The 113,250-nt window shown below is 69.3% G+C and carries 107 protein-coding genes and 2 tRNA genes (2 of these 109 only partly in view); 48 read left to right on the plus strand and 61 right to left on the minus strand.

All coding sequences use genetic code 11. The features are described from left to right. Positions 1-1,025, minus strand: partial view of an MmgE/PrpD family protein gene (locus tag IU450_RS09410; RefSeq protein WP_195149329.1) — the 5' portion only. Its footprint begins 499 nt before the window's first position; only the first 1,025 of its 1,524 coding nucleotides appear in the window; it begins with the start codon at positions 1,023-1,025; its stop codon lies beyond the left edge, outside the window. 146 nt (positions 1,026-1,171) lie between these two features. Here IU450_RS09410 and IU450_RS09415 point away from each other — a divergent pair, with 146 nt between their 5' ends. Then, positions 1,172-2,593: a short-chain fatty acyl-CoA regulator family protein gene (locus IU450_RS09415; RefSeq protein ID WP_195149330.1), complete on the plus strand. Its 1,422-nt coding sequence runs from the start codon at positions 1,172-1,174 to the stop codon at positions 2,591-2,593. A 7-nt stretch (positions 2,594-2,600) separates the two neighbouring features. Here IU450_RS09415 and recG read toward each other — a convergent pair whose 3' ends face one another. Together recG and IU450_RS09425 are read right to left on the minus strand one after the other, a co-directional pair. After that, positions 2,601-4,880 carry an ATP-dependent DNA helicase RecG gene (recG, locus tag IU450_RS09420; RefSeq protein WP_195149331.1) on the minus strand — a complete coding sequence of 760 codons (2,280 nt, stop codon included), beginning with the start codon at positions 4,878-4,880 and terminating at the stop codon, positions 2,601-2,603. A 3-nt stretch (positions 4,881-4,883) separates the two neighbouring features. Further along, the gene (locus IU450_RS09425) at positions 4,884-6,692 is read right to left on the minus strand and encodes a DAK2 domain-containing protein (protein ID WP_324197600.1); all 1,809 of its coding nucleotides are present in this window, start codon (positions 6,690-6,692) and stop codon (positions 4,884-4,886) included. 298 nt (positions 6,693-6,990) lie between these two features. Between IU450_RS09425 and rpmB the strand changes: the two genes are divergently transcribed. The 3 genes from rpmB to IU450_RS09440 all read left to right on the plus strand — a co-directional run bounded on the left by rpmB (position 6,991) and on the right by IU450_RS09440 (position 9,074). After that, positions 6,991-7,182 (plus strand): 50S ribosomal protein L28, encoded by a 192-nt coding sequence (gene rpmB, locus IU450_RS09430; RefSeq protein ID WP_011210730.1) that lies wholly within the window; start codon positions 6,991-6,993, stop codon positions 7,180-7,182. 90 nt (positions 7,183-7,272) lie between these two features. Then, positions 7,273-7,803: a GNAT family N-acetyltransferase gene (locus IU450_RS09435; RefSeq protein ID WP_195149332.1), complete on the plus strand. Its 531-nt coding sequence runs from the start codon at positions 7,273-7,275 to the stop codon at positions 7,801-7,803. A 482-nt stretch (positions 7,804-8,285) separates the two neighbouring features. Further along, entirely contained in the window at positions 8,286-9,074 is a 789-nt protein-coding gene (locus IU450_RS09440; protein WP_195149333.1) for an enoyl-CoA hydratase/isomerase family protein, read from the plus strand. A gap of 7 nt (positions 9,075-9,081) precedes the next feature. Here the strand turns inward: IU450_RS09440 and IU450_RS09445 are convergent, their stop codons facing one another. Genes IU450_RS09445 through IU450_RS09460 form a run of 4 tightly spaced genes read right to left on the minus strand, consistent with a single transcriptional unit; the run spans position 9,082 to position 12,167 of the window. After that, entirely contained in the window at positions 9,082-9,945 is an 864-nt protein-coding gene (locus IU450_RS09445; RefSeq protein WP_195149334.1) for an alpha/beta fold hydrolase, read from the minus strand. 58 nt (positions 9,946-10,003) lie between these two features. Continuing rightward, positions 10,004-10,231 carry a hypothetical protein gene (locus IU450_RS09450; RefSeq protein ID WP_043695495.1) on the minus strand — a complete coding sequence of 76 codons (228 nt, stop codon included), beginning with the start codon at positions 10,229-10,231 and terminating at the stop codon, positions 10,004-10,006. Positions 10,232-10,284: 53 nt separating this feature from the next. Next, complete coding sequence (locus tag IU450_RS09455; RefSeq protein ID WP_195149335.1) at positions 10,285-10,968, minus strand: uracil-DNA glycosylase; 684 nt, start codon at positions 10,966-10,968, stop codon at positions 10,285-10,287. A gap of 11 nt (positions 10,969-10,979) precedes the next feature. Then, the gene (locus tag IU450_RS09460; protein ID WP_195149336.1) at positions 10,980-12,167 is read right to left on the minus strand and encodes a thiamine-monophosphate kinase; all 1,188 of its coding nucleotides are present in this window, start codon (positions 12,165-12,167) and stop codon (positions 10,980-10,982) included. Between the two features lie 177 nt (positions 12,168-12,344). Between IU450_RS09460 and IU450_RS09465 the strand changes: the two genes are divergently transcribed. Next, the gene (locus IU450_RS09465) at positions 12,345-13,181 is read left to right on the plus strand and encodes a DUF3515 domain-containing protein (protein WP_195149337.1); all 837 of its coding nucleotides are present in this window, start codon (positions 12,345-12,347) and stop codon (positions 13,179-13,181) included. 177 nt (positions 13,182-13,358) lie between these two features. On the opposite strand, the gene IU450_RS09470 is transcribed toward IU450_RS09465, so the two are convergent. Further along, entirely contained in the window at positions 13,359-14,462 is a 1,104-nt protein-coding gene (locus tag IU450_RS09470) for a D-alanine--D-alanine ligase family protein (protein ID WP_195149338.1), read from the minus strand. 88 nt (positions 14,463-14,550) lie between these two features. Then, positions 14,551-15,546: an NAD(P)H-dependent glycerol-3-phosphate dehydrogenase gene (locus IU450_RS09475; RefSeq protein ID WP_195149339.1), complete on the minus strand. Its 996-nt coding sequence runs from the start codon at positions 15,544-15,546 to the stop codon at positions 14,551-14,553. Positions 15,547-15,577: 31 nt separating this feature from the next. Between IU450_RS09475 and cofC the strand changes: the two genes are divergently transcribed. The 3 genes from cofC to IU450_RS09490 all read left to right on the plus strand — a co-directional run bounded on the left by cofC (position 15,578) and on the right by IU450_RS09490 (position 19,463). Next, on the plus strand, positions 15,578-16,261 hold the full coding sequence (cofC, locus tag IU450_RS09480) for a 2-phospho-L-lactate guanylyltransferase (protein ID WP_195149340.1): 684 nt from the start codon (positions 15,578-15,580) through the stop codon (positions 16,259-16,261). A gap of 71 nt (positions 16,262-16,332) precedes the next feature. Continuing rightward, positions 16,333-18,504, plus strand: coding sequence for an RNA degradosome polyphosphate kinase (locus IU450_RS09485; RefSeq protein ID WP_195149341.1), 2,172 nt, complete (start codon positions 16,333-16,335; stop codon positions 18,502-18,504). After that, positions 18,501-19,463 carry an NUDIX hydrolase gene (locus tag IU450_RS09490; protein ID WP_195149342.1) on the plus strand — a complete coding sequence of 321 codons (963 nt, stop codon included), beginning with the start codon at positions 18,501-18,503 and terminating at the stop codon, positions 19,461-19,463. The genes IU450_RS09485 and IU450_RS09490 overlap by 4 nt, the downstream gene beginning before the upstream one ends. Positions 19,464-19,665: 202 nt before the next feature. Here IU450_RS09490 and IU450_RS09495 read toward each other — a convergent pair whose 3' ends face one another. The 3 genes from IU450_RS09495 to leuC all read right to left on the minus strand — a co-directional run bounded on the left by IU450_RS09495 (position 19,666) and on the right by leuC (position 22,551). Continuing rightward, on the minus strand, positions 19,666-20,325 hold the full coding sequence (locus IU450_RS09495; RefSeq protein ID WP_043695518.1) for an HU family DNA-binding protein: 660 nt from the start codon (positions 20,323-20,325) through the stop codon (positions 19,666-19,668). A 156-nt stretch (positions 20,326-20,481) separates the two neighbouring features. Then, a complete protein-coding gene (leuD, locus tag IU450_RS09500; RefSeq protein ID WP_195149343.1) occupies positions 20,482-21,090 on the minus strand; it encodes a 3-isopropylmalate dehydratase small subunit in 609 nt (202 codons plus the stop codon). A gap of 39 nt (positions 21,091-21,129) precedes the next feature. Next, the gene (leuC, locus tag IU450_RS09505) at positions 21,130-22,551 is read right to left on the minus strand and encodes a 3-isopropylmalate dehydratase large subunit (RefSeq protein ID WP_195149344.1); all 1,422 of its coding nucleotides are present in this window, start codon (positions 22,549-22,551) and stop codon (positions 21,130-21,132) included. Positions 22,552-22,706: 155 nt separating this feature from the next. Here leuC and IU450_RS09510 point away from each other — a divergent pair, with 155 nt between their 5' ends. From IU450_RS09510 to IU450_RS09520, 3 genes are all read left to right on the plus strand, one after another. Continuing rightward, complete coding sequence (locus IU450_RS09510; RefSeq protein WP_039799600.1) at positions 22,707-23,408, plus strand: IclR family transcriptional regulator; 702 nt, start codon at positions 22,707-22,709, stop codon at positions 23,406-23,408. 33 nt (positions 23,409-23,441) lie between these two features. Then, positions 23,442-23,942 (plus strand): PPOX class F420-dependent oxidoreductase, encoded by a 501-nt coding sequence (locus IU450_RS09515; protein WP_195149345.1) that lies wholly within the window; start codon positions 23,442-23,444, stop codon positions 23,940-23,942. Between the two features lie 149 nt (positions 23,943-24,091). Next, on the plus strand, positions 24,092-24,271 hold the full coding sequence (locus IU450_RS09520; RefSeq protein ID WP_043695533.1) for a DUF5302 domain-containing protein: 180 nt from the start codon (positions 24,092-24,094) through the stop codon (positions 24,269-24,271). Positions 24,272-25,171: 900 nt separating this feature from the next. Here the strand turns inward: IU450_RS09520 and IU450_RS09525 are convergent. From IU450_RS09525 to IU450_RS09540, 4 genes are all read right to left on the minus strand, one after another. After that, a tRNA-Glu gene (locus IU450_RS09525) sits at positions 25,172-25,244 on the minus strand. A 146-nt stretch (positions 25,245-25,390) separates the two neighbouring features. Continuing rightward, positions 25,391-25,462, minus strand: a tRNA-Gln gene (locus tag IU450_RS09530). Positions 25,463-25,577: 115 nt separating this feature from the next. After that, positions 25,578-27,068: a glutamate--tRNA ligase gene (gene gltX, locus IU450_RS09535; protein WP_195149346.1), complete on the minus strand. Its 1,491-nt coding sequence runs from the start codon at positions 27,066-27,068 to the stop codon at positions 25,578-25,580. A gap of 13 nt (positions 27,069-27,081) precedes the next feature. Then, entirely contained in the window at positions 27,082-27,855 is a 774-nt protein-coding gene (locus IU450_RS09540; protein ID WP_195149347.1) for a fumarylacetoacetate hydrolase family protein, read from the minus strand. Positions 27,856-28,077: 222 nt separating this feature from the next. Here IU450_RS09540 and IU450_RS09545 point away from each other — a divergent pair, with 222 nt between their 5' ends. After that, complete coding sequence (locus IU450_RS09545) at positions 28,078-29,259, plus strand: MFS transporter (protein ID WP_195149348.1); 1,182 nt, start codon at positions 28,078-28,080, stop codon at positions 29,257-29,259. 99 nt (positions 29,260-29,358) lie between these two features. On the opposite strand, the gene IU450_RS09550 is transcribed toward IU450_RS09545, so the two are convergent. Further along, positions 29,359-30,366, minus strand: a complete 1,008-nt coding sequence (locus IU450_RS09550) for a 3-isopropylmalate dehydrogenase (RefSeq protein ID WP_195149349.1) — start codon at positions 30,364-30,366, stop codon at positions 29,359-29,361. 254 nt (positions 30,367-30,620) lie between these two features. Next, entirely contained in the window at positions 30,621-32,219 is a 1,599-nt protein-coding gene (gene serA, locus IU450_RS09555; RefSeq protein ID WP_195149350.1) for a phosphoglycerate dehydrogenase, read from the minus strand. Positions 32,220-32,362: 143 nt separating this feature from the next. Here serA and IU450_RS09560 point away from each other — a divergent pair, with 143 nt between their 5' ends. Next, complete coding sequence (locus IU450_RS09560; protein WP_195149351.1) at positions 32,363-32,917, plus strand: TetR/AcrR family transcriptional regulator; 555 nt, start codon at positions 32,363-32,365, stop codon at positions 32,915-32,917. A gap of 73 nt (positions 32,918-32,990) precedes the next feature. Beyond that, positions 32,991-34,700, plus strand: a complete 1,710-nt coding sequence (locus IU450_RS09565) for an alpha/beta fold hydrolase (protein WP_195149352.1) — start codon at positions 32,991-32,993, stop codon at positions 34,698-34,700. A gap of 129 nt (positions 34,701-34,829) precedes the next feature. On the opposite strand, the gene IU450_RS09570 is transcribed toward IU450_RS09565, so the two are convergent. After that, positions 34,830-35,015, minus strand: a complete 186-nt coding sequence (locus IU450_RS09570; protein ID WP_157229770.1) for a hypothetical protein — start codon at positions 35,013-35,015, stop codon at positions 34,830-34,832. Between the two features lie 368 nt (positions 35,016-35,383). Continuing rightward, positions 35,384-36,325 (minus strand): LysR family transcriptional regulator, encoded by a 942-nt coding sequence (locus IU450_RS09575; protein WP_324197601.1) that lies wholly within the window; start codon positions 36,323-36,325, stop codon positions 35,384-35,386. Positions 36,326-36,402: 77 nt separating this feature from the next. Between IU450_RS09575 and IU450_RS09580 the strand changes: the two genes are divergently transcribed. Both IU450_RS09580 and IU450_RS09585 read left to right on the plus strand, forming a co-directional pair. After that, entirely contained in the window at positions 36,403-37,593 is a 1,191-nt protein-coding gene (locus IU450_RS09580) for an MFS transporter (protein ID WP_195149353.1), read from the plus strand. Positions 37,594-37,646: 53 nt separating this feature from the next. Further along, positions 37,647-38,453, plus strand: coding sequence for a DNA polymerase beta superfamily protein (locus IU450_RS09585; protein ID WP_195149354.1), 807 nt, complete (start codon positions 37,647-37,649; stop codon positions 38,451-38,453). Positions 38,454-38,456: 3 nt separating this feature from the next. On the opposite strand, the gene IU450_RS09590 is transcribed toward IU450_RS09585, so the two are convergent. From IU450_RS09590 to IU450_RS09635, 10 genes are all read right to left on the minus strand, one after another. After that, a complete protein-coding gene (locus tag IU450_RS09590; RefSeq protein ID WP_195149355.1) occupies positions 38,457-38,993 on the minus strand; it encodes a winged helix-turn-helix transcriptional regulator in 537 nt (178 codons plus the stop codon). 186 nt (positions 38,994-39,179) lie between these two features. Further along, positions 39,180-39,383, minus strand: a complete 204-nt coding sequence (locus tag IU450_RS09595) for a cold-shock protein (protein WP_014987157.1) — start codon at positions 39,381-39,383, stop codon at positions 39,180-39,182. 489 nt (positions 39,384-39,872) lie between these two features. After that, positions 39,873-41,714, minus strand: a complete 1,842-nt coding sequence (gene iolD / locus IU450_RS09600; protein WP_195149356.1) for a 3D-(3,5/4)-trihydroxycyclohexane-1,2-dione acylhydrolase (decyclizing) — start codon at positions 41,712-41,714, stop codon at positions 39,873-39,875. Then, complete coding sequence (iolB, locus tag IU450_RS09605) at positions 41,711-42,601, minus strand: 5-deoxy-glucuronate isomerase (RefSeq protein WP_195149619.1); 891 nt, start codon at positions 42,599-42,601, stop codon at positions 41,711-41,713. Before iolB ends, iolD begins: the two co-directional genes overlap by 4 nt. A 2-nt stretch (positions 42,602-42,603) precedes the next feature. Beyond that, entirely contained in the window at positions 42,604-43,545 is a 942-nt protein-coding gene (locus IU450_RS09610) for an aldolase (RefSeq protein ID WP_195149357.1), read from the minus strand. A 28-nt stretch (positions 43,546-43,573) separates the two neighbouring features. Continuing rightward, positions 43,574-44,524, minus strand: a complete 951-nt coding sequence (gene iolC, locus IU450_RS09615; RefSeq protein ID WP_324197602.1) for a 5-dehydro-2-deoxygluconokinase — start codon at positions 44,522-44,524, stop codon at positions 43,574-43,576. Continuing rightward, positions 44,521-45,303 carry an ATP-binding cassette domain-containing protein gene (locus IU450_RS09620; protein ID WP_195149358.1) on the minus strand — a complete coding sequence of 261 codons (783 nt, stop codon included), beginning with the start codon at positions 45,301-45,303 and terminating at the stop codon, positions 44,521-44,523. The genes iolC and IU450_RS09620 overlap by 4 nt, the downstream gene beginning before the upstream one ends. After that, positions 45,300-46,355 (minus strand): ABC transporter permease, encoded by a 1,056-nt coding sequence (locus tag IU450_RS09625; RefSeq protein WP_416382851.1) that lies wholly within the window; start codon positions 46,353-46,355, stop codon positions 45,300-45,302. The genes IU450_RS09620 and IU450_RS09625 overlap by 4 nt, the downstream gene beginning before the upstream one ends. An 8-nt stretch (positions 46,356-46,363) precedes the next feature. Next, on the minus strand, positions 46,364-47,374 hold the full coding sequence (locus tag IU450_RS09630; RefSeq protein ID WP_228834198.1) for a sugar ABC transporter substrate-binding protein: 1,011 nt from the start codon (positions 47,372-47,374) through the stop codon (positions 46,364-46,366). Continuing rightward, a complete protein-coding gene (locus tag IU450_RS09635) occupies positions 47,371-48,279 on the minus strand; it encodes a TIM barrel protein (RefSeq protein WP_195149360.1) in 909 nt (302 codons plus the stop codon). The genes IU450_RS09630 and IU450_RS09635 overlap by 4 nt, the downstream gene beginning before the upstream one ends. 258 nt (positions 48,280-48,537) lie before the next feature. On the opposite strand from IU450_RS09635, the gene IU450_RS09640 reads away from it, so the two are divergent. Together IU450_RS09640 and IU450_RS09645 are read left to right on the plus strand one after the other, a co-directional pair. Next, on the plus strand, positions 48,538-49,542 hold the full coding sequence (locus IU450_RS09640; protein ID WP_195096043.1) for a LacI family DNA-binding transcriptional regulator: 1,005 nt from the start codon (positions 48,538-48,540) through the stop codon (positions 49,540-49,542). Between the two features lie 32 nt (positions 49,543-49,574). Next, the gene (locus tag IU450_RS09645; RefSeq protein WP_195149361.1) at positions 49,575-50,594 is read left to right on the plus strand and encodes a Gfo/Idh/MocA family oxidoreductase; all 1,020 of its coding nucleotides are present in this window, start codon (positions 49,575-49,577) and stop codon (positions 50,592-50,594) included. 39 nt (positions 50,595-50,633) lie between these two features. Here the strand turns inward: IU450_RS09645 and IU450_RS09650 are convergent, their stop codons facing one another. Next, complete coding sequence (locus IU450_RS09650; RefSeq protein ID WP_228834199.1) at positions 50,634-51,089, minus strand: NUDIX hydrolase; 456 nt, start codon at positions 51,087-51,089, stop codon at positions 50,634-50,636. A 123-nt stretch (positions 51,090-51,212) separates the two neighbouring features. Between IU450_RS09650 and IU450_RS09655 the strand changes: the two genes are divergently transcribed. Then, positions 51,213-52,577, plus strand: a complete 1,365-nt coding sequence (locus tag IU450_RS09655; RefSeq protein ID WP_195149362.1) for a cytochrome P450 — start codon at positions 51,213-51,215, stop codon at positions 52,575-52,577. Between the two features lie 41 nt (positions 52,578-52,618). On the opposite strand, the gene IU450_RS09660 is transcribed toward IU450_RS09655, so the two are convergent. Continuing rightward, entirely contained in the window at positions 52,619-53,164 is a 546-nt protein-coding gene (locus tag IU450_RS09660) for a GNAT family N-acetyltransferase (RefSeq protein ID WP_195149363.1), read from the minus strand. Continuing rightward, positions 53,161-54,546, minus strand: a complete 1,386-nt coding sequence (locus tag IU450_RS09665) for a hypothetical protein (RefSeq protein WP_195149364.1) — start codon at positions 54,544-54,546, stop codon at positions 53,161-53,163. Before IU450_RS09665 ends, IU450_RS09660 begins: the two co-directional genes overlap by 4 nt. Before the next feature lie 774 nt (positions 54,547-55,320). On the opposite strand from IU450_RS09665, the gene IU450_RS09670 reads away from it, so the two are divergent. From IU450_RS09670 to IU450_RS09680, 3 genes are all read left to right on the plus strand, one after another. Further along, positions 55,321-55,653 carry a hypothetical protein gene (locus IU450_RS09670; RefSeq protein ID WP_195149365.1) on the plus strand — a complete coding sequence of 111 codons (333 nt, stop codon included), beginning with the start codon at positions 55,321-55,323 and terminating at the stop codon, positions 55,651-55,653. Further along, positions 55,653-55,865, plus strand: a complete 213-nt coding sequence (locus IU450_RS09675; RefSeq protein WP_195149366.1) for a hypothetical protein — start codon at positions 55,653-55,655, stop codon at positions 55,863-55,865. Before IU450_RS09670 ends, IU450_RS09675 begins: the two co-directional genes overlap by 1 nt. Positions 55,866-56,106: 241 nt before the next feature. Continuing rightward, entirely contained in the window at positions 56,107-57,003 is an 897-nt protein-coding gene (locus IU450_RS09680) for an HNH endonuclease (RefSeq protein ID WP_195149367.1), read from the plus strand. Between the two features lie 298 nt (positions 57,004-57,301). On the opposite strand, the gene IU450_RS09685 is transcribed toward IU450_RS09680, so the two are convergent. The 3 genes from IU450_RS09685 to IU450_RS09695 all read right to left on the minus strand — a co-directional run bounded on the left by IU450_RS09685 (position 57,302) and on the right by IU450_RS09695 (position 60,750). Next, the gene (locus tag IU450_RS09685; RefSeq protein ID WP_228834200.1) at positions 57,302-58,723 is read right to left on the minus strand and encodes a vWA domain-containing protein; all 1,422 of its coding nucleotides are present in this window, start codon (positions 58,721-58,723) and stop codon (positions 57,302-57,304) included. 127 nt (positions 58,724-58,850) lie between these two features. Then, complete coding sequence (locus tag IU450_RS09690) at positions 58,851-59,744, minus strand: AAA family ATPase (protein ID WP_195149368.1); 894 nt, start codon at positions 59,742-59,744, stop codon at positions 58,851-58,853. A 31-nt stretch (positions 59,745-59,775) separates the two neighbouring features. Further along, positions 59,776-60,750, minus strand: coding sequence for an acyl-CoA thioesterase (locus tag IU450_RS09695; RefSeq protein ID WP_416382857.1), 975 nt, complete (start codon positions 60,748-60,750; stop codon positions 59,776-59,778). A 450-nt stretch (positions 60,751-61,200) separates the two neighbouring features. Here IU450_RS09695 and IU450_RS09700 point away from each other — a divergent pair, with 450 nt between their 5' ends. Next, on the plus strand, positions 61,201-61,491 hold the full coding sequence (locus IU450_RS09700) for a hypothetical protein (RefSeq protein WP_195149369.1): 291 nt from the start codon (positions 61,201-61,203) through the stop codon (positions 61,489-61,491). Positions 61,492-61,566: 75 nt separating this feature from the next. Here IU450_RS09700 and ilvC read toward each other — a convergent pair whose 3' ends face one another. The 3 genes from ilvC to IU450_RS09715 all read right to left on the minus strand — a co-directional run bounded on the left by ilvC (position 61,567) and on the right by IU450_RS09715 (position 65,229). After that, entirely contained in the window at positions 61,567-62,568 is a 1,002-nt protein-coding gene (gene ilvC / locus IU450_RS09705) for a ketol-acid reductoisomerase (RefSeq protein WP_174377715.1), read from the minus strand. 226 nt (positions 62,569-62,794) lie between these two features. Then, positions 62,795-63,298 carry an acetolactate synthase small subunit gene (ilvN, locus tag IU450_RS09710; RefSeq protein WP_039799659.1) on the minus strand — a complete coding sequence of 168 codons (504 nt, stop codon included), beginning with the start codon at positions 63,296-63,298 and terminating at the stop codon, positions 62,795-62,797. After that, complete coding sequence (locus tag IU450_RS09715; protein ID WP_195149370.1) at positions 63,295-65,229, minus strand: acetolactate synthase large subunit; 1,935 nt, start codon at positions 65,227-65,229, stop codon at positions 63,295-63,297. Before IU450_RS09715 ends, ilvN begins: the two co-directional genes overlap by 4 nt. Before the next feature lie 426 nt (positions 65,230-65,655). Here IU450_RS09715 and IU450_RS09720 point away from each other — a divergent pair, with 426 nt between their 5' ends. Together IU450_RS09720 and ilvD are read left to right on the plus strand one after the other, a co-directional pair. Further along, entirely contained in the window at positions 65,656-66,159 is a 504-nt protein-coding gene (locus tag IU450_RS09720) for a PH domain-containing protein (protein WP_324197603.1), read from the plus strand. Positions 66,160-66,578: 419 nt separating this feature from the next. Beyond that, the gene (gene ilvD / locus IU450_RS09725) at positions 66,579-68,420 is read left to right on the plus strand and encodes a dihydroxy-acid dehydratase (protein WP_195032547.1); all 1,842 of its coding nucleotides are present in this window, start codon (positions 66,579-66,581) and stop codon (positions 68,418-68,420) included. 202 nt (positions 68,421-68,622) lie between these two features. Here the strand turns inward: ilvD and IU450_RS09730 are convergent, their stop codons facing one another. Then, positions 68,623-69,495 carry a DoxX family protein gene (locus IU450_RS09730; RefSeq protein ID WP_324197604.1) on the minus strand — a complete coding sequence of 291 codons (873 nt, stop codon included), beginning with the start codon at positions 69,493-69,495 and terminating at the stop codon, positions 68,623-68,625. 118 nt (positions 69,496-69,613) lie between these two features. On the opposite strand from IU450_RS09730, the gene IU450_RS09735 reads away from it, so the two are divergent. Beyond that, entirely contained in the window at positions 69,614-70,720 is a 1,107-nt protein-coding gene (locus tag IU450_RS09735; protein ID WP_195149372.1) for a PQQ-dependent sugar dehydrogenase, read from the plus strand. Positions 70,721-71,101: 381 nt separating this feature from the next. Here the strand turns inward: IU450_RS09735 and IU450_RS09740 are convergent, their stop codons facing one another. Further along, positions 71,102-71,989, minus strand: coding sequence for a LysR family transcriptional regulator (locus IU450_RS09740; RefSeq protein WP_195149373.1), 888 nt, complete (start codon positions 71,987-71,989; stop codon positions 71,102-71,104). Between the two features lie 79 nt (positions 71,990-72,068). On the opposite strand from IU450_RS09740, the gene IU450_RS09745 reads away from it, so the two are divergent. From IU450_RS09745 to IU450_RS09755, 3 genes are all read left to right on the plus strand, one after another. Then, on the plus strand, positions 72,069-73,019 hold the full coding sequence (locus IU450_RS09745) for an EamA family transporter (RefSeq protein ID WP_195149374.1): 951 nt from the start codon (positions 72,069-72,071) through the stop codon (positions 73,017-73,019). Beyond that, positions 73,016-73,648 (plus strand): NAD(P)-dependent oxidoreductase, encoded by a 633-nt coding sequence (locus IU450_RS09750; RefSeq protein WP_195149375.1) that lies wholly within the window; start codon positions 73,016-73,018, stop codon positions 73,646-73,648. The genes IU450_RS09745 and IU450_RS09750 overlap by 4 nt, the downstream gene beginning before the upstream one ends. Positions 73,649-73,744: 96 nt before the next feature. Beyond that, positions 73,745-74,686: an SMP-30/gluconolactonase/LRE family protein gene (locus tag IU450_RS09755; RefSeq protein ID WP_195149376.1), complete on the plus strand. Its 942-nt coding sequence runs from the start codon at positions 73,745-73,747 to the stop codon at positions 74,684-74,686. Positions 74,687-74,700: 14 nt separating this feature from the next. Here IU450_RS09755 and gatB read toward each other — a convergent pair whose 3' ends face one another. From gatB to IU450_RS09780, 5 genes are all read right to left on the minus strand, one after another. Beyond that, complete coding sequence (gene gatB / locus IU450_RS09760) at positions 74,701-76,206, minus strand: Asp-tRNA(Asn)/Glu-tRNA(Gln) amidotransferase subunit GatB (protein ID WP_195149377.1); 1,506 nt, start codon at positions 76,204-76,206, stop codon at positions 74,701-74,703. A 64-nt stretch (positions 76,207-76,270) separates the two neighbouring features. Beyond that, entirely contained in the window at positions 76,271-77,644 is a 1,374-nt protein-coding gene (locus IU450_RS09765) for an alpha/beta hydrolase family protein (protein ID WP_195149378.1), read from the minus strand. A 36-nt stretch (positions 77,645-77,680) separates the two neighbouring features. Next, on the minus strand, positions 77,681-78,124 hold the full coding sequence (locus IU450_RS09770) for a hypothetical protein (RefSeq protein ID WP_195149379.1): 444 nt from the start codon (positions 78,122-78,124) through the stop codon (positions 77,681-77,683). 74 nt (positions 78,125-78,198) lie between these two features. Next, a complete protein-coding gene (locus IU450_RS09775) occupies positions 78,199-79,233 on the minus strand; it encodes an ATP-dependent 6-phosphofructokinase (RefSeq protein ID WP_195149380.1) in 1,035 nt (344 codons plus the stop codon). A gap of 81 nt (positions 79,234-79,314) precedes the next feature. Further along, the gene (locus tag IU450_RS09780) at positions 79,315-80,205 is read right to left on the minus strand and encodes a serine hydrolase (protein WP_195149381.1); all 891 of its coding nucleotides are present in this window, start codon (positions 80,203-80,205) and stop codon (positions 79,315-79,317) included. Positions 80,206-80,371: 166 nt separating this feature from the next. Here IU450_RS09780 and IU450_RS09785 point away from each other — a divergent pair, with 166 nt between their 5' ends. From IU450_RS09785 to IU450_RS09820, 8 genes are all read left to right on the plus strand, one after another. Next, complete coding sequence (locus IU450_RS09785; RefSeq protein ID WP_195149382.1) at positions 80,372-80,527, plus strand: hypothetical protein; 156 nt, start codon at positions 80,372-80,374, stop codon at positions 80,525-80,527. A 587-nt stretch (positions 80,528-81,114) separates the two neighbouring features. Continuing rightward, positions 81,115-82,245: a Gfo/Idh/MocA family protein gene (locus tag IU450_RS09790; RefSeq protein ID WP_195149383.1), complete on the plus strand. Its 1,131-nt coding sequence runs from the start codon at positions 81,115-81,117 to the stop codon at positions 82,243-82,245. 167 nt (positions 82,246-82,412) lie between these two features. Next, complete coding sequence (locus IU450_RS09795) at positions 82,413-83,000, plus strand: TetR/AcrR family transcriptional regulator (RefSeq protein ID WP_195149625.1); 588 nt, start codon at positions 82,413-82,415, stop codon at positions 82,998-83,000. Between the two features lie 70 nt (positions 83,001-83,070). Then, positions 83,071-83,394 (plus strand): ArsR/SmtB family transcription factor, encoded by a 324-nt coding sequence (locus IU450_RS09800; RefSeq protein WP_195149384.1) that lies wholly within the window; start codon positions 83,071-83,073, stop codon positions 83,392-83,394. Further along, positions 83,391-84,350 (plus strand): SRPBCC family protein, encoded by a 960-nt coding sequence (locus IU450_RS09805; RefSeq protein ID WP_195149385.1) that lies wholly within the window; start codon positions 83,391-83,393, stop codon positions 84,348-84,350. Before IU450_RS09800 ends, IU450_RS09805 begins: the two co-directional genes overlap by 4 nt. Positions 84,351-84,708: 358 nt before the next feature. Next, positions 84,709-85,974 (plus strand): cytochrome P450, encoded by a 1,266-nt coding sequence (locus IU450_RS09810; RefSeq protein WP_195149386.1) that lies wholly within the window; start codon positions 84,709-84,711, stop codon positions 85,972-85,974. Between the two features lie 116 nt (positions 85,975-86,090). Beyond that, the gene (locus IU450_RS39575; RefSeq protein WP_195149387.1) at positions 86,091-86,639 is read left to right on the plus strand and encodes a cysteine dioxygenase; all 549 of its coding nucleotides are present in this window, start codon (positions 86,091-86,093) and stop codon (positions 86,637-86,639) included. Continuing rightward, positions 86,636-87,034 (plus strand): rhodanese-like domain-containing protein, encoded by a 399-nt coding sequence (locus IU450_RS09820; protein WP_195149388.1) that lies wholly within the window; start codon positions 86,636-86,638, stop codon positions 87,032-87,034. Before IU450_RS39575 ends, IU450_RS09820 begins: the two co-directional genes overlap by 4 nt. A 55-nt stretch (positions 87,035-87,089) precedes the next feature. On the opposite strand, the gene IU450_RS41290 is transcribed toward IU450_RS09820, so the two are convergent. The 3 genes from IU450_RS41290 to IU450_RS09835 all read right to left on the minus strand — a co-directional run bounded on the left by IU450_RS41290 (position 87,090) and on the right by IU450_RS09835 (position 91,443). Then, positions 87,090-89,216 (minus strand): serine/threonine-protein kinase, encoded by a 2,127-nt coding sequence (locus tag IU450_RS41290; RefSeq protein WP_195149389.1) that lies wholly within the window; start codon positions 89,214-89,216, stop codon positions 87,090-87,092. A gap of 63 nt (positions 89,217-89,279) precedes the next feature. After that, on the minus strand, positions 89,280-89,933 hold the full coding sequence (locus tag IU450_RS09830; protein ID WP_195149626.1) for a response regulator: 654 nt from the start codon (positions 89,931-89,933) through the stop codon (positions 89,280-89,282). 196 nt (positions 89,934-90,129) lie between these two features. Next, a complete protein-coding gene (locus IU450_RS09835; protein ID WP_228834202.1) occupies positions 90,130-91,443 on the minus strand; it encodes a sensor histidine kinase in 1,314 nt (437 codons plus the stop codon). A gap of 158 nt (positions 91,444-91,601) precedes the next feature. Here IU450_RS09835 and IU450_RS09840 point away from each other — a divergent pair, with 158 nt between their 5' ends. Genes IU450_RS09840 through IU450_RS09850 form a run of 3 tightly spaced genes read left to right on the plus strand, consistent with a single transcriptional unit; the run spans position 91,602 to position 95,213 of the window. Next, complete coding sequence (locus IU450_RS09840) at positions 91,602-91,910, plus strand: hypothetical protein (protein WP_181718770.1); 309 nt, start codon at positions 91,602-91,604, stop codon at positions 91,908-91,910. A 53-nt stretch (positions 91,911-91,963) separates the two neighbouring features. After that, positions 91,964-92,671: an ABC transporter ATP-binding protein gene (locus IU450_RS09845; protein ID WP_195149390.1), complete on the plus strand. Its 708-nt coding sequence runs from the start codon at positions 91,964-91,966 to the stop codon at positions 92,669-92,671. 49 nt (positions 92,672-92,720) lie between these two features. Further along, positions 92,721-95,213 (plus strand): FtsX-like permease family protein, encoded by a 2,493-nt coding sequence (locus tag IU450_RS09850; RefSeq protein ID WP_195149391.1) that lies wholly within the window; start codon positions 92,721-92,723, stop codon positions 95,211-95,213. Between the two features lie 10 nt (positions 95,214-95,223). On the opposite strand, the gene IU450_RS09855 is transcribed toward IU450_RS09850, so the two are convergent. Next, a complete protein-coding gene (locus tag IU450_RS09855; RefSeq protein ID WP_324197605.1) occupies positions 95,224-97,026 on the minus strand; it encodes a protein kinase domain-containing protein in 1,803 nt (600 codons plus the stop codon). A 260-nt stretch (positions 97,027-97,286) separates the two neighbouring features. On the opposite strand from IU450_RS09855, the gene IU450_RS09860 reads away from it, so the two are divergent. Next, positions 97,287-98,189, plus strand: a complete 903-nt coding sequence (locus IU450_RS09860) for a hypothetical protein (RefSeq protein ID WP_324197606.1) — start codon at positions 97,287-97,289, stop codon at positions 98,187-98,189. A gap of 6 nt (positions 98,190-98,195) precedes the next feature. Here IU450_RS09860 and IU450_RS09865 read toward each other — a convergent pair whose 3' ends face one another. Both IU450_RS09865 and IU450_RS09870 read right to left on the minus strand, forming a co-directional pair. Continuing rightward, positions 98,196-98,858, minus strand: coding sequence for a response regulator (locus IU450_RS09865; protein ID WP_043695664.1), 663 nt, complete (start codon positions 98,856-98,858; stop codon positions 98,196-98,198). A gap of 347 nt (positions 98,859-99,205) precedes the next feature. After that, the gene (locus IU450_RS09870; protein WP_195149393.1) at positions 99,206-100,429 is read right to left on the minus strand and encodes a sensor histidine kinase; all 1,224 of its coding nucleotides are present in this window, start codon (positions 100,427-100,429) and stop codon (positions 99,206-99,208) included. Between the two features lie 167 nt (positions 100,430-100,596). Here IU450_RS09870 and IU450_RS09875 point away from each other — a divergent pair, with 167 nt between their 5' ends. Genes IU450_RS09875 through IU450_RS09885 form a run of 3 tightly spaced genes read left to right on the plus strand, consistent with a single transcriptional unit; the run spans position 100,597 to position 103,281 of the window. Then, complete coding sequence (locus IU450_RS09875; RefSeq protein ID WP_195149394.1) at positions 100,597-101,391, plus strand: hypothetical protein; 795 nt, start codon at positions 100,597-100,599, stop codon at positions 101,389-101,391. Continuing rightward, positions 101,388-102,779 (plus strand): alpha/beta-hydrolase family protein, encoded by a 1,392-nt coding sequence (locus IU450_RS09880; RefSeq protein ID WP_195149395.1) that lies wholly within the window; start codon positions 101,388-101,390, stop codon positions 102,777-102,779. Before IU450_RS09875 ends, IU450_RS09880 begins: the two co-directional genes overlap by 4 nt. Positions 102,780-102,834: 55 nt before the next feature. Beyond that, positions 102,835-103,281 (plus strand): SRPBCC domain-containing protein, encoded by a 447-nt coding sequence (locus IU450_RS09885; RefSeq protein WP_195149396.1) that lies wholly within the window; start codon positions 102,835-102,837, stop codon positions 103,279-103,281. A 58-nt stretch (positions 103,282-103,339) separates the two neighbouring features. On the opposite strand, the gene IU450_RS09890 is transcribed toward IU450_RS09885, so the two are convergent. Beyond that, entirely contained in the window at positions 103,340-103,927 is a 588-nt protein-coding gene (locus IU450_RS09890) for a TetR/AcrR family transcriptional regulator (RefSeq protein ID WP_195149397.1), read from the minus strand. A 108-nt stretch (positions 103,928-104,035) separates the two neighbouring features. On the opposite strand from IU450_RS09890, the gene IU450_RS09895 reads away from it, so the two are divergent. Then, positions 104,036-104,968, plus strand: a complete 933-nt coding sequence (locus IU450_RS09895) for an SDR family NAD(P)-dependent oxidoreductase (protein ID WP_195149398.1) — start codon at positions 104,036-104,038, stop codon at positions 104,966-104,968. A 64-nt stretch (positions 104,969-105,032) separates the two neighbouring features. Here IU450_RS09895 and gatA read toward each other — a convergent pair whose 3' ends face one another. Both gatA and gatC read right to left on the minus strand, forming a co-directional pair. Next, complete coding sequence (gene gatA / locus IU450_RS09900; RefSeq protein ID WP_195149399.1) at positions 105,033-106,505, minus strand: Asp-tRNA(Asn)/Glu-tRNA(Gln) amidotransferase subunit GatA; 1,473 nt, start codon at positions 106,503-106,505, stop codon at positions 105,033-105,035. After that, complete coding sequence (gatC, locus tag IU450_RS09905; protein ID WP_195149629.1) at positions 106,502-106,801, minus strand: Asp-tRNA(Asn)/Glu-tRNA(Gln) amidotransferase subunit GatC; 300 nt, start codon at positions 106,799-106,801, stop codon at positions 106,502-106,504. Before gatC ends, gatA begins: the two co-directional genes overlap by 4 nt. Before the next feature lie 315 nt (positions 106,802-107,116). On the opposite strand from gatC, the gene IU450_RS09910 reads away from it, so the two are divergent. Next, entirely contained in the window at positions 107,117-107,767 is a 651-nt protein-coding gene (locus tag IU450_RS09910; RefSeq protein WP_043729290.1) for an amino acid-binding protein, read from the plus strand. Between the two features lie 190 nt (positions 107,768-107,957). Here the strand turns inward: IU450_RS09910 and IU450_RS09915 are convergent, their stop codons facing one another. The 3 genes from IU450_RS09915 to IU450_RS09925 form a co-directional block, all read right to left on the minus strand. Next, a complete protein-coding gene (locus IU450_RS09915) occupies positions 107,958-108,482 on the minus strand; it encodes a GNAT family N-acetyltransferase (protein WP_416382852.1) in 525 nt (174 codons plus the stop codon). Positions 108,483-108,739: 257 nt separating this feature from the next. After that, positions 108,740-109,063, minus strand: a complete 324-nt coding sequence (locus IU450_RS09920; protein ID WP_195149400.1) for a hypothetical protein — start codon at positions 109,061-109,063, stop codon at positions 108,740-108,742. Between the two features lie 21 nt (positions 109,064-109,084). Then, positions 109,085-110,329 carry an AAA family ATPase gene (locus IU450_RS09925; protein WP_195149401.1) on the minus strand — a complete coding sequence of 415 codons (1,245 nt, stop codon included), beginning with the start codon at positions 110,327-110,329 and terminating at the stop codon, positions 109,085-109,087. A 45-nt stretch (positions 110,330-110,374) separates the two neighbouring features. Here IU450_RS09925 and IU450_RS09930 point away from each other — a divergent pair, with 45 nt between their 5' ends. Continuing rightward, a complete protein-coding gene (locus IU450_RS09930) occupies positions 110,375-110,527 on the plus strand; it encodes a hypothetical protein (protein WP_195149402.1) in 153 nt (50 codons plus the stop codon). Between the two features lie 100 nt (positions 110,528-110,627). Then, positions 110,628-110,963, plus strand: a complete 336-nt coding sequence (locus IU450_RS09935; RefSeq protein WP_195149403.1) for a hypothetical protein — start codon at positions 110,628-110,630, stop codon at positions 110,961-110,963. Here IU450_RS09935 and IU450_RS09940 read toward each other — a convergent pair. The 3 genes from IU450_RS09940 to ligA form a co-directional block, all read right to left on the minus strand. Beyond that, a complete protein-coding gene (locus IU450_RS09940) occupies positions 110,950-111,999 on the minus strand; it encodes an S-adenosylmethionine:tRNA ribosyltransferase-isomerase (RefSeq protein WP_195149404.1) in 1,050 nt (349 codons plus the stop codon). The genes IU450_RS09935 and IU450_RS09940 overlap by 14 nt on opposite strands. Next, positions 111,996-112,691 carry an SDR family NAD(P)-dependent oxidoreductase gene (locus IU450_RS09945; RefSeq protein ID WP_195149405.1) on the minus strand — a complete coding sequence of 232 codons (696 nt, stop codon included), beginning with the start codon at positions 112,689-112,691 and terminating at the stop codon, positions 111,996-111,998. Before IU450_RS09945 ends, IU450_RS09940 begins: the two co-directional genes overlap by 4 nt. A gap of 68 nt (positions 112,692-112,759) precedes the next feature. Continuing rightward, positions 112,760-113,250: the 3' portion of an NAD-dependent DNA ligase LigA gene (gene ligA / locus IU450_RS09950; RefSeq protein ID WP_195149406.1), read on the minus strand. The gene runs 1,624 nt beyond the window's last position; only the last 491 of its 2,115 coding nucleotides appear in the window; the start codon falls outside the window, past its right edge — the gene reads right to left on this strand; its stop codon occupies positions 112,760-112,762.

Raw genomic sequence — 113,250 nt, forward strand, 5'->3', positions numbered from 1 at the left:
AATTTCTGCGGGTCGCCGGAGCCGGTGCCGATCACCACATGCGTGTGGTGGCTGGTGTGCAGCACGATCGAGGCGATCTGAGCCGTATCGCCGATCCGCGCCCGCATCCGGCGCGCGAGATCGATCGGCGCCTGACTCTGGTATTCGGCCGAGTGCTCCTTGGTGTAGCTGTCCAGGATGGCGCGCTTGGCCTCGCCGGGGCCCGGCAGCGGCACGCGATATTCGGCCTCCGGTCCGCCGAGTAACCGGGCGATCACCCCATCGGCGCCCTCCCAGATCGGCGCGGGCGCACCCTCGCCGCGCAGTGCGCGATCCACTGCCTCGACCGCCATCTTGCCCGCGAAGGCGGGTGCGTAAGCCTTCCAGCTGGAGATCTCGCCTTTGCGGGACTGTCGCGTCGCCGTGGTGGTGTGCAGCGCCTGGCCGAGCGCCTGGTAGATCGTCTCGGTGTCGAGCCCGAGCAACGTGCCGATTCCCGCCGCGACGGAGGGGCCGAGGTGGGCGACGTGATCGATCTTGTGCTCGTGCAGGCAGATCCCGCGCGCCAGGTCGATCTGGATCTCGTAGCCGGTGGCCAGCCCGCGGATCAGCTCAGCGCCGCTGCGACCGAGATGCTGGGCGACCGCGAGGATCGGCGGGATGTTGTCACCCGGATGCGAGTACTCCGCGGCGAGGAACGTGTCATGGAAGTCCAGTTCCCGCACCGCGACCCCATTGGCCCAAGCGGCCCACTCGGGCGAAACCCGCTGCCCGACCGGCAGGCCGAAGACCGTGGCCCCGCGCCGGTCTGTGCGCGGCCGGTAGGGCTGCGCGGTGGCCTGGGCGCGCGCGGCGGCCACGGGGCGGCGCGTCAGCGAAGCGGCGGCTACCGCGGCGTTGTCGATGATCCGATTGACGATCATCGCGGCGACTTCGGCGGTGACTTCGACCTGGTCGGCGGCCACTTCGGCGATCTTGGTGGCGAGGTGATCCGAGCGCGGGAACTCCTCGGCGGCGGAACGGGCTCGTACGATGTGTGTCTTCATGCATCCTCCACGACGCGGCGACGAATCTCTCTTCGCACGCTACGCAGATCGGTCAAGACACTTAATACCTCGCAAAAGCATATTTTCGTGGGTAAGAACGCGTGTTTTTGCGATGATTGCGAATAAGCGCAGCTACCATCGTGCACGTGCGCAAGATGTATGCGGGCGCCCGGCTTCGGCGATTGCGCGAAGAGCGGAGGATGACTCAGGCGGCTCTGGCGAAATCGCTGGATCTGTCGCCGAGCTATCTCAACCAGCTCGAGCGCGACCAACGCCCCCTCACCATTCCCGTACTGCTGAAACTGAATTCCACCTTCGACCTCGACGTCCAGTTCTTCGCCGCCGACTCGGACGCGCGCCTGGTGTCCGACCTGCACGAAGTGCTGGTGGACGCCGCGGGCGGGCACACCGCGCCGCTGACCGAAGTCGAGGAGCTGGCGACCCGTCAGCCGGAGGTCGCCAGGATCGTCGTCGCGATGCACCGCCGACTACGCGCCGCCACCGATCAGCTCGACCTGCTCTCCGCGCGGGTCTCCGCGCCCGCGGGCGCGCCCGGGGTGCCGATGCCCTACGAGGACGTGCGCGACTTCTTCTACGACCACCACAATCACATTCCGCAGCTGGACATCGCCGCCGAGCAACTGTTCGAGAACTCCGGGCTCAGCATCGGCTCGCTCGATCGCCAGCTCGCGCGGATCGCCGAGGAACGCGCGGGCGTGACCGTGCTGGTGCGCGGCGACGGCGCCGACCCCACGGTCCCCAAACGGCACTACGACCCGGAGACACGCACGCTCACCCTCGCTCGTCGGCTGCGGCCCGGCCAGCGCGCCTTCCAGATCGCCACTACGCTCGGCTTCCTGCTGTACAGGGAGGAGCTGGACGGCGTCCTGGCCGAAACCCCGTCGCTCAGCGGCGAATCCCGCACGCTCGCGCGGATCGGGCTGGCCAACTACTTCGCAGGCGCGCTGGTGCTGCCGTACGGGCGATTCCTGCGCTCGGCCGAGGAACTGCGTTACGACATCGACCTGCTCGCCCTGCGTTTCGAGGTCGGCTTCGAAACCATCTGCCATCGGCTCAGCACCTTGCAGCGGCAAGGACAGCGCGGCGTCCCGTTCTTCTTCGTGCGCACCGATCGCGCGGGCAACATCTCCAAACGTCAGTCCGCCACCGCGTTCCATTTCTCCCGGGTCGGCGGCAGTTGCCCGCTGTGGGTAGTGCACGAAGCCTTCGCACATCCCGGCCGCATACTCACCCAGATCGCCGAGATGCCCGACGGCCGCCGCTATCTATGGGTGGCCCGCACCGCGGCGATCGCACCGCACGGGTTCGGCACCGCGGCGAAGAACTTCGCGATCGGTCTCGGCTGCGACATCGAATACGCCGACCGCCTGGTGTATTCGGCCGGGTTGCAGCTGGACGACCCGGCCACCGCGGTCCCCATCGGCGCGGGCTGCAAGGTGTGCGAGCGTCCGGCATGCCCACAGCGCGCCTTCCCGCACATCGGCAGTCCGCTGGCCGTCACCGAATACACCAGCACCGACCTGCCCTACCCACGGCTCGGGCGCTGACCAGGCCTCAAGACTTGGCCAGATACTCCAGCCGCTCGGAGTCCACCGCCGCGTGCATCATCCCGGCCAGACCGGGATGCTTGCGCAATCCGGGATCGGACTCCACCACGCTCCTGGCGAAATCCTGGGCGGCGGTGATGACCTCGAGGTCGTCCAGCAGCGACAGCAGGCGCAGCGAGCGGGCTGTGCCGGACTGGGCGGCACCGAGCACGTCGCCCTCGCGGCGGGTGCGCAGGTCGAGCACCGCGAGTTCGAAGCCGTCGGTGGTGGCCGCGACCGCGTCCAGCCGCGCCATGGCCGACCCGCCCGGCGCGGCGTCGGTGACCAGCAGGCACAGTCCGGGGTGCTTTCCCCGGCCGATCCGGCCGCGCAGCTGGTGCAGCTGGCTGACGCCGAACCGGTCCGCGTCGACGATCACCATCACCGTCGCGTTGGGCACGTCCACGCCGACCTCGACCACCGTGGTGCACACCAGCACGTCCACCGATCCGTCGTTGAACGCCCGCATCACCTGGTCTTTTTCATCGGCGGGCAGTCTGCCGTGCAGTAGGCCGACCCGCACGCCCGACAGCGGCCCGCCGCGCAGCATCTCGAACACGTCCAGCACGGCCTGGGTGGTGGGGCCGTCCTTCTCGCCGTCACCGGATTTCGAGCGCCCGTTGCGGGACTTGCCCGTCGCCTCCTCGTCGTCGCCGATGCGTGAACACACCACGTACGCCTGGCGTCCGGCGGCGACCTCCTCCACGATCCGCTCCCAGGCGCGATCCACCCAGTTCGGATGCTGCCTGCGCGGCACCACCTTGGAGACGATCGGCGAGCGGCCTCTCGGCAGTTCGGTCAGCGTGGAGGTCTCCAGGTCGCCGAGCGTGGTCATGGCGATGGTGCGCGGGATCGGCGTCGCGGTCATCACCAGCAGATGCGGGCTGGCGCCCGCTTTCGCTTTGGCGCGCAACGCGTCCCGCTGCTCGACGCCGAAGCGATGCTGTTCGTCGACCACCACCATGCCGAGGTCGAAGAACTCGACGTTGTCCTGGATCAGCGCGTGTGTGCCGATCACGATGCCCGCCTCGCCGGTCACCGCCTCCAGCAGCGCGGCCTTCTTCGCCGCCGCCGACATCGAGCCGGTCACCAGCGCCACGCGGGTGGCGTTGTCGGCCGCGCCCAGCTCGCCCGCGGCGCCCAGCTCGCCGAGCATGCCGCGCAGCGACCGATAGTGCTGCGCGGCCAGCACCTCCGTCGGGGCGAGCAGCGCGCACTGCAGGCCCGCGTCGACCACTTGCAGCATGGCGTGCAGGGCGACGATCGTCTTGCCCGAACCCACCTCACCTTGCAGCAACCGATGCATCGGCTGCTCGCGAGCCAGGTCGGCGGAGATCTCGGCGACGACCTGCTGCTGCCCCGCGGTGAGGTCGAAGGGCAGGCGCTGGTCGAACGCGGCGGCGATGCCATCGGTGCGTGGCACGCAGGCGCGTGCGCGGCGACCGGACACCTCGTGCCTGCGCTCGGCCAGCACCAGTTGCAAGGCCAGCGCCTCGTCGAAACGCAGCCGGTCTCTGGCCTGATCGATATCGGACTTGTGCTCGGGCAGATGGATCGAGCGCAGCGCGTCGGACAGGTTCGGCAGCGCCCGTTCGGCGCGCACGTCCTCCGGCAGCGGATCCTCGAGCGGGTCGAGCTGGTCGAGAACCTGACGCACGCACGCGAGCACGTCCCAGCTCTGCACCTTGGCGGTCGCCGGGTAGACCGGGATGAACTCGCGTTCCATGAACGAGGTGTCCACTCCCCCGGCGCCTTTGGCGCTCTGCGCGAGGCCGCGCAGGTCTCCGCCGCCGCGCACCTTCGTCAACGCGCCGACCGAGTCGTCGTCCTCGGTCTCCGGCAGGATCAGGTAACCGGGGTGGCTGAGGTTCCATTGGCCGGGGCGCCAGTAGTTCACCGTGCCCGACATCATCGCGCGCAGCCCTTCGCGCACGACGTATTTCACCTTGTCGCCGTTGAAGAAGGTGACGTCGACGCCGCGCCCGGAGCCGGTGTCGAGCACCACCTTCAGCAGCGACCCGCGGCGGTTGCGCATCGGCCGCAGGTCGGCCTTGGTGATCCGTCCGATGACCGTGATGTGCGAACCGTCCTCGGGCGCCTCCTCGGTGAGGGGCTGCCCCTGCGTGGCGTAGCGCAGCGGGTAGTGCCGCAGCAGGTCCTCGACGGTGTGCATGTCGAACGCGTCCGCCAGCGAGGCCGCCGCCTTCGCCCCGAGAATGTGGTCGAGCCGATCACTCAGTGTCGCCATGCCCTACTCCACTCCGATCTGCACCGAATCGCCGTGCTGCCCACCGGAATACACGATCACCTCGACACCGGGGAAGTGCTGCGCGATATGGGCGGCGAGTTCGTCGCCGAGACCCTCCGGCGCGGCCGCTCCCATCATCAGGGTGACCAGCTCGCCGCCGAAGGCGAGCAGCCGGTCCAACAGCGTCCGGCCTGCCGTCCGCACGTCGGGCTCGATCACGACGACGTCGTGGCCGGCCAGCCCGAGCCCGTCGCCCGGTTCGCAGGTGCCGACCATGGTGAGCGCGCGCTCGGTCGCCGCGCGCAGCGAACCCCAGCGCGTCGTGGCGGCTGCCTCCGACATGGCGAAAGCGTCGTCGACCGCGATCCGTCCGCGGTCGTGCACGGCCAGCGCCGCCAGGCCCTGCACCATCGACGCGCTCGGCAGCAGCAGCACGTCGCGGTGGGCGTCGCGCGCCGCGACGCCGACGGCGACCAGTTCGTGCGCGGGCAGCGCGCCGTTGGGCAGTACCAGCACTTCGCGGTTCGGCATCCGCCGGATCGCGGCCAGCAGCGTCGTCGCGGTGACCGGCTCGTCGCCCGCCAGCACCACGGCGCCCGCGTCCTCGAACAGCGACGCCGCGCCCGTGCCTGCGACCACAGCCAAGATGCCGCGGTCGGCCGGAACGCCGGGGGGCTTCGCCGCGACCGAGCCGAGCGCCCCGGCCACCACCTGGGTCGAATCTGCGGCCGGGGCGGATTTCGTGGTGTCTTCGATTCGGGCGGGCCAGGTCCGCACGCCGGAGGCACGGTCGTCGGGTTTCGGCTCATTTCCGGTGCCCGCGACATCGGCGCGGTTTCCGGACACGGACCGTACGCCTCGGTGCGACCCGAAGGTGACGTTCTCGACACGGATTCGGCTGAGCGTGCCCGCGGCGATGCCCGCCTCCACGGCCGCACCCGCGTTGGCACAGTGCACATGCGCCGACCAGGACCCGCCGCCGTCACCGACGACCACCACGGAGTCACCGAGTTCACCTAGACGGGTCCGCAGCGCGGCCACTCTCGCCTCGTCGGAGTCGGCCAGCAGGTACATCACCTCGTACTGCGGGTCGGCGTCGCCGCCGGACGCGGATCGCGCCGCCGCGGTCGGCCGGGGGTACTCCGGCCGCACGGGCGCTTCGCCCCTGGTCATCGTGACCAAACTGTCCAGCAGCACCACCAGCCCGCGAGCTCCCGCGTCGACGACACCGGCCTCACGCAGCACCCCCAATTGAAAGGGAGTGTCGCCGAGCGCCTTGGCCGCACCGTCGGCCGCCGCGAGCGCCACCTCGGCCAGGGTCTGATCCGGGCACCCCGCGGCCGCCGCGGCGGCGCAGTCCAGCACGGTGAGGATGGTCCCTTCGATCGGCACGCTCAGCGCTTCGCGCACCAGCTCGGAGGCCCTGGTCAGCGCCACGCGCAAGCTGTCCGCCGTGAACGGACCCCCGTCCACCGCCTCCGCGACGCCCCGCAGCACCTGGGACAGGATGATGCCGGAGTTGCCGCGGGCGCCGACCGTCGCGCCGTGCGCCATCGCGACCGCGACAGCATGCGCCGCGCTCCCGTCCCCGCTCACCTCGGTGTTCGCCCGCGACGCCGCGGCCGCTTCCGCCGCCTCGACCGCGGCCCGCATGGTGGCCAGCAGATTGGTGCCGGTGTCGGCGTCCGGGACGGGAAAGACATTGAGCGCGTTGATCTCCTCGCGCCGGTGTTCCAGGCCGGCGAGACAGGTGCGGCCCCAGCACAGCAATGCCGTGCCGTCCAGCACATCTCGCGCTCCGGACACCGTCACCGCACTCCCTTCCGCCTCCGCACCACACCGCCCGCCAGGTTAGCTGGCGGTGCCGACAGGCAACCGGCAAGACCGCGCCATTAAACTGGAGGTGCCCAGCTACCGCTCCGGCACTCGTCCGCGGGGACCGGTTTGGTGGATCGGTACCGGCACAGCTACCCTTGCAGGGTTGCCTCGCGCGGCCGTCGCCGGTCTGCGCTGGTCGGCTCCCCAGCCGACAGGGCACACACTCGACATTGCACGAGGACGCGCTCGCGAAAGCGGCGGTCCCACCATTGACATGAAGGAGTTCGCGACTATGGCTGCCGTCTGCGACGTCTGCGCCAAGGGCCCCGGCTTCGGGAAGTCGGTCTCGCACTCGCACCGGCGCACCAACCGTCGTTGGAACCCGAACATCCAGACCGTTCGCGCGCAGGTCGCGCCGGGCAACACCCGCCGCATGAACGTGTGCACCTCCTGCCTGAAGGCGGGCAAGGTCGTCCGCGGCTGATCCGCCCCCGACCGACCGAACGCCCCGGCACCCACCTCGGGTGGTCCGGGGCGTCGTCATGACTGCGGGCGCTCGACGCGCGTTCCCGCTGTGAGAGAGCGTCCCTGGCGGGTCCAGCCGCTGGCCGCCGAGTACACCTACGGCCTCGCCGAATGCCACATCTCCTGCTGGCGCGAGGCGTACCGGGGGCTGGTGCCCGACCACGTGCTCGACGCGTTCGACATCGAGCGGCGAGCCGAGCTGTGGGAACGCGATCGGGTGCGCTACCCGGGCCGCACCCACGTCGCGATCATCGAGGACATCGTGATCGGATTCTCCAGCGCGGGCCCGCCCGACGACGCGGACGCGGTGACCCCGCTGGAACTGCACGCCCTCTACGTGCGCTCCCGCTGGCACGGCAGTGGCGTAGCCGACGACTTGATCCGCGCCGCACTCGACCCTGCCGCTCCGTGCTCCCTGTGGGTATTCGAGCGGAATGCGCGCGCCCAGGCGTTCTACCGGAAGCACGGCTTCGTGCTCGACGGCACCAGCAAACTCGAATCGTTCACCGCCGCGGTGGAGGTGCGCATGGTGCGCACGCCGACGATGCACGCGGACTTCACGCTGGGTGACGCCCCTTAGGCGTACCTCCGCCTTCGCTCCGGCCATGCGCAGCTACCTCCAGCTACCGCTCCGGCCATCCGCAGCTACCTCCAGCTACCGCTCCGGCCATCCGCAGCTACCTCCAGCTACCGCTCCGGCCATCCGCAGCTACCTCCGCCTCCGCTCCGGCCATCCGCAACTGCCCCCGCCATCGCTCCGGCCATGGCGACTGCCGCCACCTTCTTTCCGGCCATACGCAGCAGCTGCCTCCGCCTTCACTCCGCCCATGCGCAGCTGCCTCCACCTATCGCCCCGGCCATGCGCGACTGCCCCCACCTATCCGCTCCGGCCATGCGCGGCTACCGCCCGCCTCCGCTCCGGCCATGCGCAGCCACCGCCCGCCTCCGCTCCGGCCATGCGCAGCCACCGCCCGCCTCCGCTCCGGCCATGCGCAGCCACCGCCCGCCTCCGCTCCGGCCGCTGACGGACTGCGTCCGACTGCGCCCGTTAAGGTGCAGATCATGACCTCCACCGAGCAAGCCGGGTATGTGACGACTGTCGACGGCGTCCTCCAGATCACCATCGCCACGTCCGCCAACGGCACGTCCATGGACTTCGCGGGCATCAACGCGGGCACCGCCGCGCTGCGGTCACTCGGCTCCGACGTCGGCGCGGTGCTGCTGCGGGGCACCGGCGCGAACTTCTGCGCCGGCGGTGACGTGCGCGGCTTCGCCGCGGCGCAGGACCGCTCCGCGCACATTCACGGTCTGGCCACCGACCTGCACGAGTTCGTCCGCGCGTTGGACGCTGTGGCGGTCCCGGTGGTGGCCGCGGTCCAGGGTTGGGCGGCGGGGGCCGGCATGAGCCTGGTCTGCCTGGCCGATATCGCCCTCGGCGGAGCGGGCACCAAGCTGCGCCCGGCCTATCCCGGCATCGGCCTGAGCCCGGATGGCGGCATGTCCTGGACGCTGCCGCGCATCGTCGGGCGGTCGCGGGCCCGCGAAATTCTGCTCACCGACGCCGTCCTGAACGCCGACGAGGCGGTGCGGTTGGGCGTGCTGAGCAGGTTGGTCCCCGACGACGAGATCGTCGAGGAGGCCCAGCGGCTCGCCCGTGCCCTCGCCGCCGGACCGCGTTCCACCCATGCGAGCATCAAGTCACTGCTGCGGCAGTCGGATACCGCGCTGCTGAGCGATCAGCTCGACAGTGAACGCGACGGAATCGCCGCGGCCGCGAGCTCTGCCGCAGGCCGCGAGGGGGTGGACGCGTTCGTCGCGAAGCGCAAACCCGACTACGCCGAGCTCGCCTGACCGGGCGTCACTCCCTGGTCGAGAGCACGAATTTGGCCACCGCGTCGGTGAACGAATCGTTGTCGTCACCGGCGGCGGTGTGCGCGGCGCCGCCGATCTCCACCAGCTGGGCGTGCGGCACCAGCCGCTGAAACGCCTCGGCGCCCTCGGCGCTCACCACGTCCGAGCGCATGCCGCGCACCAGCAGCACCGGGATGCGCAGCGCCCGCGCCGCGTCCTCCATCGGCTCGATCATCGCCGACGGGTCCTCCACCCGGTCGCTCAGCATGTCCGGATCCCAGTGCCAGTACCAGCGACCGTCACGCTCGCGCAGGTTGCGCAGCAGGCCGCCGGTGTTCTTCGGCCTCGGGCGGTGCGGCAGATACTCGGCGACCGCGTCGGCCGCCTGCTCGAGGGTGTCGAAGCCATCGCGATGCTTGCCGAGGAAGTCGATCACCCGGGCGACACCTTCCGGCTCCGGCCGGGTCACGATGTCGACGAGCACAAGAGCGCTGATCGTCGCCCCGCCGGGACGCGCCGTGGCGAGCAGTCCGGTGATCCCGCCCATGCTGGCCCCGACGACCACCGCGGGCGCGCCCAGTTGTTCCAGCACCAGCAGGAGGTCATCGACCATGGTCTCGCGCCGGTAGTCGCGATCCGGCGCCCAGGCACTGTCGCCGTGGCCGCGGGCGTCGACGGTGACCACCCGCATTCCCGACGCGCCGAGCCGCGCGCCGGTCTGCTTCCACGAGTGCCGGGTCTGCCCGCCACCGTGCAGGAAGACGACGAGCGGGCCGTCGACCGGACCGAACTGATCGGCGGCCAGCTCGATTCCACCCGAACCGCGCAGCCGGAGCCGGGACGGTTCGAGAAGATTGTTCGCATTACTCACGATCTGTAGGATCGCACAACGCCGGTCCGCGGCGGCGTGAACCCGTCGAATCGAGGACTCAGCAGCCGAGATTACCCACGAAGAACAGGCACGCGATCTTCGCGTTCACCGACGCGGAGATGGTGGAGGAGCCGCTGGAGGTGTATTCCTCGGCGACCGGAGCCGTCGTGGTCTCCGTGGCGGGCTCCAGCCGCAGGGGGGCCGCACCGGCGACGGCGGCGCCGCTGGTGAGCGCGGCGCAGAAAGCCAGGGTCGCGGTAGCGCCGCGGAGGGTGGTGTTGTGCATGGAAGAGCTCCTCACTCGTTTTCTCTCGGGTCGATCACACACAGACGCCCGACTCAGGGCAGGCGCCAGTCAACCGGTTCGGCCCCCAGTTCGTCGAGTAGTTCGTTCACTCGCGAGAAGGGGCGGGAACCGAAGAACCCACGCGACGCCGACAGCGGCGACGGATGCGCGGACTCGATGTAAGGGATCTCGGATTCGGCCAGCAGCGGCTCGAGCGTCGCGGCGTCCTTGCCCCACAGGATCGCCACCAACGGCTCGTCCCTGCCGACCAAGGCGCGAATCGCCTGATCGGTGACCGCCTCCCAGCCCTTGCCGCGGTGCGAGGCCGGCTTGCCCGGCGACACGGTGAGCACTCGGTTCAGCATGAGCACACCTTGGTCCGACCACGGGCTCAGATCGCCGCAGGACGGCGTGGGGTGACCGAGATCTTTGCTGTATTCGGCGAAGATGTTGGCCAGGCTGCGCGGGATCGGCGAAACGTCCGGCGCCACGGAGAAACTCAGACCCATCGGGTGGCCGGGCGTCGGGTAGGGATCCTGGCCGACGACGAGCACACGCACCGCGTCGAACGGGCGCTGAAAGGCGCGCAGGACGTTATCGCCGGACGGTAGGTAGCCACGGCCCGCGGCGTTCTCGGCACGAAGGAATTCGCCCATGGCGGAAATCCGATCCGCCACCGGCTCGAGTGCCTTCGCCCATCCCGGATCCATGATTTCCGACAGTGGTTTCGCGCCCATGACCGCACAACTTAGCGTGGCTCGCCGTCAACTGACGAGTCCGCCCCGGTGAACGATTCCCAGCCGCCGTCGCCGGTCTGTGCCACGCCGTCGACCGTGAGCCCGCGACCGGCCACAACCCGTCCGATCGCGACCCATCCAGGGGGAAGCGGGTGGCCCGGCGCCCATGTGCCCGCGAAGGCATGGTCCTCGCCGCCGGTCAGGATCCATTGCACCGCATCGGCATCCAGCCGGGCGGCGATTCGTTCCAGCGCCGGGTCGCGCAGCGCGGCCGAGTCCAGATCGATGCCGACGCCCGACGCCGCCGCGATGTGCCCCAGGTCCGCGAGCAAGCCGTCGGACACGTCGGTCAGCGCGCGTAGCCCGAGCGCGCCGGTGACGGCAGCCGATGCCGCGCTTTCGGAAGCCGTGTGCGGTTCGATATCGCCGCCCACCGGCTCAGCCGAGAACTCTCCGCCCGCCCTACCAGGCGGCGGCACTCCGGAGTCGAGCGAGGCAGTCGCCGGACGCCCGGCGGCGCTGGGTGCGGCATCGGATCGCGCTGAAATCCGCTGAGCAGCCGCGGGATCCGAGCCTTCGCTCGCCCCGTGGCGCAGCGCGTCCAGGACCATCGCGTACGGCGGCTGCGGAACGCGATGCGCGGCGAGCGCTTCCGCGACCTCCGGGCCGGTCACCCCGGCGGTGAAGGCGTCCAAACCGGCGGCCGACCAGCCGAGGCGTCCCGCCACCGCGACGACGTCGCCCGCGCGCGCACCGGATCTGGTGATCGGCGCGCCGCACGGATCGCCGAACGCGGTGACGGAGATGACCAGTTCGCGACTGCGCACCAGGTCACCCCCCGCGATGGACGCGCCTGCCCTGGCGGCCTCGGCCCACATACCGTCCGCGAGTCCGTCGATCACCTCCAGCAGAGTGTCGGCCGGGCAGCCGAGGGCGACGACGAAGGCGGTCGGCGTCGCACCCATGGCGACCACGTCGGCGGCGTTCTGCGCGATCGCCTTGCGGCCGACATCCTCGGGGCTGGACCAGTCCAGGCGGAAGTGCCGATCCTGCACGAGCATGTCGGTGGTCACCACGAACCGGCCGTCCGGCGCCGCGACCAGCGCCGCGTCGTCGCCGGGACCGAGCAGCACGCCAGGCGCCTGCACCCGGCCCGCGTTGATGCGGTCGATCAACGCGAACTCCCCTAGTTCACGCACTGTCCTCGGACCGCTACTGGCGCTGATGACCGATCCTTTCCGGCGCGCTGCTTGCTGGAATGCGCCCGACGGTACCCTTTCGGAGGCACTCGAGTATTACCGGGCCGGTCCACCGTTGCCGCCGCTGCGCGGCCCCGGTCGGGGCACCGACGCGCGAACGAGAAAGGATCGGTGAGCATGGCGGCGGATTCGCCGGACCGCGAATCGGCGGAGCACCGGGACGAACAACCGGAAGCCACGGCCGAATCCCGGAAGTCCGGGAGCACGGACCATCCGGCGGGTAGCGCCGACACGAGTTCCTCCGACGCCGCTTCGTCCGACACTGATCCCTCCGACACCGCGGAACCGGGCAGCGACTCCGAGGCCCCGGCCGACGCCGCCAACGACAGCGACTCCGACGTCCCCGCCGACGCCGCCGACCACACCGACTCCGACGTCCCGGCCGACGAGCCGGACAACCCGCTCGCGTCGGCCCCTGCACATCAGTACTCGCCCGCGATCATCGCGACCGCCGTGGCGCTTCCGGTCGTTCTCGTCGTCGCGGTGCTCGTTGCCGCCGTGCTCGCGCGCCGCGCACCCGTCGAACGTGAACCGCTGGTGCTCGGTCCGGTTCCCGCCCCGGCGGCCGACGGCCCGGCCTGCGCCGCCCTGCTGCCCGCACTGCCCGCGGACCTGGGTGAGTTCACCAAATCGACGCTGGTCGAGCCCGCTCCGCCCGCCACCCGCGCGTGGCAGCGCGCCGAAGGTGGCGACGCGATCGTCCTGCGCTGCGGGTTGGATCGCCCATTGGAGTTCAACCGCGCATCACCGTTGCAGCTCGTGAACGGCGTGCAGTGGTTCGAGGTCCGCGACCAGGCCGCCGAGGTGAGCACCTGGTTCGTGGTCGACCGGGCAACCTATGTGGCCCTCACCGTCCCCGACGGCTCGGGTCCCACGCCGCTGCAAGAAGTCTCCGACACCATCACCACCCACCTCCCGGCCCAGCCGATCGACCCGGGACCGCTGCCCAACTGACGCGGAGGGCGTGGGGTGATCCCCGCGAAGAAGTCAGGGGGCAACCCGTACTGGCCGACCGCGGGGCGCTTGCCGAAATCGAGCCGGGCCCGGTGCCCGAAGTCCGGGACCGATCCACCGACCCGTGGCCGAACTAGGTCACCGACCTGGTGTTCACGCAACTGCGACCGGGCGGCGTCAACGCAGGCCGGTGCCGCGGGCGAGCGCGGTTTCGATCAGGGTGGAGACCAGCGCGGCGTAATCGACGCCGGTGGCCTCCCACATGCGCGGGTACATGGAGATCGCCGTGAAGCCAGGCATGGTGTTGATCTCGTTGATCACCGGTCCCTGCTCGGTGACGAAGAAATCGACCCGGGCCAGGCCCTGGCAGTCGAGAGCTGCGAAGGCGCGCACCGCCAGTTCCCGGATCCGGTCGGAGACCTCGTCGTCCAGCTTCGCGGGGACGTCGAATTCACAGACGTCGTCGAGGTATTTGGTATCGAAGTCGTAGAACTCGGGGCTCGCTGCGGTGGTGCCGGTCTCCGGCATCCGGATCTCCGCCACCACGCTCGCCTCGACCCGGCCGTCCGGGAATTCCAGCACCCCGCACTCCACTTCGCGTCCGACGATGCCCGCTTCCACGATCACCTTCGGGTCGTGCGCGCGCGCCGCCGCGATGGCGGCATCCAGCTCGTTCCAGTCGGTCACTCTGGTGATGCCGATCGACGATCCGCCACGGGCCGGCTTGACGAACACCGGCAGCCCCAGGCGCACCCGATCCGCCTCGGCGACCGTGTCGGTGCCGGGGCGCAGCACCACCTGCGTGCCGATCGGCAGCCCTTCCGCCGCGAGCAGCTTCTTGGTGAATTCCTTGTCCATGCCCGCCGCGCTGGCCAGCACCCCGGGCCCGACATAGGGGATACCGGCGAGTTCCAGCATCCCCTGCAGCGTGCCGTCCTCACCGAACGGTCCGTGCAGGATCGGGAACACCACGTCCACCGAGCCGAGAGCGGCGCTCGGATCGTCGAGGGCGATCAAGGCCCCCGAGCGGCTCGGGTCCGCGGTCAGGGTGAGCGCCGTGCCGGTGGCATCCACCGACGGCAGGGCTCGATCGTGGATACCGAGCGCCGCCACGTCCGAACCGCCCAGCACCCAGCTGCCCTCCGCGGTGATGCCGATCGGCACCACCTCGTACTTCTCCCGATCCAGGTGGCGCAGCACGCTGCCGGCCGATACGCAGGACACGGCGTGCTCGTTGCTGCGCCCGCCGAACACCACAGCCACCCTGATCCGGTTCGTCATGCTCCGAACCGTACCCGTTTCGGTCCGCACTCCCACGGCTGACCGTCTCGGACACCGTGGCCCACGCACGCGTCGGGCCGGAGCCGGATCACTCGGGCTTCATCCGCCGCCCGAGCAGGTTGCCGACGGCTTCGCGCACGGAGAGCCCTTCGTGGCAGACCTGGTGCACCGAGGTCGTCAACGGCATCTCGACGCCGTGCCGCTCGGCCAGCGCACGCACCGATGTGCAGGACTTCACACCCTCGGCCACCTGGCCATGAGTGGCCGACTGGGCGGCTTCCATGGACCCGCCCGCGCCGAGCACATGCCCGAAGGACCGGTTGCGCGACAGCGGAGAGGTGCAGGTGGCGACCAGGTCTCCGACTCCGGCCAGACCGGCGAGCGTCACCGGCTCCGCGCCGAGGGCCACCCCGAGCCGGATGATCTCGGCAAGTCCACGGGTGATCAGGCTGGCGATCGAGTTGTCGCCCAAACCCATTCCCGACGCGATGCCGCAGGCGAGCGCGATGACGTTTTTGCACGCGCCGCCGATCTCGCAACCGACCACATCGGTGTTGGTGTAGGGCCGGAAGTATCCGGTCGCGCTGGCGTGCTGCACCGCGACCGCGCGGGTGCCGTCCGAGCAGGCGATCACGGTGGCGGCGGGCTGGCCCACCGCGATCTCGCGCGCCAGGTTCGGCCCGGACAGCACCGCGATCCGGCCCTCGTCGGCCCCCGTGACCTCTCCGATCACCTGACTCATCCGCAGCAGCGTGCCGGTCTCGATCCCTTTGGCCAGGCTCAGCAGCGTGGCGTCGGCCGGGATCAATCCCTTCCACTCCGCGAGATTCACGCGCAGGGATTGCGACGGCACCGCCAGCACCACGATGTCGGCTCGTTCGAGCGCTACCGCGGGGTCATGGGTCGCCGCGATCGGCGGCAGCGGAATATCCGACAGGTAATCGGGATTGCGATGTTCGGAGGCCAGCGTCGCGGCGACCTCCGGCCGACGAGCCCAGATCGTGACCTCGGTTCCCGCGTCCGCCAACACCTTCGCGAACGCGGTGCCCCACGATCCTGCGCCCAGCACTGCCGCCCTCGTCATCAGCCCAATATGCCATGGAAGGATTGCTCGCATGCGCCCGCACGCCGTGCATGCCGTGATCGCGGTCAAGAGCCTCGATCGGGCCAAGAGCCGACTGGCCGACCGGCTGCGCCCGGAGCACCGGGCCCGGCTGGTGCTGGCCATGCTCGCCGACACCGTGAGCGCCACGGCGGCGGTCGGCGAGGTCGTCTCGGTCACCGTGGTCACGCCCGACCCCGCGGTCGCGGGCCTGGCCCGCACGCTGGGCGCGGACGTCCATCCGGAACCGCGCCTGCCGCGGGCCGACGGGCTCAACGCCGCCCTGGCCACCACCGCCGACGCGTTGCGCGGTGCGCACGGGCCGATCGATCTGCTCGCTCTCCAAGCCGATCTGCCCGCGCTGCGGCCGGAAGAATTGTCGGACATGCTCGCCGCCGCTCCGCGCGGACTGCGTTCGATCGTGGTCGACCACGAGGGCAGCGGCACCGCCGCGCTCGTGGTCCGCGACCCGGTCGCCGCGCTCGACCCTCGCTTCGGCCCCGGGTCGGCGCGCAGCCACATCGATGCGGGCGCGGTCGATCTCTCCGGAGACTGGCCCGGGCTGCGTCTGGACGTCGACACCGCCGACGACCTGGACCGCGCGGTGGCGCTGGGAGCCGGAAACGCGACCCGTGCTGTCCTGCACGACATCGGCTGGCCGGGTGGTGTTCACGAACCCGTTCCACACGTGTGCTAGCCGGTCGCCATGGTGGAGTGAGACACACATCAATCCCGATCGCAGGATGCACACCGGGTGTCCGGTAAGGGATGATCGTTGGCGTGAGCGATACGGAAACCGTCAAGCAGCAGCCGTTGCTTCCCACGCCACCCCCGGCGGCGACACCCTTGTCCGCCGACCCGTCGGCGCCACGGTTGCCACGCGATCGCTACCTCAATCGTGAACTGAGCTGGCTCGACTTCAACGCCCGCGTGCTGGCCCTCGCCGAGGACGCGTCGCTTCCGTTGCTGGAGCGTGCGAAGTTCCTGGCGATCTTCGCGTCGAATCTCGACGAGTTCTACATGGTGCGGGTGGCGGGACTGAAACGCCGCGCCGAGACCGGCCTGCTGGTGCGTTCGGCCGACGGCCGCTCACCCGGCGAGCAGTTGGAACTGATCGCCGCGCGCACGCAGGAGATCGCGGTGCGGCATGCCCGCGTCTTCCTCGACAGCGTGCTGCCCGCCCTGACCGCCGAGGGCATCGCGATCATCGACTGGAGCGACCTGGACGAGGACGAACGCCGCCGTCTGTCCGGCCATTTCCAGGATCAGGTGTTCCCGGTGCTCACCCCGCTCGCGGTGGACCCGGCCCACCCCTTCCCCTACATCAGCGGGCTGAGTCTCAACCTCGCGGTGACGGTGAAGGACTCCTCCACCGGCGGCGAGCACTTCGCCCGCGTCAAGGTGCCCGACAATGTCGACCGGTTCGTCCGCGTGCGCCGCACCGACTCCGGTTCCCCCATCGCCGCCTTCCTTCCGATGGAAGCGCTGATCGCCGCCCATCTGGATCTGCTGTTCCCCGGCATGGACGTGGTGGAGCAACACTCCTTCCGGATCACCCGCAACGCGGACTTCGAGGTCGACGAGGATCGCGACGAGGATCTGCTGCAGGCGCTGGAACGCGAACTGGCCCGGCGCCGGTTCGGTTCGCCGGTGCGACTAGAGGTGTCCGACGACATGACCGAGCACATGCTCGATCTGCTCCTGCGGGAACTGGACGTCGACCCCGGCGACGTGATCCAGGTGCCCGGCCTGCTCGACCTGTCCTGCCTCTGGCAGGTGTACGGCGTGGACCGGCCGAATCTGAAGGACACCCCGTACGTTCCCGCGACACCGCCCGCGTTCGGCGAGCGGGAGACCCCGCGCAACGTCTTCGCCGCGCTGCGCGAGGGCGACGTGCTCGTGCACCACCCGTACGACTCGTTCTCCACCAGCGTGCAGCGGTTCATCGAACAGGCCGCCGCCGACCCGCAGGTGCTCGCCATCAAGCAGACGCTCTACCGCACCTCCGGCGACTCCCCGATCGTCAACGCGCTCATCGACGCCGCCGAGGCCGGCAAGCAGGTGGTCGCCCTGGTCGAGATCAAGGCGCGCTTCGACGAGCAGGCCAACATCAAATGGGCTCGCGCGCTGGAGCAGGCCGGCGTGCACGTCGTCTACGGCCTCATCGGCCTGAAGACCCACTGCAAGACCTGCCTGGTGGTGCGCCGCGAGGGCGCGACCATCCGCCGCTACTGCCACATCGGGACCGGCAACTACAACCCGAAGACCGCGCGCCTCTACGAGGACGTCGGATTGCTCACCGCCGCACCGGAAATCGGCGCCGACCTGACCGACCTGTTCAATTCGCTCACCGGTTACTCGCGGAAAGAGAATTACCGCAACCTGCTCGTCGCCCCGCACGGAGTGCGTTCCGGCATCATCGAGCGCATCCAGCGCGAGACCGAGCTGGCGGCCGAGGGGAAGGACGCCCGAATCCGGCTGAAGGCCAACGCGATCGTCGACGAGGAGATCATCGACGCGCTGTACCGGGCCTCGCAGGCGGGCGTGCCGGTGCAGATCGTGGTGCGCGGCATCTGCGGGCTGCGCCCCGGTGTGCCGGGCATGAGCGAGAACATCGAGGTCCGCTCCATCCTCGGCCGGTTCCTCGAGCACTCCCGCGTCCTGCACTTCCAGGCGCAGGACCAGTACTGGATCGGCAGCGCCGACATGATGCACCGCAACCTGGATCGCCGGGTGGAGGTGATGGCGCAGGTGAAGGATCCGCGGTTGACCGAGCAACTCGGCGGGGTGTTCGAGTCGGCGCTGTCGCCGACCACGCGCTGCTGGGTTCTGCACCCCGACGGCACCTGGCGGGCAGCGCCGGGTGCGTCCGGTGACGGGGACAAGATCAGAGACCACCAGGAGCATTTGATGCGGCTGCGGAGGCCCGAGCAGCAGTGAACGCCAGCACGGGGTTCGAACAGGAGGGGGGCCCGTTCTGGGATCCCCGCATCACCGCCAATATCCACGCCGCAGGGGCGGTGCTCTGGCGCACCACGGCGGGGGACGCGATCGAGATCGCGATCGTCCACCGGCCCAAGTACGAGGACTGGTCACTGCCGAAGGGCAAGCTCGACCCGGGTGAGACGCCGATACTCGCCGCGGTCCGCGAAGTCCGTGAGGAGACCGGTCTGGAGTCCAAGCTCGGCCGCTACCTCGGCCACGTAACCTACCCGATTCCGGGCCATCGCAAGCTGAAGCGGGTCGACTACTGGGCCGCCGAACTGGTGGGCGGGGAGTTCACCGCCAACTCCGAGGTCGACGTGCTCAGTTGGCATCCCCTCGACCGGGTGATGGACCAGCTGTCGTATCCGATGGATCGTCAGGTGGTGCGCGCCTTCACCCGGCTGCCCGCGCGCACCGAGACTCTCCTGCTCGTGCGGCACGGCAAAGCCGGCCGCAGGGACCGCTACCACGGTCCCGACGAACTGCGTCCGCTCGACCGCGAGGGCGAGGGTCAGGCGCGGGCGCTGGTGCCGAATCTGTTGGCGTTCGGCGCATCCGAGGTCTACTCGGCGGATCCGCTGCGCTGCGTGCAAACGGTGGCGCCGCTGGCCGAGAAGCTCGGTGTCGAAATCGTCACGGACCCTTTGTTTTCCGAATCCGGGTACGCCGAAAGGCCCGACGAGGCCGGGGAACGTCTTCGAGCCCTGGTGTCGGACAGTGCCGTTCGCGTCGTCTGCAGTCAGGGCAAGGTGATCCCGGATCTGCTGAGTGGGCTGGCCGAACGCGACGGCATCGCGCTGCCATCGGCGCGCAATCGCAAGGGCAGTGTGTGGGTGCTGTCGTTCGCCGGCCCGCGCTTGGTGGCCGCCGACCATCTGGATCGATCGCTGTCAGCCTACGTCGTGCCGTCCTGATACGCAGGCAGCCGGGCCGTCACCCCGCGCGTCGGCGGGCGGCCGCACGCGCCGATCGGCCACGGCGAGCGCGGCCATGCGGTCACGTTGGGAGGGCAGGCGAAAACGGCCCCGGGTGTCTCCCGGGGCCGTCTCGACGTTGAGGCGAATGGGCCCAGTCGTGGGGCCGCGCATTCGGCGCCGATCCGGCGGTGGCTCGAGATCAGCGGGCTCGGCGAGCCGGGGCCTTCTTGGCCGCGGTCTTCTTCGCAGGTGCCTTCTTGGCGGCGGTCTTCTTGGCGGCGGTGGACTTGGCCGCCGTGGCCTTGGTGGCCGTCTTCTTGGCCGGAGCCTTCTTCGCGACCGCGGTCTTCTTCGCGGGCGCCTTCTTCGCAGCGGTCTTGGTGGCGGTCGTCTTGCGAGCGGTGGTCTTCGCCGGGGCCTTGGCGGCGGCCTTACGGGCCGTGCTCTTGGCGGGCGCTTTGGTCGGCGTCGACTTCTTGGCGGCGGTCTTCTTCGCCGCCGTCTTCTTTGCCGCCGCCTTCTTCGCGGCCACCGGCGCATTCACCCCGCGCTTGACCGCGGGCCCGGTCGCGGCCAGTTTCTGCTTACCCGCGATCACCGCCTTGAACTGAGCGCCGGGGCGGAACGCGGGCACCGAAGTGGGCTTGACCTTCACGGTTTCGCCGGTACGCGGGTTCCGTGCGACGCGAGCCGCCCGCTTACGCTGTTCGAACACACCGAATCCGGTGATTGTGACGCTCTGACCCTTGTGCACCGCGCGCACGATGGTGTCGACCACATGCTCGACTGCCGCGGTGGCCGTGCGCCTGTCCGTACCCAACTTTTCGGTCAGAACGTCGATCAGTTCCGCCTTGTTCATTGAATCCTCCGCAGACTAATGGCCCGTCGTCGGACCGACTAGGTACCACGGTAAACCCACTTTGGGCAAGAGTCTATGTGCCACGCCAAAATTCATGTGGTTTAGCACACGTCCAGCTACCGCCACTACTGTCGCTCAGCTAACCGCCAAGGGTGATTACGTCTGCGAAATATGTGCTGGAAGGGTGGTGGGTTTCCATGTTGGCCTTGCCTTTTCGAACCGGGAGATCGCGTCCTCCCGGCGGAGAGTCAGCCCGATGTCATCCAATCCCTCCAGCAGACGCCACCTGGTGTAGTCATCAATATCGAACGGCAACACGACGGTTCCGGCCGTCACTGTGCGCGCCTCGAGATCCACAACCAATTCCAAGCCGGGCTGTTCCTCGAGCAACTTCCAGAGCATTTCGACATCGTTCTGTGACATCTGAGCGGCCAGCAGACCGCCCTTGCCCGCATTGCCGCGGAAGATGTCGGCGAACCGGGATGAGATGACCACCCGAAAGCCGTAGTCCGACAGCGCCCAAACAGCGTGCTCACGGGAGGATCCGGTACCGAAATCCGGACCTGCCACCAGCACACTACCGCTGTTGTAAGGCGCAACGTTGAGAATGAAGTCGGGATCGGCCCGCCATGCGGCGAACAACCCGTCCTCGAATCCGGTCCGGGTCACCCGCTTGAGGTAGACCGCCGGGATGATCTGATCGGTATCGACATTGGAGCGGCGCAGCGGCACCCCGATGCCCTTGTGCACGGTGAAGGCTTCCATTACGAATCTCCTGGGTTTGATTGCGGGAATCGGGAGCCGTCAGGCCAGATCCGCAGGCGAGGACAGTGTTCCGCGGACCGCCGTCGCGGCCGCTACGAGGGGAGAAACCAGGTGCGTACGGCCGCCTTTGCCCTGCCTGCCCTCGAAGTTGCGGTTCGAGGTGGACGCGCAACGCTGGCCGGGCTCGAGCTGGTCCGGATTCATTCCCAGGCACATTGAGCAGCCCGCCTGCCGCCATTCGGCGCCCGCCGCGGTGAAAATCTCGCCCAGTCCTTCTTTTTCCGCCTGTGCGCGAACCCGCATCGACCCCGGTACAACCAACATTCGCACGCCGTCGGCGACATGACGTCCCTTCAAAATCCCGGCCACCGCACGCAAATCCTCAATGCGTCCGTTGGTGCACGAACCGACGAATACGGTGTCGATCGGTACTTCCCGAAGTGGAGTACCCGGCTCCAAGTCCATGTAACGCAGAGCTTTCTCCGCGGACTCCCTGGCCACCTCGTCGGCGATGGCGGCCGGGTCGGGGACGGCCTCGCCCAGCGGCGCGCCCTGGCCGGGGTTGGTGCCCCAGGTGACGAACGGGGTGAGCGCGGCGGCGTCGATGTGGACCTCGGCGTCGAAAACGGCGCCCTCGTCGGTCTTCAGCGCCTCCCAGGCGGCCACCGCCGCGTCCCAGTCGGCTCCCTGGGGGGCGTGCGGCCGTCCTTTGAGGAATTCATAGGTCGTTTCGTCCGGCGCGATCATGCCCGCCCGAGCGCCCGCCTCGATGGACATGTTGCAGATCGTCATTCGGGCCTCCATCGACATGGCTCGAATGGCCTCGCCCCGGTACTCCAGGACGTAGCCCTGGCCGCCGCCGGTGCCGATCTTCGCGATGACCGCCAGGATCAGGTCCTTGCTCGTCACGCCCGCGGACATGACGCCGTCCACGGTGATCGCCATCGTCTTGAACGGGCGCAACGAGAGCGTCTGGGTGGCAAGCACATGTTCGACCTCGGAGGTGCCGATGCCCATCGCCAGCGCGCCGAACGCGCCGTGCGTCGAAGTGTGGCTGTCGCCGCACACCACGGTCATTCCGGGCTGGGTCAGGCCCAGCTGCGGCCCGACCACGTGCACGATGCCCTGATCCAGGTCGCCCATCGGGTGCAGCCGCACACCGAATTCCGCGCAGTTGCGCCGCAGCGTCTCCACCTGGGTGCGCGAAACCGGGTCGGCGATCGGCTTGTCGATGTCGATCGTCGGAACATTGTGGTCCTCGGTCGCGATCGTGAGATCCGGCCTGCGCACCGGCCTGCCCGCCGCACGCAGCCCGTCGAATGCCTGCGGACTGGTCACCTCGTGGACCAGATGCAGGTCGATATAGATGAGGTCCGGTTCGCGCGAGGCTCCCTCACCCTCCCCGCGAGCGACGACATGCTGGTCCCATACCTTCTCGGCCAGCGTGCGCGGTTCGGCCATTGTCGATCACCTTTCGGACGAAGCAGCCGTTCCGCGATCTGGACTCCGACGCGGCGACGGTTGCACAGGTTGTGATAGCTGCGCCTGGTCGGAACGCTGACAGCGAGAATCCGCGACGGTGGATTTCTCAACATCCGAGACGCTAGTATCGTTCTATGAGACAGCATAGCGGCATCGGCGTTCTCGACAAAGCAGTGGCGGTCCTGTACGCCGTAGCCGAGCATCCCTCGGGTCTCAACGAGCTGTGCGCGCGCACCGGCCTGCCCCGCGCCACCGCGCACCGCCTCGCCGTCGGCTTGGAAGTGCATCGCCTGCTCGCTCGCGACAGCAACGGCACGTGGCGGCCCGGCCCGGCCCTGGCCGAACTCGCGACCAGCGCCAATGACCCGCTGCTGGAGGCGGCGTCGGCCATTCTCCCCCGGCTGCGCGAGATCACCGGCGAAAGCGTGCAGCTCTACTGCCGCGACGGCAACGCCCGCGTCTGCGTCGCGGCCCTGGAACCCCCCGTCGGACTGCGCGACACCGTACCGATCGGGGCGCGACTGCCGCTCACCGCGGGCTCGGCGGCCAAAGTGCTGCTGGCGTGGGCCGACCCGGAACTGCAGCGCACCATCCTGGCCGACGCGGTGTTCGGCGAGCGCGCGCTGGCCGAGGTGCGCAAGCGCGGGTGGGCGCAGAGCGCGGCCGAGCGCGCGGCCGGCGTGGCCAGCGTTTCCGCGCCGGTGCGCGACGCGGGGGGCACCGTGGTCGCGGCCGTCTCGGTGTCCGGGCCGATCGATCGGATGGGCCGCAGGCCGGGCGCTCGCTGGGCGGCGGATCTGGTCGCGGCGGCCGAGGCACTGCACAAGCGCCTGTAACGCGTTGCAGTCCGAACTCTCTAGAGTTGGCCCATGGGAGTGAAACAACGGGCACAGATCGTGATGTCCGACACCGAGATCACCGAGTTCTTGCAGCGCAGCCGGATCGCGACGCTGGCGACGCTCGGCCCGAAGGGCACGCCGCACCTGACCGCGATGTGGTACGCCCTCATCGACGGCGAGATCTGGTTCGAGACCAAGGCCAAATCGCAGAAGGCGGTGAATCTGCGCCGTGATCCCCGTGTCACCTGCATGATCGAGGCGGGCCAGACCTACGACCAGCTCAGGGGCGTGTCCATCGAGGGCCGCGCCGAGATCGTCGAGGACGCCGAGAAACTTTTCGCCGTCGGGGTGAGCGTGTGGGAACGCTACAACGGCCCATACAGCGAGGAGATACGGCCGATGGTGGAAGCCATGCTGCACAAACGGGTCGCCGTGCGCGTCGTGCCCGAGCGCACGCGCAGTTGGGACCACCGCAAACTCGGCCTGCCCGCCATGCCGCTCGCGGGCAGCACCGCGCAGGCGCTGGACTGACCCCGAGCGGGATTCGGGCCGCGCGACGCGCCGAAATCGAACTGACACAACCGCCTCGCACGGACTAGCGTCGGGGTGTTCGACAGCAACCGGCCGGGCACCGGCGCCCGCGAGGACGCGCTGCGCGGCCGCGACGACGAGGAGCAGCGATGGCGGATTCGGGTAAGTCCAACGGCGCCGACGAGGTGAAGCGCAAGTTCCGGGAAGCACTGGAGCGCAAGAACCAGCAGAACGCCCGCGCGGCCGATCACCTCGACGGACGGTCGAAAGCGTCCGCGGCGCACTCCGCCGTTGGCCACAAGCGGGAATTCCGGCGCAAGAGCGGCTAGTCCGCGCAGATCGCCAAGGCCCTCCGGCAAGATCGCTGGAGGGCCTTTCTTTTGCGCCCGGACCAGGCGAGATGCGCAGTCCACCCGAGCCGCTCGGCAGGGTGATCCCGCCAGGGCGCGCTTCACGGGTGTCCTCTGGCGTCCTATCGCCGCCCTGGGCCGAGCCGGCTCTCGTCGGCGGGCAGAAAGGTTCGATCGGTCGCCGCGGCGCCCGGATCGGGCGGTCGAGCACATCGCGTGAGGTGCCACATGCCGTGCCGAGTTCTCCGGCAGTCCGGCGCGGTCGGAAGTAGACGAGTCTCGCGGTCTCGTCGGGTGGTCACCAAGCCACGAACCGGATCAGCTGCCCGCGCCGTGCAGACGCGGCCGCGCGACGGGTTCTCGGCGACGTGGCGCGCGACAGGCGGCCGTGTATCGGCCCGCCGGATCGTGCCGTGGAGCCGCGGCCCCGAAACGCGTGCGACGGGACGGTCGGCCCATGGCCTGGACACGCTGATGCGCCGTTGTGAATTCATCCAGACATCACGCCGGAGCCACCGATCCGCACCACGCGGACTCGAGATGTCCGATCCACCCCTTGGGAATCCTTCGCTGCCGCCACGCTGTAGCCGCCGAGCCGGACCATGACCTTCGTCACTGGGACCAGCCGTGATCCCACCGACGGCGGCCCCTCGACGCCTGCCGGTTTCCGCAAGCTCGAGTAGATCAGCAGCTTCGCCAGACCCTCACCGGCCGGGACAAGACCGTCCGCAACGCCGACACCGCACCGCCCCTGTCAGGAGGGCCAACCCCTCGCCCGGGTGTCGAGAGCGAAGCCTCCGGGCGGGGCGTGGGGTGCGCCCTAGAACATGACGAAACGAGAAAGGCCCATGCTCGATGAGCATGGGCCTTTCTCTCGTGTAGCCCCGACGGGATTCGAACCCGCGCTACCGCCTTGAGAGGGCGGCGTCCTAGGCCGCTAGACGACGGGGCCAGGACTGCTTCTCGCTGTCGCGAGGAGCGCCTTGGTTGATCTTTCGATCAGGAGGCTCGGCTAGCTTAACCGGCCGAGGCCCGGCGACCAAATCGCCAGGTGCTGATTGATTTCGGCCGCGAACCGAAGTCGTCCAACACTCTCCGCTGGGGTACCAGGACTCGAACCTAGAATGGCTGAACCAGAATCAGCTGTGTTGCCAATTACACCATACCCCAATGACCAGGTCGTTCATCTGCAAGTCTGGGTGACTCGAGACCGTGTTCCGGGCCGAGAAGAAGAGTACCAAACGGCTACGGGTTAACTACAAATCGCCTGGTCAAAGCCATATTTTTACGGTTGGGACGCCGGTTGCCCCGCCCCTTGCCAGGTCCCGGCCGAGCGCAGCCGGTCCAGGGTGACGCCCCGGCCGAGCAGTTCCAGCGATTCGTACAGCGGCGGGCTGATATGCGACCCGGTGACCGCGACCCGCACCGGCGCGAAGGCTTTGCGCGGTTTGAGCCCGAGATCATCGATCAGCGCCTTTTTCAGCGCCGCTTCGATCGCCTCGGTGGTCCACTCGGTCAGCGGCTCCAAGGCGGCAATAGCCGACTGCAATACCTCGGTCGCGTCGGGACCGAGATTCTTCGCCCCCGCCGCGGGGTCGATCGCGAACTCCTCCGCGGGCGCGAACAAGAAACGCAACAGGTCCCAAGCGTCGGACATCACGACAATCCTGGTCTGCACGAGTTCCGCCGCCGCGGCGAACACCTTCTCATCGATTTCCGCGCCGATACGGTTGTGCTCGGTGAGATACTCCCGCAGCCGGTGGGCGAAATCACCCGGCGCCAGCAATCGGATGTGCTCGGCGTTGAGCGCGTCCGCCTTCTTCTGGTCGAAACGGGCCGGATTCGAATTTACTTTCGAAATGTCGAAGGCCTCGACCATCTCCGCCATGGAGAACACGTCGCGGTCCTCGGACAGGCCCCAACCGAGTAGCGCGAGATAATTCAGCAAACCTTCGGGGATGAATCCGCGGTCGCGGTGGGCGAACAGATTGGACTCGGGGTCACGCTTGGACAACTTCTTGTTGCCCTGGCCCATGACGAACGGCAGGTGACCGAACTCCGGAGTGAAATCGGTGACCCCGATCCTGCGCAGCGCGGCGTACAGCGCCAGCTGCCGGGGGGTCGAGGAGAGCAGGTCCTCGCCGCGCAGCACGTGGGTGATCCGCATCAGTGCGTCATCGACCGGGTTGACCAGCGTATACAGCGGCTCTCCGGTACCGCGGGTGAGCGCGAAGTCCGGGACGCTGCCCGCCTTGAAGGTGGTCTCACCGCGCACCAGATCGGTCCAGGACAGGTCCTCGTCCGGCATCCGCAGCCGGACAACGGCCAGGCGGCCCTCGGCCCGGTATGCCTCGATCCGCTCGGGCGTCAGGTCGCGATCGTAGTTGTCGTAACCGAGCTTCGGATCGCGTCCCGCGGCGCGATGGCGAGCCTCGACTTCCTCCGGTGTGGAGAACGATTCATACGCCTCACCGGCCTCCAGCAAACGCCGAACCACGTCCAAGTGCAGATCTTTTCGCAGCGACTGGCGATATGGCTCATAGGGCCCGCCGACCTCCGGCCCTTCGTCCCAGGTGAGGCCGAGCCAGCGCAGCGCGTCGATAATCGCGCGGTAGGACTCCTCGGAATCGCGTGCGGCATCGGTGTCTTCGATACGAAAGACGAATGCGCCGCCGTGATGGCGAGCATAGGCCCAGTTGAACAGCGCCGTCCGGATCAGGCCCACGTGTGGCGTTCCGGTCGGTGACGGGCAGAATCGGACCCGTACTTCAGTCATGGCTCTCTTTCGATCAGCGTTTGGCGGCAACGGGATTGGTGAGGGTGCCGATGCCCTCGACGGTCACCGACACCTGCTGCCCCTCGCGCACCGGGCCGACGCCCTCGGGGGTGCCGGTGAGGATGACGTCACCGGGCAGCAGCGTCATCACGGTGGTGACCCACTCGATGAGCTTCGGAATGTCGTGCAGCAGAAGCGAAGTGCGGCTACGCTGCCGCACCTCGCCGTCGAGTTCGGTGACGATCTCCAGATCCGAAGGGTCCAAGGAGGTCTCGATCCACGGACCGAGCGGGCAGAACGTGTCGTAGCCCTTGCCCCTGGTCCACTGGCCGTCGTGGCGCTGCTGGTCGCGGGCGGTCACGTCGTTGGCGGCGGTGTAGCCGAGCACCACGTCCAGCGCGCGGGCGGCGGGCACGTCCTTGCAGGGACGGCCGATGACGACGGCCAGCTCCCCTTCGTAATCGACCTGAGACGAACTGGGCGGCAGGATGATCGGGGCGTTCGGCCCCACGATCGCGGTGTTCGGCTTGAGGAAGATCACCGGGTCTTCCGGAGCCGGTCCGCCCATCTCGGCGGCATGGGCGGCGTAGTTCTTGCCGATGCAGACCACCTTGCTGGCCAGGATCGGCGCGAGCAACCGGACGTCGGCCAGCGGCCAGCTCCGCCCGGTGAACGTCGGTGTGCCGAACGGGTGTTCCGCGATCTCCTTGGCCACACTGTCGCTTCCGTCGCCTTCGATGCTGACGAAGGCGACCCCATCGGGACTGGCAACTCGACCTAGACGCATGCCCCGGAGTCTATCGACCCGTCGCCACCTGCCCGAACGCGCCCGACCGGGTGGTACGGAATCCGCGCGAATCCAGCGGCGGCGCGTGCTGTGAGCAGTCCGACAGCCACGGCCGTCGAGCCGAACCGCCGTTCCGGTGTACCGTGAGCAACGAAGTTCACAAAGTGGGAATTGTATCCCAAATATTGAGATATCAAATATTGAGATACCGAGGTGAAGCCGATGGCGACCGTCACGCAGATCGACGAGGCGCGGCGCTGGTCCATGCTCGGCCTCGGCGTCTTCGCCCAGGCCTCCAGCGCGGTCTTCATCCACGGCGTCCCGTTCCTGCTGCCCGCGCTGACCGACCGCGGTATGCCGCTCGCCACCGCGGGCCTGCTGGTCGCCATGCCCACCGTCGGCCTGGTGTGCACCCTGATCGCGTGGGGCTACCTGGTCGACCGGATCGGCGAGCGCAAGGTACTGGTCGGCGGCCCCCTGCTGATGCTGGCGGCCGGATGCGCCGCGGCGGCCACGACCGACGACCTGGCGTTGGGCGCGCTGCTGTTCCTCGGCGGCGTCGGGGCGGCGAGCACCAACGGCGCCAGCGGCCGGGTCATCGTCGGCTGGTTCCCTCCGCACCGGCGCGGGTTGGCGATGGGCATCCGGCAGACCGCCCAGCCGCTGGGAGTGGGCGTCGCCGCGTTGGCGATTCCGGCCGTCGCCTCCACCTACGGCGTGCCCGCGGCGGTTCTCGTTCCCGCGCTCATGGCGGGCGTGGCGGCCGTGGGCTGTCTGGCCGGCATCGTCGACCCGCCGCGCCCGCCGGCCTCCGCCGCCGATCCGTCGTTGCGCGCCAATCCTTATCGCGACGACGCCACGCTGTGGCGCATCCATCTGGTCTCGGTGCTGCTCGTCGTCCCGCAGGGCACCGTGTGGACGTTCGCGCTGCTGTGGCTGCACCGCGACATCGGCTGGTCGCTGACCGCCGCGGGGGCGCTGGTGACCGTCACCCAGATCCTCGGCGCACTGGGCCGCATCGGCGCGGGCGCCTGGTCGGATCGCGCGGGCAGCCGGATGGGCCCGCTGCGGACGGTCGCGATCGCCGCCGTGCTCTCGATGGCCGCGCTGGCGCTGGCCGCGTGGACGCACTGGTGGTGGGCCGCCATCCCGCTGCTGATCGCCGCGTCGGTGATCACCGTCTCCGACAATGGATTGGCCTTCACCGCGGTCGCCGAGATCGCGGGCCCCTACTGGAGCGGCCGGGGGCTGGGCATCCAGAACACCGGGCAGAATCTGGCCATGGCCGCCGTCCCGCCGGTGTTCGGCGCCCTGATCACCGCGAGCGGCTTTCCCGCCGCCTTCCTGCTGGCCGCGGCCACCGCCGTAGCGGCCGTCCCCTTGGTCCCCCGCGACCCCGGCTGAGAGAGGACGTGGGCGAGCGCGGAGTGGTCGAGGACCTTTCGTGGGGATGCGCGAAGGTCCCGTTGCCCAGGTGGGAACGGGACCTTCGGGGGGCGAGGATCAGAGGGTGGCGGCGATCCGGTCGCCGATCTCCACGGTCGACGCGGCGCCCGAGCGGGACTCGAGGTCCTTCGCGACGGCCGACTCGATGCGCGTGGCCGCCTCGGTGTCGCCGAGGTGGTTGAGCAGGAGGGAGACCGAGAGGATCGCCGCGGTTGGGTCGGCCTTGGACTGACCGGCGATGTCGGGGGCGCTGCCGTGCACCGGCTCGAACATGCTGGGGTTCGTCCCGGAGGCGTCGATGTTGCCGCTGGCGGCCAGCCCGATGCCGCCGCTCACGGCGGCGGCGAGATCGGTGATGATGTCGCCGAAGAGGTTGTCGGTGACGATCACGTCGAACCGGCCCGGATCGTTGACCATGTGGATGGTCGCGGCATCGATGTGCTGGTAAGCCGTGGTGACCTCGGGGAACTCGGCCGCGACCTCGTCCACGGTGCGCTGCCAGAGCGAGCCGGCGAAGGTGAGCACGTTGTTCTTGTGCACCAGCGTCAGGTGCTTGCGCCGTGCCTGCGCCTTGGCGAAGGCGTAGCGCACGACGCGCTCGATGCCGAAGCGGGTGTTGGTGCTGACCTCGGTGGCCACCTCGTGCGGGGTGTCGACGCGAATCGCGCCGCCGGTGCCGGTGTACGGGCCCTCGGTGCCCTCGCGCACCACGACGAAGTCGATGTCGGGATTGCCCGCCAGCGGGCTGGTCACGCCGGGGAACAGCTTGGACGGCCGCAGGTTCACGTGGTGGTCCAGCGCGAACCGGGTGCGCAGCAACAGACCGCGTTCGAGCACGCCGCTGGGCACCGACGGGTCGCCGATCGCGCCGAGCAGGATCGCGTCGTGCTGCTTCAGCTCGGGCAGCACCGAATCCGGCAGGATCTCGCCGGTCGCGTGGTAGCGGCGCGCACCGAGGTCGTACTCGGTCTTCTCGACACCGGGCACGACCACGTCGAGCACCTTGAGCGCCTCGGCGATGACCTCGGGCCCGATCCCGTCGCCCGGGATGACAGCAAGCTTCATGACAAATGCTCCGTTCGATGTTGCCGGTAACGGCCGACACGACGTGCGGCCCGGAGATGACCGCCGGGGCGCGCACGACAGTCCGGCCGGGGTGACCGCAGCATCGTCACGGTACTCGGCGCGGCCGGATCGCCGAGCACCGGGCGCGATGACGCGGCGGGTCCGCGCGCCGGGAGAGTGACCGGCGCCGCGCACGAGTGCTTCGTGCGCGGCGCCGATTCCGCGTGTGCCGGGGCGCTGCGGCCCCGATCAGGTCAGGTCAGGTCGACCTGGACGACCTTGGCGGCGCCGACCGACTCGGCGATCGCGTCCTGCACGTCGACGGGCACCTCGCGGGCCACGCGCAGCACCACGGTGGCGCCTTCCTTGTCGACGTCCTGGGTCAGCTGCGCGGCCAGGATGTCGACCTCGGCCTCGCCGAGCTTGGTGCCGATCTTGCCCAGCGCGCCCGGCCGGTCCTCGTAGTTCAGGATGGCCAGGTTGAGGCCCTCGGCGCGCATGTCGTAGTTGCGGCCGTTGATGTTGACGATCTTCTCCACCAGCTGCGGTTCGGTCAGCGTGCCCGCGACGTTCAGGGTGCTGCCGTCGCCGAACACAGCGCGCAGGTCGACGAGGCTGCGGTGGCTCGGGCTCTCCGACACTGTGGTGACCTCGGCGGTGATGCCGCGATCCTTGGCCAGCGCGGGCGCGTTGACGAAGGTGACCTGGTCCTCGACCAGCGCGGAGAAGATGCCGCGCAGCGCGGACAGCTCCAGCACCCCGACCTCCTGCGCGGCCAGCTCGCCGCGCACCTGGACCTCGACGCTGACCGGCAGCTCGTTGGACAGCGCGCCGAGCAGCGCGCCCTGCTTGCGGACGATGTCCAGCCAGGGGGCGACTTCTTCGCCGACCGTGCCGCCGGTGACGTTCACCGCGCCGGGCACGAACTCACCGGCCAGGGCCAGCAGTACCGACTTCGCGACGTCGGTGCCCGCGCGATCCTGCGCCTCGGAGGTGGAGGCGCCCAGGTGCGGGGTCACCACGACCTGCGGCAGGTCGAACAGCGGGCTGTCGGTGCACGGCTCGGTCTCGAACACGTCCAGACCGGCGGCGCGCACGTGGCCGGACTTGATCGCCTCGGCCAGGGCGGACTCGTCGACCAGACCGCCGCGGGCGGCGTTGACGATGATCACGCCCGGCTTGGTCTTGGCGATGGCCTCCTTGCCGATCAGGCCCTTGGTCTCCGGGGTCTTCGGGAGGTGGATCGAGATCAGGTCGGCGCGCTCGAGCAGCTCGTCGAGGGTGAGCAGCTCGATGCCCAGCTGCGCGGCGCGGGCGGGCGACACGTAGGGGTCGTAGGCGACGATCTTGGTCTCGAAGGCGGCCAGGCGCGCGGCGAACAGCTGGCCGATGCGGCCGAGGCCGACGACGCCGACGGTCTTGCCGAAGATCTCCACGCCGTTGAACTTGCTGCGCTGCCAGGTGTGCTCACGCAGGGTGGCGTCCGCGGCGGGAACCTGACGGGCGGCCGACAGCAGCAGGGTGACCGCGTGCTCGGCGGCGGTGTGGATGTTCGAGGTGGGCGCGTTCACGACCATGACGCCGCGCTCGGTGGCGGCGGGCACGTCGACGTTGTCCAGGCCGACACCCGCGCGGGCGACGATCTTGAGGTTCTTCCCGGCTTCCAGGACCTCGGCGTCGACCGTGGTCGCCGACCGCACCAGCAGCGCGTCGGCCTCGGGCACCGCGGCCAGCAGCGCCGGGCGGTCGGGTCCGTCGACCCACCGGACCTCGACACCGTCACCGAGCGCGTCGACGGTCGACTGGGCGAGCTTGTCGGCGATCAGAACTACAGGACGGCCTGCTTGGCTCACGTGGAGTACTCCTGGGGAATGGGGTCGGCAATTACCGCCGACCAGCTTAGTGCGCGCGATTTCCGCCTCGGCTACCACCTGGTAGGCGGGCGTCCTCAGTCTTTCCGGTGGAAAGAATATGAAGACCGGTCTACAGTCAGGGCATGGGCGTCAAAGGCACCGAGACTCGCGGCAAACTCGTCGAGGCGGCGCGCACACTGGTGGAGCGGCACGGTTACTACGGCGCCGGGCTCAATCAGATCCTGGCGGCCAGCGGCGCGCCACGCGGTTCGCTGTACTTCCACTTCCCCGGCGGCAAGGACGAATTGGTCGCGGCGGCGATCGCCCAGGCGAGCAAGGAGATCGCGGCGCTGATCGACACGATCGAACCCGGCGACGCCGCCGCGGCCGCGAGCAGGCTGCTGCGCATGTTCGGTGATCGGCTGGAAGCGTCCGGGTGGCAACAGGGTTGCCCGGTCGCCACCGTGGCCTTAGACGTGGCGGCGGCGAACGACGCGGTCCAAGCCGAGTGCGCCGCCGCCTACGCCGCCTGGCAACAGGCGCTGCGGCTGCGATTGCGGGCCGATGGCCGCGAGAACGCCGACGACCTGGCCGCCGCGGTGCTCGCCATGGTCGAGGGGGCGCTGCTACTGGCGCGTGCGCAACGCAGTCGCGAACCTTTGGAACGCGTCGAACGCACTCTACTCGCCCTGCTCTGAGTCGAGAGTCCGTCAACCCGCTTCCTTTTTCATAGCCTCAAAATATGTAGACCGGTCTAGTAAGGAGAATGTCATGTCCGACAGCATCGTGTTCGGAGCCGCTGGATTCCTCGGCCGCGCCGCGGTCGCCCGGCTGCTCGAGCAGGGGCGTTCCGTCACCGCCGCCTTGCGTGCGGGCAGCGAGGAGCGGCTCACCAGTTGGCTGCGCAGACGCGGCGTCGACTCGGGCGCGCTGGAAATCGTCGCGTGCGACGTCACCGCCGAGGACCTGGGTCTGCCCGCCGGGTTCGACCCGTCCGGCATCCGCGACGTGTACAACTGCGCGGCCCGCTTCGCCTTCGGACTCGCGCCCGAGGACGCGTACGCGGTCAACGTCACCGGCGCGCTGCACGTACTGGAGTGGGCCGCCGCCCTGCCCGGCCTGCGACGCCTCGTCCACATCACGGGATATCGGATCACCGTCGAGCAATCCGAGGAACAGCATTGGGAGAAGGGCGCTTACGGTGCATCCAAGTTCGAGTCGGATCCGCTGCTGCGGCGGCGAGCCGCCGAGCTGGGCGTCGCGCTGACCATCGCGAACCCGAGCAGTGTGATCGGCCCCGGTCAATACGTCGGGCTCGCCGGTGTGGTCGAGCAACTGTGGAACGGAAGACTCCCGGTCACCCCCGGCGGGGCGGATACGTTCGTGCCGATCGTCGATCTGGACTACTTCACCGACTTCTTGATCAGTCTCCCCACCCTGCCGGATACCGCGGGCCGGTCCTACACGGTTCTCGACGATCGAACTCCGGTGCTGCCGACGCTGATCCGGCTGCTGGCCGGGCACATGGGGGTCCGCGCGCCGCGGTTCTCGATTCCGGTCGGTGTCATCGAGAAACTTCCGCGCGCGTTGACCGGCGCCGATCCAGAGTCGCTGAGCTTCATCGCCGACGACCGCTACGACACCTCGGCGGCACAGGACGTGGCCCGCCGCGCCGGACTCACCATGCCTTCGACCGAGGCCACCCTGCTGACCTGGGCCGACCATCTCGTGGCCAGCCGGTTCGGCGCGGTGGCCGACGATCCAACCGCCGGATTCGCCGATGGCGTCTGGGTGAGCGGCGAACGGCAACGCCCCGCCTACGTTCTCGTGCACGGGCTTCCGCTCGACGGTGAATCGTGGCACGCGGTACGCGCGGAGTTGGACGAGCCGAGCCTGGTCGTCGACCTGCCCGGCCTCGGGCGCTCGGCGCCCGGCGATCCCGATGCGGCGCTCCCAAGGCTGCTCGCCTCCGTCCACACCCGCCCCGTGCTGGTCGGTCACTCACTCGGCTGCGGTCCGGTGCTGCGGTACGCGGCGGAGCATCCCGAGCGGATCTCCGGCGTGCTACTGGTGGCGCCCGCGTTCTTGCAGCCGCGGTCCGGCTTGCTGCTGCGCTCACCGTTGGCGGCGGCGGCGATGCGCCGGATGTCGTCGACCGCCTTGGCGAAACAGCTCGGCGTACCCGACAGCGCCGCGATCGCGAGCGCCGCGGCGAACCTGCGCAGGCCGGGCGTCGCCGCCCGCACCGTCGCCGCGCTGCGCCGCGCGAGCGCTCCCGCTCGGCGTGCGGAGTTGCGCGCACTGCTCGAACGGATCGAGGTGCCGGTGCGGATCATCACCGGTTCCGGTGATCCACTCACCGTCAGGACAGCTCGGGACGCGATTTCGATCGAGGGCACCGGCCATTACCCGCAGTTGACCCACCCCGCCCGGGTCGCGGCGGAACTCGCCCGGATCCCTGCCGTCGGGGCGCTCGGCTGATCCCGCCGCCGCTCCCGTGACAACGGCCTCGCACAGCGGCGGGCCCCCACACCTTCTCGGTGCGGGGGCCCGCTCGGTCACGCCCTCGGTCGGCGCGGGACCCGGTCGATCTGCTCGACCGTACGTCGGTCAGCGGCCGCCGAAGGAACCCGTCCACAAGGTGTCGACCAGGCCGTGCAGAGCGGCGCCGAGCGTATTGAAAAGACCGTTCAGGGCAGCGCTACCGGTGTCGATGATAACGGGGATCATGGAAATACCTCTTCCTCGAAACATAATCCAGTCGAACTGGCTGACACGAGGCACATCGGCGGCCACGGGGTGGCAGTTACGGAATTCGACAATATGGAGATGCAGGCCACATTAGCACATCATTGTGGCGCACGACACCTCCGATCCCATGCTTGAGCTGCGAATCTAGTCAAACGTCCAGGTCAGAGCGCCCACAGTGCTGCACCAATTTCTCAAGCCAACGAGCACAGCGAGACGACTCGAAAGAAAGTCGCCGAGAGGTCACATCCCCAGGAAATAGGGGCTTCCGAGCGACGCTGCCGAAAAACTCGCCCTAATTTGAACAATAGAGCATATGAATAACTCTTGATTACCCGCCCGGCGGCCCATGGAGAATTGTGACGCCCGGTCGACACCGATGTTCGGCGACCGAAGCGGCCGAGGGCAGCGGGTGCTCAGGATGCCTCGGTGGTGACCAACCGCACATCCCCGGCCTCCTTCGTGACGGCCACCGCGCGGGCGAACGCGCGTACCCGCGGAGTCTCGCGGTAGCGGTGCCACACCAGCCCGAGCCGGGACTCGGCGATCCCGGTCACCGGTACGAAGACCACCGGCCGCCTGCGGTGTGATTCCGCGGTCGGATGGCACAGCAGCATCGCGCCGCGGCCGGCTGCCACCGCGGCGAGGCCCTCCTCCAGCGTGCCGACCTCAGGGCCGGGGCGCACCCTGCGGCCCTCCGGCGTCACGTCCAGCGCCTGCGCCCTGCGCCAGTACTCCGGCGCCGGAGCGCGCACGCCGACCAGCGTGACCTCCGCGAGTTCCTCCACCGACAGCGCGGCACGTCCCGCGAGCGGGTGGGTGCTGGCCACCGCGAGCGTCTGGGGCTGCCCCTCGAACACCGATCCGAGCACCAGATCACGCTCGCCCATCGGCAGCAGCACGACCGCGGCGTCGACCTCGGCGCGCCGTAGCGCACCGAACGGATCGGCCAAGGGGATCTCGACCAGCTCGGCCGAGCAGTCCGGATGACGCCGCTGAAACAGCTCGACGGCGGCCATCAGGTGATCGTTGCCCGCGCCCTGGAAACCGATGCGCAAGATCCCGTCCACACCTCGGGCGGCGGCGCGGGCATCGTCGACCGTCGCGCGCAACGCGGCATAGGCGGGGCGCAGTTCGGCGAGGAAATCCGTACCGAGCGGAGTCAACCGGACGGTACGGCTGGTGCGTTCCACGAGCCGGCCGCCAATGCGCCGCTCCAGCGCGCGCAATAGCTGGCTCACCCTGCTCTGCGACACGTACAGCCGCTCGCCGGCCCGCCCGAAGTGCAGTTCCTCGGCGAGCGCGAGAAACGCCTCCAGCTCACGGATCTCCACCCCGCCCATCAGGCTCCCTTCCACGGTCGATGAGTCCAGCTCATAGAACTATGAGAGCTTCGCCGTTGTTTCCCCCTGCCACGAGCCGTTGGCTGGAGGACATGACACAGGTTCAGGAACTCGTTGCGCCGCCGCCGGTTTCGGCGATTCGCGGCCGGCTCGGCGTCGCCGCCGTGACCGCGGGCACGTTCACGGTGGTCACCTCCGAGATGCTGCCGGTCGGCCTGCTCACTCCGATCGGCTCGGCGCTGCGGGTGAGCGAAGGCAGCGTCGGTCTCGCGTTGACGGTGACGGGCCTGGTGGCCGCGGTGTCGGCGCCCGTGCTCACCGCGGCGCTGGGCCGGATCGAGCGCAGGGTGGTGCTCTGCGGATTGATGGCGGTGCTCGCACTGGGCAACCTCGGCACCGCATGGGCGCCCACCTTCGGGGTGCTGATGGGGGCGCGGGTGCTGGTCGGCGTGGGCATGGGCGGTGTGTGGGCGCTCGCCGCGAGCCTGGCGGCGCGGCTGGTGCCCGCACGGTCGGTGACCGCCGCGACGTCGCTGGTCTTCGCCGGCGTCGCGGTCGCCTCGGTGCTCGGCATCCCCGCGGGAACCGTACTGGGCGCGCTCGCCGGGTGGCGGATCGTGTTCGCCGCCGCCGCGGGGCTCGCGCTGCTGGTCCTCACGGCGATGGCGGCCGCGCTGCCGCGCCTGCCCGCGACGGAGGCCGCGGCGCTGGGCGGCGTGCTGCGGCTGACGCGGCAGCCGGGCTTGCGCGTCGCCCTGCTCGTGGTCGCGTTCCTGGTCACCGGCCACTTCGCCGCCTACACCTACGTGCGGCCGGTGCTCGAGGAGGTGACCGGCGTCGGCGCGGGGACGATCGGCACCCTGCTGCTGGTGTACGGGATCGCCGGTGTCGCGGGCAATTTCGGCGCGGGCGCGGCAGCGGCACGGACACCGCGCAAGACCCTGATCGCGATCGGCTCGATCCTCGCCGCCGCCGCGATCGTCTTGCCCGTGCTCGGCGCCGCGCTGCCGCAGGCCATCGTGCTGATGGTCGTGTGGGGCCTGTCCTACGGCGGCGTCTCGGTGAGCACGCAGAACTGGGTCTTCGCCGCGTCACCCGGAGCGAAGGAAGGCGCGTCCGCCCTGTTCGCCGGGGTTTTCAATGCCGCCATCGCACTCGGGTCGCTGACCGGCGGGCTGGCCGCGGACAGGGTGGGCCTCGCCGCCGCCCTGTGGCTCGGCGGCGCGCTGGCTGTCGTCGCCGTGGTCGTTGCCGCGTTCGGAACAGTCGGCCATCGTCGGTGAGCGGCGGCGAAAAGCGTTCGCGGCGACCCTTTTCGGCACCTACCATCGCGTTCATGTCTCTGCGCGCGATACCGGCTTCGATGGACCCGGCGGTGGTCGGGTCGATCGATCGTGAGCTGGATCGGGTCGAGCGGGAGCACCGGGTGTCGATCCGGCTCGCGATCGAAAGCGGCAGCCGTGCTTGGGGGTTCCCGTCTCCCGATTCGGACTACGACTGCCGGTTCGTGTACGTCGCGGCGCTGGAGACCTACCTGTCCCCGTGGCGCACCCGGGACGTGGTGGAGACGCCGCTCGCGGGCTTGCTCGACGTGAACGGCTGGGATCTGGCCAAGGCGCTGCGGCTGCTGGTGCAGGGCAACGCCGTGCTCATCGAATGGCTGATGTCGCCGATCGTCTACCGCGGCGACCCGGCATTCCGGGACCGGCTGCGCACGGTGGCCGACGAGGTCGCCGACCGCGACAAGGTCGCTCGGCACTATCTGCACCTGGGCGCCAAGCAGTGGGGCTTGTTCGAGCGCAGCGGGTCGCTGAAGAAGGTGTTCTACGCGTTGCGTCCGGCGATGGCGCTGCGGTGGCTGCGCGAGCATCCCGCGGCGGCGGTGGCGCCGATGCATCTGCCGACGCTGCTTCGGCAGTGCGAGCTGCCCGACGGGTTGCCGGACGCGGTGCGCGAGCTGACCGACCTGAAGTCACGGACCCGCGAGATGGGCAGCGGGTCGGTGCCCGCGCCGATCACCACGTTCATCACCGCCGAATTCGCCTGCGCCGCCGAGTCGTTCCGGAAGTCCGGCCCCCGCGATCTCACGCGTGCCCGTGCGATCACCGCGGAGTTCTTCCGCTCCGAGGCGCTGGCGGGCTGACCCCTACGACCCGGGAACCGCCGCGGCCGTTCGCTCGTCCGCATCATCGGACTCGGCGACCGCGTCGGCGTAGGCCTGGGCGAGCTGTTGGGTGGCGGACGGGCGGTCCGGGTTCGGGCGCGGGATGCCGAGGTGGCTCTCGCGTAGTTCGTCCATGAACTCCGCCCACAGTCGCGGACCGCCCGCCTCGAGCAATTCGGCCCGCACCCGCAGACGCTTGGTGGTCGGGCGGTGCCGCAGACCCCACGCCCCGAGCTGCGCCATGACCGGCACCAATTGGATCGCGGATTCGGTGAGCCGGTATTCCGCCTTCTGTCCGGGTCTGGTGTCCTCCCGGCTGAGCAGCCCCGCCGCCACCAGGCGCTTGAGCCGATCGGACAGGATGTTGGAGGCGATGCCCTCCTCGGAGCCGGCCAGCAGCTCGCGGAAGTGGCGCCGGTCGCCGAACATCACGTCGCGCAGCACGAGCAGCGTCCACCGATCGCCGATCACCTCGATCGTCGCGTTGATCGGGCACCCGGAACGTCCGTCCTCGCGCATCCGGCACTCCTGTCCCGTCGACATGTACTGCTTGCAATATACAACCAGACGCTTATGCGACGCCTCGGCCGCGCACTCCCCCACACTGGTCCAGGTGACCTCACCCGCTCCGCCCCGTGAATGTCCCGAACAGGCGAAAGGCCCCGCACCATCCCGGTGCGGGGCCTTTCGGAAGCTAAGTCGCGATCAGAGAACGCGGACGTCCTGGGCCTGCGGACCCTTTTGTCCCTGGCCGATCTCGAACTCCACGCGCTGCCCCTCATCGAGGGACCGGAAACCCGAGCCGCTCACAGCCGAGTAATGCACGAAGACGTCGGGCCCCCCGCCGTCCTGTGCGATAAAGCCGAAGCCCTTCTCGCTGTTGAACCACTTCACAATGCCTTGAGCCATTTCATACTTTCTGTAGACGAGCCAGGTAGGTGTTATGAGATGCCCTGGTCTCGTAGATCAACGATGCCATGATCCGACGAATTCCTCACGTTCCGCACCACCAACTGTGAGCTAACGCTCACGACGAGGCTCGGCTCCGTCGTGCGCGAGTGCACGCTCGGTTCACTCGCGACGCTCGCTCAGGGCGGGCTGGGTCTGTCACCTCCCACAATCGGTACGGTCCCGATCCGTGCGACGTCGGGGCCCATCGGGCGGATACCCGCACGCCGCCCGAGATAACACCCGCCGCCCACCCCTGATGAGCACGCTGCACTCGCAGGGGCCACCGCGCCCGGCATCATGGACTCCTTCTTCGACGCGGCTCGACAGCGATACTTATTCGCTACCAGTTTCCTTGTGCCCCAACTGGTTTCAGTGTACCGCACGCAGACTCCGACACTTCAGCCTACGTCCGGGGGGCCGCCGCGCGCACCGTTCGTTAAGTTCTGTTCACGGGCGTAGATAGCGCACCTGACGCGGTTTCGTCTCGTCGTAGGCGGCGCGGCCCGCCAGATACTCCGGCACACCGACCTCCCACCACGCGCCCGCCTCCGTCCACGCCGCGGGCTGCGTCCGCACGACCAGCACGGCCGGGCGGCGCTCGGCCTTCGCGGCCGCTCGCGCCCGCGCGTAGGCGTCCCGAAACGCCTCCAGGTCGGAGGCCGTGAACACCGCACATCCCAAGGCGGCGGCGTGGGCGGCGAAATCGACCCGGGGTGGATGTTCGTGCCCGGTACGGCAATCGGCGTAGAAGTTGTTGAACGGCTCGCCGCCTTGCCCCTCCTGCAGCCGGGCGATCACGGCGTAGCCGTCGTTGTCGCAGACCACCGCGACGAAGGGATGCCCGGCGAACGCCGCCGAGAACAATTCCGAGTTCAGCATCAGATACGAGCCGTCCCCGAGCAGTGTGGTCACCACACCATCCGCGTGCGCCATGGCCGCACCCCACGCGCCCGCGAGCTCGTAGCCCATGCAGGAGAAGCCGTATTCCACGTCCATGGTCGGTGTGCCGCCGGTCGCCCGCCAGCCGCCGACGAGTTCCCCGGGCAGGCCGCCGGAAGCCGTCATCACATAGTCGCTCGGCCCGCTCAGGTCGTTCACCGCGCCGACCACTTGGGCATAGCTCGGCGTGCCCGGGGTCGGTGCGCGCAGCTCGTCGATGTGCGCGTCCCAGGTGCTGCGCAGTACGGCTGCTCGCGCCGTCCACTCCGAGTCGACGCGCCACTGCCCCAGCTGCCCGGCAAGCTCACCCACGGCGGCGTCGGCGTCGCCGACCACCGCGAGGGCGCCGTGCTTGACGGCGTCGAACCGGGCCACGTTGATCGTGACCAGCCGAACGCCCGGCGCGAAGACCGTCCAGGACGCGGTGGTGAAGTCCTGCAACCGGGTTCCGACCGCCAGGACGAGATCGGCTTCGGCCGCCATCGCGTTCGCCGACGCCGAGCCGGTGATGCCCAGCGGTCCCGCGTACAGCGGATGGTCGTGCGGCACGAGGGTGCGGCCCGCAGTGGTCTCCACGACCGGAAGGTCGTACCGCTCGGCGAATTCCAGCACGGTGCGCCCCGCTCCCGAATAGCGGACGCCGCCGCCGAGGATCAGCAGTGGGCGTCGCGCGCCGCGCAGTGCGGCGACGGCTTCGGCGAGCGTCCGCTGGTCGGGGCGCGGCCGCGGAAGACGGTGCACCACCGGCCGGAAAAGCGCGTCGGGGAAGTCGTAGCTCTCGGCCTGGACATCCTGCGGGAGCGCAAGGACGACCGGACCGGCATCGGCCGGATCCGTGAGCACCCCGACCGCCTGAGGCAGGGTGGCGATCAGCTGTTCCGGGCGGGTGACGCGGTCGAAATACCGGCTCACCGCCCGGAACGCGTCGTTGACCGTGACGGTCGGGTCGCCGAAGTGCTCGACCTGCTGCAGGACCGGGTCCGGCGCGCGTCCGGTGAAGGTGTCGCCGGGAAGCAGCAGCAGCGGAAGGCGGTCGGCGTGCGCGACGCCCGCCGCCGTCACCATGTTCAGCGCGCCGGGACCGATCGATGACGTGGCGACACCGACCTGACGCCGGTGCGCGGCCTTGGCATAGCCGACCGCGGCGAGCGCCATCCCCTCCTCGGTGTGCCCGCGCCAGACCGGCAGTTCGTCGCGCCGCTCGTGCAGCGCGGTGCCGAGGCCGAGCACGTTGCCGTGGCCGAAGATCGCGAAGACGGCGGGGAACAACGGCACCTCGCGGCCGTCGAGCGTCTCGGAGCGCTGGGCGATCAGCCAGGACACCAGCGCCTGCGCCGTGGTCGATCTCATCCGATCCGTCCTTCGTGGGAGGTGACCGGGCAGCGGGGATCGAGCGGCTCGGCGTCCCAGCGCCCCCGCACCCAGCTGTGGGCGGGGTCGTCGCAGAACGCCATCGATCGCTCGGGGGCCGGACCGGCCAGCACGTTGAGGTAAAACATCGGATAGCCCGGGGCCGCGATACACGGCCCGTGATACCCGTGCGGGATCAGGAAGACGTCACCATCGCGGACCGCCACGTTCTCGTCGACCGTGCCATCGGCCGTGTAGGTGCGGTGCATGCCGAATCCCTCGCGCGACGGCGTGATCCCGTCGCGTCCGGCGATGCGGAAGTAGTAGATCTCCTCGTTGACGACTTCACAGTCGCTCGCCTGGTCGTGCTTGTGCGGCGGATAGGACGACCAGTTGCCGTCCGGGGTGATCAGCTCGCAGGCATTGAGCTTGTCCGCGTGCTCCCACACACCGGGTATCCCGAAGTTCGTGACTTGGCGCGTCGCGCTGCCTGCGCCGCGAACTTCGACCGGAACCTGCTCAGCGGGGCCGTATCTCGGCTCGAGCCGTCTCCCGCAGCGGGCCATCGGCAACGCCACCTCCAGGTCGCCGCCCTCGGCCACCAACTCCACCTCGGCGTCGCGCGGGACGTAGACGAAGTCCGTCACGCGGGTGAAGACCGATTCGCGACCGGCCAGTGTGAAGCTCGCGCCGTCGACGCGCACCGTGCACGCTCCGGCCAGTGGAAGCACGAAAGCCTCGAACTCGCCCGTCCGCACGACGCGCGAGGCGCCCGCGCCGATCCGCAGGACACGCAGCCCGGCGTAGGTCCATCCGGCGTCGGCGGGCATGAGGTGAATCGGATCGCCGTCACGGCGAAGCGTCCCGTCCGGCCGATGCAGTGTCATCGTCATCGCGCCTCCTCCGTACGCACTCCGCGGATATCGGCGATCCGGTCGCCGCGGGTTCCCTTCAGCAGCCGAGCGGCGGTGTCCACCGCCCGGGCGACGTCGCCGTCCGGCGGGTACAGCAAAGTGCGCCCGACGACGAGACCGCGCACCACGTCGTGGCCGAGCGCCCCGCCCCACAGCGCGCGATCCACCGCCGAGTCACCGGAAGGAGCGCCGCCCAGCACGAGCACCGGCAAGGTGGTCGCGTCCAGTACCGAGACGTTCGGCGGCGCGGGAATCTTCAGCCAGGTGTAGGCCGAGGTGACGCCGAGCCCGGAGGCCACCGTGATCGCCCGGGACAGCGACAGCGCGTCTTTGCTCATCACGAGCGCGCCGTTGTCGTCCCGGTGATACGGCAAGGGTTCGACCATCGCCATCAGCTCGTGCGCCGCCAGTTCCGAGACCGCCCGCGCGCAGGCTTGCAGCGTCGGCACGGTGCCCGCGTCGGAATCGACCAGGCGCAGCAGCATCTTGCCGCCGTCGAGCCGGAATCGCGCCAGAGCCTCGGCGTCGTATCCGGTGAATCGGTCATCGATCTCCCATTCCGCGCCGGCCAGTCCGCCGCGGTTCATCGATCCGATCACGACCTTGTCGTCCAGCGCGTCCAGCAGCAGCAGTTCTTCGACCACGTCCGGCGAGCCGAGCACGCCGTCGACATCCGGGTTGGCCAACGCGATCAGCAGCCGTTCCAGCAGCGTGCGCCGATCCGCCATGGCCGTGCGGTCCGCGCCGACGCCGAGCGCGCCGCGGGCGGGATGGTCCGCGGCGACCAGGAACAAGGTCTGCTTGCCCGCCAGCAGGTCGGTGCGCCGCACCCGTTTCGCGTAGGCCCGTTCGATCGCGGCGGGGTCCGTGGCGCGCACATGCAGTAACTCGCGCCAGCGTTCGTCGGTCACATGCATGGCAGCTCCTTCGTCCCGCGCTCGCCACTCACCCGCACAGCAGTTCCTCGATTTCCGCGGCCGTCGGCATCGCGTCGGCGCAGGCGAGACGCGAGGCGACCAGCGCGCCTGCCGCGTTGGCGTAGGTGGCGATGCGCCGCGGGTCCCAGTCCGAGAGCAGACCGTGGATGAGCGCGCCGCCGAATCCGTCACCCGCGCCGAGCCCACACACCACCTCCACGCGGCAAGGCGGCACCGTCCAGCGTTCCTCGGCGGTGGCCACCAGCACGCCGTCGCCGCCCTGCTTGATCACCGCGAGGCGCACCCCACGGGCGAGCAGCCGATCGGCGGCCGTGTCCGGGTCGGCGGTGCCCACCGCCACCTCGGCCTCGGTGCGGTTGCCGACCACCACGTTCACGTGGTCGACCATCCACCCGATCTCGGCGCGCGCGGTTTCCACGTCGGGCCAGAACATCGGCCGGTAGTCCAGGTCGAGCACCGTGTGCCCGCGGCGGGCGCGCCGCAGCAGGATCTCGCGCTGCGTGCCGCGGCCCGGTTCGGCGCTGACGCCGGTGCCGGTGACCCACAGCAGTGGCACTAAATCCACCACGTCCCACGGCACTTCGTCCGTGGTGAGGGTGAGATCCGGCGCGATCGGCGCCCGATAGAACAGCAGGGGCGGATCGGACGGCGGCGCGAGCTCGCAGAAGACGACGGGCGTCTGCAACTGCGGCGCGGTCGTGACGTAACGGGACGACACACCGAAGTCTTCCAGCGCCGTGCGCACGAAGTCGCCGAAGCCGTCGGGGCCCACCTTGGTCAGCACCGCCGAGCGACGACCGAGCCGGGCGGCTGCCACGGCGACGTTGGTCGCGGTGCCGCCCAGGAACTTGGCGAAACTGCGCACCTGCGCCAGGGCGACCCCGCTCTGTTCGGGATACAGGTCCACCCCGACGCGGCCGATGGTCAACGCCTCCAGCTCGCTTCCCGGAGTCTTCACGGCGTCACCACGCGCCGCAGTTCGTGCTGCAACGCCTCCAGTTCCGCCCCGCCCGCCATCTGACGGGTCAACTCCGGCAGATCGATCTCCGACTTCTCGTACGAACCGAGCATCGCGCCTCGCTTCAGCAGCAGGAATCGGTCGCCGACCGGATAGGCGTGGTGCGGGTTGTGCGTGATCAGCACGACGCCCAGCCCGCGTTCGCGCGCCTGCACGACGTACTTCAGCACCACCCCGGCCTGTTTGACGCCCAGGGCCGCGGTCGGCTCGTCGAGGATCAATACCTTCGCGCCGTAGTGCACGGCTCGCGCGATCGCGATGCACTGCCGCTGCCCGCCGGACAGCGTGCCGACCGGCTGTTCCAGATCGCGGATCTCGATCCCCATGTCCGCCAGTGCGGTACGTGCGATCTCGCAGCCTTTCTTGCGGTCCAGCAGCCGGAACGGCCCGTATCCGACAGTCGGCTCCGAGCCGAGCACGAAGTTGCGCCACACACTCATCAGCGGCACCACCGCGAGATCCTGGTACACCGTGGCGATGCCTCGGTCCAACGCCTCGCGCGGGGAGGCGAACCGAACAGGTTCGCGCTCGACGCGCAGTTCGCCGCGATCGTGCCGGTGCACCCCCGCGAGGATCTTGATCAGCGTCGACTTGCCCGCGCCGTTGTCGCCGAGCACGCAGGTCACCTCGCCCGCGTTCACCACCGTCGACACCTCGCGCAGGGCGACGACGCCGCCGTAGCTCTTGCCGAGGTCAACGGCCTCGATGAGGGGAGTCATCGGCGCACCCTTTCGGCTCGTTTCTGGAATCTGTTGTTGACCAGGACCGCCGCCAGCAGCAGCACGCCGAGGAACAGCATGAACCAGTCGCTGTCCCAGCGGGCGAACACGATGCCCTGGCGCGCCATGCCGAAGATCAGCGCGCCGATCGCGGCGCCGATCGCCGAGCCGAAGCCCCCGGTGAGCAGGCAACCGCCCACCACGGCGGCGATGATGTAGTGCAGTTCGAGCCCCACGCCCTGGTTGGCCTGCACGCTGGCGAACCGCAGGATGGTGCACGAGCCCACCACCCAGGCCGCGAACGCGGTGCCCATGAACAGCAGGATCTTGGTGCGGTCCGCGGGGACGCCGACCGCGCGGGCGCTCGGCAGCGCGCCGCCGACGGCGAAGATCCAGTTGCCGAACCTGGTGCGGACCAGGATGACCGCAGCGATCGCGGTCAGCACGATCCACCAGACCACCGACGCCTGGATGTGCGCCGCACCGATGTCGAGCGTCGAGGCGAACACCCAACCCGCCGACTGGTAGCCGTCCGCGCTCCGCACCCCCGAGACCTGCACCGTATCGGTGACCAGTCGCGTGACGCCGAGGTTCAGGCCTTGCAGGGCCAGGAAGGTCCCCAGCGTCACGATGAAACTGGGCAGGCCGGTTCGCATCACCACCCAGCCGTTGAACGCGCCGACGACCAGCGCGAACACCAGCGAGGCCAGCAGCGCGAACCAGACGTTCCATCCGGCGTGCACCGCGAGCAACGCGGTGACCAGCGCCGTGGAGGCGGTCATCACGCCCGCCGACAGGTCGAACTCGCCGCCGATCATCAGCAGCGCCACGGCCACCGCCATGATGCCCAGCGTGGACGCGTCGTCCAGCCAGGTCGCGACGCCGAGCGGGCTCAGGAACCGGTCGGTGACGAGGGAGAAGAACACGAACACCAGCAGCGCGCCGAGCGCCGCGCCGATCTCCGGCCGCACGGCCAGGCGTTGCAGCGGCGAGAGGCCCGGTCGGTCCCGCGTCGGATCGGATGTCTCTGTGGCAACGGTCATCTCATCCATTCCCGGCCTCAGCGCGTGCCCTGCGCCACGAGCGCGGCGACGGCGTCCACGTTGCTCTTGTCGACGAAGCCGGGGCCGGTCTGCACCGGCGCGCCGCCTCCGACGGTGTTCAGGTTCGCCCGGTACAGCCGCAGCAGCACGATCGGCAGGTAACCCTGCTCGTACTGTTGCTGATCGACCGCGAACAGCAGCTTCCCGGCCTGGATCGCCGCCACCACATCGGAATTGAGGTCGAAGGTCGCGACGGTGGCGGGCGACCGGGCCTCGCGGACGGCGTCCACGGCCCGCGCGGCGACCTGGGAGTTCAGCGTCAGTACCGCGTCGATGGACCGGTCGGCCTCCAGCGCGCCTTTGATCCTCGATTGCGCGTCGGTCGGATTGTTGATGTCCACTTGGAGCGTGGTCGCGTTGCCGAACGCCTTCGTCGCGCCCGCGCAGCGCTCGTTCGCGCCGATATTGCCCGCCTCGTGGATGACGCACAGCATCTTCGTGCGCTCGGCCTCGGCGAGGCGTTCGCCCGCGGCCTGCCCGGCCAGCGATTCGCTTTGACCCACGTGAACGAACGCGCCGAATTTCGCGCTCTCGGACTCGCCGGAGTTGATCGTCACCACGGGAATTCCCGCGGCAACGGCCTTTTCGACGGACGGTCGCAGCGCCTCGGGATTGGCCATCGAGACCACCAGGCCGTCGACCCCTTGCGCCACCGCGTTGTCGATCAGTTTCGCCTGCTGGCCGGGATCACCGGAGGAGTTGTAGTCCACCCGGACACCGAGGTCCTCGCCCGCGGCCTCCGCGCCGTTCTTGACGACATTCCAGAACGCGTCGCCGGGGCTGCCGTGGGTCACCACCGCTACGGATTTCACCGTTCCGACGGCGATCGGCGTCTGCGAAGGGGCGGGCGCGTCGGCGCCGGGACCGCTGCACGCGGCCAGGACGGCGACCGTGGCGATCCACGGCAGCAGGCGGGTCAGATATCGCGCGGTCGCGCCGCGCCGTGGTCGCGGAGCCATCATCGTCATCGCCGACACTGGATTCCGGGCGCGGTGAGCGCGATGTCGGTGAGGTACCGCAGGCTGCGCCCGGTATCGCCGCTCGGCTTGCCCGCCGAGTCGGATATCCGCAGCGCGGCGTCCTGCTCCAGGACGTACCAGCCCCGATATCCCGCGCTCCGCACGGTGTGCACGAGTGCCGCGATGTCGACGTCACCCTCGCCCAGCGGCACGTACAGTCCGCGGCGCACCGCTTCGCTGTACTCGAGCTTCCCGCCACGTACCTGGTCGGCCAGCGCGCCGCGGACGTCCTTGAGATGGATGTGCCCGATCCGTTCGGCGTGCCGCCGCGCGAGCCGCACCGGGTCGGCGCCGCCGACGAGCAGATGTCCGGTGTCCAGGCAGATGTCGAGATCGGCGTCCGCGAGGAACCGCTCCACCTCGGCCTCGCTCTCCACGTGGGTGCCCACATGCGGATGCAGCACCGTGCGCAAGCCGTACCCGGCGGCGGCGTCGCGGATCGCGGTGGCGGTGTCGATCAGGGCGCGCCATTGCGAGTCGTCGAGTTGCGGGCGCTCGTCGTATCCACCGAATCCCGTGGCGGCGGCGAGCACGAGGACTTCCGCGCCCGTGGCGGCCAACAGCGCGGCGGTGTGCTCCGCCCGCGCGAGCGCGTCCTGCCGGTCGCGGTGCAGCACGACGGCGAGGAAGCCGCCGACCGCGGTGATACCGAATTCCTCGAGCAACTGTCGCGATTCACCCGGGTCGCACGGCAGATAGCCGGGTGGCCCGAGTTCGGTGGCGAACAGGCCGAGGGCGGCCATCTCCGACAGAACCGTGCGCGCGTCGAGCACGTGACCCCAGCCGGGGACCTCGCAGACTCCCCAGGAGATCGGCGCGGCCGCGAGGCGCAGCGGGTGCAGGGATTCGGTCATCGGCACTTCTCCGACCTTCGATATCGAGTTGACTCCGTGCTATTGGAGCGCTCCAACTATGTAACGCAGGTCATAGTGTGTCAAGAGCTTCTCTCATGCCGATCAAAGCGGTTCTACCAGCGATTATTACGATTCTTCCGGGCAGTTCTCGGGTGCCTTCGCGGACATCGAGTCCGATTAGAGCGCTCTATTGCCCCGCTCGCGGGCACCGCGTATCGTCCGACCCGGTGGAGGGGGCGGACGCAGGACGGAGGCGACATGGCACGACCGACCATGGAAGACGTCGCCGCTCGCGCGGGCGTCTCGCGCGCCCTCGTCTCGCTGGTCATGCGCAACTCCCCGAAGGTCAGCGAGCACCGCCGCCGCGCCGTGCTGGACGCGGCCAAAGACCTCGGCTACCAACCGCACATCATGGCCCGCTCGCTGGCCAGCCGGACCTCCAACATCGTCGGCGTCCTGGTCTCCGACCTGCGCAACGCCTTCTTCGCCGACGTCGTCGAAGGCATGGACGCCGCCGCGCAGGAGTCCGGCCTCGAACTGATCCTCAACACCGGCAGGCGCAGCGCCGCCCGCGAACGCACCGCCTTGGAGAGCCTGCTCTCCTTCCGGCCCGGGGGCGTCATCCTGCTGTCCCCCGTCCTGCCCGCCGCCGCGATTCGCGAAGCGTCGCAGCAGGCTCCGCTGGTGCTGGTGTCGCGCACCTCCACCGTCGCGGGGATCGATACGGTCAACGACGACGGCGAGGCGGGCGCCGCCCTCGCCGTCGATCACCTGACCTCGCTCGGGCACCGGCGCATCGTCCACCTCGACGGCGGCGGCGCTTTCACCGCGGCGCCGCGCCGCAAGGGCTACCGTGCCGCCATGCAGCGCCACGGCCTGGAACCGATGGTCGTAGCGAGCGAGCACACCGACTCCGCGGGCATGGCCGCGGCGCGCCGATTGCTGAACCTGTTCTCCCGCGACAACTTTCCCACCGCGCTGGTGTGCGGCAACGACTTCAACGCCTTCGGGGCGATGTCCGCGCTGGAGGAAGCGGGATTACGGGTGCCGGAGGACGTCTCGGTGGTCGGCTACGACAACACCTCGCTGGCCGCCCTGCGCCACGTCGCGCTGACCACCGTCGACCAGCCCCGCACCCAGATGGGCCGTCTCGCCATCGAGGCGCTCGCCGAACGACTCCGCGACGGCCGCACCGCCCCGGTCCGCCGCCGGGTGGAACCTTCGCTCGTCGTCCGCTCCACCACAGCCGCCCCACGTCCCTGATGCCCGTCGCGATTCCACATGAAGGAGAGCCGATGTCCTCCCACCGAGCCGTCACGCTGGGCCTCGCCGGAACCGGCCGCATCGGGACCTCGCACGCCGAGACCCTGCGGAAACTCCCCACCGTGGCCACCGTCCTGGTCGCCGACGCCGTCCCCGACCGCGCCCGCGCCACCGCCACCGACCTCGGCGTCGAATTCGCCCCCGATCTCGACGCCCTCTACGCCGCCGACCTCGACGGCCTGATCATCGCCACGGCCACCGACTCCCACCCCGAACTCATCATCCGCGCCGTCGACGCGGGCATCCCCGTCTTCTGCGAGAAGCCCGTGGCCGCCGACATCACCGGCACCCTCGCCGTCATCGACCACATCCGCGACTCCTCCGTCCCCGTCCAGATCGGCTTCCAACGCCGCTTCGACGCCGGCTACCGCGCCGCCCGCGAAGCCATCCGTTCCGGCGAACTCGGCTGGCTGCACACCTTGCGCGCCACCACCCTCGACCCGGCTCCGCCACCCGCCGAATACATTTCGCGCTCCGGCGGCATCTTCCGCGACTGTGGGGTGCATGATTTCGACATCATCCGCTGGGTGACAGGGCGCGAGATCACCGAAGTGTTCGCCCTCGGAGCGAACCGGGGTGCGTCGTTCTTCGCCGAAGCGGGCGACGTGGACACCGCCGCCGTGCTGTTGCGCCTGGACGACGGAGCCCTCGCGACCGTGTCGCTGACCCGCTACAACGGGGTGGGGTACGACGTCCGGCTCGAGGCGTTGGGCTCCGAGGGGAACGCCGTCGTCGGACTGGACGACCGCGCGCCGTTGACTTCCGTCGAACCCGACCACCGCCCCTCCCCCTACTCCCCCTATGGGGGTTTCATGGAGCGGTTCCGTCCGGCCTATGCCGACGAATTGGCGGCGTTCATCGAAGTCGCGACCGGTCAACTCGAGAATCCCTGCCCTCCGGCCGACGCATTGGAGGCGTTCTACGTTGCCGAAGCCTGCGATCTGTCCCGGCGGGAAGGCCGGGCTGTCGAGATAGCTGAAGTTCGGCGCTGAGAGGTCGCCGGGAAGAGGGTGGGGCGCCTCAATGCTGGATCAAGCCGCCGACCGGGACGGGAGCGACATGGCCGGTTGCCGGAACGGTCCGAGCCAGCGCCAGACCGACGTCGACCAGTGATGACCGGCGCAGCCAGGCGACATCGGGAATCGGGTCCAGATCGGTTCGGCGGTCGCACCATTGGGCTCATGCCGCAGTCGCCCGCCGGTGACGCGGACCCGGTAGAAAATGCCGATATTCTGGTGCTCGGCTCCGGCATGCGCGGCTGCCGCGGGAATTACCCTCGAGTCCACGCCGAGTAGACGTTCGACCACCCCGTGGCAGCCGGTTTCTTCAGCGAGCTCTCGGGTCACCGCGTCGAACGGGTCCTCCGCGTGCTCGACCCCACCGCCCGGAAGAGTCCAGTTGGTCTCGCCCCTCGGTGGTACGTAACGGACGAGCAACACCCGTCCGTCCTCGATGCAGACGGCGTATGCCGCCAGCCTGAAACTCATCCCCGATACCTCCCGCCGGACCCTATCCCAACATCCTCCACTCCGGCGACTCGCTGTCGACGGCCGCGACAAACACGAACGGGTAAGCGAAAATTGGCGCAGGAACTCTCACGAGGGGCCTCCATGAGTACGCATACGGCTGTCGGCCGCCCTGTCCAGCGAGCATGGCCGATCGTCGGTCACGGCCTAGCGCTACGAAGCAGGCCATTGCAGTTCTTCGCCGAGCTACACCGGACGCCGGAGCCGTTGGCGCGAATCCGATTGGGCAGCAAAGACGCCTACCTGGTGACCGCGCCGGAGCTGATCGTTTCGTTGCTGCGCGGCAAGGAGGCGCACAGCGTCGAGAAGGGGGCGTTCTTCGAGGCCATGCGAGTGCTGTTGGGCGATGGTTTGTCCGTGTCGGCCGAGCCGAAGCATCTGCGGCATCGCCGCCTGATGGCACCGGCCTTTCACCACGAGAAGATCGCCGGCTATGTGCGGATCATGCAGCAGGAAGCCGATGCCATGGTCGACAGCTGGAGTGACGGCGCGCGATTGGAACTCGATGACCGGTTGCGGGTGCTGGCCATGCGGATCGTCGCAAAAGCATTGTTCGCCAGCGAACTCGGCGAAGCGGTGGTCGCGGAGTCGCTGCGCTCGTTCCCGGTGATCGTCGACGAGCTACCGAAACGCACCATGATGCCGTGGCTGGCTCACATCCCGCTACGCAACCGCACCTTCGATGCGGCAGTGCGCAGGCTCTCCGATGCGATCGACCGCATAATCGCCGAATACCGAGCCGGAGACACCGATTACGGCGACTTGGTGTCGATGCTGCTCACCGCGCGGTTCGACGACGGCACCGGACTCACCGATCGCGAACTCCACGACGAGGTGATGACGCTCTATGCCGCAGGCTTCGCCACCACCGCCAACACCATGGCTTTCGCCTTCTACGAGCTGGCGCGACGCGCGGACGTGCGAGAGCGGGTCGAAGAGGAAGTCGCCGAGGTGCTGCGCGGCGGCCCGGTCACCGCTGACAACATCCAGCACCTCCAATACACCGAGCGAGTGATGGCGGAGACGCTGCGCCGATACGCTCCCACCTGGCTCGGCACACGCGAGACGATCGAGAAACTCGACCTCGGCGGAGTCACGCTCCCCGCGGGCACCACGCTCTTCTACTCGCCGTACACGCTGCACAACAACCCGAAGCACTTCGACGATCCGGCACGGTTCGACCCGGACCGGTGGACGCCGGAATACCGCAAGACCGTGACCCGGACCGGGGTCTATCAGCCCTTCGGCCTCGGCAACCGAAACTGCATCGGCGAACCGTTCGCGTGGTACGAAGCGGTCACCATTTTGGCTACGGTCGTTGCGCGGGCGCGGCTGGAGTTGGTGCCGGGAACTGCTGTGCACGAGGTTGCACGCGCCACGCTGGAGGTGAACCATCTTCCGGTGACGGTGCGGCTGCGTAACGCAGCGCTGACCACGCCGTCGGCCTGAACGTCAGCGGAACGAATCCGCCTCACTGATGCCTACCGCACTCAGTTCAACAGCCGGGCCATCTCATCCATCACCGGTGAGTCGGCGAACGGCTGGTCTTGGCCGATCACGCGCCAACCCCATGCCTCGTATGCGGCGCGGGCCGGATTGCCGACCCGCACGAGCAGGTAGGCCAGTGATTCCGAGCGCTGCGACAGCAAGGTGTCGTGGATTGTTCGTGCGAAGCCTTGCCCTTGATAGTCGGGGTGCACGGCAAACTCACGGAAGATGTAGACCGGTGTGTCCCGAGCTTCAGGAGCACATTGTGGATAGAACCGAACTGCTTTCTTCCACACCGCTTGTGGTCGGCCGTAAGGAGTTCCGAAGGCATAGCCGATCATCCGGCCATCAATCCGGCCCGCGACCAGTTCGAAGCCTGCTATCGGGGCGTACATCTCCTCGAGGCGTTCCCAGAATCGCGCTGGGCTGTACCACGGGTTGTCTTGCTGCTCGCGGTGCGAAGCGAGATACACGGCCTCGAGTTCGTCTGCGAGCTCGAGTGCCCCGGTGGCGTCGTAGCGGGCCAGTTCGAGCGAGCGCGAGGTCATGATTCAAGGGCCTTCCCTTTATGGAAGGGGTCGTCCCGCAGAAGTTGGTGGAGTCCAAGGGCATTCCTGGTGCGTCGCTGCTTCCTAGGCACGGCGGCGAGGACTTGTTCGCCCAAGCCCATGACGAACCGTGTCCGGTGTTCGGTCGGCAATCTTTCCAAGGTGGCCATCGCGTGAGCGGTCCCCTCGGTCGGGTCACCGGCGGCGACCAAGCAAAGAGCACGCTGAAGCTCGATCTGGACTGGCCCGCGCCGACTGTTGGGTGGATACAGGTCGAGCGCCGCCGACTGCGCCTCTTCTGCCCGGCGAGTATCGCCGAGATGGGAGTACACGAAGCTTTCGGCGAACCTGACTCGCTCCTCTGCATATGCCCAGCAGTGCCAGCTGTGATCCTTGGTCATCGCGGACGGCAATCCCGCAAAAGTCTCGCGCAGCGCAACCAACGATGCCTCCGCTTGCTCAGCACGGCCGAGCAGAGCGAACGACTGCGCACGGGCCGCAAGCAGGCTTGGCCGCCCGTAGAGCGGGCCTTCGGCGACCAAGGTGTCGGACTTACTGATCTCGCCGATGATGATTTCCGGGGCCTTACCGTCATAGATGGCCCGGATAGCTCTGCGCCCCCGCACGTACATCATCGCGTGCATATCACCTGAGCAGTCAGCGGCGTAGTTCGCAGTGCGCCACCACCGCATGGCTTCACGTCGATATCCGAGGTCGCCGACTGCCTGTGCCAAATACTGACTCAGCAGAGCGCCGATTCGGTACAGCTCCCGGCGGTACGAGGGGTCCGAAGACCTTGCCAACGCAACCTCGAGACAAATAACGTCGACCAGTAGCGCCTTGTGCAACTCGGTGGCGGTGTGAGTTACGGCGGTTGCTCCGTACTCCCGCACGATTTCGTTCCAGTCCTCGAGATCTACCGAAGCCCCCTCCGACACCGCCAGATTGAGTCCGTGCCGAACCGACTCCAACCCGAGCGCCACGCCGACACCGGCGGCGGGAGCGTTGAACAGGAAGTCTCGGCGGAGCACGTCGTCAACCTCTTTCCCTACCGTCGGCAGGAACTTCGGCGAATCATTCTCGTCTGCCCCCATCCTAACGACACCGGGCGAGCGCTCGACCGGACCGAAACCGAGTTCGGCATCCGTTGCCGCGCCGAGAACAGCCCGCAACCCCGCACGGTAATCGGTGTTGGGCCAACGAAATACACCGCGCTCCAACTTGCCGATGTAGTTGGCGGACAACTGAATTACCCGGCCATTCTGACGATACACCCACCTGTTCACCGCGTCGGCGAGTTCCGCCCGTGACAACGGGTGCCCGGACAACTCGGACGTGATTCGCTTCCTAGCCGCGCTGAGCTGATGATTCGGTTCAGACAAGCCCCGTCCCCCTCGTTCGGTAACCCGCACCAAATCATCACATCCACGCCGGGCGTCCAAGTCCGAACTGAATCCACCTCCCGCGTTCCTCCCCCTGTCCTCCCTCGAACGAGCCTTCTCGCAACGTCCCGCCGTGACGGAAGCTTGGCACAGCACTCAACACCGGACTGACACCGAGACCTCGCCAGGCTGTCCGGCGGGGGTGCCCGTCAACGAGCGACTGGAGAAGGAAGGCAGTGGAATGCGACCGGTTCGCAGATTTGCGGCAAATGACACAGCGCACGAAGATCCACTCGTACACGGCGTAGCCGCAGACACCCTGATGTCGAGGTGCCGGTTCTATCGGGAGGTGTGCGGCCTACCCGCGCGGGTTCAACCGCAACTCCGCCAACTCTTCATCCCCTCAGGCAGCGTCGGCGGAGTCACCGTCCCCGCCGAGCTCGGCGCGGCCGTCAAAGGCCACATGCAGGGGCACGGCCTTCCGCCCGGCCCGATCGTCTCGCATCCCCGGTCGAAGCGATGGACGTTCCTCGTCGTGCCGGACGTTCCCAACGACGACGTGGCCCTGTTCGGAGAACTGTTCCGCCTCAACGCCTCCATCGCCCGCCTCGGCGCACAGATCGCACTCCCATCGCCAGTGGACCGACACGGATTTCGGGTTATGGGTGCAGCCACCCCGTGACAGCTACCGGCCCTCAGGGCTGGCCGTCATCGAATCCGTCCGCGCGTGTGCCGAGGCCCGTCGGCACCGAGCGCGATAGGTAGAGCCGCAAGATGCACACTCCCGAACGCGACCGCTTGGATGCTGATCGACAGGTCGAAGCGGTCGTCGCGCGGCATCCCGATGGACCTGTCGATGTCCGCATATTCATCGACGGCGTGGAAACAGCCATCACCGAATTCACGATCGATGCAGGCGCTGGGTGGTGCTGGGCAGATTGGAAGCACAGCCGAGACCGAAACCTCTCGGCTGCTTCTCCGGCAGCAAGGCAAGCCATCCTGGCCGCGTACGCCGACCCTCCAGGCGGAAGGTACGTCGGGGATCGCAGCGAAACGCACTGGCTCGATGATGTCTCAACAATGGCGACGACTGATGAGGATCAATGATGACGTGGGATCAACTGACGATTGGCAGTTGGGTCAGCACAAGTGAAGGCTGCCCTGTCAGAACTGTCATCGGCGAGGACGACGACTCCGTGACATTTGTATTCGGCACGCCAGGCAACGAATTCGAGTTCACGATCGACCGCTCAACCCTGGCAGAGATGCTTCAGCTCGGCTCGAAGGCGTTGAGTGCGCTGGTGCCAGCCAGCCGCTGAGCGATGGGAAGACGACGATCGGTGCAGGATCGCGCGAGCAATGCTATCGGTCTCGTGCAGCAGCTCGGTCGGCGTGGCCTCGATAGCGAGGTTGGACCGCGTCAGCCTCGCCAGAGCACATCGGTGACTACACGGATCGAACGCACGTATCCCGCCCTTCTCGAAACGCAAGCCCGCGAGGCACTTCGACGCAGTGGACCGAAAGGCAGTCGCACTCTGCTGACCATGGCACACTCCATACATGCAGAGCGAGGTGGAGCGCGAGCTGCGCCAGATGATCTTCGATCACCTGGCGCGACGGGTCGAAGAGAAGGGTTCGCTGACTCGCGAGGAACTGACCGAGTTCGAGGTCGGGGCCCAGACCTATCGGCTGATCGACCGCAACAAGGGAATCTGGAATCCTTCGCAATTCGCGGCCACCTTGTCGATCCTCTCGAAGCCCGACAGCCCCTATGACGATGAGGAAGTCGGCGAGTCTCTCTATGCCTATGCGTACCGAGAAGGCAACGTCCGAGGCGACAACACCAAGCTGAGGCGCGCGTATGAGTTACAACTACCCATCATCCTGCTCCGATGGATCAAAATCGGATCAGAGATCCGCTACGTCCCGGTATTTCCCGTGTACGTCGTTGCGGACGACCAGCCGCGTCAACGGTTCATCCTGGCGCTGGACGAGAGTCTGCGAGAAGTCAGTGATCCTCTGCATCTCAAGCCGATCGAGCGCGCCTACGTTCAACGCTTGACGAAGCAACGACTACACCAGCCGGAGTTCAGGGGCCGGGTTCTGCTGGCGTACGAACACCGCTGTGCGATGTGCAAGATACGTCACACGCGACTGCTGGACGCCGCCCACATCATCGGAGACGGCAAGGAGCACGGTGCAGCCGATGTCGACAACGGACTGAGCCTTTGCAAGATCCACCACGCCGCCTATGACAGCAATTTGATAGGCATCTCCCCCGGGTACGAAATCCACGTCGGCGCGCAGCTGATGGATGACCCGGACAAGAGTCCGATGCTGCGGCATGGACTACAAGGAATGGACGGTCAGCACTTAGCACTACCGCAACGGCGGAAGGACTGGCCATCGGCAGAGCGCCTCGAGGAACGGTTTGCCGAGTTCAAGGAAGCCAGCTGATCAAGGCGATCACGGTGTAACCTCGAACAGTCGATGGTGACGTCGACTTTCAGCGTTATGCCGCTGCGCACGCCCGTGACTCGCGACGAGGCCGAGCGCGACCACTACCAGCCGGCTGGTACCGAGCTGGCACATTGCGCCCAAGCCGGCCGGATGCCCCGCAGTGCGACGTACTGATGCGCGAGCTTCAGCATGGTGGTGCGCACTAGCCAGTTCGCCTTCGACATGACGAACGAACGGCGATTCAGCGCTCCACATCACCAGGCAAAAGCGTCATTGAGGCGAACTGCTCACCGTCTTACGCAGGCAGTAACCGCGCGATGACCTCAGTCAACTGCTTGACGTTCCGGCACTCGTGCATCGTCACGCACTCCGCGTACACGTGGGCTGCGGAATCCCCGGTCGACCACGAGCGCGACGGCTCGGGATTGAGCCAGTAGGTGTGCTTCGCCCGGTCGACAATCGTCTGCACCGCAGCGAGGTTCGGGTCCGTGCGGTTCGTCCGCCCGTCACCGAGGATGAGGACGGACGTACGCGGCCCGAGGGCGTCGGCGTAGTTGTCGAGGAACCCTTGGAACGCTTCGCCGTAGTTGGAACTGCCGAAGCGGGCGACCTTGGTGGAGCGGAGTATGCGGGCGGCTATGCCGGGAGTGGGTGGTTCGCCGGGGGTGAAGAAGTGGGTGATCTCGTCGCAGGTGTCGACGAAGCCGAAGCTGCGGACCTTGCTGAACTGGTCTTGCAGGGCCTGGATGAGGTGGAGGGTGAATTCGGCGAAGCCGGTGACCGAGCCGGAGATGTCGGCGAGGACGACGAGGTCGGGGCGGCCGTGTTTGCGGGCGCGCAGGACTGGATCGATGGGGACGCCGCCGGTGGACATGGAGCGGCGCAGGGTGCGGCGCAGGTCGATTCGGCCGCGCACGGCTTTGCGGCGGCGGACGGCGAGGCGGGTGGCGAGTTTGCGGGCCAAAGGGTGGACGAGGCGGCGCATTTCGGCGAGGTCCTGTTCGCGGGCGCCCAGGAAATCGATCCGGTCGGTGCTGGATTCGACACCGCGGCGGGCGATGTATTCGGTGCCGCGCAGTTGCGCCGAGCGCAGCCGGGCTTCGGTTCGGACGGCGGTGCGGAATGCGGCGAGGCGGCGGTTGGCTTCGATGGTGTGGACGGTGGTGTCGAGCTGGGATGTGCCGTGCATGCCCGCGACGATGCGATCGATGAGTTCTTCCGGGCGTAGGGCTTTCATCGTCAGGTAGGAGGACCAGCCGGCGCCGGACGCGGTGGTGACCGGGGCGGAGGTCTGGCCGGTTCCCACGCCGCCGTAGCCGCCGAGTTCGGTCAGCGCCTGGCGGGCCAGTTCGGCGACCGAGTCCGAATCGTCCTGCGCCAGTGCGGTGACGAGCCGATCTTGCAGCGCTTCGATGGATTCGGGTGTCGATGGGTCGGCGGGCTGTGGCTGCTGCGTGGTCAGGAAGTAGAGGTCGAAGAGTTGATCGAACACGGCGCGTTGACCATTGCGGCGCAGCAGGCAGGCGGCCATGCCGGAGCGCAGGCGGTTGCGGTCGGCGAGCCCGAGGGCGATCATCGCCTCGGCCGCATCGATGGTTTCGCTCGGCCCGGCGTTGATGCCGTGGTCACGCAGCAGCCCGACGAACTCGACCAGCCGGTCGGTCATCGAGTCCAGGCGAGACTTCGTCTGGCCCGCACGTCCTTCCGTCGTACTCATGGTCTGTCTCGACCTGTGAGTGCGACCGCAGGTCGCAGGCCGGGCTTCCATGCGGCGAAGGCAATCCCTTGTGCACGAAGCGCCGCGCCGACCCGCGCGGAACAGACCGCATGACCGGGCACAACCTTCATCGCGCCACGCTCCCCTGTTCACCGTCCGAATCGAGCAGTCCGAGCCGCTCGATCGCAAGGCGATGGTCGGACTGGTACTTCAAGAGCACGCCGAGTGTCGAGCGAACGACGCTTCCACTCAGATTGCGCGTACCGAGCGCGACCAGCGTCTTCGCCCAATCGACGGTCTCGGAGATCGACGGAGCCTTGCGCAACGAAAGCTGTCGCAGTGCGCCAACCGTGCGGACCACCGGCTCCCCCAGAGCCTCGTCCAGCTCCGGAACCTTCATCCGCACGATCGCCCGCTCCAGTTCCGCCGTCGGGTAATCGATGTGCAGGTAGAGGCAGCGGCGCTTGAGCGCTTCGGACAACTCGCGGTGGGCGTTGGAGGTCACGATGACAAATGGCTTGCGCACCGCGGTGACGGTGCCGAGTTCCGGAATGCTCACCTGATAATCGCCGAGCACTTCGAGCAACAGCCCTTCCAGCTCGACATCGGCCTTGTCGAGTTCGTCGATGAGCAGGACCGTGGAACGCGGATTGCGGATGGCGGCCAGCAACGGGCGCGCCAGTAGGAACTCTTCGGTGAAGACGTGGTCGCGGGTGCTGTCCCAGCCTTCGTTGTCCGTCGCGGTGATGCGAAGCAGTTGCTTGGCGTGGTTCCACTCGTAGAGCGCGCGTGCCTCGTCGATGCCCTCGTAGCACTGCAAGCGCACCAGGTCGGAGGTGGTCGCGGTGGCGACGGCCTTGGCCAGCTCGGTCTTGCCGACGCCCGCCGGACCCTCGATCAGCAGGGGCTTACCGAGGTGGCCCGCGAGGAACACGGCCGTGGCGATGTCGAGAGACGGGATGTACCCGGCCTCGGTGAGGCGCGCGGTCACCTCGTCCACCGACGCGAAGAACTTACTCATCGGTAACTAGTCTAGCCGGGCGGTCTCGGCCTCAGCTCGGCCCCGGTATCCGGAAATGACTCGGTTCGGCGTCGGACGGCACGGCGCTCGCCATGGTGAACGGCTCGACCAGAGCACGCAGTTCGACCAGGTGCCTGGCGTGCGCGTCGAGTGCGCGGTCCTCCTCGGAGACCGGCTCCCACTGGCGCACGGGTCGCGCTTTTCCGTCGTCGTCCACCGCGACGACCACGGCGAGACCGTGCGCCGCCAGCGCCGGTTCGTCGGAGTGCGCGTCGGTGGAGGTCACGTGCACGCTCACGTGCATACTGCGCGGGCCGGTGTGGATCAAGCGTGCGGTGACCTCGACGACGTGACCGATCACGATCGGCCGGTAGAAGCGGATGCCACCGAAGTAGGAGGTGAGGACGCGCTGTCCGGCCCAGTCCGCGCCGCACACGTACGCCGCTTCATCGATCCACCGCATCGTCCGGCCACCGTGAACTTTGCCGCCCCAGTTGATGTCCGAAGGCGCTGCGAGAAAGCGCAGCGTGGCGCTGGGCGCGGTGCCGGCGCCGGTGTATCGCTGCGCGGCCATCGCCTCCTCGATGTGCTTTCGCACCGAGATTCGGGCACCTGCCTGCCGGTGCCGCTGCAATTCCAGCAGCGAGGTCGGATTCCATTGCGGGACTTCGACAGTGCGCCGGTCGTCGTCCACCGCGACGAAGATCGTCAGGCATTGCGCCGACTGCACCGGCTTCACCCGGGTGGGATCGGTCGAATAGACCGTGACGAGAATGTGCATGCTGGTGCGCCCGGTATGGACGAGATTCGCGTGCAATTCGACCAGCTCACCGACCGCGATCGGGCGGTCGAGATGAATGTTGCCGACGTAGGCGGTGACGCAGTAGCGGCCGCTCCACTGTGCCGCCGCCGCGTAGGCGACCTTGTCGATCCATTCGAGAAGTTTGCCGCCGTCGACCGATCCCAGGATGCCCGCGTCGGCGGGCTGGACGAGGAATCGGTGAATCGCCTCGGGACGCCGACCGGCCGCGGCCGGATTCGAGACTGTCGCGCGCGGGTCGATGTCTGTCGATTTGGGCAAGGTTCACAATCCGTTCGGGCAGAGAATCTTCGGCTACCTGACCCCGTTGTCCGGGAGAACCTTAGGCCCCGGCGTCGATACGAGCGAGTAACGAGACAGCGATCGTATGCTCAGCCGGTTCCGCGATCGGTGAGCAATCCGTATAGGGGGTAGCCCCTAATACCACGGTTTGATTTTGCCCGCAGGGGAGACGACACCCGTGACCTTTGGCGGCAAGTGCGCAAGAGTGAAGGGGTGCAGTCGCTGCCCCGTCGGTAAGCGCGACCGCGAAGCAGCGACCGTAGATCCAGCTCTGTCCGCGGGGGTAGGTCGCGGACAGAACCGCAAATGGGGGATGGCGGACGGAATGCCCGCCGCAGAGTGAAAGGATTTACGTTGTTCTCCACAATCAGCGCACGCCGCACCTTGGCCCGGGTGGCCGTCGCCGGTGCGATCGCCGCAATCCCGTTGACCGCGTTGGCGATGCCCGCCTCGGCTACCCCGAGCACACCCGGGGTCACTCAGGCCTGGTACGACCCGTATTACGACCGGTGCGCCTTCGGTCCGTTCCAGAACTGGAGTTGCAACAACAACCCGCTGTTCGGTTGGGGTTACAACCAATACGGCGGCCCCTACGGACAGGGATACGGGCAAGGCTTCGGGCCCGGCATGTTCGGCAGCAGCTAGAGAAGAGGTCTACCGAGACGCGGGTGGCCCGCTCCGAGATCCGGAGCGGGCCACCCGCGTGAATCAGGCGGAGGATCAGGCGGTCTCGGTGATCGGACGATCAACCCAGCTCATCAGGCCGCGCAGCTTGGCGCCGGTGACCTCGATCGGGTGCTCGGCGTTCTGCTTGCGCAGCGCCTCGAGCTCCTTGTTGCCGCCCTCGACGTTGGCGACCAGACGCTTGACGAAGCTGCCGTCCTGGATGTCCTTGAGGATGTCCTGCATGCGCTTCTTGGTGTCGGCGTCGATGACCCGCGGGCCCGACAGGTAGCCACCGAACTCGGCGGTGTCGGACACCGAGTAGTTCATCCGCGCGATGCCGCCCTCGTACATCAGGTCGACGATCAGCTTCAGCTCGTGCAGCACCTCGAAGTAGGCCATCTCCGGCGCGTAACCGGCCTCGACCATGACCTCGAAACCGGTCTTGACCAGTTCCTCGGTGCCACCGCACAGCACGGCCTGCTCACCGAACAGGTCGGTCTCGGTCTCTTCCTTGAAGGTGGTCTTGATGACGCCCGCGCGGGTGCCGCCGATGCCCTTGGCGTAGGACAGCGCCAGCGCCTGGCCCTCGCCCTTCGGGTCCTGGTCGATCGCGATCAGGGCCGGAACGCCCTTGCCGTCGACGAACTGACGACGCACTAGGTGGCCGGGGCCCTTCGGGGCGACCATGCCGATGGTGACGTTGGCGGGCGGCTTGATCAGGCCGAAGTGGATGTTGAGGCCGTGGCCGAAGAACAGCGCGTCGCCGTCCTTCAGGTTCGGCTCGATGTCATTGGTGAAGATCGACGCCTGCGCGGTGTCGGGCGCGAGCACCATGATGAGGTCCGCCCACGCCGAGACCTCGGCCGGCGTGCCGACGGTCAGACCCGCCTCCTCGGCCTTCGGACGCGACTTCGAACCCTCGGCGAGGCCCACCCGGACCTCGACGCCCGAGTCGCGCAGGCTCAGCGAGTGCGCGTGGCCCTGGCTGCCGTAGCCGATGACAGCGACCTTGCGGCCCTGGATGATCGACAGGTCGGCATCGTCGTCGTAGAACATCTCGACTGCCACTGTGGTTCCTTCCGGGATAGTCCCCGCGCGAGGCGGGGCACACCGTGCTTGCGCCGGTGCTGTTTACGTTGTTCTGGATCGGATCACCTCCGCGTACGCGGGAGGGGATCATTCCCGCGTACGCGGGGAGGCGGCACGCCAACCGTCGATCGCAGAAAGACTAGCGTGTGGCCGCCGCCGGACGGTCGGCCCCATCGGTGTGCCGCTCGCTACCTCACCGAGTGGCGGTGATGGACTTCGGTCCACGGCCCACCGCGACGACACCGGACTGCACGATCTCCCGGATGCCATACGGTTCGAGCATCCGCAGCAGCGCGTCGAGCTTGGACCGGGTTCCGGTCGCCTCGACGGTGAGCGCGTCCGGCGACACGTCGATGACCTTCGCGCGGAACAGTCCGACCGCCTCGATAACCTGGGTCCGCACACTGGCGTCGGCGCGCACCTTCACCAAAATCAGTTCGCGGGCCACCGAGCTGTCGGAGTCCTGCTCCACGATCTTGATGACGTTCACCAGCTTGTTGAGCTGCTTGGTGACCTGCTCGAGCGGCAGGTCCTCGACGGTGACGACGATGGTCATGCGCGAGATCTCGGGGAGCTCGGTGCCGCCGACCGCCAGCGATTCGATATTGAAGCCGCGGCGGGAGAACAGCGCCGCGACCCGTGCCAGCACGCCCGGTTTGTCCTCGACGAGAACGCTGAGGGTATGCGTGGTACTCATCCGTTGTTCACCCTGTTCTGTTCGTGCGACATCGCCGCGTGGATGACCGCGGGCTCGGCGGCCTGCTCGTCCTCGTCGAACAGCGGGCGGATGCCGCGAGCGGCCACGATCTCGTCGTTGCTGGTGCCCGCGGCGACCATCGGCCACACCTGGGCGTCCTTGCCGACGATGAAGTCGATCACCACGGGACGGTCGTTGATGGACTGCGCCTCGCGGATGGCGGCCTCCACGTCCTCCTCGCGCTCCACTCGGATGCCGTGGCAGCCGAGGGCTTCGGCGAGCTTCACGAAGTCGGGGATGCGCAGGGAGTGCGTGCCCAGGTCGGTGTTGGAGTAACGCTCCTGGTAGAACAGCGTCTGCCACTGGCGCACCATGCCGAGATTGCCGTTGTTGATCAGCGCGACCTTGATCGGGACGCCCTCGACGGCGCAGGTGGCCAGCTCCTGGTTGGTCATCTGGAAGCAGCCGTCACCGTCGACCGCCCACACCTCTTTGTCCGGCGCGCCCATCTTGGCGCCCATGGCCGCCGGGACGGCGTAGCCCATGGTGCCAAGGCCACCGGAGTTCAGCCAGGTGCGCGGCTTCTCGTACTTGATGAACTGGGCGGCCCACATCTGGTGCTGACCGACGCCCGCGCAGTAGATCGCGTCGGGTCCGGCCAGCCTGCCGAGCGCCTCGATGACGAACTCCGGCGACAGCGAGCCGTCCGTGGGCGGGGTCCAGCCCAGCGGGTAGGCGTCGCGCACGCCGTCGAGGTACTTCCACCAGTCGGTCAGCGACAGCGGCAGCGCGTTGTCCGTGGCGGGATCCGCCTTCAGCGTCTCGATGAGTTCGACGATCACCTCGCGGCAATCGCCCACGATCGGGACGTCGGCGTGCCGGTTCTTGCCGATCTCGGCCGGGTCGATGTCGGCGTGGATGACCTTGGCGCCGGGGGCGAAGGAGTCCAGCTGACCGGTGACGCGATCGTCGAAACGCGCGCCGAGGGTGATCAGCAGGTCCGACCGCTGCAGCGCCGCGACCGCGCCCACGGTGCCGTGCATACCGGGCATGCCCATGTTCTGGCGATGGCTGTCGGGGAACGCGCCGCGCGCCATCAGCGTGGTGACCACCGGGATGCCGGTCAGCTCGGCCAGCTGCAGCAGCTCGGCCGAGGCGTCGGCCTTGATCACGCCGCCGCCGACGTAGAGCACGGGAGCCTTGGCCTCCATGATCATCCGCGCGGCCTCGCGCACCTGCTTGCCGTGTGGCTTGGTGACCGGACGGTAGCCGGGCAGCCGCATCTCCGGCGGCCAGCTGAAGGTGGTCTGCGCCTGCAGCACGTCCTTGGGGATGTCGACGAGCACGGCGCCGGGGCGGCCGGACGCGGCGAGGTAGAACGCCTCCGCGATGATGCGCGGGATGTCGACGCCGTCGGTGATCAGGAAGTTGTGCTTGGTGATCGGCATGGTGATGCCGGAGATGTCGGCTTCCTGGAACGCGTCGGTGCCGATCAGGCTGCGGCCGACCTGGCCGGTGATGGCCACGATCGGGACCGAGTCCATCTGCGCGTCGGCGATCGGGGTGACCAGGTTGGTCGCGCCGGGGCCGGATGTGGCCATACACACACCGACCTTGCCGGTGGCCTGGGCGTAACCGGTGGCCGCGTGACCCGCGCCCTGCTCGTGCCGGACCAGGACGTGGCGCACCTTGGTGGAATCGAACAGCGGGTCGTACACCGGAAGGATCGCGCCACCCGGAATGCCGAATACGGTGTCGACGCCGAGCTCCTCGAGCGACCGGACAACCGACTGCGCGCCGGTGACCCGCTCGGGCGGGACCGGGCGGCGGTTGGCCGCGGAGGTCGCGTTGGCAGCGGGCGTGGCCTGCTGGTTCGCCGAAGGCGCTGGCCTACGGGCCGAAGGCCCGGGCCGTGCGGTAGGTGCGCTCACCGTCTTCGTTCCTTACTGGTTGTGGTTCTGACCCCGGAATTTGTGCCAGCGGTGTCTTGCGCTTCGCCATGCTGGACATTAGTCCGAACATAAAAAAGCCCCCGACAGCACAGGGCTGATCGAGGGTGGCGCGTCGCAACGCGAGCTGACGTATTCGACTCAGTGTGTCAGGCTCAACGCTGGACGCGCCGGCCGATTACGAGCAACTCGTTTCGATTCACGCGCACGACGTTAAGCGGGTGTGAACCGAAGAGTCAAACAGATGACCCCGTGCGTCCCATTATGTGGGACAGTGCGGCTGCTTGTGTCCGTTCACCAGGATGCGAGGATGGTGGTGTGTCATCACCGCATCAGTCCGTGCCACCTTCTGAATCGTCCCATACGCCTGCGGCGACAACGGATACGGGTAGCGCCTCCGACGCCCGTGTGATCCGCATCCCACGACTGGCGTTCCTGGGCGTCTTCATCCTGCTGATGTGCGTGTTCTTCCCGTTCGTCGGCTGGCCCGCCGGGCTGTGGTGGCTGCTGCTCATCCCGGTCGTGGTGCTGGCGTGGGTGCTGCGGACGCAGACCACCGTCTCGGCGGCCGGGCTGGATCTGCGGACGCTGTTCGGGTCGCGCCACCTCGACTGGGCGCAGGTGAAGGGCGTGCGGATCCCCAAACGCGGCTACGTGCGCGCCGACCTCACCGACGGCACCGAGGCGAAGCTGCCCGCGGTGAGCTACGACCGGCTGCGCGACCTGGCGGCGGCGTCCGGCGGACGGATCCCGGACCCGTTCGCGCGGCCGGACGCGTCTCCGACGGACGAATCCCCCGCCGACCCCGCGGACGCGACCGAACCCGAGACGGACTCGACCGGCGACGGCGGTTCGCGAACCAACGGGATCGCGAAGTCCACCGAGGACTCCACCGGCAAAGACACGCCGTAGCGAGGGTCGCCCGTTCGCGGCTGCGCGTTCCGAGCGTGGCCGAGCGCGGTTCCCCGACCGGCGATAACGAACCCGCCGCCGCGCTCAGACCGCATGGACGCCCGGATGGGGCCACCGATTGCGCCGAGGCGGAACATTCCCTCCGCGTAAGCTGTTGCGGTCGGGTGATGGGATGATTTGCCGGAGCAGCGACCCTTCTCCGCATCCCCACCCTCGACGGTCCGGCACCTCCGGCGACACCGTCGGCCCGGCGACACCACGCACGGGCGACCATCCGAACCCGGCTGACACCGATCGACGCCTCGCACGACCCGCCACGACCGGCGGGGGGCGCGCCCATCCGCGGGAGTAACGTGATGGTCCGCCGAGCAGGCTCTGCGCCGTCGCACGTCAGCCCCCGCGACCCGAGGACCATCGAAATGCCACCGCTTCGTTCACGAACCACGACCATCGGCCGCAATGCCGCAGGCGCACGCGCACTCTGGCGCGCCACCGGCATGACCGACACCGACTTCGGCAAGCCGATCGTCGCCATCGCGAACTCCTACACCCAATTCGTTCCCGGCCACGTGCACCTGAAGAACGTCGGCGACATCGTGGCCGACGCGGTGCGCGCCGCCGGTGGCGTGCCGCGCGAATTCCACACCATCGCCGTCGACGACGGCATCGCCATGGGCCACGGCGGCATGCTCTACTCGCTGCCTTCGCGCGAGATCATCGCCGACTCCGTCGAGTACATGGTGAACGCGCACACCGCCGACGCGCTGGTCTGCATCTCCAACTGCGACAAGATCACCCCCGGCATGCTCAATGCCGCGATGCGGCTGAACATTCCGGCGGTGTTCGTCTCCGGCGGACCGATGGAGGCGGGCAAGGCCGTCGTCGTCGGCGGCGTCGCGCAGGCGCCCACCGACCTGATCACCGCGATCTCCGCGAGCGCGAATCAGGCGGTGTCGGAGGAGGGCCTGTCCGAGGTCGAGCGGTCCGCGTGCCCGACCTGCGGCTCCTGCTCGGGCATGTTCACCGCCAACTCGATGAACTGCCTCACCGAGGCGCTGGGTCTCGCGCTGCCCGGCAACGGCTCCACCCTCGCCACCCACGCGGCGCGCCGGGCGCTGTTCGAGCGGGCGGGCACGGTGGTGGTGGACATCGCCAACCGCTGGTACCGCGAGGACGACGCGTCCGTGCTGCCGCGCAACGTCGCCGACGCCAAAGCCTTCCGCAACGCGATGGCCCTGGACGTCGCGATGGGCGGCTCGACCAACACCGTGCTGCACACGCTGGCCGCCGCGCAGGAAGGTGAGATCGACTTCGATCTGCACACCATCGAGGAGACCAGCCGCCGGGTGCCCACCCTGGCGAAGGTGTCGCCCAACTCCGATTACCACATGGAGGACGTGCACCGCGCCGGCGGCATCCCCGCCATCCTCGGCGAACTGCGCCGCGCCGGGCTGCTGGAGACCGACGTCACCACCGTGCACACCGCGAGCTTCGACGAGTGGCTGGACACCTGGGACATCCGCTCCGGCAAAGCATCCCAGGAAGCCATCGAACTCTTCCACGCCGCGCCGGGCGGGGTGCGCACCACCGAGCCGTTCTCCACCGACAACCGGTGGTCGTCGCTGGACACCGACGCCGCGGGCGGCTGCATCCGCGACCTCGAGCACGCCTACACGAAGGAAGGCGGCCTGGTCGTGCTGCGCGGCAACATCGCGCCCGACGGCGCGGTGCTCAAGACCGCGGGCATCGACGAGGAGCTGTTCTCCTTCCAGGGTCCGGCCGTGGTGGTGGAGTCGCAGGAGGAGGCCGTGTCGGTCATCCTCGGCAAGAAGATCAAGCCCGGCGACGTGATCGTGGTCCGTTACGAAGGTCCCGCGGGCGGCCCCGGCATGCAGGAGATGCTGCACCCGACCGCCTTCCTGAAGGGCTCGGGCCTCGGCAAAGAGTGCGCGCTGATCACCGACGGCCGATTCTCCGGCGGCACCTCCGGTCTGTCGATCGGGCACATCTCCCCCGAGGCGGCCAGCGGCGGCGTCATCGGCCTGGTGGAGAACGGCGACCAGATCCGCATCGACGTGGCCACCCGCACGCTGGAGGTCCTCGTCGACGACGCGGTCCTCGCCGAGCGTCGCTCGAAGATGGAAGCCTCCGAGCGGCCCTGGCAGCCGGTGAACCGTGATCGTCCAGTGACGACGGCCCTGCGCGCCTACGCCGCCATGGCCACCTCGGCGGACAAAGGCGCGGTCCGCCACGTGCCGTAGCCCCCGCCACTCCGGGTCTCAGGCCGTACTGGACAGGTGCGGGAGGATCTGGTCTCAGGTCCTGCGTCGGGTGCGCTGCCGAGTTCGGGCGTTTCCGACGAGTCACCCATGTGCTTACGAAATCAGCTGTCGCTGAGGTCATCTGAAACGAAGGCCCCTTCCTCCCGATGAGCGAGGAAGGGGCTTTTCGGTTCATCCGAAGTCAGTCGAAGGGGCCGATGCCGGTGAGTGGGTTGCCGCCGTGCAGGTACCAGTAGGTGCCGACCGCGGCCGCCACGGCGAGCAGAAGGACGACGAAGGAGCCCGCGGCGGGGCGGATGGCCCAGCCTCGGTTGCGGTCGAAGGACAAGCGACCCGGGCCGGTCAGGATGATGACGGTGGCGACGCCCGCGAGGACGCTCTCGAATTCCACCGCGCCCGGCCCTGCCTTGTATTGGAACCCGGGGGCCATGCCCTGCTTCCAGGCCCAGGCGTCCAGGATCACCGCGAGCACCGCGCCGGCGGCCAGTGGGGTGGCCAGCCCGAGGATCAGCAGCGCGCCGCCGCCCACCTCGCCCGCGGTCAGCAGCATGGCGGACACGGTCGGGTGGTCCCAACCGCCGCGCTCCATCATGTCGCGGGTGCCGTCCAGCCCGGGGCCGTGGAACCAGCCGGTGAGCTTCTGCAAGCCGTGGTAGAGGAAGGTGCCGCCGACGACCAGGCGCAACAGCAGCAAGCCCAGATCGAGCGTGCCGCGGCGGGTCTCGCCGGTGCGGCGGCGCAGACGGCCCGTGTCGTTCGGCGGGCCCGGGGCGGGCGGGATGCTCGCGTACTCGTAGGTGGGCGCCTTACCTCCGGCCTTGCTGTCGGCGGTGCTCGGAACCTCCGGGTCGAGCCCGAGTTCGTCCTCGGTGCGCGGAACGTCCTTGGACAGACGGGGCCGCTGGGCCGGATCCACTCGCGCGAATTGCTCGGTCGGCGAGTCGTACGGGCTGGTCACTCCTCGACCGGTGGACGACACCGCCGACTGCTCGGCCGTGGAGGGAGCGGAGTTCCCGGCCTTGGATTCGGCCGTTTCTTTCGGCTTGTCGGTCACGATCATTACCCTATGCCGCGGCGCGGCACGGCGAGCAAGTACCGGACGGCGTGTCAGTGTGCGCGCAACACCCACCCGGAGGGGGCGCGGGCGACGGAATTTCCGTAACGTCTGGGCTATGAGTTTGGTTGTCGTGGGCCGCGTCGCGGCGAGCTTGGCGCTCGGCTCCGTCCTGCTGGTCGGCTGCGCCCGGTTCGACGATTCGGCGTCCAGTCCGTTCACCCCGGAACCGACCCTGCGCGGAGCCAACATCGACCCGAAGAAACCGAGTCAGCCGCCCACCTCGACCACCCGGCCGAGCGGCCCGTGCATCGATCCGGACCCGGCGGTGGTGGCGACCTGCCTGGACACCACCGGCGGGCTGGTCACACTCGCCGACGGCGCGCTGGTCGCCGAGCGCCGCACCGGGCGCATCCTGAAGGTGGTCCCCGAGCAGCCGCCGGTCGAAATCGCCCGGCTGGACGTGGACGGCTCCGGCGACGGCGGCCTCAGCGACATCGCGCTGTCGCCGACCTACCGAGAAGACGGCCTGATGTACGCGTACATCACCACCTCAAGCGACAACCGGGTGGTCCGCATCGCCGAAGGCGGTTCCCCCAAAGACGTGCTCACCGGAATCCCGAAGGGCGCCACCGGCAACCACGGCGCGATCGACTTCGTCTCGTCCGACCAGATGCTGGTGCTGACCGGCGATGCGGGCAATCCCGGCGCGGCGGCCTCGGCGGGCTCGCTCGCGGGCAAACTGCTGCGCGTGAACTCTCCCGTGCCCGGCCGCACGCCACCGCCGGAAATCGCCGTCTCGGGCATAGGCACCGCCGGAGACGTGTGCCGGGACAGCAAGGACAGCATCTGGATCACCGACCGCACCGCCGCCGAGGACCGGCTGCAGCGGCTCGGCGGCGACGGCGTGGTCACCACCATGTGGACCTGGCCGGACCGCCCCGGCGTCGCGGGCTGCGCCGCCGCGACCGACGGTGTCGCGATCTCGCTGACCCGCGCGAAGGCCCTCGCCATCGCGGGCGCCGACCCGAACACCCACGCGGTCACCGCGGCGCCGACCCTGGTGGCCCAGGACAAGTACGGACAGCTCGGCGGCGCGGCGGTCGGCGCCGACGGCACCATCTGGGTGACCACGGTGAACAAGACCGACGGCCAGCCGGGGCCGTTCGACGACCGCGTCGTCCGCATCCCGCCCCCGCAGGCCGGAGGCGGCGGACCGGACTGAGCTGTGTTCGATTTGCAGCGCCTGCGGCGCTGCGTGTTCGCGGCCCCTTGATCGTGCGTCCGAGCGACCGCCGCTGGCGACATCGTCGCGGACGCGGCGGCCGCTCGGACGCGAACCGGGCCGCGAACGGCGCATGCTCGGTCTCGCTTCGCTCGAAACCGGGAGCTGGGCCGGTGTGGTCGAGTGAAATCGCAACCGCGGACCTCGGCTCTGCCGTGCCGGCGGCGCGGCGGCGAATCGTAACCGGCTCGGACCAACAAGTCGCGTTCTCGGTGGCTCGCACCCGTGTGCGGTGACGCTGCGGCGGCGCCTGTACCGGCCGTTGATGCTCGATGAGGGCCTGGGATCGGTAGACCCGGATGGGGGACGATCCGAGGTCTTTCAGGGTTTGTCCCGGTCCTGCGGCGTGATGCCGAGAATCGTGAGGAAGGCGGTGGCCGCGGGTGGGCGGCTTCGGCTCCAGATGACGTATTCGACGCGGGCCGGTGCGTCGGCGACCTCGATGGTGACTACGCCCTCGAGCTGCGGCACGTAGGCGGAGGGGAGCATCGCGACGGCCAGTCCGGGCCTGACGAGGCGGGCGATGTAGTCCGCGCTGGTCACTTCGAAGGCGACGTCGCGGGTGAGACCGGCGGCTTCGAAGGCTCGGTCGGATTGCAGGCGTCCGGCTGTTCCGGCCGGAAGGTCTACGAAGACCTCGGAGGAGAGCCTGCGAAGGTCGACGGTCGGCTCACCGGCGAGGGGGTGGTCCGGCGCGACCACGGCGACGAGGCGATCGCGGGCGAGTTCATGGGCGACGACACCTCGGGGGCACGCCGTGGTGGGCAATCCGAGGAAAGCCACGTCTATGGCTCCTTGCTCGACCTTCTCGATCAGTTCCTCGCTCGCGCCCACCCGCAGGCTGATGCGCACATGCGGGTATCGCCCGCGGAAGTCACGCAGTGCCTCCGGGATGTCGACCGCGGCGACAGTGGGGATCAAGCCGACGGCGAGCCGTCCGCGTACCTCCCCGACAGCGGCGGCGACTTCGGCGGCCGCGCGCTCGGCGGCGTCCAGACACTGGCGGGCGGCCGGGAGGAACGCCGCACCGGCGGGCGTCAGGCGCACCCGGCGGCTGGTGCGCTCGAACAGTCGCGCGCCCAGTTCCCGTTCCAGGCGCGCGATCTGGTGGCTGAGGGCGGACTGGACGACCAGGCATCGTTCGGCGGCCCGGGTGAAGCTGTTCGTCTCGGCGACGGCGACGACGTAGCGCATCTGCTGTAACTCCATGGATCAATCGTGCAATGAGATCGATGAAGTGACAAACATGTGTTGGACTCATTGATCACTGCCGGGCGAGACTGCGTGTGTGAAAAGTGCAGCAGTACAGGTGGTTTCCGGTGGAGACAGGGGCGCTCCCCGGGGAGATCTGCCTCGCACCGTTTTGACGGCGCTCGCTCCCGCGTCGTGGGGCACGACCTATGTCGTCACCACCGAACTTCTTCCCCCAGGGCACCCACTGTTCGCCGGACTGCTGCGCGCGTTGCCTGCGGGCTTGATCGCGCTGGCCATCACGCGGACGCTGCCGCGTGGCGCCTGGTGGGGGAAGGCCGCGGTCCTGGGCGTGCTCAACATCGGGCTGCTCTTCCCGCTGCTGTTCCTCGCCGCCGAACGCCTACCCGGCGGCGTGGCCGCGACCTTGGCGGCGGCCCAGCCCCTCGTGGTCGCCGTCTTGGCCGTGGTGGTCCTGCACGAGAGCCCCTCCGCATGGCGCCTTGCCTGGGGCGCGGTAGGCGTCGTCGGGGTCGGCTTGGTGGTGATCGGGCCGAACGCGGTGCTCGACCTCGCCGGAATCGTGGCGGGTCTCGGCGCCGCGGCCTCGATGGCGCTCGGCCTGACGCTCACGAAACGGTGGGGACGGCCCGCCGAGGCCGGGCCCACCGCTTTCGCAGGCTGGCAGCTCACCGCGGGCGGCCTGTTCCTGCTGCCCGTCACATTCCTCGTCGAGGGCGCGCCTCCCGCCATCGACCCGCCCGCTGTCCTCGGCTATCTCTGGCTGGGCCTGGTCGGCGGTCTTCTCGCCTATGTCCTGTGGTTCGGCGGCATCGGTACCTTGCCCGTCACCTCGGTCGCGGTTCTCGTCTTGCTCTCGCCGCTGGTCGCCGCGGTTCTCGGCGCCGTTCTGCTCGGCCAGACCCTCGGCCCGGTGCAAATCGTCGGGTTCGCGCTCGCACTCGCCGCGATCGTCGCGGGGCAGCTTCCCGCTCCGAGCCGCTCGCCCTTTGCCTCGACACCCCCGCTCGAAAGGACACCTCGATGAAGATCGCCGTCGTCGGAGCCACCGGCATGGTCGGCTCACGCGTCGTCACAGAAGCTTCGAGCCGAGGCCATGAGCTCGTCGCCGTATTCCGCAAACTACCGCCGACCACGTTGCCCACCGGGGTGACCGCCGTCGAGGGCAACGCGAACGACCCCGACCGGATGAGCAGACTGTTCGACGGCGCCGACGCGATCGTGGCCGCGACGCGCCCGGCCCTCGGGCAGGAACACACCGTCGCGGCGACCATGACGGCCCTGCTGGACGCGGCCACGATCGCCCGGACGCGCATCCTCGTCGTCGGAGGCGCCGCCCCACTGCGGAACCCGGGACGCCCCGACCGGCTCGTTCTCGACAGCCCGGAGTACGTACCGGAGGCGATCCGTCCCATCGCCGCCGCCAGCCTCGCCCAATGGGAAACCTGCCGAGCGCACTCGGCCGACTGGGTCTATCTCAGCCCACCCGCCGTCCTCGAACCCGGACCACGCACCGGAACCTATCGACGCGGCACCACCACACTCGTCGCCGCCGCCGACGGCACCTCGCGGATCTCCGCCGAAGACCTCGCTGTCGCTGTGCTCGACGAGCTCGAGAATCCGAGCGAGAGCAGGCATTTCACGGTCGGTTATTGAGCGGGCGGCACGCCACTCTGCTCGGGACTACTGCGGGTCATACCGCGATCAGATGGGTTCGCGACCCGGCGACCATGACGACGGAGGGACGACCAGATGAAACGAATCCTCGGTATCGCGGTCGCGCTCGCCTGCCTCGGCGCTACGGCGCTGATACCCGCGGATCGGACGGCGGCGCACAATCCGGTTCTCCCGGCCACGATCGACCTGCCTGCCGGGTTCCAGCCGGAAGGGATCGCGATCGGGTCGCAGCCGGTCGCCTACTTCGGCTCGCGGGCCGACGGCTCCATCTACCGCGCCGACCTGGTGGCCGGGCGAGGCGCCATCCTGAGCCCCGGACCGGGTACGCCGGCGCTCGGGCTCCAGGTCGACCACCGTGATCGGTTGTTCGTCGCGGGCGGCACCGGAGGCGACGCCCGCATCGTGGACACGCGCACGGGCGCGGTGTCGGCGAGCTACCGGCTCGCAACGCCGCCGGACACGTTCGTCAACGACGTGGTGCTCACGCCCGCGGGCGCGTGGTACACCGACTCGCGGACACCCGTGCTGTATCACCTGCCCGTGGGCGACGACGCTGCGCTGCCGCCGCCCACGGCGGTGGTGCGACGTCCGCTGACCGGCGACATCCGATACGAGCCAGGAGCGATCAACGCCAACGGAATCGTGCGCACGCCCGACGGCACCGGATTGATCATCGTGCAGTCGGTGACCGGCCGACTGTTCCGCGTAGACCCGGCGACCGGCACGACACGGCTGATCGATCTCGGCGCCGAGACGCTGCCCAATGGCGACGGGCTGCTCTTGCGCGGCAGCACACTGTTCGTTGTCCAGAACCGGTCCAACGCGATCGCCGTGGTCGCGCTCGACCGCGCGGGCACGACGGGCACGGTCGTGCGACGGGTCACCGACCCGCGCTTCGACGTACCGACCACCGTCGCGGCGTTCGGCGAGCGTCTGTACGTGCCGAACGCCCGCTACACCACGCCGCCGACCCCGGCGACGCCCTACAGTTCGGTCGCGATCGACAGCCCCCACTGAAAGGGCTGCACCGCCTAGCTGCAGGCGGCGAGGACGAGTTCCCGGACCCGGGCCGCGTCGGCCTGGCCGCGGGTGGCCTTCATGACGTCGCCGACGATCTTGCCCGCTGCCTGCACCTTGCCGGAGCGGATCTTGTCGGCGATGTCGGGGTTGGCGGCCAGGGCCTTCTCCACCTCGGACTGCAAGGCGCTGTCGTCGCTGACCATGCCGAGCCCCTTGGCCTCGACGATCTGCGCCGGGTCGCCCTCCCCGGCCAGCACGTGGTCGACGACCTGCTTGGCCACCTTGTTGTTGATCGTCTTCGCGTCGACCAGCTTGATCACCTCGGCGACCTGGGCCGGGGTGATCGGCAGGTCCTCCAGCGCGACCTCGCGCTCCTTGGCCTTCTCGGTGAGGTAGGCGACCCACCAGGAGCGCGCCTCGTTCGCCGGGGCTCCCGCGTCGACGGTGGCGATGATCAGGTCCAGCGCACCCGCGTTCACCAGGTCGCGCATCACCTCGTCGGACAGGCCCCAGTCGGACTGGATGCGCGCGCGGCGCAGCCACGGGTACTCGGGAATGCTCCCGCGCAACTGCTCCACCCACTCCGCGTCGGGCGCGACGGGCTCGAGGTCCGGCTCGGGGAAGTAGCGGTAGTCCTCGGCGGTTTCCTTGCGGCGGCCGGGCGAGGTGGTGCCGTCGGCCTCGTGGAAGTGCCTGGTCTCCTGCACGATCGTGCCGCCGGCTGCCAGCACCGCGGCCTGCCTGCGCATCTCGTAGCGCACCGCGACCTCGACGCTGCGCAGCGAGTTGACGTTCTTGGTCTCCGTGCGGGTGCCGAATTCGGTTGCGCCGACGGGCATCAGCGAGACGTTGGCGTCACAGCGCAGCGACCCCTGCTCCATCTTCACGTCGGAGACGCCGAGGGACTTCAGCAGATCGCGCAGCGCCGTCACGTAGGCCCGCGCCACCTCCGGCGCCCGCTCCCCCGCGCCGGTGATCGGCTTGGTGACGATCTCGATCAGCGGCACGCCCGCGCGGTTGTAGTCCAGCAGGGAGTGGCTCGCGCCGTGGATGCGACCGGTCGCGCCGCCGATGTGCACCGACTTGCCGGTGTCCTCCTCCATGTGCGCGCGCTCGATGTCCACCCGGAAGGTGCTGCCGTCATCGAGCAGCACGTCCAGGTGCCCGTTCGTGGCGATCGGCTCGTCGTACTGGCTGATCTGGTAGTTCTTCGGCTGGTCGGGGTAGAAGTAGTTCTTGCGCGCGAACCGGCCCCACGGGGTGATCGAGCAGTTCAGCGCCAGCCCGATCCGGATCGCGGACTCGACGGCCTTCTGGTTGACCACCGGGAGCGAACCGGGCAGACCGAGGCACACCGGGCACACCTGAGTGTTCGGCTCGGCGCCGAACTCGGTCGGGCAACCGCAGAACATCTTCGTCGCGGTGTTCAGCTCGACGTGGACCTCCATGCCGAGCACCGGCTCGAACCGGGCGATGACATCCGAGTAATCCATCAGGTCGACCGTGGGTGCGCTCATGGCCATCAGTTTAGGTAAGCGCTCCCGCCGCAGCGCAGCGGCTCTCGCGTCGTGGGGCGGCGCGCTACTTCGCCGGGACCCGCTGCCGCAGCCAGCCGGTGACGTAGTCGAGCACCTCGGGAGCGACGGTCGTTTCGATGGTGCTGTACTCGCTGGGGCGGCCGGTGTCGGTGGGCTGCATCAGGTGATTGAGCCCCGGGAAGACGTGGACGGTCGCGTCGGGGTCGGCGGCGAGGTGATCGCGCATCGGCTGCTCGCTCTGCGCCGCGGGCACCTGGAGGTCTTTGCCGCCGAAGAACGCGAGCACGGGCACGCGCACAGCGGCGAGGGCGGGCGCCGGGTCGTAGCCGACCAGAGCGGCCAGATACGGCGTGATCTGCGCGGCCGCCTGCTCGTCCGGCACGCGCTGGTCGGCGGGCAGGGCCTGGTTCTGCCGGACGGCCAGTTGCTTCGCGCCGTCCAGGTCACCCGCTTTCAGCAGGGCGGCCAGTTCGGCGGTGTCGCGCACCCTGGCGTCCACCTGGTCGGGCGGTGTGCCGTTCGCGGCGGCGATCAAGCGGGTCTGTTCGACGAGCACGTCCGAGCCGGGGACGCCCGGTCCGGCCATCAGGACGGCGAACGCGACGCCGCTGTCCGGGCGCGCGGCGACCAGCGGCGCGAGGTAGCCGCCCTCACTGTGCCCGAAGAGCCCGACCCGAGCCGGGTCGATGTCCGGGCGTGCGCGCAGGAAGCGAACACCCGCGGCGGCGTCCTCGGCCAGGTCGGTGTAGTTCGCGTCGTCCAGTTTGCCGCTGGTGCCGCCGACGCCGCGGTCGTCGGCGCGCAGCACGGCGTAGCCCGCGCGAGTGAAGGTGTCGGCCAGCAAGAGGAAGGGCTTGTGGCCCATCAGTTCCTCGTTGCGGTCCTGGGGGCCGCTTCCGGTGATCATGAGGATGGCGGGGAACGGTCCCGGACCCTGCGGCTCGGTCAGTGTGCCCGCGATGGTGATGTCGCCGTTGCGATAGGTGACGTCCTCGGTCTTGTACGGGAACGGCGGCTTCGGCTCCTGCGGGCGGGCGGGCGGCTCGACCTTGCCTCGGCTCAGTGCCAGCCGGAAGCTCTGACCTGCCTGCGTGAAATCGCCGGTGATCCGGTCGGTTCCGGATTCGTACTCGCCGCGGAAGACCGGGTCGCCCGGGATGTCGGGGATCGCGAACGACACGCCGTTGCGGTCGGAGCTGACGTCTTTCAGTTGCGCGCCGGTCACGCCCTGCAGAGGAATGTCGATGGTGGCCGTGCCGTCGCGGAAGCTCACGCCGACTTGCAGCGGCTGACCGGGAACCTCGATGTCGCCGTGCCAATCACCGATGGTGGGCTCGGGTGGATTCGACTCCGAGCACCCGGCCACCAACGCCGCGATCACGAACAGAGCCAACCCGATCAGTCGCCCACTGCGCATGCGACTCACAGTACCGACAGTCCGGCTCGGCTCCGGCTATTCGCCGCGTGCGTACCGCACCGCGGCGGCGATCTCGGCCATGTCGAGCCGCAGATCCGGCGCTTGTTCCTGCACTTCACGGAACTCCAGCAGTGCGTCCTCGACGGTCGTCTGCCGGGCCAGCCGCACCAGTTCGCGACGCGTGTACTCCCCCAGCGGGAGACCGGCGCAGCGAGCACGGCGGCCCAGGACGTCGAGCGCTTCGATCGGCAGATCGTAGATCCGGACGAGAGTCACCGCGTCTTCATCGATCTCCGGCGCGATGTCGCGTCCCTCGGATTCGAGGAATTCGACAACGGTGTCGTCGGCCGTGCGCCGTCGTGCGAGCGCGTCCAGCTCTCGCCCGACGTACTGCGGCAGCGGTAGCCCCGCAGCGCGCGCCCTGCGGCGCAGGACGTCGACGGTGGCGTCGGGCAGATCGTGAACGTTGAGCTCGGCCATATCGGCCAGGGTAGCCGGGCACCGGCACGGACCGGCCGATAACGGTGGCGCTCAGCGACCCCGGCATCGACCGGCTACCCGAAGAACGCCTCCACCTCGCGGTAGCGTTCCGCGGGCACCCGCTTGAGCTGCTTGGTGGCTTCCGACAGGGGCACCAGGTCGATGGAAGTGCCGTGCAGCGCGACCATCTGACCGAACTTCCCCGCGTGCACCGCCTCCGCGGCGTGCAGGCCGAAGCGGGTGGCCAGCACCCGGTCGTAGGGCGTGGGGCTGCCGCCGCGCTGCACGTGACCGAGCACGGTGGTGCGGACCTCCTTGCCGATGCGCCGCTCGATCTCCACCCCGAGCTGCTGGGCGACGCCGGTGAAACGCTCGTGGCCGAACTCGTCGATACCGCCCTCGCGCAAGGTGAATCCGGAGTCCGGCGCCGGGTGCGAGCCCTCGGCGACGACGCAGATGAAGTGCTTGTCGCCGCGCTGGAACCGCCGCTTGATCATGGCGCACACCTCGTCCACCTCGAACGGGACCTCCGGCACCAGGGTCAGGTGCGCGCCGGCCGCCATGCCCGCGCTGATCGCGATCCAGCCCGCGTGCCTGCCCATCACCTCGATGAGCATGACGCGCTGATGCGACTCGGCGGTGGTGTGCAGCCGGTCGATCGCCTCGGTGGCGATGCTCAGCGCGGTGTCGTGGCCGAAAGTGACGTCGGTGCAATCGATGTCGTTGTCGATGGTCTTCGGGACGCCGACCACGGGGACGCCCTCGTCGGACAGCCAGCTCGCGGCGGTGAGCGTGCCCTCGCCGCCGATCGGGATGAGGGCTTCGATGCCGTTGTCGTCCAGGGTCTGCTTGATCCGGCCCAGGCCCGCGCGCAACACGTCGGGGTTGGTGCGGGCGGTGCCGAGGATGGTGCCGCCCTTGGTGAGGATGCGGTCGGTGCGGTCGTCGTTGCTGATCTGGATCTTGCGGTCCTCCAATAGGCCGCGCCATCCGTCCTCGAAGCCGACGATCGCGTCTCCGTAACGGCCGTTCGCGGTGCGAACGACGGCACGGATGACCGCGTTCAGCCCTGGGCAGTCTCCGCCTCCGGTCAGAACTCCGATGCGCATGGCCGCTATCTTGCCCTTCATGTCCGATCCAGGCAGCCCCACCCCCGTGAACGGTGTGTAACGCCACCTGGCCGGACGGGTTCACGCCGCGGTGCAGCGCCCCCCGGACAGTTCGTCGAGATGCCCGGAGACGACCGTGGCGAGCTTGTCCAGGACGTTCATGCCGTCGTTGAACGTTCCCGACTCGGGCTGCACCGCGATCGCGATGGCGATCTGCCCGGAGGGGATGCTGATGATCCCGAACTGCCGCACCAGGTAGGCGCCCGAGGTGTCCGGTCCCCAGCCGCCCTTGAATTCGGCGCCGGTGAACTCGCCGAGACCCCAGCGCTGACTGACGACGACCTGCTCCATCAGCGAGGTCACCCGCTCGGCCTGGGGCAGGCAGGGCAGGCGCGAGGCGAACCGCACCTGGTCGGTCAGCGACCACTCGGCCTGCCCGAAGGCCGAATGCTCGGAACGGGCCCGGGTGGCGGGCACGACGGTCTTGTTGTCGCCGCCTTCGCGCAGCACCGCCTGCACGGCCTGCGCCGCCTCCTGCGCGGTGCCGAGCGATTGCCACAGCACGTCGGCCGCGGCGTTGTCGGACTGCGTGATCGCCGCCGAGGCGGCGTAATTCGAGCCGCCGGGGCTGCGCCGCAGCGCGGCGATGGTCAGCGGGACCTTCATCGTCGACCAGGCCGGACCGCTGGTCCATTCGCCGAAGGTGACCGCCTGCTCTCCGCCGACCGGCATGATGGCCATCCCGAGCTTCCCGCGCACGCCTGCCGCGAGCTCGGCATAGCTCGCGGCGAGGGTGCCCGGCACGATGAGCGACAAGCCCTTCTGGTCGGTACGCGCCGCGGCCTCGGTGATGGTGGGTTCGCTGGATGCCGGATCTTCCCTGCGGTCGGCTCCGCATCCGGCTACCAGAGAGACGACGAGCGCCGCGCACCCGAGAGCGTTTCGAGCTTTGCGGAATCGATCAGTAAGCATTTTCTACACATTCTTTTCGCGAACTCGGCCGGCTTGCGAGATCGGTTCGGCATCCCGGCACCGCACCGGCCCGCCTCGCCGACCGCCCACCGCGACGGCAGGGGCGCGGCCATGGGTCGGCTGACTCTTGTGGCCCCGCCACGTGACGACGGCGTGGTCAACAAGCATGGACACCTCCACCTACCCGCCCGATGTCGCCGAGCGGCCGGGATCGGTACCGGCGACGCTGCTCGCCGCCGACCTCACCCGAGAACTGCTTCTCGTTATCCCGGAGAACGTACTAGATGATTCGATTACGCCCCAGTTCACCGAAATCGCCTGACCGCCACAGCCACTGCCGGACAGATCGCCGCACGCCGGTCATGCTCAATAGCATTGGGGTATTACCGCAGGACTTGTCGGTGCCCAGGCGACGGCCTCTCGGGTCCGACTTCCCGTGAGCACGTTCGGCGGGCTTCACGACGCATGCGCTCCGGCTCGACCGGTGACCATCGCACGACCACCGAGACCGGCCCCTAGAACCGTCCGGGTGAGAAAGACGGGCATTGGACCGGACCACACCCGACGAACCGGCGGTCATCGAGCGCGGGGCGCGGTCGGATCGAGGCCAGCCGAAGGCCGGTCACGCCGGCCGCCAGATCGGGCACCAGTTCGCCGGGACGGCATTGCCTCTTCGGGTTTCCTCTGCGGCGATCCCGCACGGGACCGGTCGAGCCCCGGCACTGCCACCCCCGGAGTTCAGTGCCCCAGACTCGCAACCTCACAGCAACCATCGCCGAGACCCTGACCGAGAACACACTCGCCCGGCGGGATCAGCCTTGAGTTTCTTACCGATCGGTACTTTACCGGTTGCCTCGGGGCCGCGCGCCGTCTAGTTTACTACCAAACGGTACAGAACTAGGAGCTTGCATGACCGGTCGCACCACCGCACCGCTCGGCGTCGGCATCGTCGGCGCGAATCCCACGGGAAGCTGGGCCGCCGCAACCCATCTACCGGCGCTGGCCGAGCTGCCCGAGTTCCGCGTCACGGCGGTGGCGACGACGAAGCGTGCGTCGGCGGACGCCGCGGCCGAAGCCGCCGGCGCCCGGCACGCGTTCACCGACGCGGCGGAACTGGCCGCGCATCCGGAAGTGGATCTGGTTGTGGCGGCGGTCAAGTCACCGGGGCACGCGGCCGTGGTGCGCGCGGCGCTCGACGCCGGGAAGCACGTCGTGTGCGAGTGGCCGATGGGCACGAGCGCGTCCGAGGCCGCCGAGTTGACGGCCGCGGCGGTGGCGGCGGGTGTGGTGCACACCGTGGTGCTGCAGGGCTACCACTCGCCGTCGGTGAACTTCGTCAAGGACCTGCTCGCGGCCGGTCGGATCGGGGCCGTTTCCGCGATCACCCTCGTCGCCGCCGGAGACCCGTTCGGCGGCAGCTCGATTCGGCCCGAACTCGCCTGGAGCACCGATCCAGGCCAGGGCAGCGGCCTGCTGACCATCATGGCCGGCCACGTGCTCGGGGTGCTCGAACACCTGGCCGGTGAACTCACCGAGGTATCCGCCGTCCTCGCCACACTGCACGACGAGCTGACCGTGCTCGGGACCGGCCGCACCGTCCCGAATAGCCAACCCGGGCAACTGGCCTTGGCCGGCCGCCTGACCTGCGGGGCCGTCGTCACGGTGACGGTGCACGGCGGACATGCGGACGCACCGCACGGATTCGCGCTCTACATACGCGGCACGGAAGGAACTCTGACCATCAGTCCAGTCCAGTCCGGGATGTATCTGCACTGGGCCGATTGGCGCATCGAACTACGCGGCAACGATGGAGACGTCAGCGAGATGCAGGTCCCGGACCACTACCACCGACTGCCGTCCACCCTGCCCGCGGGCCCGATCGCCCACGTGGCGGGCGTCTACCGCGAGACCGCTACCGCCATCGCCGAGGGCAGGACCGCTCGCCCCGACTTCACCGTCGGCCTGCGGCAGCGCCGTCTGCTCGACGCCGTCACCGCGGCGGCGGAAACCGGCATGCGCCGCCGGGTCACCGCGCTGTGAATCCTCGCCGTCACGGTCGGACCGCTGACGACAGCCGCCTGACGTTCCGAGCCGCTCCGAGAGAAGGGCTACCGCCAAGACATTGTGTACCGGCGAGTAGCAAACTTCACGACCGGCCGCATCGGCACCCAGTACAGTACTGATAGGTAAGAAACTGGGAGGTGTCCATGCCGGGAGGGCGGCCGCGCGGCTTCGACATCGATAGCGCACTGGATCGAGCGCTGGAGGTGTTCTGGCGCTACGGGTACGAGGGCGCCGCGCTGTCGGATCTCACCGCGGCGATGGGCGTCAACCGTCCCAGCTTGTACGCCGCCTTCGGCAGTAAAGCCGAGCTGTTCGATCGCGCGCTCGAACGCTATGTCGACGGACCCGGACACTACGTCGCCGAAGCCCTCGAACTCCCGACCGCCCGCGCGGTCGCCGCCGCCTTCCTGCGCGGCGCGATCGAGCTGACCACCGGCCACGACAGCCCCGGCTGCCTTTCCGTGCGCAGCGTGCAGGCCTGCGGGCCGGAGGCCGAGCACAGCCGCAAGAGCGCGGTCGCGGTCCGCCTCGCGGGCGAGGCCGCGCTGCGGCGGCGTTTGGAGCGGGCACGCGCCGACGGTGACCTACCGCGGGACAGCAAGCCGGCCGACCTCGCCCGATATCTCCTGACGATCTCCGACGGGATCGCGGTCCAGGCGGCAGCGGGCGCGAAACCGTCCCACTTGCGCCGCACCGTGGATCTCGCACTGCGGTCCTGGCCGCAGCCCTGACGGTAGCCCTGGGCGAGCCTGCGCCCACCGATCGCTGGTTGTTATATTCCACTTGAGCTATATTGCCCATATGGCATCAACGTTCGAGGCGCTGGCGGAGCCTCGCCGCCGGGAGATCCTGGACCTGCTGCGCGAGCGAGAGCGGCTGGTCGGCGACTTGGTCACCGAGCTGCGGTTGGCCCAGCCCACCGTGTCCAAGCACCTGAAGGTCCTGCGGGGGGTGGGTCTGGTCGACGTGCGTCAGGACGCGCAGCGCCGCTGGTACCGGTTGCGGCCGGAACCGCTGGCCGAGATCGAGGCTTGGCTCGCGCCGTACCGGCGGATGTGGGAGACCAGCCTCGACGCCCTGGAGCGCCATCTCGACGCCATGCCCGACGAGAAAGGACAACCATGAGTGATCCCCGTGCTCAGCTGCACACCATCGACGGCGCCCCTACGCTGCGTTTCGAACGCAGGCTGGCGCATCCACCGGAAAAGGTCTGGCGCGCGATCAGCGACCCGAGCGAGATGGCCGCCTGGTTCCCGGCAACGGTCACGACCGCGCTGCGGCCCGGCGCGGCGATGCGCTTCACTTTCGCCGAAGCGCCCGAGACGGTCGACAGCACCTCGCACGGTGAGGTGCTCGAGGTCGATCCACCCAAGGTCTACATGTTCCGATGGAACCAGGACGTGCTGCGATTCGAGCTCGTGGCCGACGGGGACGGGACACTGCTGATCTTCACCCACGTACTCGGCGGCGGCCCGGGCGCACGCCTCGGCGCGGCCAGGTCGGCGGTCGGCTGGGATCGCTGCCTGTCCGCGCTCGCCGCCGCGCTCGGCGGCGCCTCCGGCGAACCGAACGCGACCTGGCTCGCCGACATCGAGAGCTACACAGCGGAATTCGGGCTCGACGTCGGCTATTGCGACGAACTCGCCGACGGCTACGTGCTGCGGTTCGCCCGCGACCTGGTGTGGCAGCCGCTGGAAACGTTGTGGTCGCTGCTCGTCGAGGAGCAGACGCCGTCCGTGGGCGCCGTTGCACCGGCGCGGTCGACGAATCAGCATGTCGAGGCAGGTGAACTCGTCGATGTCGAGCCGCCCCGGTCGATGGAGTACGAGTGGCGGCACGACGGCGCCGTCGCGGGCACGGTGCGCTGGTTCTTCGATGCCGACCCCGACCTCGGCGTGCGGGTCGAACTCACCCAGACCGTGCCGCCGCACCTGGCACGGCTGCGGCCGACCCTGCTGGCCGCCTGGCACGTGCACCTGGAACTCTTCTTCGCCGCCACCCAAGGGGACATCCGCTGCCCATGGCCTGCCGACCGGGTCGCCCTGCTCACCGAGCGGTATGCCGCGGACCTCGGCGACTAGCCGATGCCCGGACACATGCCATCGGCCGGTCGGTGGCGCCCGCGCACGCCATCGACGGAATCCGATGTGCCCGTGCAGCTTCGACGCCATCCAGCGGCCGTTCCCCGATCTGCGGCCGCCCTGGAGGGCACCGGAACCGCTTCGAGTCCGCGCCGGTCGTCAGGGCGCGCGCGATGGCGGATAGCTCCGGATTCGCGGATCGGTCCGCGCAAACGACCCCACGGCCAGGTCCGAACTGCTTACGATCCCGGGACAGTTCACGAAACACGCACCTGACCGGCGTGGAGCCGACCCGCGTGCCCACACGCGTCGACCGCGTCGTCGAAGAGTCCGCTTCCTGGAGTGACGCTTTTTGTCCATGCCACAGTCCCCGCAGAACACCTCGGCGAGCCCGAAAGACTGCCCTGTCCAACACGGTTCGCCCATCGACAACGACGGGCCGCGGGTCGCGCTGTATACGGAGGCTTTCGCCGCCGACCCGCACCGGGCCTACCGCGAGATGCGACGCCGATACGGTTCGCTCGTGCCCATCGAACTGGCGCCGGACGTTCCGGCTACGTTGGTGATCGGCTACTACACGGCACTGCGAATCCTCAACGACCCGGTGCATTTTCCGTCGGACCCACGGATCTGGCAGCAGGAGATTCCCGGTGAGTGCCCGATCCTGCCGATGATGGAGTGGCGACCGAACGCGCTGCGCAGCACCGGATTCGAGCACCAGCGCTACCGGCAGGTGAATGTGGCGAGTATCGGCGCGGTCGACCTGCACGTCTTGCACACGATCACCGAACAGATCGCCGGTCCGTTGATCAACGCCTTCTGCCAGGACGGCGCGGCGGATCTGATCAGCCAGTACGCGTTTCCGCTCACCTTCGCGGTGCTCAACTCCGTGCTCGGCTGCCCGCCGGAGATCGGCCAGCAGGTCGCGGTGGGCATGGCCGCCATCTTCGAGGGCGTCAACGCGGACAAGGGCAACGCGATGCTCGCCGACGCGCTGTTCGACCTGGTGCAGAGGAAGCGCAAGAACCCCGGTGACGACATCACCTCCCGGCTGTTGCGCCACCCGGCGGGCCTGGACGACATGGAGATGATCCACCAGCTGGTCACGCTGTACGGAGCGGGAATCGAGCCGCAGCAGAACCTGATCGCCAATACCCTGCGGTTGATGCTCACCGACCGCCGGTTCGCCAGCGGTGTCTTCGGCGGCAGTCTCTCGACCCGAGACGCCCTCGATGAGGTGCTGTTCACCGACCCGCCAGGGGCGAACTACTGCTTCAGCTACCCGAAGCAGCCGATCCTCATCGACGACGTGTGGCTGCCCGCACACCAGCCGGTCGTGATCAGCATGGCCGCGTGCAACAACGACCCGGCGATCCACACCGGCGAATACACCGACAACCGAGCGCATCTCGCCTGGGGGGCCGGACCGCACGCCTGCCCCGCGCGATCGATGGCCTATCTGATCGCGCAGGACGCCATCGACCAACTACTCGATGCCCTGCCCGAGATACGGCTCGCGGTCGCGGCGGAGGAGCTGAGCTGGCGACCGGGTCCGTTCCACCGCGCCCTCGTGTCGCTGCCGGTCGTCTTCCCCGAATCGCCGCCCATGCCCGCGTTCGGGTAGAGCGAACGAATTTTGTTCGCGCTGATCGTGATCGGTGTCAAGCGCGCCGCGATGGCGGAGAATCCACGCGGCGCAGCCGCGGAGCGCTCATCCGACCGACCACGTCAGGAGCACAGGTGACCACATCCCTTCCGGTGAACCTCAAGCATGCACGCGATATCCATCCCGACATCGACGTGCCGCTGGTTCGAGACGCCATCCATCCGGACCGGGCCCTGTGGTCACCCGCGCAACTACACCGGCTGACCAGCGAGGTGGCCGCGGAATTGGCGACGCCGCTGCTGGACATCGTGCGATTCGACGCCGAACAGCGCTGGTGGACGCGCCTCGCCCTGACCATGGGCGTCGAGCTGTGGCTGTTGTCGTGGGCTCCGGGACAGGGCACCGAACCCCACGACCACGGCGGCGCCTCCGGCGCGTTCACCGTGACCGTCGGCGAACTCGGCGAGGAATCCCTGCACCTCGGCAGCTCCGTCCGGAAGGCGCAGTGGCGGGCCGGTGACACGGTCGCATTCGGCCCCGATCGAGCGCACCGGCTCCGCAACGACAAGCTGTGGCCCGCCGCTTCGGTGCACGCGTACTCACCGCCGCTGCGGCCGGTCCGCGAGTACCGTACGCTGGCGGACTTCGCAGGGACGTCAGCGAGTGGAGTGGGTGAACGATGAGTACCGGCGCCGAGGAAATGATCACGCGAGCCAGAGCACAGCTGGAACGGGTCGCGCCGGAGCAGGCCGCCGAGTTGCAGGCGCAGGGGGCACTGATCGTGGACATCCGGCCGTACGCGAACCGGAGCGAGGAGGGCGAGATCCCCGGCGCCGTGGTGGTCGAACGGATCGTTCTGGAGTGGCGCCTCGATCCGAACGGCGAGCACCGGCTACCGGGCATCACCTCGGACACTCCCGTGGTGATCATGTGCAACGAGGGCTACGCCTCCAGTCTCGCGGCTGCGGACGGGCTCCGTCTCGGGCTGCGTCGGGTGACCGACCTGGTCGGCGGCTTCCGGGCCTGGAAGGCGGCGGGCCTGCCGGTGGTCCCGGGCGGAAGCCCGGCCGTGCCGTAGCGACGCCACAGGACCCGCGACCACCGGACGCGACCCGCCCGCCGCCGGGGCACCGTCAGTAGACGTACACGACGGCGTTCTCACCGCCACTGCACGTGACGACCGTTCCTTCGGCTCGGCAATTCATCGTGTAGGCCCGGCCGGTGACCGGACTGGTCGCGACGACCGTGCGTGGTGCGTCGCGGGCGCTGTTCTGCGACGTGCCGAGTTCGGCGTAGGCCCTGCGTACCTCTTCGGCGAACGCGCAACTGGTCACCGCCGTCCCCGTCGCCGACTGGGTGAACGACCCGGAGGCCGCTCGGCCCGGTCCGCACGGCTTCGCGCCCGCGGGCAGGGAGGCCGGAGTCGGCTCGGCCGAGGTGGACCTCGCAGGGCGCGGCGAGGTACTGCTCGGCGCCTGGGTGCCGGGACGCGCGGTCGGCGCGGACGCCTCGGAGTGCGCGGCGGCCGAGGTCGGCTCGACGTCGCCGGAGCCGAACGACTGCCAGGCGACGGCGCCACCGACGGTCAGCGCGACGATCGCGAAAACGGCCACCATGATGGGCATCGCTATGGACCGGCCCGGACGCGCGGAGTAAGCGGCGTCGTCGTAATCGTCGTAGCCGTAGCCCGGTTCGTCGCGGCCCACCGGGTCGCCGATGTGCGCGGGGTAATCACCTCGCGGCGGATAGATCGCGCCGGCTGCGTGCCCATCCTCGCCCGCCGGAGTCAGGTACTGCGTCGGAGCCGAGTCCGGCGCGGGTAGATAGTCGGACATCCCGTGAGGAGCGGCCGCGCCGGACAGCCGTCCGCGATCGGGATATTGCCCGCCCTCCGGGTAGTTCTCCACTCCTGGATGGCGCGGCGTCTCGGCGAAGGCTCGATCCGGGGCCTCGGAGTACGCCTGCGGCGGCAGTTCGGAATACGCCTGGACGGTGGTCGGTTCCGCGCGGGCCGGTGTGAAGTCGGGTTTCGCGGGTGCCGAGTCGCCCGCGTACGCCTGCGCGGAATCGGCATAGCTCTGCGGATACACCTGCGTCGGCGGGGCCGGATACTCCGGCGCCTGCGGATATCCGGCGGCATCCAAGTACGCCTGGGTCTCCGGATACAGGTGCGCGTCCGGGAACGGCCGCATCGGAGGCAACTCCACCTCGGGCGGGTACGGCGCTCGTGGACCGGGCGGCGGCGCGGGCGCGTCGGCCGAAGGGATCGGCGTGAACTGGGTCTCCGTGGGCCGGACCACCGTCGGCGCGCTCGGGTGGATCACCGCGGGCAGCGACAGCTCGCCCGTCGACTCCGGCGCGACCGCCGCACCGGGACGCTGCGTCCGGTCGGGCGCGCGCACCACGATCGTGGGGCCGCTGGCGGGCGCCGCGGCGAGCGCGGCGCGAGCGGCCCTGGCCAGCGCGGTCGCGGTCGGGAAGCGATCGGCCGGATCCTTGGCCATGCCGCGACGGACCACCTCGTCCAGCCCGGCGGGTATGCCGCTTGCTTGCGTGCTCGGGCGCGGCGGCGGGTCGGACAGATGCGACTTGATCAGCACGTTCATGCTGGCCGACGGGAACGGTGTTGCGCCGGTGAGGCATTCGTGCAGCACACAGGCCAGCGAGTAGACGTCGGCGCGGCCGGTCACCGGCCCGACGTCGAAGCGTTCCGGGGCCATGTAGATGTAGGAGCCGACGGCCATGCCGACCAGGGTCACCGCGCTGTCGCCCTCGGTGTGCGCGATCCCGAAATCGGCGAGATACGCGAAATCCGCCTCCGTGACCAGGATGTTCGCCGGTTTCACGTCGCGGTGCACCAGGTGGCTCGCATGCGCGGCGTCCAAGGCCGAGGCGATCTGCTCGATGATGCCGACCGCGCGAGCCGGACTCAACGGCCCCTGGCCGCGCAGTAGCGTGCGCAGGTCGACGCCACGCACCAGCCGCATGTCGATGAACAGCACACCGTCGATCACGCCCCAGTCGTGGATCGGGATGACGTGCGGTTCGGCCAGCCGGGCGGCGGCCTGCGACTCGCGACGGAAACGCACCTGGTACGTCGGGTCTTTGGCGAGTTCTTCCGACAGCAGCTTGACCGCGACCTCACGGTTCTTGACCGTGTCGTATGCCTCGTATACCTCCCCCATTCCCCCTTTGCCCAGCAACGACCGCAGTTCGTACGGCCCGAACCGTGTTCCGGTTCTCGGCCCAGGTTCCTGCACCCGTCCTCCTCCGCATCCCGGGCAGCGATCGCACACCGAGATCACGCGGTGCGCATGTGCCCGTCAAAGAGAGGATTCTCCGGGTGTCACCACCCCGTGGTCAAACGCGAACACGATCGCCGCGGCCCGATCCCGCAGCTCGAGCTTCCCGAATATATGTCCCACATGGCTTTTCACGGTCACCTCCGAGATGCCGAGCTCGCGAGCTATTTCCGCGTTCACCCGGCCGCGTCCGATCAGTTCGAGCACCTCGTACTCCCGCGCGGTCAGTTCGGACAGGCGGGCATCGGTGGCGGTGCGTACCGGACGCACCGTGCGATAGGCCGACAGCACGCGACCGGTCACCGAGGGATCCAGCCAGGCCCCGCCGCCCGCGACCATTCGCACCGCGCGGATGAGATCCTCCGCGGGCGAGTCCTTGAGGATGAATCCGGCGGCCCCCGCGCGCAGCGCCCCGGACAGCAGCTGGTCGTCGTCGAAAGTGGTGAGCACGAGCACCAGCGGGGCGCCCTCGCGCGCCCGCAGCATCCTGGTCGCGTCGATGCCGCCGACCCGTTTCATCCGCAGATCCATCAGCACCACGTCGGGGCGCAGCTCCGCGACGGCCGCGGGCACTTCGTCGCCGTCCGCGCACTCGCCGACCACGAATCCGTCGCGCCTGCGCAGGATGCGCCGCAGACCGCCGCGCACGAGTTCCTGGTCGTCCACCACCAGCACGGTCACCGCGTCTTCGCCGCTCGCGGGGGAGGTCACGCTCACGATCGCGCCTCGCTCACGATCGCCACTGTCCTGCGCGACGGCGCACCGTGCCCTCGGTCCATTCGCCACTCACTCACAACACCACCCCGTCGGGCACTCGGCTCCCTCGTCCGCAACGGCGCGCCGTGCCGTCGGTCCACTCGCTGAGGCTCGCTCACGTACCCTCCCGTCCGGTCGTCGCGGCGCCGGGCGGCACCGCGCACGAGAATCCGCCGCGGCCGGGCGCGAGCGGGATACCGGCGCGCACCGACCAGCCGCGGTCGGACGGGCCCGCGGTCATCCGGCCGCCGAGCAGTTCGGCGCGCTGACGCATGCCGGACAGCCCCATGCCCGCGCCGCGCTGTGCGGGCAACCCGGCGGGCACGGTGTTGTCCACCGTCAGTGTCACCAACGTCGCGTCCACCGCGAGCCGGACTCGTGCGGACGCACCGTGCGCGTGCTTGACGACGTTGGCCAGCGACTCCTGACCGATCCGGTACAGCGCGAGCCCCACCGCGGGTGAGACCGCGCCGAGATCGCCGTCGCGGTCGTAGCGCACGTCCAGACCCGCCCGCACGAAATCGCCGATCAGGTCCTCGATGTCCTCCACGCCCGGCTCCGGGACCTGTTTCCAGGGCCGCGCGTCGAGCAGGCCGACCGTGCGGCGGATGTCGGCCATCGCCTGCCTGCCGAGCCGCTCGGCATCGGTCAGCGCCTCCACGGCTTCGTCCACGTCGCGGTCGGTCTGCAGCGCGTGCCTGGCGGCGGTGAGATGCAGCAGCGTGACGCTGAGCGAGTGCGCGATCACGTCGTGCACTTCGCGGGCGATCCGGTGGCGCTCCTCGTCGGCGGCCTGGGCCGCGCGGATGTCCTGGTAGCCACGTTCCTGGTACAGGAAGCGGCGCTGATATTGCAGCATCAGCCCGGCCATCCAGCCGAACGCGATGCCGACCAGGTAGGTGGGCAGCCCCTCCGGCACATGCCCGATCGCGTCGAAGGCGACCAGCTGCAGCATCATCGCGACGGTGACCGGCATGCTCACCCGTTTCGGCGCGATCGCCGCGATCTCACCGGCGGCGGCCACCAGGACGAACGGCGCGAAGTCGGCCGGGACCGGTTGGGCGAGGAACAGCGCCTCGGCCGCCATGGCGAGCACGCCGAGCAGCAGCGGGCGCGGCAGCACGCCGAGCAACGCGTGCAGCGGACCGAAGGCACAGGTCAGCAGCACCGCGATGATCGGGAGCAGGGTCGGGAAGTAGTTGTGCCGCTGCACCGCCGCCGCGACCGCCACGGCGAGGACCGCGACATCGACGCTGACGATGATCGACGGCGGGTAGTCGTAGGGCAACTCCTCGACGCTGCGCCGGAACGCCGCGACCGGATCGCGGGCGAACTCGGCGCACCGCTGCCGGACGCGCTGCATCGAAGCCCGTACGCGGCCGGCGCGAAGCGTACCGGGCGGTACTTCGGATACGCCGGTCGAACCCATTCTGTAAGGCTAGCCGCCGCGTCCGGGCCGGTACATCGTCCCGCGAGCGGGCCGCTGCTCCTACCGTGGGCGGAGACGCATTCGGGTCCCTGGCACGACGACAACAACGCGGTCGCGTCCGTAGCGTTGGCGATAGTTCACAGAGGAAGGCGATGGCCATGTCCTGGACGGATCAGCACGCTCGAACCGACATCGTGCACACCGTGCTCACCCGCGCGGCGCTCGACCCGGCCGATCCCGACCTGTTCGAGGGAATCCCCGACCTGGATCGGCTGTTCGGCGGCGCGGACGGGCTATTGCTCACGCTGCGCTACCGGTGGAATCTCCATTTCGCCGCGAAACTCGACCAGGGGCTGACGACGATGGAGGCCTATCTCGAGCTGGCGGCCGAGCAGCCGGTGCTGCGCGCGGTGCTCGACGCACAGTATCGTCGCCGCAAACTCGCGTCGGAGGCGATGGCGCGGTAACGCGCGGCGAGGAACGAAGAACTTTGAGCGACCGTACGGAGCGGGGGACGACAATGCCGGAACCGGCAATGCTGGAACTATCGGGCGTGACGAAGGAGTACCGGGTGGGCGGCCAGGCCGTCCGCGCGCTCGACGACGTCGGATTACGTATCGAGACGGGCGAATTCACCTCCATCATCGGGCCCTCCGGCTCCGGCAAGAGCACGCTGCTGCACCTGCTCGGCGCCCTGGACAGTCCCGACGCGGGCTCGATCCGGTTTCGCGGCGAGGAGATCGGCGCGCTGGACGAGGAACAGCAGTCGGCATTCCGGCGTCACCAGGTCGGTTTCGTGTTCCAGTTCTTCAACCTGCTGCCCACGCTCTCGGCATGGGAGAACGTGGCGATCCCGAAACTGCTGGACGGCACGGGTTTGCGCAAGGCCAAGCCGCGCGCCCTGGAACTGCTCGATCGGGTCGGGCTCGCCGAGCGGGCCGAACACCGCCCCGCCGAACTGTCCGGCGGGCAGATGCAGCGGGTGGCGGTGGCGCGGGCGCTGATCATGGCCCCTCCCCTGATCCTGGCCGACGAGCCCACCGGAAACCTCGACTCCAAGACCGGCGCCGCCATCCTCGAACTGCTCGGGGAGATCGCCGGTTCCGGTAGTTCGGTGGTGATGGTGACCCACGATATGGGCGCGGTCACCTACTGCGACCGGGTGATCACCCTGCGCGACGGCCGGATCGGGTCCAACGACAAGGTCGAGCGGACGGTCAACGCATGAGCGGTCAGGCCCGGAGGGGGCAGCGCAGCGTGACCGTGGAGCGCACCGCATGATCGGCGCCGCGTGGGATCGCCTGCGGTTGTTCAACATCGGCGAGCTGCTCGCCCATCGCGGACGCACCCTGATGTCACTGGTCGTGATGGGCGTCTCGGCGTCGCTGCTGGTCGCGGTGCTGAGCATCTCCGGCTCGGTCACCGGCTCGGTGGACAAGCTGACCCGCGGCCTCGGCGGCAAGGCGCAGCTGGAGGTCAGCGGGATCACCGACGCGGGCTTCGACCAGCAACTGCTGCGCCAGATAGCCGCCACGCCCGGTGTCGCGGTGGCGGCGCCGATGCTGCGGGTGCAGGTCGGCACCGGCGCCGATCGCGCGCTGCTGATCGGCGCCGACTCGAACATCGGCGCGCTGGGCAGCGAATTGACCGCGCCGATGAGCGCTTTCACGGGAAAGCTGCTCTCGGTGCCCAACGGGGTATTGGTGGGCACGGGACTCGGCCGCGCCGAGGGTGAGCAATTCACGCTGGGCGGCACGACCGTCACCGTCGCAGGCGTCCTCGACGAGGAGACTTCCCGGAAACTGAACGACGGTCACCTCATCGCCGCCCCGCTCGGGCTCGCGCAGAAAATCACCGATCGGGCGGGCCGGCTGGATTCCGTGCAGATCATTCCCGCCGAGGGCGCCGACCTCGCGCAGGTGCGCACGGCGCTCACCGCCGCGGTGGAGGGCCGCGCGGTGGTGGCCGAGCCGAGCTTGCGCACCGCCCAGGCGGGCGGCGCGGTGCAGATCGTCCGTTACTCCACCACCATGGCGTCGGCCGCCGCGCTGATCGTCTCGGCGTTCCTCATCTACAACGCGATGAGCATGGCGATCGCCCAGCGCAGGCCCATGCTCTCGCTGTTGCGCGCGATCGGCGGCAAACGCGGTCCGATGGTGCGGGACCTGCTGGCCGAGGCCGCGCTGCTCGGCGTGCTCGGCGGCGCGGTCGGCGCGGCGCTGGGGGTGTTCATGGGCAGTGTCGCGATCGGCACGCTGCCCACCGCCATCGTGCAGTCGGTGGAGGCGCGCACCGAGTATTCGGTGCCCTGGTACGCGATTCCGTTCGCGGTCGTGGCGTGCGTGTTCACCAGCGTGCTCGCGGCGTCCCTCGCCGCGCGTCAGGTGTATCGGGTCCGGCCGATCGAGGCGCTGGCTCCGGTCGGGGCCGGACGCGCCGATACGGCGAGCCCGCTGTTGCGCTGGCTGGCCGTGGTGGTCGGCGGCGGGCTGGCCGGGGCCGCGGTGCTGATCGCGGGCAGCGATCTCGGCCGCTACTCGCTGACCGCGATCTCGATGTCGTTCATCGCCGCGATTCTGCTCTGCTTCGCCGCCACCGGTCCCATCGTGCGGGCCGCAGCGGGGATCGCGCGCTGGTTCCGCGCTCCCGGCGCATTGGGCGCGACCACACTGGAGCGCTCGCCGCGGCGCGTGTGGGCGACGGCCATGACGGTGATGATCGGCGTCGGCGCCACCGTCGGCATGAGTGGCGCCTCGAGCAACATGATCGATTCGGCCACGGTCACTTTCACGGATCTGGCCCGCAACGACGTCTACGTCAGCCCGGCCTCGATGGCCCAGTTCCCGACCGGGCCGCTGCTGCCCGAGGATCTGGCGGGTCAGCTCGCGGCGGTGCCCGGCGTCGCGCATGTCAGCCCGGCGCAGATGGCCTTCGCCACGCTGGGCAGCAGTCGCGTGATGCTGCAAGGGTTTCCGCCCGATGCCCGCGAAACCCGCATGCGAATGCTCACCGACGACGCGGTCGCCCGGCTGTCGGCCGGGGAGGGTGTGGCGATCTCCCGGGACGTGGCGCGCTCACTCGGGGTCGGCGCCGGTGCGGAACTGACCCTGCCGACGCCGACGGGACCGCGCACCGTGCGGGTGTTGCAGGTGATCCCGTACTTCTCCGCCATCGCGGGCGTGGTGATGATGGACCTGGACCTGATGCGCACCTGGTACCAGCGGCCAGGGGAGACGGTCATCGCCGTCGACTTCGAGCCGGGCGCCGATCACACGGCGGTGCTCGCGGCGATCCGGCAGGTGGTGCCGCCGCAGCTGCACGTGGACACCGGCGCGGGCACGGTGGTGGCCGCGTCGTCGAGCATTCGGCAGGGCATGGCGATGAGCAATGCCATTCTGTGGATCGTGGTGCTGGTCGCCACGGTCGCGTTGCTCAACACGCTGATGCTCTCGGTGCTGGAGCGCCGCAGGGAGCTCGGTGTGTTGCGCGCCATGGGCACCGGGCGCCGGTTCCTGACGCGGTCGGTGCTGGCCGAGGCCGCGGGAATCGGAATCGTCGGCGCGGTGCTCGGTTTGGCGCTCGGCGCTTCGGTGCAGTATCTGGCCACGGTCGCGATCGGGAACGCGTTGACCATCGACGTGGCCTACCGGCCGAGCCCGATGCTGCTGGTCTACGGCTTGATCGCGCTGGCGCTGGCGCTGCTCGGGTCGATTCCGCCCGCGTTGCGAGCGGCGCGGCTGCCCATCGTAGAGGCGCTCGCGGTCGACTGAGCCGACGCGGTCACAGCGGCAGGTCGGCGAACCACGTCTTGAACTTCGGCGTGGTGATGCCGAATCCGGAGCTCGGGTTGCTGTCGGTGAGGGTGACCGTGGCGAACAGCAGGTAGCTCGACCGGGCCGGGTCGTCGGCGAAGTCCACGACGAGGTAGCCGTCCGGCGACCCGCCGGTGGCCTCCTGCCACCGGTAGGTCGAATACGACTCGCCGCTGTTGCGTTCGGTCGCCGCCGTATTCGACGGCAGGTCCTGCACCGCCGCTCGAGCGTCCTGGGGTGACTTGAAGCCGATGAGGACGTAGTCGGGCTCGGCGATCGGCGTGCCCCAGCAGTTCCAGGCCGTCGCCCAGTTCGGGAAGTCGGGTACGCTATTGGCGCTGGACACCTTGCCGCCCGGCTTGGCCGTGCTCAGGAAGCAGGTCTTGCCGCGATATCCCGGGCCCGAGCCGATCCCGTACTTCGTGTCGACGCCTTGGGGCAGCAGCTTCGGGAACGCTTCGGCGAGCTTGTCCGCGTCGGACGGCCCCGCGGGCGTTTTGGTGCCGAGATCCAGCGGCGCCGCGGAATCCGAGAATCCGACCTTCGCGACGACGACGCCGATCCCGACCAGCAGCGCCACGACCACCAGGCTGATCGTCACGATGAGGCCGGTATTCGAGCGGCCTTGTGCCGGGTAGCCCGGCGGCTGGTGGGCGGGGTAGCCGATCGGCGGCGGGGTGGGCGCGGAATACGACGGCGCCGCGGGATAACTCGGCTGCGCGGCGGCCGCGGCATAGGCGGCATAGTTATCGGACGCCGGGAAGTGCTGTCCACCGGTCGGATTCGGGTTGTACTGCGGTGGGGCGGTGTAAGCAGGGGCGGACGCCGCGGGGACGTAGGTCGGCGGACCGGCCTCCGGCAGGGGGTGGGACGGTTGCGCGATGACGGTGGGCGCCGGCTGCGGCTGGTACTGCGCGGCCAGCACGGTCGGGGCGGGTTCGGTGAGCCCGCGCCGTGCCGCCGCGGCGAATTCGGCGCAGGACACGAAGCGGTCGTCGGGTCGCTTCGCCATGGCTTTGGCGAGCACCGCGTCGAGCGCGGGCGACAGACCGGCGCGCCGGGCCGCGACCGAAGGCGGCGGCAACTGGAGATGCCCGCGGATGATGTCGGCCGGTGCGGGTGCGTCGAAGGGGGCGACTCCGGTCAGCAACCAGTACAGCGCACAAGCCAGCGAGTACTGATCGGAGCGGTGGTCCAGGTGCGCACCCGTCATCTGCTCGGGCGAGGCGTAGGCGAGCGTCGCGGTGAACATGCCGGTCTGGGTCAGGTGCGTGGAATCCTCACGCAGCCGGGCGATGCCGAAATCGGTGAGGAAGACCCGCTCGCCGTGGCCGCCCGCCGCGCGGGCCAGCATGATGTTCGCCGGCTTGACGTCCCGGTGCAGCACACCCATGCCGTGCGCGTAATCCAGTGCGGACGCGACGCCCTCGATGATCTGCACGGCCCGCTCCGGCGGCAGGCTCTGCGGGTTCACCGTCGCCGCGTCGACGCCGTCGACGTACTGCATGGAGATCCACAGCTGGTCGTCCTCCGTGCCACGGTCGTACACCGCGACGATGTTCGGATGGTCCAGCTGCGCCGCGAGGTCCGCCTCGCGCTCGAACCTGGCCCGCACCTCCACGTCGGTGAACAGCTCCCGGTTCAGCAGTTTGAGCGCGGTCTGCCGGGGCAGTCTGGGGTGACGGGCGAGGTACACCGATCCCATGCCGCCCTGGCCGAGCAGCTTCTCTATGGTGAACCCGGCGAACACCGCACCGCTGTTGAGCAACACGCCCCCTTCAGGTGACCCGGACAGGCGCGTCCGGGCGCTTTCGTACCGATCCTGGAGCCTACCGGGTGGCGCCGTGGCCACCAGGTTTCGAATTCTCCGGGAAGATCGGCAAAACTATGGTCGAGACATCGTGCCGTCGACACCATCGCGTGCCGCGGCGATGTCTCTCGTCCGGTCACCGACCGGACGGGCCCGATGAGCTATTTTGCACCGCCGAACAACAGCGTGGACACGCCACTGGTGGTGGGGAGGATTCGGTGGTGAGGTCGACGGGATCCGCTTCGACAGGCCGCTCGGCGCTGCGCGCCGCGGCGATGGTGGTGCTGCTCACGCTGACCTCGTGCGCCTTGTTCCCCGGCGACCGGCCCGTCACCGACGCCCCCGCCGTGGTCGTCGACACCGCGGGAGCCTGGCGGCCGAACCTCGCGGTGTCCGTGCCCGACTCGCTGGCCGCCGACTTCACCCAGTTGCAGCCGCAGCTGGCCGGGCAGGTCGGCATGGCGATCATGCCCGTCGGTGGCGGCCGGATGACCGTCTTCGGCGACTGGGTCAGCGGCATCGCGTGGTCGACCATCAAGGTGCCGCTCGCGATCGCGGCGCTGCGGCACGACCCCCAGGAAGGAATCCTGCACGAGGTGGAGGCCGCCATCACCTGGTCGGACAACGGCGCCGCCGAGACGCTGTGGCAGTCGCTGGGCGACGGGCTGGAAGCGGCCAAGGCGGTCCAGGACGTGATCGACGAAGCGGGCGACGCCACGACCGGTGTGGCGGGCCCGCGCACCACGCTGGACTACACCTCCTTCGGCGGCACCGAATGGACGCTGGCCAATCAGGCCCGCTTCGCCTCCCGCCTGCCATGCCTGCCCGAGTCGTTCCAGGTCACCGAGCTGATGACGGAGATAACGCCCGAGCAGGCATGGGGTCTGGGCGTGCTGGAGGGCACGGCCTTCAAGGGCGGCTGGGGGCCCGACGACGAGACCGGCGTCTACACCGTCCGCCAATTCGGCCTGGTGCCGGTCCGGTCCGGCATGATCGCCGTGGCGCTCGCGGCCCAGGCCGATTCCGGAAGCTTCGAGGACTCCACCACCATCCTGAGCCGGATGGCGCGGATGCTCGGCCGCCATCTCGACGAGCTGCGCGGCGGGTCCTGCGCACCGCTGTGAAACCGGTCAACCCGGGGTGACCAGGCCGGTCTCGTAGGCCAGCACCACCGCCTGGGCCCGGTCACGCAGATTCAGCTTCGAGAACACCTTGGAGACATGCGTTTTCACGGTCTGCTCGGCCACGAAGAGGACCTCGGCGATCTCGGTGTTGGACATGCCTTTCGCGATCAGTTCGAGCACTTCCCGCTCGCGGGGAGTCAGCGCGGACAGCTGCGGCGCCGGCTTGGCGCGGGCGCTGCGACGGCGGGTGACGTCGGCGATGAGCCTGCGGGTGACCGTCGGCGCGAGCAAGGCCTGGCCGTCGGCGACCACGCGCACCGCGCGCACCAGTTCCTCGGCGGGCGCGTCCTTGAGCAGGAATCCGCTGGCGCCGAGGCTCAGCGCCTCGTAGACGTAGTCGTCGACGTCGAAGGTGGTGAGCATCAGTACGCGCACCGGCGGGTCGAACCCGGCGGCCAGAATCGCGCGGGCCGCGTCCAGCCCGTTCATCTGCGGCATGCGCACGTCCATCAGCACGACATCCGGGCGCAGCCGCTTGGCCTCGGCCACCGCGATCTTGCCGTCCGCCGCGTCGCCTACCACGCTGATGTCCGGCTGTGCCGCGAGCAGCGCCCCGAACCCCTGCCGGACCATCGCCTGGTCGTCGGCGATCAACACCGTAATTGCCACCCGCTCACCCTAATTGCCCCGCCCTACTGCCCGCTGGGCCCGTTCGACCGGCGGAGCACCTTCCTGTGAGATGTGGCACACACGCCAGGCCGCCGGGGTTCCCGGCAGTCGGTCACCCGACCCACCGAGGCCGCCCCGTCCACACCGCCAGAACCGATACGCCCAGCAGGCGGGCTCGCTTACCCGGACGCGCACGTCCAGAAGGCGGCAATTACGAACTCCTGCCGCTTACGCCGCGCTCACCCTGGCGCATCTCGGTCGGTCTGCGGCACGCGCCTCGACTCGCACCGATTTCGGAGACGACCCGAGCCGAGCGCGACGCGTCCGCCGGAAGGACAGCGGCCCGCTCAGCGCTGTGGTTCGCCGTTCGCGGCGGCACCGACCACAGCAGCCGCTTCCGGTGCGCTGATCGGAAAGCGCGCGTGTACCCGGAACCCACCGTCCGCGCGCGGCTGCGCTGTCACCTCACCGCCCACGGCGAGCGCTCGCGCCTGCATCCCGGCCACGCCGTGGCCGCCGTTGCCGACCGGTCGTGCTGGCGTGGCTCCCGGCCCGTTCTCGACGTCGAGCAGTAGCTGCGCGCCGCGTGCGATGCGCACCTGGACCGGCGCGCCCGGGGCGTGCCGGGAAGCGTTGGACAGCGACTCCTGTGCGACGCGATAGAGGGCGAGGCCGGTGGTCTCCGGGATCGTCTCCAGCGCACCGTCGACGGTCCAGTCGATGTGGACACCCGCGCGGCGCGCGCCCTCGAACAGGCCGATCACGTCGGACGCCGTCGGCTGGGGCGCGTGCTCGGGCAGCTGACCGTCACTGCGCAGGACGCCCAGCATGCCGCGGATCTCGTTGAGCGCTTCGCGCGCCGTGGCGCCGATGGACTCGAACTCGGCGCGCGCGGCGGAGCCGACACCCTCCACCCGGTACGGCGCGGTCTGCGCCTGCACCACCACCAGGGACATGTGGTGAGCCACGACGTCGTGCAGGTCGCGGGCGATACGGGCCTTCTCCTCCAGGATGGCGCGGCGGGCCCGCTCCAGCTCGTTCTCCTCCTCTTGGCGCTCCAGTTGCCGCCGCGACAGCGCCAGCCCGCGGATGAGCAGGCCGAACAGCACCAGCGCGGCCAGCGCGATCGGCCAGCCCCAGGCGGCGTTGGCGAACGCGTCCCCTTCGCCGGGCATGGTGGTCGCGAACAGCAGGGCCGTCGCCGCCCAAGCCACCGCCACGATCTGCCCCGGCGCGCGCAGCGCCACCGCGAACAGCGACACCAGCAGGCACAGCACGTGGACGACCTGGAACGGCAGCTCGTTGTTCGGCTGATGCGGTATCGCCAGCGCGATCACCAGCGCGGAGCCCGCCGAGATGGCCCAGCCCAACGCCGGGTTGATCCGGACGAGCAGCACCGGGAACGCGGCGAGCGCCGCGATGAACGGCTGTGCCGCGGCGGGCACCGCGTGGGTCAGATGCAGGGTCGGCCAGGCCACCGTGTACCAGATCAGCGCGACCAGCACCGTGCCCAGATCGAACCAGGTCCGCGCGTCCAGCCGTCGCGTCCAGGCGCGACTTTCTCGGTTCATGCCTACGACACTAGGAACTGCCCGCCCGCCGCGGCCTCATACCCACGGGTGATTCCGGCCCGATACCCCGGTGCGAGAGCGCGCGGAGGGCTCACCCGGCGGCAGCGGAAGCGGAACATCCCCGGGCGTGAGGCGGGTGCGCAAGCGGGGTCCCTAACGTCGTCGCCATGAGCACACCGACCAGCGCCGGGCGCCAGACCCGGGCCGCATTGGCCGCAGGAGCCCGAAACCATTCCGCCGCAACCTCTTCCGTCACCGCTCACACGCGACGCTACGCGGCGCTCACCGCGACGGCGTTGACCGCCGTGGCAGCGACGGTATTCCTCGCCCCCGCCCCGCGGGCCGCCGCGGCGGCCGCGCCGATCGAGAGCGCGCAGGCGAGCGCCGCCGTGGCCGAACTGGCCGCGGGCGGCCCCGGCGCGCTCACCGTCATCCCGCCGGACTTCGTCGCGTCGTTCGGCTACCGCCCGAGCACGCTGGACGGGGTGCTGGTCGATCCGAGCGGCGACTGCTCGTCTCCGGTGACGCTGCCCGCCGAGTTCGACACCGCGTGCAAGGCCCACGACCTCGGCTACGACCTGCTGCGCTATGCCGACCAGCGAGGCGAACCGCTGGGCCCGTGGGCACGGCAGGCCCTCGACGCGACGTTGGACCGGCAGATGCACCAGGCCTGCGCGGCGCGCGTCGACCCGTTCTCCCGTGCCCGGTGCGATGCGATGGCGTCGATCGCGCACACCGCCGTCGACTTGAATTCGCGGCGCCAGGACTACGGCGCGCCGGTGGTCGAATCCCTGCTGGGCCCCGCGGATACCGGATCGACGACGAGCTGGAAGTTGCTCGGCGTGCTCGGCGCCGGGATCGCCGGTCTGAGCGCCGTTCTCGTCGTGCGCAATCGACGGAGCGTCCCCGATGCCGTGGCGGATCTGTCGTATGGCACCGGCGCGGCAGTGGTACGGCGATGACTTCCACCGTCACGGAGTTCCTGGATCGCCGCCCACGGGTCGCCGCCGTGATCGGCCGTGTCGCGCCGCCGCGGATCGGCACAACGCTCGGCATCGGAACCGGTGTCCTGGCCTCACTGGCGCCCGGACTGCTTCCGCGCACCCCCGGTGCGCAAGCCGTGCTGACCGGGCTGCTCGCGGCACTCGCCCTCGGCGTGGCCGGAGTGCTGCGAGTCATCCTGCGGCGCTGCGCCTTCGACATCGACCAGCGGCAGCCGTGGCTACGGCTGCCGCTGCTGATCGCGACGTCGGTGCTGGTGGTGGGCGCCGCGGGGAACGCGGGCCATTGGCAGAACCGGCTACGCGCGGCGATGGGTTCGCCGCAGATCGGCGCGGACTATTGGGTGCGGTGCGCGCTCGGCGCCGTTGTGATCATCGGGTTGTTCGTCGGCGTCACCCGTTCGCTCGGTTGGGCTCTGGGGAAGCTGGGCTGGGCGCGGGGAGTCTCGCTGGCCGCCGTCGTGGGGGTGCTGCTGTTTCTGGTCGGCGCGCCCGCGGTGGCCGGATGGCGGGAGTCGGTGTACGCGAGTGCGAATGCGGAATCCGATCCCGCTGTGGTGCAGCCGGCTTCGCACAGTGGGTCGGGAAGCGCCGAGTCGGCGGTGAGCTGGGCGTCGCTGGGCGCCGAGGGACGCAAGTTCGTCAGCGGCGCACCGGCGCGAGCCGTGCGGGTCTACGTCGGCGTGGCCTCGGCGCCCGACCTGGACAGCCGGGTGGCGCTGGCGATCCGGGAATTGGAGCGCTCGGGCGGCTTCACGCGCTCGCACCTGGTCGTCGCGGTGCCCACCGGATCGGGCTGGATCGACGCGAACGCCGTAGCGGGTTTCGACCGGCGCTTCGACGGCGATGTGGCACTGGTCGGTTTGCAGTACTCCTACCTGCCGAGCTGGGCGACGTTCGTGTTCGGCCGGGACGCGGCGGTGACGGCCGCGCGCAGTCTGTTCACCGCCGTGGAACACCATATCCAAGGGCTGGCGCACAAGCCCGAGCTGTACGTGTACGGGCAGAGCCTGGGCGCCCTCGGCGGCAATGCCGTCTTCGCGGACGACGCCGAACAGGACCGCCGGACCTGCGCGGCCCTGTGGGCCGGACCTCCGGCCAACCACGTCCACCGCGGCGGTGCGACGGTGCTGGCCAACAGCTCCGACCCGGTGATCCACTGGTCGCTCTCCCAGTTGTGGCGCGCGCCCGACCTGACCGGCGCCCGCGTCGACGCTCCCGTCCCGCAGTGGCTTCCGGTGATCAGCTTCGCGCAGACCACCGCCGATCTGCTCGCCGCGTTGGACGCTCCCCCGGGCCACGGCCACCGTTACGGCACGGATCAGGGCACCGCCCTTGGTTCCTGCTGAGCCGTTCGGCGCGGCGCCCACACGGAACCGGCATAGAACATGTTCTAATTTGCGCATGGCCTTTGTCATCGACCTCGCCGTCGACATCGACGCTCCCGCCGATCTGGTGTGGCAGGTGATCACCGACTTCCCGCGCTACGGCGAGTGGAATCCCTTCGTCCCGGAGTGCCGCAGTTCGCTGGTGCCAGGCGAGCCGATCGACATGCTCGTCCGCTTCTCCGGGTCGCGCCCGCGCAAGCAGCGGGAATGGATCCGTTCGCACACTCAGGGGCGCGAGCTGAGCTACTCGATGAAGCCGGTGCCCCCTGGCGCGCTGCACAGTCTGCGCTCACACACGGTGACGCCGCTCGCGGACGACCGCACCCGCTACGAGTCGCACTTCGAACTCGGCGGATGGTTGCATCCGGTAGTCGTGGCACTGCTCGGCAAGAACCTGCGGCGCGGCTTCGAGGGCATGACCGACGGCATCCAGAAGCAGGCCGAGTCGCTGCGCGCTTCCTGACGGCGGCGGCCGGTAGGCGTCGAATCGAGCACCGGCCCCCGACTGGAACCAGGCCGACTCATGCGCGCAGATAGGCCAGCGCGGCATCGAGCGCGGCATCGGCATAGGACTCGGTGAGCCCGCCGAGCCCGAGCGACCATCGCATCTGCATCGGGCCGAGCAATAGATCGATGGCGAGTTCGAGGTCCACGTCGGCGCGCAACGCACCCGCGGCGACAGCGGCGGCCAACCGGTCGGCGACGGCGGAGCGCTGGGGCAGCAGCAGGCGCTCGCGATAGGCGCGGGCCAGCTCGGCGTCCTGCTGTATCTCGACGTACATCGCGCGCAGGAACGATTCGAACCCGGGATCGGTCAGGGCGAGGGCCGAACCGCGCAGCAATCGGCGAAGGTCGGCGGCGATGTCACCGGTGTCGGGCAGGGCGAGACCGGCCGGGCCGGAATCGGATTCCAGCATGGCGTCGAACACGACCGCGCCCTTCGACGGCCACCAGCGGTAGATGGTCTGCTTGCCGACACCCGCGCGGGCCGCGATGGCCTCGATGCTCAATTTCGCGTAGGACACCTCACGGATCAGCTCGGCTGTCGCGGTGAGTATCGCGGCACGGGCGCGTTCGCTGCGACGCGCGGCGGAGGGGGTGTCGGCCATGCCGCCACCGTACCAGACGACGAGACGATACGTCTCGTCTTGACAATTCGGCGGCGGATTGGCACGGTATCCCACGAGACGCAGCGTCTCGCGACGAAAGGATCACCCGTGACCAGAACCTGGTTCATCACCGGCGCCAACCGCGGACTCGGCCGGGCCTTCACGACGGCCGCGCTCGCCGAGGGCGATCGCGTCGTCGCGACCGCCCGGCGCCCGGAGTCCATGGCGGAGCTGTCCCACGACCGCCTGACCGTGCTGCCCTTGGACGTTCGCGACCGCGCGAGCGTGATCGCCACCGTGGACGAGGCTTTCGCGCTGACGGGCACGATCGATGTGATCGTGAACAACGCGGGCTACGGCCTGGTCGGCGCCGTCGAGGAACTGACCGAAACGCAGATCCGCGATCAGATGGACACCAATTTCTTCGGGGCCCTCTGGGTTTCCCAGGCGGCCGTGCCGCATCTGCGCGCACAGGGCTCGGGGCACATCGTGCAGATCTCCACGGTCGGCGCGGTGGGGAGTCTCCCACTGTTCGGCCTGTACAACGCGAGCAAGTGGGCACTGGAGGGCTTCAGCGCCTCGCTCGCGGACGAATTGCGCCCCTTCGGGATCCGGGTCACGCTCGCGCAGCTGGGCGGCTTCGACACCGACTGGGCCAAATCGAGCATGCGGTTCGCCACCGGCATCCCCGCCTATGCGGAGCTGCGCGGCGCCATCCTCGGCATGCCGGACTACCCGGCCGTCGCCGAGGCCGCCGCGACCGGAAGTCCGGCCTCGGCCGACGCCGAGTCGGCGAACACGCGGAGCGAATCCGTCGCTCCCGCGGCCGAATCGGTGCCCGACTCGGCCGCGGATACCGAATCCGAATGGGCCGAAGCGCCACCGGAGGTCGGCGCCGCGGGCCTGATCGCGTTGGCGAACATGCCGAACCCGCCGCTACGCAAGATCATCGGTCCCGGCGCGCACGACATGGTCGCGCTCGCTCTGGACCAACGCCGCCGCGACTACGCCACCGATCCCGAATTTACTTGGCCCGCATAGCGAACTCGCAGAGCCGCTCCGCTCCTCGCGATCTACGGGGAGCGAAGCGGCTGTGCGACGAACGTCAGGCGATGGCGCCGCGGGCGGCCTCGTAGGCGGCGCCCACCCGGTAGAGGCGGTCGTCGGCGAGAGAGGGCGCCATGATCTGGAGCCCGACCGGCATGCCGTCGTCCTTGCTCAGGCCGGAGGGAACCGACATGGCCGGGTGACCGGCCAGGTTGGTGGGCAGGGTGCACAGGTCCGACAGGTACATGGCCAGCGGATCGTCCACCTTCTCCCCCAGCTTCCACGGCGTGAACGGACTCGTCGGCGAGACGAGCACGTCGACCTGCTGGTAGGCGTTGTCGAAGTCGCGGGCGATCAGCGTGCGCACCTTGAGCGCCTGGCCGTAGTAGGCGTCGTAATAGCCCGCCGACAGCGCGTAGGTGCCGATCATGATGCGCCGCTTGACCTCGGGGCCGAACCCGGCCGCGCGCGTGGCCGCCATGACCTGCTCGGCGCTGTGCTGCCCGTCGTCGGCGACGCGCAGGCCGTAGCGCATGGCGTCGAACCGCGCGAGGTTGGACGACACCTCCGACGGCATGACCAGGTAGTAGGACGACAGTGCGTATTCGAAGTGCGGACACGACACTTCGACCACCTCGGCGCCGAGATCCTTCAGTACCGCCACGGCGGCGTCGAAGGAGGCGAGCACGCCTGGCTGGTAGCTGTCGGAGTGCAGTTCCTTCACCACACCGACCTTCACCCCGCGCAGATCGCCCTGCGCACCCGCGCGCGCGGCCGCCACCACCGGCGGCACCGGCACGTCACGCGAGGTGGAGTCGCGCGGGTCGTATCCGGCGATCACCTCGTGCAGCAGCGCGGTGTCCAGCACCGTCCGGCCGCACGGACCGCCCTGGTCCAGCGACGACGCGCAGGCGACCAGCCCGAAGCGCGACACCGTGCCGTAGGTCGGCTTGGTGCCGACGGTCGCGGTGACGGCCGCGGGCTGGCGGATCGACCCGCCCGTGTCCGTGCCGATGGCCAGCGGCGCCTGGTTGGAGGCCAGCGCGGCCGCGGAACCGCCGCCCGACCCACCCGGGATGCGGGTGGTGTCCCACGGGTTGCGGGTGGGGCCGTAGGCCGAGTTCTCGGTGGAGGAGCCCATGGCGAACTCGTCCATGTTGGTCTTGCCCAGGATCGGAATGCCCGCCGCGCGCAACCGCGTGGTGACCGTCGCGTCGTACGGCGACACCCAGCCTTCGAGGATCTTCGACGCGCAGGTGGTCGGCATGTCCGTGGTGGTGAACACGTCCTTGAGCGCCAAGGGAACTCCGGCCAGCGGCGAGGCGGGCGCCGCTCCCGAGGCGATCGCGGAGTCCACCGCGGCCGCGGCCTCCAGCGCCTGCTCCCCCGCGACGTGCAGGAAGGCGTGGTACTCGCCGTCGACCGCGGCGATCCGGTCCAGGTGCGCCTGGGTGACCTCGACCGAGGACAGCTCGCGGCCGTGGATCTTGTCGGCGAGCTCGGCCGCCGACAGCGTGGTCAGGTCGTTCATTCGGCCTCTCCCAGAATCTGCGGCACCATGAACCGCTGCTCTTCGACCGCGGGCGCGCCGGAGAGCGCTTCGCGCGGGGTCAGGCCCGGCACCACTTCGTCGGGGCGGGTCACATTCGTCGCCGGATTCGGCGAGGCGGTGGCCGGGACGTCGGCGGCGGCGACCTCGGAGATGGTCCGCACGTGGCTCAGGATCGAATCCAGCTGTCCGGCGAACTGATCCAGTTCCGCATCGGACAGCGCGAGCCGGGACAGCCGGGCGAGGTGTGCGACCTCGTCGCGGGAGATGGCGGGCACCGCGGGACCCCTTTCGGCTTCGTTATCAACAGTGCTCAACCCACACAGCCTAGCCATTGGCGACCTGGCCACCGCCCGGCACCCGCGCTTCGTCGGCGCGGCGGCGCAACCGGCGGCCAGCAGGCCCCTGGCAACTCGCCGGGGCGCGCGACACGTCTGCACGAACTAGCCCGACACGCCGCTTTGGCGTGAATTCACCGAGTGGCGTGCGTCACTGGACGGACTTCGACTCGATAACCGGGCGTAAGGGGTGTAAGTATTGCGTGACCCGGGTATCCGTTCAGAGCCTCGGCCGCTCAAGGAAAGGAAACGCACGTGTCGTATCTGCTCCGCGTGCAACTTCCGGATCGACCGGGAAGTCTCGGTGCGCTCGCGCTCGCACTCGGCTCCGTCGGCGCGGACATCCTCTCGCTGGACGTGGTCGAGCGCGGCGCGGGCTACGCCGTCGACGATCTGGTCGTCGAGGTACCTTCCGGCGCACTCCCCGACACCCTCATCACCGCCGCCGAATCGATCGGCGACGTGCACGTGGACTCGATCCGCCCGTATTCCGGCGTGCTCGACACCCACCGCGAACTCGAGCTGATCGATCAGGTGGCGAGCGCTCGCGACGACCGGATGCAGGTGCTGGTGGACGGCGTTCCGCGAGTACTGCGGGTCGGCTGGAGCACGATCATCGACATCGGGCCGCAGGGGGCCTACCGCGTGGTCGGCAGCCCGAGTGCGCCACAGACACAGGCGGGTTCGGCGCCGTGGATGCCGCTGGAGAAGCCCACCGTGCTCGATCCCGAGGCCGACTGGGTGCCGGAGATCTGGCGCGACATGGACACCAAGCTGGCCGCCGCTCCGCTCGGCAACACCGGCAAGGTGCTGCTGCTCGGCAGGCCGGGCGGCCCCGACTTCCGGCCCTCCGAGGTGGCCCGGCTCGGTTACCTCGCGGGCATCGTCGCCACCGTCCTCGGCTGATTCCGCACCGGCGCAAGGGGTTTCGGATACCACCCGCCGAGCATGCGGGCGTTGCACAGGTATCCCCGCCTGCGGGCGTCGCGCGGGCCGTGCCGATGAAAGCGGCGTCCGATCGCCCTCGCAGGCAGACGCCTCCGCAGGTAACGCCGAGCGACTGTCGCAGTCGCGTGCCGGGGAGCCCGACGAACCGTCAGGCCGACTCGCCGGAAGGGTCGAGCGGTAGCCGGAGAACGTGCAGCAGGTCCCCCGCGCTGGTCCGCCAGTCCCGGCTCGGCACGGGACGGAAGCCGAAGCGGTCGTACATCCGGCGGGCGTCGACCATGGCGGGCATGGTGGTGAGGGCCACCGCGGCGCGACCCTCCGCGCGGGCCAGGTCGATCACGGTGCGCACCAGTGCCGTTCCCGCGCCGAGCCCGCGCGCGGCCTTCGTGACGGCGAGCATGCGGAACTCCAGCTCACCCGGAAGCGCGATCTCCGCGTAGGGGGTACCGGCCGGCGCGACGGTGAGCGAGCCGACGATCCGGTCGGCGTGCGTGGCGACCAGAATCCGGGCCGACGCGGCGCGGCGGGCGGTGTCGGCCAGCTCGCCCGCGTACCAGCTGCCCTCCTCCACATAGCCCTCGCCGACGTAGACCTGCACGGTCAGCTCGCCGACCGCGTCGTACTCGTCCGGCCGCGCCGACCGGACGACGACACCCGACTCCCGCACATCCATACCCGGCATGATGCCATCGGCCATAACGTGAGCTACGGCACGGCCGGCCCGCCTACCGGGTCCGGCGCACCACCGCCGTCTCGCGTCGGCGCGCTGCTCGCGGGCGGTTTACGCCGTCGTGACGCGCTGCCGGCGATCGACGGACGCCGACGCAGCAGCCTGGCAGCGGACGCCACCACCGAGCGGTAAGAGCACCGACCTCCGCAACCGGGAGCCGGTCCCCGAGGACGACGCCGGGAGCATCGGGCGGCGACGCCTCAGACGGCCCGGGCGATCTGCCAGCGGTCGGGCTTGCCCGCCGGGTAGACGACGGTGAGCAGATCACCGGTCTCCGGCCAGGAACTCGTATCCCAGACGAAACGGCCGTACACGACCTTGCCGGAGACCGAAGGACCGGTCAGGTTCCCGGTGATGGTCACGTATTGCTCGCCGGGAGCATCGGGACGCGGGCTCACACCGGTGATGTACAGCGTCCCCTCCTCCGGGTTCGCCGGCCGATAACCCCGCTTGCCGCGGATCACGAACACGATCAGCGATACGAGCACCGCGGTCAGGATTACCAGCGAGGCGAACTCCAGCATGGTCTCAATGCTAGGTGCGCGTCACACCGGCGCGAGCTCGCTGGTGCCGTGAACGGTGCGCCGGACGTGCCAGACCGACGTGCGGGTGCGTTGCGAACGCCCGTTGCCCCGATCGATCAGCAGGCGGTTGTCGGTGGTGAAGATCAACTGGGCGCCACGGGCATTCGTCTCCGGATTCTGGAACAGCTGGATCAAGCGGTCGGTCTCCTCGGCGGGCAGGCACGCGCCGATGTCGTCGACGGCGAGGACGCGGCCCGCGTCCAGTGCGTCGAGCATGACGGGCAGCACCCGCAGCAACGACAGCGTCGCGGAGGATTCGTCGCCGATCTCGAACGGGGTGTCGATGCCGTCGTGCACCAGGTTCAGTCCCACGCCGCGCCGGGCCACCATCCGCGCGTACAGGGCGTCGCGCGCCGCCTTCAGGTTGGTCAGCTCTCGCTCGAGCAGCGTGCCGGTGAGGCCGTTGTCGCGCAGCAACTGGTCGGCATAGGCGGGCGAGCCGGCGCACAGGTCGATCTGTTTGCCGAGGCCGGCGATGTCGGCGTCCAGTTCGCGCAGGTAGTCGGCGTACAGCGGGTCGTGCTCGGCGACGAGCAGGTCGGTGATACCCAGCTCGGCCGTGCGCAACAGCATCAGCAGCCGCGCCGCGTTCTCCGGCGACCGGGAGATGTGGCTGCCCAGCCGGTGGGCGATGGCGTCGGGTTCGGCCGGACCGCGCTGCACCTCGAGCATGGACTCGAACCATCGGTACGCGGGCACGAGCGCGTCGGAGTACATCTGGCCCGCGAGGCTGAGCAGCAGGGCGTTCGGACGGACCAGCGGAGCCAGCGCGGTGATCCCGTACCGCGACGCCTCGAACATCGGGCCGATCTTGATCTGTTCGCCGCTGCGCTCGAACACGATCCGCTTGCGCGAGCGCGGATGGGTGTGCAGCCATTCCGCGGTCACGTCGGCGTTGTCCAGCCGGAACCCGTAGGTGTACGGCACGCCCTCGGCGACGAACGCCGCCACGAATTCCGAAGGCCGGTTCACGAATCCGAGATGCGGCGCGCGCGCCGGGCCCGCGTACGGGTCCCACCCGGTCACCGAGTGCAGCACCGCGTCCCGCATCTGCCAGAGCGCATCGATCAGGTTCGTCTTGCCCGCCGCGGCGCCGCCGTGCACGGCGGTCACCGGCACGGCCACCGGCCCGCTTCCCTTGGTGAGCCGCAATTCCTGCTCGTCGGCCAGCGATCTGTGATTGGTCACCTGAAAACTGCGCAGCATGCCGTCATACTTCCGTCTGCGCGACAGGCGGGCGACACCAGCCCGGTGACGTCCGCGATCCGCGCCCAACGCCGCATGCAACGGCGACCACGCGCGGGCGCGTTCGGCCATCGCGTCGAACTCGTCGAGGGGGAGGTGCGGCCGGTGGTGATCGGGTCGTGGCACGGCCGAGCGCGGTCACCGGGACAGCGGGTGTGATAGCGGGTTAGCATGCCTGCACGTTGCGGCTTGCCGCGGCGTACTGCCGAAGTTGTTCGATGGGATGAGGGTAACGATGGAACCGACGGTTCGTCGTCTTGTGGTTCGAAGCTCCGTCGTCGCCGCGCTCGCGCTGGGCTCGCTGGTCGTGGCGCCGGAGGCGGTGGCGGACGCGCCGTGTCCGGCGGGCGCCGCACGGGTGTTCCTGTCCGACAGCACGAACACCTGCCAAGGTGGCGGCACGGTCAGCTACGACCCGCCCGGCGTGGTGTCGAAGGTGTGCTCGACGCCGACCGCCGACGTGTCCGCCGAGGCGACGTTCAAGAACCGCCGGGGCAAGCTGATCACCCAGAAGCTCGACCTGAGCAGCGGCCGCTGCGGACGATTCGACATCGCGGGCCAGCTGGGCGCCACGGTGACGGTCACGGCCAACTGAGTCTGCCGCCCGCGCCGAACAACAGAGCGCTGTCGCCGAACTCGTGCCACAGATAGCCGGTGTCCACGGCTGCGGCATAGGCGGCCGCGACGGTTTCCTCCCCTGCCACCGCCACCAAAAGATCCAGGTGTGACGCGCCCGGGGCGTGCCAGCCTGTGATCAGACCGTCCACCACCCGGGCCGGGCGTCGCGCTCCGAGTACCAGGTCGGTCCACCCACCCGACGCGTGGACCAGACCCGACGGGTCCGCGGCGGTCTCCAGCGCCCGCGTCACCGTGGTACCGACCGCCACGACGCGTCCACCGGCGGCCTTCGTGGCGTTCACCAGCCGCGCCGTCGAGTCGGGCACGACGAACCGCTCCGGGCTCGGCGGCTCCCCGGCCTCCGGCGAGGAGACGCCGGTGTGCAGGGTGATCGGCGTGAGCGCGACACCGGCGGCGATCAGATCCAGCACCAGACGCTCGGTGAAGGGGCGTGCCGCACTGGGCATTTCCGCGCTGCCCGGTAACCGGCCGAAGACCGTCGAATAGTAGGAGGCCGACCATCGCTGCGACACATAGGAATACGTGATCGGGCGGCCGTGCGCGGCCAGCAGCCGAGGCACGTCGGTGGTGATGTCCGCGCTCCAGAGGCGTTGCCCGCCGGGCAGCCAGGGCGTGCGCAGGGTCGCCTCGGCACCCGGCAATCGCAGCACGGTACCGGACGAGAGCCGCTCGGCCGGATGAGGAGTGCGCTGAGTCGTCCGGACCTCCACGACCCAGCGGCCGTCGTCCGACCAGGTGGAGAAGTGCAGCACCACCGGCTCGCCGTTCAGCGTGGCGTCGACGGCCGACGACATGGTCGCCGAGTTGTTCACTACGACGAGATCGCCGGGGCGCAGCCGGTCCGGCAATTCACGGAACACGGAGTGGGTCAGTTCCGTGTCGGCGACGAGCAGGCGTACGTCGTCGCGCGCGATCCCCCGCGCCTCCGGCGGGGCGGCCGCATTGCGTTCCGGGGACAGGTCGAAGGACGGCAGGGCGGTGCGCACCGTCATGACGCGCGTCCGGCCACGAAATCCGCTGCGGCATACCGCCCGTTCCCGGGTTTCTCCGCGAGCAGCCGCAGCAGCGCGGGGACCACCGTCCCCGGCTCGGGCCGATCGGAGATGTCGACGCCGGGAAACGCCGCCTGATGCATCTCGGTGCGCATGTCACCGGGATCGAACGCGTAGATCGACAGGTCCGGATGCTCCGCGCCGAGGATCGCGGTGAGCTGGTCGAGCGCCGCCTTCGACGAGCCGTAGCCACCCCATGCGGGATACGGCTGCGCCGCGGCGTCGGAGCTGATGTTCACCACCGCGCCGCCTGGGCGCATCAGCGGCAGCGTGAATCGCAGAATCGCCAGTGGCGCCAGCACATTCGTGCGAAGCACCCGCTCGAACTCGTCGAGCGGATAGTCCGCGAGACGTGGCAGCGGACTCGGCCCGAGACGGCTGGCATTGTTCACCACCAGGGCGAGTTCCCCCGCACCCCGCGCGGCATCCGCCAGCCGCGCACGATCCGCGGGATCGGTGACGTCGCCGGGGATCGCGCGGAACTCAGGGCCGAGTTCGGCGGCCACCCGCCTCAACCGGTCGGCATGGCGCGCGGTCCCCAGCACCCGCCACCCCTGTCCGATCAGCGCTCGCGCGAGGGCGGAGCCGAATCCGGCTGACGCGCCGGTGATCAGTGCAGTAGGACGAGCCATGACGACCTCCTGGTAGTGGCCTACCAGTCGATCCTCATACCTCAACGTATCTTCAGGTCAAGCGCCGGTCACTCCTCGGCTTCGGCGTCCTCCGCGGCCGTCTCCGGCGCGACCGCTTCGGGGCCGCCCTCCAGCAGCCGCCGGAACCCCTCCTCGTCGAGGATCGGCACACCGAGTTCCTCCGCCTTGGCGGCCTTGGAGCCGGGCGCGTCACCGATCACCACGAACGCCGTCTTCTTCGATACCGAGCTCGCGGCCTTGCCGCCGCGCACCAGGATCGCCTCCTTGGCGCCATCGCGGGTGAAGCCTTGCAGCGAGCCGGTCACCACGATGGACAGGCCCGCCAGATTGCGCTCGATCGATTCGTCGCGCTCGTCCTCCATCCGCACACCGGCGGCTCGCCACTTCGCCACCACGGCGCGGTGCCACTCGACGGTGAACCACTCCGCCACCGCGGCGGCGATGGTCGGGCCGACGCCGTCGGCCGCGGCCAATTCCTCGAGCGACGCCTCCTGGATGCGGTCCAGACTGCCGAATTCGGCGGCCAGCGCCCGCGCCG

It is taken from the genome of Nocardia abscessus (assembly GCF_015477775.1).
In the GTDB taxonomy this organism is placed as follows: Bacteria; Actinomycetota; Actinomycetes; order Mycobacteriales; family Mycobacteriaceae; genus Nocardia; species Nocardia abscessus_A.

What these genes read in the sequence shown, in the direction of transcription:
- IU450_RS09890 (WP_195149397.1), bottom strand. Translation starts at nt 103,927, where the DNA reads ATGGCCGACACCCCCTCCGCCGCGCGTCGCAGCGAACGCGCCCGTGCC.
- IU450_RS09640 (WP_195096043.1), top strand. Translation starts at nt 48,538, where the DNA reads ATGGCACGACCGACCATGGAAGACGTCGCCGCTCGCGCGGGCGTCTCG.
- IU450_RS09940 (WP_195149404.1), bottom strand. Translation starts at nt 111,999, where the DNA reads ATGACGGTGCGCACCGCCCTGCCGTCCTTCGACCTGTCCCCGGAACGC.
- IU450_RS09450 (WP_043695495.1), bottom strand. Translation starts at nt 10,231, where the DNA reads ATGCACAACACCACCCTCCGCGGCGCTACCGCGACCCTGGCTTTCTGC.
- IU450_RS09755 (WP_195149376.1), top strand. Translation starts at nt 73,745, where the DNA reads ATGAAACGAATCCTCGGTATCGCGGTCGCGCTCGCCTGCCTCGGCGCT.
- leuD (WP_195149343.1), bottom strand. Translation starts at nt 21,090, where the DNA reads ATGGAAGCCTTCACCGTGCACAAGGGCATCGGGGTGCCGCTGCGCCGC.
- IU450_RS09520 (WP_043695533.1), top strand. Translation starts at nt 24,092, where the DNA reads ATGGCGGATTCGGGTAAGTCCAACGGCGCCGACGAGGTGAAGCGCAAG.
- cofC (WP_195149340.1), top strand. Translation starts at nt 15,578, where the DNA reads ATGCGCCCGCACGCCGTGCATGCCGTGATCGCGGTCAAGAGCCTCGAT.
- IU450_RS09470 (WP_195149338.1), bottom strand. Translation starts at nt 14,462, where the DNA reads ATGACGAACCGGATCAGGGTGGCTGTGGTGTTCGGCGGGCGCAGCAAC.
- IU450_RS09785 (WP_195149382.1), top strand. Translation starts at nt 80,372, where the DNA reads ATGGACACCTCCACCTACCCGCCCGATGTCGCCGAGCGGCCGGGATCG.
- IU450_RS09595 (WP_014987157.1), bottom strand. Translation starts at nt 39,383, where the DNA reads ATGGCTCAAGGCATTGTGAAGTGGTTCAACAGCGAGAAGGGCTTCGGC.
- IU450_RS09455 (WP_195149335.1), bottom strand. Translation starts at nt 10,968, where the DNA reads ATGGGCGCGAAACCACTGTCGGAAATCATGGATCCGGGATGGGCGAAG.
- gltX (WP_195149346.1), bottom strand. Translation starts at nt 27,068, where the DNA reads ATGACTGAAGTACGGGTCCGATTCTGCCCGTCACCGACCGGAACGCCA.
- IU450_RS09915 (WP_416382852.1), bottom strand. Translation starts at nt 108,482, where the DNA reads ATGGATGTGCGGGAGTCGGGTGTCGTCGTCCGGTCGGCGCGGCCGGAC.
- IU450_RS09495 (WP_043695518.1), bottom strand. Translation starts at nt 20,325, where the DNA reads ATGAACAAGGCGGAACTGATCGACGTTCTGACCGAAAAGTTGGGTACG.
- IU450_RS09790 (WP_195149383.1), top strand. Translation starts at nt 81,115, where the DNA reads ATGACCGGTCGCACCACCGCACCGCTCGGCGTCGGCATCGTCGGCGCG.
- IU450_RS09610 (WP_195149357.1), bottom strand. Translation starts at nt 43,545, where the DNA reads ATGCATGTGACCGACGAACGCTGGCGCGAGTTACTGCATGTGCGCGCC.
- iolB (WP_195149619.1), bottom strand. Translation starts at nt 42,601, where the DNA reads ATGACACTGCATCGGCCGGACGGGACGCTTCGCCGTGACGGCGATCCG.
- IU450_RS09440 (WP_195149333.1), top strand. Translation starts at nt 8,286, where the DNA reads ATGACCTCCACCGAGCAAGCCGGGTATGTGACGACTGTCGACGGCGTC.
- IU450_RS09770 (WP_195149379.1), bottom strand. Translation starts at nt 78,124, where the DNA reads ATGGCCGAGCTCAACGTTCACGATCTGCCCGACGCCACCGTCGACGTC.
- ilvC (WP_174377715.1), bottom strand. Translation starts at nt 62,568, where the DNA reads ATGTTCTACGACGACGATGCCGACCTGTCGATCATCCAGGGCCGCAAG.
- IU450_RS09550 (WP_195149349.1), bottom strand. Translation starts at nt 30,366, where the DNA reads ATGAAGCTTGCTGTCATCCCGGGCGACGGGATCGGGCCCGAGGTCATC.
- IU450_RS09780 (WP_195149381.1), bottom strand. Translation starts at nt 80,205, where the DNA reads ATGCTTACTGATCGATTCCGCAAAGCTCGAAACGCTCTCGGGTGCGCG.
- IU450_RS09515 (WP_195149345.1), top strand. Translation starts at nt 23,442, where the DNA reads ATGGGAGTGAAACAACGGGCACAGATCGTGATGTCCGACACCGAGATC.
- IU450_RS09675 (WP_195149366.1), top strand. Translation starts at nt 55,653, where the DNA reads ATGACGTGGGATCAACTGACGATTGGCAGTTGGGTCAGCACAAGTGAA.
- IU450_RS09635 (WP_195149360.1), bottom strand. Translation starts at nt 48,279, where the DNA reads ATGACCGAATCCCTGCACCCGCTGCGCCTCGCGGCCGCGCCGATCTCC.
- IU450_RS09800 (WP_195149384.1), top strand. Translation starts at nt 83,071, where the DNA reads ATGGCATCAACGTTCGAGGCGCTGGCGGAGCCTCGCCGCCGGGAGATC.
- IU450_RS09630 (WP_228834198.1), bottom strand. Translation starts at nt 47,374, where the DNA reads ATGACGATGATGGCTCCGCGACCACGGCGCGGCGCGACCGCGCGATAT.
- IU450_RS09765 (WP_195149378.1), bottom strand. Translation starts at nt 77,644, where the DNA reads ATGCGCAGTGGGCGACTGATCGGGTTGGCTCTGTTCGTGATCGCGGCG.
- leuC (WP_195149344.1), bottom strand. Translation starts at nt 22,551, where the DNA reads ATGGCCGAACCGCGCACGCTGGCCGAGAAGGTATGGGACCAGCATGTC.
- gatA (WP_195149399.1), bottom strand. Translation starts at nt 106,505, where the DNA reads ATGAACGACCTGACCACGCTGTCGGCGGCCGAGCTCGCCGACAAGATC.
- IU450_RS09680 (WP_195149367.1), top strand. Translation starts at nt 56,107, where the DNA reads ATGCAGAGCGAGGTGGAGCGCGAGCTGCGCCAGATGATCTTCGATCAC.
- ilvD (WP_195032547.1), top strand. Translation starts at nt 66,579, where the DNA reads ATGCCACCGCTTCGTTCACGAACCACGACCATCGGCCGCAATGCCGCA.
- iolD (WP_195149356.1), bottom strand. Translation starts at nt 41,714, where the DNA reads ATGAGATCGACCACGGCGCAGGCGCTGGTGTCCTGGCTGATCGCCCAG.
- IU450_RS09740 (WP_195149373.1), bottom strand. Translation starts at nt 71,989, where the DNA reads ATGGAGTTACAGCAGATGCGCTACGTCGTCGCCGTCGCCGAGACGAAC.
- IU450_RS09925 (WP_195149401.1), bottom strand. Translation starts at nt 110,329, where the DNA reads ATGCTGCGCAGTTTTCAGGTGACCAATCACAGATCGCTGGCCGACGAG.
- IU450_RS09475 (WP_195149339.1), bottom strand. Translation starts at nt 15,546, where the DNA reads ATGACGAGGGCGGCAGTGCTGGGCGCAGGATCGTGGGGCACCGCGTTC.
- IU450_RS09885 (WP_195149396.1), top strand. Translation starts at nt 102,835, where the DNA reads ATGGCCTTTGTCATCGACCTCGCCGTCGACATCGACGCTCCCGCCGAT.
- IU450_RS09805 (WP_195149385.1), top strand. Translation starts at nt 83,391, where the DNA reads ATGAGTGATCCCCGTGCTCAGCTGCACACCATCGACGGCGCCCCTACG.
- gatB (WP_195149377.1), bottom strand. Translation starts at nt 76,206, where the DNA reads ATGAGCGCACCCACGGTCGACCTGATGGATTACTCGGATGTCATCGCC.
- recG (WP_195149331.1), bottom strand. Translation starts at nt 4,880, where the DNA reads ATGGCGACACTGAGTGATCGGCTCGACCACATTCTCGGGGCGAAGGCG.
- IU450_RS09655 (WP_195149362.1), top strand. Translation starts at nt 51,213, where the DNA reads ATGAGTACGCATACGGCTGTCGGCCGCCCTGTCCAGCGAGCATGGCCG.
- IU450_RS09645 (WP_195149361.1), top strand. Translation starts at nt 49,575, where the DNA reads ATGTCCTCCCACCGAGCCGTCACGCTGGGCCTCGCCGGAACCGGCCGC.
- IU450_RS09650 (WP_228834199.1), bottom strand. Translation starts at nt 51,089, where the DNA reads ATGAGTTTCAGGCTGGCGGCATACGCCGTCTGCATCGAGGACGGACGG.
- IU450_RS09540 (WP_195149347.1), bottom strand. Translation starts at nt 27,855, where the DNA reads ATGCGTCTAGGTCGAGTTGCCAGTCCCGATGGGGTCGCCTTCGTCAGC.
- IU450_RS09795 (WP_195149625.1), top strand. Translation starts at nt 82,413, where the DNA reads ATGCCGGGAGGGCGGCCGCGCGGCTTCGACATCGATAGCGCACTGGAT.
- IU450_RS09835 (WP_228834202.1), bottom strand. Translation starts at nt 91,443, where the DNA reads ATGGGTTCGACCGGCGTATCCGAAGTACCGCCCGGTACGCTTCGCGCC.
- IU450_RS09485 (WP_195149341.1), top strand. Translation starts at nt 16,333, where the DNA reads ATGATCGTTGGCGTGAGCGATACGGAAACCGTCAAGCAGCAGCCGTTG.
- IU450_RS09660 (WP_195149363.1), bottom strand. Translation starts at nt 53,164, where the DNA reads ATGACCTCGCGCTCGCTCGAACTGGCCCGCTACGACGCCACCGGGGCA.
- IU450_RS09560 (WP_195149351.1), top strand. Translation starts at nt 32,363, where the DNA reads ATGGGCGTCAAAGGCACCGAGACTCGCGGCAAACTCGTCGAGGCGGCG.
- IU450_RS09920 (WP_195149400.1), bottom strand. Translation starts at nt 109,063, where the DNA reads ATGCTGGAGTTCGCCTCGCTGGTAATCCTGACCGCGGTGCTCGTATCG.
- IU450_RS09840 (WP_181718770.1), top strand. Translation starts at nt 91,602, where the DNA reads ATGTCCTGGACGGATCAGCACGCTCGAACCGACATCGTGCACACCGTG.
- IU450_RS09685 (WP_228834200.1), bottom strand. Translation starts at nt 58,723, where the DNA reads ATGAGTACGACGGAAGGACGTGCGGGCCAGACGAAGTCTCGCCTGGAC.
- IU450_RS09565 (WP_195149352.1), top strand. Translation starts at nt 32,991, where the DNA reads ATGTCCGACAGCATCGTGTTCGGAGCCGCTGGATTCCTCGGCCGCGCC.
- IU450_RS09880 (WP_195149395.1), top strand. Translation starts at nt 101,388, where the DNA reads ATGACTTCCACCGTCACGGAGTTCCTGGATCGCCGCCCACGGGTCGCC.
- IU450_RS09580 (WP_195149353.1), top strand. Translation starts at nt 36,403, where the DNA reads ATGACACAGGTTCAGGAACTCGTTGCGCCGCCGCCGGTTTCGGCGATT.
- IU450_RS09750 (WP_195149375.1), top strand. Translation starts at nt 73,016, where the DNA reads ATGAAGATCGCCGTCGTCGGAGCCACCGGCATGGTCGGCTCACGCGTC.
- IU450_RS09510 (WP_039799600.1), top strand. Translation starts at nt 22,707, where the DNA reads ATGAGACAGCATAGCGGCATCGGCGTTCTCGACAAAGCAGTGGCGGTC.
- IU450_RS09465 (WP_195149337.1), top strand. Translation starts at nt 12,345, where the DNA reads ATGGCGGCGGATTCGCCGGACCGCGAATCGGCGGAGCACCGGGACGAA.
- IU450_RS09585 (WP_195149354.1), top strand. Translation starts at nt 37,647, where the DNA reads ATGTCTCTGCGCGCGATACCGGCTTCGATGGACCCGGCGGTGGTCGGG.
- IU450_RS09590 (WP_195149355.1), bottom strand. Translation starts at nt 38,993, where the DNA reads ATGCGCGAGGACGGACGTTCCGGGTGCCCGATCAACGCGACGATCGAG.
- IU450_RS09870 (WP_195149393.1), bottom strand. Translation starts at nt 100,429, where the DNA reads ATGAACCGAGAAAGTCGCGCCTGGACGCGACGGCTGGACGCGCGGACC.
- IU450_RS09845 (WP_195149390.1), top strand. Translation starts at nt 91,964, where the DNA reads ATGCCGGAACCGGCAATGCTGGAACTATCGGGCGTGACGAAGGAGTAC.
- IU450_RS09820 (WP_195149388.1), top strand. Translation starts at nt 86,636, where the DNA reads ATGAGTACCGGCGCCGAGGAAATGATCACGCGAGCCAGAGCACAGCTG.
- IU450_RS09945 (WP_195149405.1), bottom strand. Translation starts at nt 112,691, where the DNA reads ATGGCTCGTCCTACTGCACTGATCACCGGCGCGTCAGCCGGATTCGGC.
- IU450_RS09670 (WP_195149365.1), top strand. Translation starts at nt 55,321, where the DNA reads ATGCACACTCCCGAACGCGACCGCTTGGATGCTGATCGACAGGTCGAA.
- IU450_RS09545 (WP_195149348.1), top strand. Translation starts at nt 28,078, where the DNA reads ATGGCGACCGTCACGCAGATCGACGAGGCGCGGCGCTGGTCCATGCTC.
- IU450_RS09875 (WP_195149394.1), top strand. Translation starts at nt 100,597, where the DNA reads ATGAGCACACCGACCAGCGCCGGGCGCCAGACCCGGGCCGCATTGGCC.
- rpmB (WP_011210730.1), top strand. Translation starts at nt 6,991, where the DNA reads ATGGCTGCCGTCTGCGACGTCTGCGCCAAGGGCCCCGGCTTCGGGAAG.
- IU450_RS09625 (WP_416382851.1), bottom strand. Translation starts at nt 46,355, where the DNA reads ATGGATGAGATGACCGTTGCCACAGAGACATCCGATCCGACGCGGGAC.
- IU450_RS09620 (WP_195149358.1), bottom strand. Translation starts at nt 45,303, where the DNA reads ATGACTCCCCTCATCGAGGCCGTTGACCTCGGCAAGAGCTACGGCGGC.
- IU450_RS09690 (WP_195149368.1), bottom strand. Translation starts at nt 59,744, where the DNA reads ATGAGTAAGTTCTTCGCGTCGGTGGACGAGGTGACCGCGCGCCTCACC.
- ilvN (WP_039799659.1), bottom strand. Translation starts at nt 63,298, where the DNA reads ATGAGTACCACGCATACCCTCAGCGTTCTCGTCGAGGACAAACCGGGC.
- IU450_RS09735 (WP_195149372.1), top strand. Translation starts at nt 69,614, where the DNA reads ATGAGTTTGGTTGTCGTGGGCCGCGTCGCGGCGAGCTTGGCGCTCGGC.
- IU450_RS09810 (WP_195149386.1), top strand. Translation starts at nt 84,709, where the DNA reads ATGCCACAGTCCCCGCAGAACACCTCGGCGAGCCCGAAAGACTGCCCT.
- IU450_RS09850 (WP_195149391.1), top strand. Translation starts at nt 92,721, where the DNA reads ATGATCGGCGCCGCGTGGGATCGCCTGCGGTTGTTCAACATCGGCGAG.
- IU450_RS09775 (WP_195149380.1), bottom strand. Translation starts at nt 79,233, where the DNA reads ATGCGCATCGGAGTTCTGACCGGAGGCGGAGACTGCCCAGGGCTGAAC.